Origin of the sequence: Roseateles sp., assembly GCF_965229315.1 — a bacterium.
Taxonomy (GTDB): Bacteria; Pseudomonadota; Gammaproteobacteria; order Burkholderiales; family Burkholderiaceae_C; genus Pelomonas.
Genome location: NZ_CBDDJA010000002.1, coordinates 3,113,005 through 3,223,578 on the forward strand (window position 1 = coordinate 3,113,005; position 110,574 = coordinate 3,223,578).

105 protein-coding genes, 1 tRNA gene and 1 pseudogene are annotated in these 110,574 nt (G+C 69.3%); 56 read left to right on the forward strand and 51 right to left on the reverse strand.

Annotated features, from left to right (window positions below; genetic code table 11):
- Positions 1 to 195 precede the first annotated feature (195 nt).
- From ACO07H_RS19290 to ACO07H_RS19320, 7 genes are all read left to right on the forward strand, one after another.
- Complete coding sequence (locus ACO07H_RS19290) at positions 196 to 1,302, forward strand: flagellar basal body P-ring protein FlgI (RefSeq protein ID WP_422017116.1); 1,107 nt, start codon at positions 196 to 198, stop codon at positions 1,300 to 1,302.
- Positions 1,302 to 2,180: a flagellar assembly peptidoglycan hydrolase FlgJ gene (gene flgJ / locus ACO07H_RS19295; protein WP_422017118.1), complete on the forward strand. Its 879-nt coding sequence runs from the start codon at positions 1,302 to 1,304 to the stop codon at positions 2,178 to 2,180. Before ACO07H_RS19290 ends, flgJ begins: the two co-directional genes overlap by 1 nt.
- A gap of 20 nt (positions 2,181 to 2,200) precedes the next feature.
- The gene (gene flgK / locus ACO07H_RS19300) at positions 2,201 to 4,183 is read left to right on the forward strand and encodes a flagellar hook-associated protein FlgK (RefSeq protein ID WP_422017120.1); all 1,983 of its coding nucleotides are present in this window, start codon (positions 2,201 to 2,203) and stop codon (positions 4,181 to 4,183) included.
- A gap of 8 nt (positions 4,184 to 4,191) precedes the next feature.
- The gene (flgL, locus tag ACO07H_RS19305; RefSeq protein ID WP_422017122.1) at positions 4,192 to 5,409 is read left to right on the forward strand and encodes a flagellar hook-associated protein FlgL; all 1,218 of its coding nucleotides are present in this window, start codon (positions 4,192 to 4,194) and stop codon (positions 5,407 to 5,409) included.
- 117 nt (positions 5,410 to 5,526) lie between these two features.
- The gene (locus ACO07H_RS19310; RefSeq protein ID WP_422017124.1) at positions 5,527 to 6,708 is read left to right on the forward strand and encodes an EAL and HDOD domain-containing protein; all 1,182 of its coding nucleotides are present in this window, start codon (positions 5,527 to 5,529) and stop codon (positions 6,706 to 6,708) included.
- Between the two features lie 4 nt (positions 6,709 to 6,712).
- Positions 6,713 to 9,169, forward strand: a complete 2,457-nt coding sequence (locus ACO07H_RS19315) for a PAS domain-containing protein (RefSeq protein ID WP_422017126.1) — start codon at positions 6,713 to 6,715, stop codon at positions 9,167 to 9,169.
- A gap of 8 nt (positions 9,170 to 9,177) precedes the next feature.
- Entirely contained in the window at positions 9,178 to 9,783 is a 606-nt protein-coding gene (locus ACO07H_RS19320; protein ID WP_422017128.1) for a response regulator, read from the forward strand.
- Between the two features lie 165 nt (positions 9,784 to 9,948).
- Here ACO07H_RS19320 and ACO07H_RS19325 read toward each other — a convergent pair whose 3' ends face one another.
- Positions 9,949 to 11,286 (reverse strand): sensor histidine kinase, encoded by a 1,338-nt coding sequence (locus tag ACO07H_RS19325; protein ID WP_422017130.1) that lies wholly within the window; start codon positions 11,284 to 11,286, stop codon positions 9,949 to 9,951.
- A gap of 142 nt (positions 11,287 to 11,428) precedes the next feature.
- On the opposite strand from ACO07H_RS19325, the gene ACO07H_RS19330 reads away from it, so the two are divergent.
- From ACO07H_RS19330 to ACO07H_RS19345, 4 genes are read left to right on the forward strand one after another with little or no spacing between them, the layout of a single operon-like run.
- On the forward strand, positions 11,429 to 11,797 hold the full coding sequence (locus ACO07H_RS19330; protein ID WP_422017132.1) for an Hpt domain-containing protein: 369 nt from the start codon (positions 11,429 to 11,431) through the stop codon (positions 11,795 to 11,797).
- Positions 11,798 to 11,805: 8 nt separating this feature from the next.
- The gene (locus ACO07H_RS19335; RefSeq protein WP_422017134.1) at positions 11,806 to 14,028 is read left to right on the forward strand and encodes a putative bifunctional diguanylate cyclase/phosphodiesterase; all 2,223 of its coding nucleotides are present in this window, start codon (positions 11,806 to 11,808) and stop codon (positions 14,026 to 14,028) included.
- Positions 14,028 to 15,896: a GGDEF domain-containing protein gene (locus ACO07H_RS19340; RefSeq protein ID WP_422017136.1), complete on the forward strand. Its 1,869-nt coding sequence runs from the start codon at positions 14,028 to 14,030 to the stop codon at positions 15,894 to 15,896. The genes ACO07H_RS19335 and ACO07H_RS19340 overlap by 1 nt, the downstream gene beginning before the upstream one ends.
- Positions 15,893 to 16,576, forward strand: a complete 684-nt coding sequence (locus ACO07H_RS19345) for a substrate-binding periplasmic protein (RefSeq protein WP_422017138.1) — start codon at positions 15,893 to 15,895, stop codon at positions 16,574 to 16,576. Before ACO07H_RS19340 ends, ACO07H_RS19345 begins: the two co-directional genes overlap by 4 nt.
- 19 nt (positions 16,577 to 16,595) lie before the next feature.
- Here the strand turns inward: ACO07H_RS19345 and ACO07H_RS19350 are convergent, their stop codons facing one another.
- The 12 genes from ACO07H_RS19350 to ACO07H_RS19405 form a co-directional block, all read right to left on the reverse strand.
- The gene (locus ACO07H_RS19350) at positions 16,596 to 17,942 is read right to left on the reverse strand and encodes a methyl-accepting chemotaxis protein (protein WP_422017140.1); all 1,347 of its coding nucleotides are present in this window, start codon (positions 17,940 to 17,942) and stop codon (positions 16,596 to 16,598) included.
- A gap of 52 nt (positions 17,943 to 17,994) precedes the next feature.
- On the reverse strand, positions 17,995 to 18,708 hold the full coding sequence (locus ACO07H_RS19355; protein ID WP_422017142.1) for an RNA polymerase sigma factor FliA: 714 nt from the start codon (positions 18,706 to 18,708) through the stop codon (positions 17,995 to 17,997).
- Positions 18,709 to 18,806: 98 nt separating this feature from the next.
- Positions 18,807 to 19,586 (reverse strand): MinD/ParA family ATP-binding protein, encoded by a 780-nt coding sequence (locus tag ACO07H_RS19360; RefSeq protein ID WP_422017144.1) that lies wholly within the window; start codon positions 19,584 to 19,586, stop codon positions 18,807 to 18,809.
- Positions 19,587 to 19,632: 46 nt separating this feature from the next.
- Positions 19,633 to 21,279 (reverse strand): flagellar biosynthesis protein FlhF, encoded by a 1,647-nt coding sequence (gene flhF / locus ACO07H_RS19365; protein ID WP_422017146.1) that lies wholly within the window; start codon positions 21,277 to 21,279, stop codon positions 19,633 to 19,635.
- Positions 21,280 to 21,358: 79 nt separating this feature from the next.
- Entirely contained in the window at positions 21,359 to 23,449 is a 2,091-nt protein-coding gene (flhA, locus tag ACO07H_RS19370) for a flagellar biosynthesis protein FlhA (RefSeq protein ID WP_422017148.1), read from the reverse strand.
- A 106-nt stretch (positions 23,450 to 23,555) separates the two neighbouring features.
- Positions 23,556 to 24,722, reverse strand: coding sequence for a flagellar biosynthesis protein FlhB (gene flhB, locus ACO07H_RS19375; RefSeq protein WP_422017150.1), 1,167 nt, complete (start codon positions 24,720 to 24,722; stop codon positions 23,556 to 23,558).
- Positions 24,723 to 24,884: 162 nt separating this feature from the next.
- Positions 24,885 to 25,520, reverse strand: coding sequence for a protein phosphatase CheZ (locus ACO07H_RS19380; protein WP_422017152.1), 636 nt, complete (start codon positions 25,518 to 25,520; stop codon positions 24,885 to 24,887).
- Between the two features lie 16 nt (positions 25,521 to 25,536).
- The gene (cheY, locus tag ACO07H_RS19385) at positions 25,537 to 25,929 is read right to left on the reverse strand and encodes a chemotaxis response regulator CheY (RefSeq protein ID WP_310331751.1); all 393 of its coding nucleotides are present in this window, start codon (positions 25,927 to 25,929) and stop codon (positions 25,537 to 25,539) included.
- Between the two features lie 43 nt (positions 25,930 to 25,972).
- Entirely contained in the window at positions 25,973 to 26,971 is a 999-nt protein-coding gene (gene motB / locus ACO07H_RS19390) for a flagellar motor protein MotB (RefSeq protein WP_422017155.1), read from the reverse strand.
- Between the two features lie 128 nt (positions 26,972 to 27,099).
- Entirely contained in the window at positions 27,100 to 27,957 is an 858-nt protein-coding gene (gene motA, locus ACO07H_RS19395; protein WP_422017157.1) for a flagellar motor stator protein MotA, read from the reverse strand.
- Between the two features lie 91 nt (positions 27,958 to 28,048).
- Entirely contained in the window at positions 28,049 to 28,801 is a 753-nt protein-coding gene (locus ACO07H_RS19400; protein WP_422017159.1) for a class I SAM-dependent methyltransferase, read from the reverse strand.
- Positions 28,798 to 29,868, reverse strand: coding sequence for a glycosyltransferase family 2 protein (locus ACO07H_RS19405; protein WP_422017161.1), 1,071 nt, complete (start codon positions 29,866 to 29,868; stop codon positions 28,798 to 28,800). The genes ACO07H_RS19400 and ACO07H_RS19405 overlap by 4 nt, the downstream gene beginning before the upstream one ends.
- Positions 29,869 to 29,998: 130 nt before the next feature.
- On the opposite strand from ACO07H_RS19405, the gene ACO07H_RS19410 reads away from it, so the two are divergent.
- The 3 genes from ACO07H_RS19410 to ACO07H_RS19420 are packed head-to-tail and all read left to right on the forward strand — an operon-like array spanning position 29,999 to position 32,891.
- The gene (locus ACO07H_RS19410) at positions 29,999 to 30,640 is read left to right on the forward strand and encodes a glycosyltransferase family 32 protein (RefSeq protein WP_422017163.1); all 642 of its coding nucleotides are present in this window, start codon (positions 29,999 to 30,001) and stop codon (positions 30,638 to 30,640) included.
- Positions 30,637 to 31,296 (forward strand): methyltransferase domain-containing protein, encoded by a 660-nt coding sequence (locus ACO07H_RS19415; RefSeq protein ID WP_422017165.1) that lies wholly within the window; start codon positions 30,637 to 30,639, stop codon positions 31,294 to 31,296. Before ACO07H_RS19410 ends, ACO07H_RS19415 begins: the two co-directional genes overlap by 4 nt.
- The gene (locus ACO07H_RS19420) at positions 31,293 to 32,891 is read left to right on the forward strand and encodes a UDP-N-acetylglucosamine-peptide N-acetylglucosaminyltransferase (RefSeq protein ID WP_422017167.1); all 1,599 of its coding nucleotides are present in this window, start codon (positions 31,293 to 31,295) and stop codon (positions 32,889 to 32,891) included. The genes ACO07H_RS19415 and ACO07H_RS19420 overlap by 4 nt, the downstream gene beginning before the upstream one ends.
- 31 nt (positions 32,892 to 32,922) lie before the next feature.
- Here the strand turns inward: ACO07H_RS19420 and flhC are convergent, their stop codons facing one another.
- From flhC to ACO07H_RS19435, 3 genes are all read right to left on the reverse strand, one after another.
- Complete coding sequence (gene flhC / locus ACO07H_RS19425; RefSeq protein ID WP_422017169.1) at positions 32,923 to 33,459, reverse strand: flagellar transcriptional regulator FlhC; 537 nt, start codon at positions 33,457 to 33,459, stop codon at positions 32,923 to 32,925.
- A gap of 168 nt (positions 33,460 to 33,627) precedes the next feature.
- The gene (flhD, locus tag ACO07H_RS19430) at positions 33,628 to 33,948 is read right to left on the reverse strand and encodes a flagellar transcriptional regulator FlhD (protein ID WP_422017171.1); all 321 of its coding nucleotides are present in this window, start codon (positions 33,946 to 33,948) and stop codon (positions 33,628 to 33,630) included.
- A 227-nt stretch (positions 33,949 to 34,175) separates the two neighbouring features.
- Complete coding sequence (locus ACO07H_RS19435) at positions 34,176 to 34,637, reverse strand: hypothetical protein (protein ID WP_422017173.1); 462 nt, start codon at positions 34,635 to 34,637, stop codon at positions 34,176 to 34,178.
- A gap of 616 nt (positions 34,638 to 35,253) precedes the next feature.
- On the opposite strand from ACO07H_RS19435, the gene ACO07H_RS19440 reads away from it, so the two are divergent.
- From ACO07H_RS19440 to ACO07H_RS19475, 8 genes are all read left to right on the forward strand, one after another.
- Positions 35,254 to 36,120 (forward strand): flagellin, encoded by an 867-nt coding sequence (locus tag ACO07H_RS19440; RefSeq protein ID WP_422017175.1) that lies wholly within the window; start codon positions 35,254 to 35,256, stop codon positions 36,118 to 36,120.
- Between the two features lie 239 nt (positions 36,121 to 36,359).
- Positions 36,360 to 37,229 (forward strand): flagellin, encoded by an 870-nt coding sequence (locus tag ACO07H_RS19445; protein ID WP_422017177.1) that lies wholly within the window; start codon positions 36,360 to 36,362, stop codon positions 37,227 to 37,229.
- Positions 37,230 to 37,411: 182 nt separating this feature from the next.
- A complete protein-coding gene (locus tag ACO07H_RS19450; RefSeq protein ID WP_422017178.1) occupies positions 37,412 to 38,302 on the forward strand; it encodes a flagellin in 891 nt (296 codons plus the stop codon).
- Positions 38,303 to 38,385: 83 nt separating this feature from the next.
- Positions 38,386 to 39,825: a flagellar filament capping protein FliD gene (gene fliD, locus ACO07H_RS19455; RefSeq protein ID WP_422017180.1), complete on the forward strand. Its 1,440-nt coding sequence runs from the start codon at positions 38,386 to 38,388 to the stop codon at positions 39,823 to 39,825.
- A 186-nt stretch (positions 39,826 to 40,011) separates the two neighbouring features.
- Positions 40,012 to 40,455, forward strand: coding sequence for a flagellar export chaperone FliS (fliS, locus tag ACO07H_RS19460; protein ID WP_422017182.1), 444 nt, complete (start codon positions 40,012 to 40,014; stop codon positions 40,453 to 40,455).
- 39 nt (positions 40,456 to 40,494) lie between these two features.
- Positions 40,495 to 40,794 (forward strand): flagellar protein FliT, encoded by a 300-nt coding sequence (locus tag ACO07H_RS19465; protein ID WP_422017184.1) that lies wholly within the window; start codon positions 40,495 to 40,497, stop codon positions 40,792 to 40,794.
- 96 nt (positions 40,795 to 40,890) lie between these two features.
- A complete protein-coding gene (locus tag ACO07H_RS19470) occupies positions 40,891 to 41,628 on the forward strand; it encodes a flagellar brake protein (RefSeq protein ID WP_422017186.1) in 738 nt (245 codons plus the stop codon).
- The gene (locus ACO07H_RS19475; protein WP_422017188.1) at positions 41,625 to 42,194 is read left to right on the forward strand and encodes a pilus assembly FimT family protein; all 570 of its coding nucleotides are present in this window, start codon (positions 41,625 to 41,627) and stop codon (positions 42,192 to 42,194) included. Before ACO07H_RS19470 ends, ACO07H_RS19475 begins: the two co-directional genes overlap by 4 nt.
- Positions 42,195 to 42,353: 159 nt before the next feature.
- Here the strand turns inward: ACO07H_RS19475 and fliE are convergent, their stop codons facing one another.
- Entirely contained in the window at positions 42,354 to 42,680 is a 327-nt protein-coding gene (gene fliE / locus ACO07H_RS19480; RefSeq protein ID WP_422017190.1) for a flagellar hook-basal body complex protein FliE, read from the reverse strand.
- A 147-nt stretch (positions 42,681 to 42,827) separates the two neighbouring features.
- Between fliE and fliF the strand changes: the two genes are divergently transcribed.
- The 14 genes from fliF to ACO07H_RS19550 all read left to right on the forward strand — a co-directional run bounded on the left by fliF (position 42,828) and on the right by ACO07H_RS19550 (position 54,858).
- The gene (gene fliF / locus ACO07H_RS19485; RefSeq protein WP_422017192.1) at positions 42,828 to 44,513 is read left to right on the forward strand and encodes a flagellar basal-body MS-ring/collar protein FliF; all 1,686 of its coding nucleotides are present in this window, start codon (positions 42,828 to 42,830) and stop codon (positions 44,511 to 44,513) included.
- Positions 44,514 to 44,527: 14 nt separating this feature from the next.
- Complete coding sequence (fliG, locus tag ACO07H_RS19490) at positions 44,528 to 45,523, forward strand: flagellar motor switch protein FliG (protein ID WP_422017194.1); 996 nt, start codon at positions 44,528 to 44,530, stop codon at positions 45,521 to 45,523.
- A 68-nt stretch (positions 45,524 to 45,591) separates the two neighbouring features.
- Positions 45,592 to 46,374, forward strand: a complete 783-nt coding sequence (locus ACO07H_RS19495; protein ID WP_422017196.1) for a FliH/SctL family protein — start codon at positions 45,592 to 45,594, stop codon at positions 46,372 to 46,374.
- Positions 46,371 to 47,786, forward strand: coding sequence for a flagellar protein export ATPase FliI (fliI, locus tag ACO07H_RS19500; RefSeq protein ID WP_422017198.1), 1,416 nt, complete (start codon positions 46,371 to 46,373; stop codon positions 47,784 to 47,786). Before ACO07H_RS19495 ends, fliI begins: the two co-directional genes overlap by 4 nt.
- Before the next feature lie 73 nt (positions 47,787 to 47,859).
- Entirely contained in the window at positions 47,860 to 48,306 is a 447-nt protein-coding gene (gene fliJ, locus ACO07H_RS19505) for a flagellar export protein FliJ (protein WP_422017200.1), read from the forward strand.
- Between the two features lie 17 nt (positions 48,307 to 48,323).
- Positions 48,324 to 49,685, forward strand: a complete 1,362-nt coding sequence (locus ACO07H_RS19510; RefSeq protein ID WP_422017202.1) for a flagellar hook-length control protein FliK — start codon at positions 48,324 to 48,326, stop codon at positions 49,683 to 49,685.
- 122 nt (positions 49,686 to 49,807) lie between these two features.
- The gene (locus tag ACO07H_RS19515) at positions 49,808 to 50,404 is read left to right on the forward strand and encodes a flagellar basal body-associated FliL family protein (protein ID WP_422017204.1); all 597 of its coding nucleotides are present in this window, start codon (positions 49,808 to 49,810) and stop codon (positions 50,402 to 50,404) included.
- A 73-nt stretch (positions 50,405 to 50,477) separates the two neighbouring features.
- On the forward strand, positions 50,478 to 51,482 hold the full coding sequence (gene fliM / locus ACO07H_RS19520) for a flagellar motor switch protein FliM (protein WP_422017206.1): 1,005 nt from the start codon (positions 50,478 to 50,480) through the stop codon (positions 51,480 to 51,482).
- Positions 51,472 to 51,915 carry a flagellar motor switch protein FliN gene (fliN, locus tag ACO07H_RS19525; RefSeq protein WP_422017208.1) on the forward strand — a complete coding sequence of 148 codons (444 nt, stop codon included), beginning with the start codon at positions 51,472 to 51,474 and terminating at the stop codon, positions 51,913 to 51,915. The genes fliM and fliN overlap by 11 nt, the downstream gene beginning before the upstream one ends.
- 87 nt (positions 51,916 to 52,002) lie before the next feature.
- Positions 52,003 to 52,323 (forward strand): FliO/MopB family protein, encoded by a 321-nt coding sequence (locus tag ACO07H_RS19530; protein ID WP_422017210.1) that lies wholly within the window; start codon positions 52,003 to 52,005, stop codon positions 52,321 to 52,323.
- Positions 52,316 to 53,254 carry a flagellar type III secretion system pore protein FliP gene (gene fliP / locus ACO07H_RS19535; protein ID WP_422017212.1) on the forward strand — a complete coding sequence of 313 codons (939 nt, stop codon included), beginning with the start codon at positions 52,316 to 52,318 and terminating at the stop codon, positions 53,252 to 53,254. The genes ACO07H_RS19530 and fliP overlap by 8 nt, the downstream gene beginning before the upstream one ends.
- Before the next feature lie 62 nt (positions 53,255 to 53,316).
- The gene (gene fliQ / locus ACO07H_RS19540) at positions 53,317 to 53,586 is read left to right on the forward strand and encodes a flagellar biosynthesis protein FliQ (RefSeq protein ID WP_422017214.1); all 270 of its coding nucleotides are present in this window, start codon (positions 53,317 to 53,319) and stop codon (positions 53,584 to 53,586) included.
- 84 nt (positions 53,587 to 53,670) lie between these two features.
- Positions 53,671 to 54,435 carry a flagellar biosynthetic protein FliR gene (gene fliR / locus ACO07H_RS19545; RefSeq protein ID WP_422017216.1) on the forward strand — a complete coding sequence of 255 codons (765 nt, stop codon included), beginning with the start codon at positions 53,671 to 53,673 and terminating at the stop codon, positions 54,433 to 54,435.
- Between the two features lie 156 nt (positions 54,436 to 54,591).
- Complete coding sequence (locus ACO07H_RS19550) at positions 54,592 to 54,858, forward strand: hypothetical protein (protein ID WP_422017218.1); 267 nt, start codon at positions 54,592 to 54,594, stop codon at positions 54,856 to 54,858.
- Between the two features lie 114 nt (positions 54,859 to 54,972).
- Here ACO07H_RS19550 and ACO07H_RS19555 read toward each other — a convergent pair whose 3' ends face one another.
- From ACO07H_RS19555 to ACO07H_RS19585, 7 genes are all read right to left on the reverse strand, one after another.
- On the reverse strand, positions 54,973 to 55,839 hold the full coding sequence (locus ACO07H_RS19555; protein ID WP_422017220.1) for a DUF4394 domain-containing protein: 867 nt from the start codon (positions 55,837 to 55,839) through the stop codon (positions 54,973 to 54,975).
- 100 nt (positions 55,840 to 55,939) lie between these two features.
- Positions 55,940 to 57,256, reverse strand: a complete 1,317-nt coding sequence (locus tag ACO07H_RS19560; RefSeq protein WP_422017222.1) for an ABC transporter permease — start codon at positions 57,254 to 57,256, stop codon at positions 55,940 to 55,942.
- A gap of 2 nt (positions 57,257 to 57,258) precedes the next feature.
- Entirely contained in the window at positions 57,259 to 58,428 is a 1,170-nt protein-coding gene (locus ACO07H_RS19565) for an ABC transporter permease (RefSeq protein ID WP_422017224.1), read from the reverse strand.
- Between the two features lie 16 nt (positions 58,429 to 58,444).
- Positions 58,445 to 59,137, reverse strand: coding sequence for an ABC transporter ATP-binding protein (locus ACO07H_RS19570; protein ID WP_422017226.1), 693 nt, complete (start codon positions 59,135 to 59,137; stop codon positions 58,445 to 58,447).
- A gap of 158 nt (positions 59,138 to 59,295) precedes the next feature.
- On the reverse strand, positions 59,296 to 60,516 hold the full coding sequence (locus ACO07H_RS19575) for an efflux RND transporter periplasmic adaptor subunit (protein ID WP_422017228.1): 1,221 nt from the start codon (positions 60,514 to 60,516) through the stop codon (positions 59,296 to 59,298).
- Positions 60,517 to 60,675: 159 nt separating this feature from the next.
- Positions 60,676 to 61,335, reverse strand: a complete 660-nt coding sequence (locus ACO07H_RS19580) for a response regulator (protein WP_422017230.1) — start codon at positions 61,333 to 61,335, stop codon at positions 60,676 to 60,678.
- On the reverse strand, positions 61,332 to 62,492 hold the full coding sequence (locus ACO07H_RS19585; RefSeq protein ID WP_422017232.1) for a response regulator: 1,161 nt from the start codon (positions 62,490 to 62,492) through the stop codon (positions 61,332 to 61,334). Before ACO07H_RS19585 ends, ACO07H_RS19580 begins: the two co-directional genes overlap by 4 nt.
- A 199-nt stretch (positions 62,493 to 62,691) precedes the next feature.
- Here ACO07H_RS19585 and ACO07H_RS19590 point away from each other — a divergent pair, with 199 nt between their 5' ends.
- The 5 genes from ACO07H_RS19590 (at position 62,692) to ACO07H_RS19610 (ending at position 68,523) form a co-directional block, all read left to right on the forward strand.
- Entirely contained in the window at positions 62,692 to 63,159 is a 468-nt protein-coding gene (locus tag ACO07H_RS19590) for a hypothetical protein (RefSeq protein ID WP_422017234.1), read from the forward strand.
- Between the two features lie 52 nt (positions 63,160 to 63,211).
- Positions 63,212 to 63,574: a response regulator gene (locus ACO07H_RS19595; protein WP_422017236.1), complete on the forward strand. Its 363-nt coding sequence runs from the start codon at positions 63,212 to 63,214 to the stop codon at positions 63,572 to 63,574.
- A 25-nt stretch (positions 63,575 to 63,599) separates the two neighbouring features.
- Positions 63,600 to 65,738, forward strand: a complete 2,139-nt coding sequence (locus ACO07H_RS19600; protein ID WP_422017238.1) for a chemotaxis protein CheA — start codon at positions 63,600 to 63,602, stop codon at positions 65,736 to 65,738.
- Positions 65,739 to 65,769: 31 nt separating this feature from the next.
- Positions 65,770 to 66,294: a chemotaxis protein CheW gene (locus ACO07H_RS19605; RefSeq protein ID WP_422017240.1), complete on the forward strand. Its 525-nt coding sequence runs from the start codon at positions 65,770 to 65,772 to the stop codon at positions 66,292 to 66,294.
- A gap of 87 nt (positions 66,295 to 66,381) precedes the next feature.
- The gene (locus ACO07H_RS19610) at positions 66,382 to 68,523 is read left to right on the forward strand and encodes a methyl-accepting chemotaxis protein (RefSeq protein WP_422017242.1); all 2,142 of its coding nucleotides are present in this window, start codon (positions 66,382 to 66,384) and stop codon (positions 68,521 to 68,523) included.
- A gap of 66 nt (positions 68,524 to 68,589) precedes the next feature.
- On the opposite strand, the gene alaS is transcribed toward ACO07H_RS19610, so the two are convergent.
- A complete protein-coding gene (gene alaS / locus ACO07H_RS19615) occupies positions 68,590 to 71,214 on the reverse strand; it encodes an alanine--tRNA ligase (protein ID WP_422017244.1) in 2,625 nt (874 codons plus the stop codon).
- A 103-nt stretch (positions 71,215 to 71,317) separates the two neighbouring features.
- Here alaS and ACO07H_RS19620 point away from each other — a divergent pair, with 103 nt between their 5' ends.
- A complete protein-coding gene (locus ACO07H_RS19620; protein ID WP_422017246.1) occupies positions 71,318 to 72,802 on the forward strand; it encodes an NAD-dependent succinate-semialdehyde dehydrogenase in 1,485 nt (494 codons plus the stop codon).
- Positions 72,803 to 72,896: 94 nt separating this feature from the next.
- On the opposite strand, the gene ACO07H_RS19625 is transcribed toward ACO07H_RS19620, so the two are convergent.
- Positions 72,897 to 75,335 carry a TonB-dependent receptor gene (locus ACO07H_RS19625; protein WP_422017248.1) on the reverse strand — a complete coding sequence of 813 codons (2,439 nt, stop codon included), beginning with the start codon at positions 75,333 to 75,335 and terminating at the stop codon, positions 72,897 to 72,899.
- 491 nt (positions 75,336 to 75,826) lie between these two features.
- Here ACO07H_RS19625 and ACO07H_RS19630 point away from each other — a divergent pair, with 491 nt between their 5' ends.
- Positions 75,827 to 77,521, forward strand: a complete 1,695-nt coding sequence (locus ACO07H_RS19630) for a bifunctional metallophosphatase/5'-nucleotidase (RefSeq protein WP_422017250.1) — start codon at positions 75,827 to 75,829, stop codon at positions 77,519 to 77,521.
- Between the two features lie 71 nt (positions 77,522 to 77,592).
- Here the strand turns inward: ACO07H_RS19630 and ACO07H_RS19635 are convergent, their stop codons facing one another.
- Both ACO07H_RS19635 and ACO07H_RS19640 read right to left on the reverse strand, forming a co-directional pair.
- A complete protein-coding gene (locus ACO07H_RS19635; RefSeq protein ID WP_422017252.1) occupies positions 77,593 to 77,766 on the reverse strand; it encodes a hypothetical protein in 174 nt (57 codons plus the stop codon).
- 231 nt (positions 77,767 to 77,997) lie between these two features.
- Positions 77,998 to 78,071: transfer RNA gene (locus tag ACO07H_RS19640), tRNA-Gly, on the reverse strand.
- Positions 78,072 to 78,299: 228 nt separating this feature from the next.
- Here ACO07H_RS19640 and ACO07H_RS19645 point away from each other — a divergent pair.
- From ACO07H_RS19645 to rpoH, 5 genes are all read left to right on the forward strand, one after another.
- Positions 78,300 to 79,406, forward strand: a complete 1,107-nt coding sequence (locus ACO07H_RS19645; protein ID WP_422017254.1) for an alpha/beta hydrolase — start codon at positions 78,300 to 78,302, stop codon at positions 79,404 to 79,406.
- A gap of 112 nt (positions 79,407 to 79,518) precedes the next feature.
- Positions 79,519 to 82,113 carry an ABC transporter permease gene (locus ACO07H_RS19650; RefSeq protein WP_422017256.1) on the forward strand — a complete coding sequence of 865 codons (2,595 nt, stop codon included), beginning with the start codon at positions 79,519 to 79,521 and terminating at the stop codon, positions 82,111 to 82,113.
- Positions 82,110 to 85,289, forward strand: coding sequence for a PAS domain S-box protein (locus ACO07H_RS19655; RefSeq protein ID WP_422017258.1), 3,180 nt, complete (start codon positions 82,110 to 82,112; stop codon positions 85,287 to 85,289). Before ACO07H_RS19650 ends, ACO07H_RS19655 begins: the two co-directional genes overlap by 4 nt.
- A gap of 30 nt (positions 85,290 to 85,319) precedes the next feature.
- A complete protein-coding gene (locus ACO07H_RS19660; protein ID WP_422017260.1) occupies positions 85,320 to 85,820 on the forward strand; it encodes a chemotaxis protein CheW in 501 nt (166 codons plus the stop codon).
- A gap of 145 nt (positions 85,821 to 85,965) precedes the next feature.
- Positions 85,966 to 86,883, forward strand: coding sequence for an RNA polymerase sigma factor RpoH (gene rpoH / locus ACO07H_RS19665; protein WP_422017262.1), 918 nt, complete (start codon positions 85,966 to 85,968; stop codon positions 86,881 to 86,883).
- A 48-nt stretch (positions 86,884 to 86,931) separates the two neighbouring features.
- On the opposite strand, the gene ACO07H_RS19670 is transcribed toward rpoH, so the two are convergent.
- Genes ACO07H_RS19670 through ACO07H_RS19690 form a run of 5 tightly spaced genes read right to left on the reverse strand, consistent with a single transcriptional unit; the run spans position 86,932 to position 90,933 of the window.
- On the reverse strand, positions 86,932 to 87,549 hold the full coding sequence (locus tag ACO07H_RS19670; RefSeq protein WP_422017264.1) for an SCO family protein: 618 nt from the start codon (positions 87,547 to 87,549) through the stop codon (positions 86,932 to 86,934).
- On the reverse strand, positions 87,546 to 88,451 hold the full coding sequence (cyoE, locus tag ACO07H_RS19675) for a heme o synthase (protein ID WP_422017266.1): 906 nt from the start codon (positions 88,449 to 88,451) through the stop codon (positions 87,546 to 87,548). The genes ACO07H_RS19670 and cyoE overlap by 4 nt, the downstream gene beginning before the upstream one ends.
- Before the next feature lie 2 nt (positions 88,452 to 88,453).
- Positions 88,454 to 89,560 (reverse strand): COX15/CtaA family protein, encoded by a 1,107-nt coding sequence (locus ACO07H_RS19680; RefSeq protein ID WP_422017268.1) that lies wholly within the window; start codon positions 89,558 to 89,560, stop codon positions 88,454 to 88,456.
- A gap of 1 nt (position 89,561) precedes the next feature.
- Positions 89,562 to 90,221 carry an SCO family protein gene (locus ACO07H_RS19685; protein ID WP_422017270.1) on the reverse strand — a complete coding sequence of 220 codons (660 nt, stop codon included), beginning with the start codon at positions 90,219 to 90,221 and terminating at the stop codon, positions 89,562 to 89,564.
- 4 nt (positions 90,222 to 90,225) lie between these two features.
- Positions 90,226 to 90,933 (reverse strand): SURF1 family protein, encoded by a 708-nt coding sequence (locus tag ACO07H_RS19690; protein ID WP_422017272.1) that lies wholly within the window; start codon positions 90,931 to 90,933, stop codon positions 90,226 to 90,228.
- A 42-nt stretch (positions 90,934 to 90,975) separates the two neighbouring features.
- Here ACO07H_RS19690 and ACO07H_RS19695 point away from each other — a divergent pair, with 42 nt between their 5' ends.
- Positions 90,976 to 91,191, forward strand: coding sequence for a DUF2909 domain-containing protein (locus tag ACO07H_RS19695; protein ID WP_422017274.1), 216 nt, complete (start codon positions 90,976 to 90,978; stop codon positions 91,189 to 91,191).
- A gap of 57 nt (positions 91,192 to 91,248) precedes the next feature.
- Here ACO07H_RS19695 and ACO07H_RS19700 read toward each other — a convergent pair whose 3' ends face one another.
- The 7 genes from ACO07H_RS19700 to ACO07H_RS19730 all read right to left on the reverse strand — a co-directional run bounded on the left by ACO07H_RS19700 (position 91,249) and on the right by ACO07H_RS19730 (position 97,046).
- Positions 91,249 to 92,133: a cytochrome c oxidase subunit 3 gene (locus ACO07H_RS19700; protein WP_422017276.1), complete on the reverse strand. Its 885-nt coding sequence runs from the start codon at positions 92,131 to 92,133 to the stop codon at positions 91,249 to 91,251.
- Positions 92,134 to 92,180: 47 nt separating this feature from the next.
- Positions 92,181 to 92,402, reverse strand: coding sequence for a DUF2970 domain-containing protein (locus ACO07H_RS19705; RefSeq protein WP_422018664.1), 222 nt, complete (start codon positions 92,400 to 92,402; stop codon positions 92,181 to 92,183).
- A gap of 17 nt (positions 92,403 to 92,419) precedes the next feature.
- The gene (locus tag ACO07H_RS19710; protein WP_422017278.1) at positions 92,420 to 93,034 is read right to left on the reverse strand and encodes a cytochrome c oxidase assembly protein; all 615 of its coding nucleotides are present in this window, start codon (positions 93,032 to 93,034) and stop codon (positions 92,420 to 92,422) included.
- A gap of 1 nt (position 93,035) precedes the next feature.
- Entirely contained in the window at positions 93,036 to 93,152 is a 117-nt protein-coding gene (locus tag ACO07H_RS19715; RefSeq protein ID WP_422017280.1) for a cytochrome oxidase small assembly protein, read from the reverse strand.
- Between the two features lie 4 nt (positions 93,153 to 93,156).
- Positions 93,157 to 94,809 (reverse strand): cytochrome c oxidase subunit I, encoded by a 1,653-nt coding sequence (gene ctaD / locus ACO07H_RS19720; RefSeq protein WP_422017282.1) that lies wholly within the window; start codon positions 94,807 to 94,809, stop codon positions 93,157 to 93,159.
- A 28-nt stretch (positions 94,810 to 94,837) separates the two neighbouring features.
- Complete coding sequence (gene coxB, locus ACO07H_RS19725; protein ID WP_422017284.1) at positions 94,838 to 96,022, reverse strand: cytochrome c oxidase subunit II; 1,185 nt, start codon at positions 96,020 to 96,022, stop codon at positions 94,838 to 94,840.
- A gap of 172 nt (positions 96,023 to 96,194) precedes the next feature.
- A complete protein-coding gene (locus ACO07H_RS19730; protein ID WP_422017286.1) occupies positions 96,195 to 97,046 on the reverse strand; it encodes a biotin synthase in 852 nt (283 codons plus the stop codon).
- Positions 97,047 to 97,138: 92 nt separating this feature from the next.
- Between ACO07H_RS19730 and ACO07H_RS19735 the strand changes: the two genes are divergently transcribed.
- Both ACO07H_RS19735 and trmL read left to right on the forward strand, forming a co-directional pair.
- Positions 97,139 to 97,894 carry a ComF family protein gene (locus ACO07H_RS19735; RefSeq protein ID WP_422017288.1) on the forward strand — a complete coding sequence of 252 codons (756 nt, stop codon included), beginning with the start codon at positions 97,139 to 97,141 and terminating at the stop codon, positions 97,892 to 97,894.
- Positions 97,895 to 98,009: 115 nt separating this feature from the next.
- The gene (trmL, locus tag ACO07H_RS19740; protein WP_422017290.1) at positions 98,010 to 98,480 is read left to right on the forward strand and encodes a tRNA (uridine(34)/cytosine(34)/5-carboxymethylaminomethyluridine(34)-2'-O)-methyltransferase TrmL; all 471 of its coding nucleotides are present in this window, start codon (positions 98,010 to 98,012) and stop codon (positions 98,478 to 98,480) included.
- A 1-nt stretch (position 98,481) separates the two neighbouring features.
- Here the strand turns inward: trmL and ACO07H_RS19745 are convergent, their stop codons facing one another.
- The 4 genes from ACO07H_RS19745 to ACO07H_RS19760 all read right to left on the reverse strand — a co-directional run bounded on the left by ACO07H_RS19745 (position 98,482) and on the right by ACO07H_RS19760 (position 100,896).
- Positions 98,482 to 99,492: an NAD(P)H-dependent glycerol-3-phosphate dehydrogenase gene (locus ACO07H_RS19745; RefSeq protein ID WP_422018665.1), complete on the reverse strand. Its 1,011-nt coding sequence runs from the start codon at positions 99,490 to 99,492 to the stop codon at positions 98,482 to 98,484.
- A 66-nt stretch (positions 99,493 to 99,558) separates the two neighbouring features.
- Entirely contained in the window at positions 99,559 to 100,038 is a 480-nt protein-coding gene (gene secB / locus ACO07H_RS19750) for a protein-export chaperone SecB (protein ID WP_422017292.1), read from the reverse strand.
- A 117-nt stretch (positions 100,039 to 100,155) separates the two neighbouring features.
- Positions 100,156 to 100,416: a glutaredoxin 3 gene (grxC, locus tag ACO07H_RS19755; protein ID WP_422017294.1), complete on the reverse strand. Its 261-nt coding sequence runs from the start codon at positions 100,414 to 100,416 to the stop codon at positions 100,156 to 100,158.
- 69 nt (positions 100,417 to 100,485) lie between these two features.
- Positions 100,486 to 100,896 carry a rhodanese-like domain-containing protein gene (locus ACO07H_RS19760; RefSeq protein ID WP_422017295.1) on the reverse strand — a complete coding sequence of 137 codons (411 nt, stop codon included), beginning with the start codon at positions 100,894 to 100,896 and terminating at the stop codon, positions 100,486 to 100,488.
- A gap of 105 nt (positions 100,897 to 101,001) precedes the next feature.
- Between ACO07H_RS19760 and gpmA the strand changes: the two genes are divergently transcribed.
- The gene (gpmA, locus tag ACO07H_RS19765; protein ID WP_422017297.1) at positions 101,002 to 101,751 is read left to right on the forward strand and encodes a 2,3-diphosphoglycerate-dependent phosphoglycerate mutase; all 750 of its coding nucleotides are present in this window, start codon (positions 101,002 to 101,004) and stop codon (positions 101,749 to 101,751) included.
- Here the strand turns inward: gpmA and ACO07H_RS19770 are convergent.
- Positions 101,748 to 102,713, reverse strand: coding sequence for a glycosyltransferase family 9 protein (locus ACO07H_RS19770; protein WP_422017299.1), 966 nt, complete (start codon positions 102,711 to 102,713; stop codon positions 101,748 to 101,750). The two genes, gpmA and ACO07H_RS19770, sit on opposite strands and share 4 nt — an antisense overlap.
- 42 nt (positions 102,714 to 102,755) lie before the next feature.
- Between ACO07H_RS19770 and ACO07H_RS19775 the strand changes: the two genes are divergently transcribed.
- From ACO07H_RS19775 to ACO07H_RS19785, 3 genes are read left to right on the forward strand one after another with little or no spacing between them, the layout of a single operon-like run.
- Entirely contained in the window at positions 102,756 to 103,379 is a 624-nt protein-coding gene (locus ACO07H_RS19775) for a DUF4254 domain-containing protein (RefSeq protein WP_422017301.1), read from the forward strand.
- On the forward strand, positions 103,376 to 104,134 hold the full coding sequence (locus ACO07H_RS19780; protein ID WP_422017303.1) for a hydroxypyruvate isomerase family protein: 759 nt from the start codon (positions 103,376 to 103,378) through the stop codon (positions 104,132 to 104,134). Before ACO07H_RS19775 ends, ACO07H_RS19780 begins: the two co-directional genes overlap by 4 nt.
- Positions 104,131 to 104,649, forward strand: coding sequence for a hypothetical protein (locus tag ACO07H_RS19785; protein WP_422017305.1), 519 nt, complete (start codon positions 104,131 to 104,133; stop codon positions 104,647 to 104,649). The genes ACO07H_RS19780 and ACO07H_RS19785 overlap by 4 nt, the downstream gene beginning before the upstream one ends.
- On the opposite strand, the gene ACO07H_RS19790 is transcribed toward ACO07H_RS19785, so the two are convergent.
- From ACO07H_RS19790 to ACO07H_RS19800, 3 genes are read right to left on the reverse strand one after another with little or no spacing between them, the layout of a single operon-like run.
- Complete coding sequence (locus ACO07H_RS19790) at positions 104,612 to 105,268, reverse strand: SdpI family protein (RefSeq protein ID WP_422017307.1); 657 nt, start codon at positions 105,266 to 105,268, stop codon at positions 104,612 to 104,614. The genes ACO07H_RS19785 and ACO07H_RS19790 overlap by 38 nt on opposite strands.
- Positions 105,261 to 105,572, reverse strand: a complete 312-nt coding sequence (locus ACO07H_RS19795) for an autorepressor SdpR family transcription factor (protein ID WP_422017309.1) — start codon at positions 105,570 to 105,572, stop codon at positions 105,261 to 105,263. Before ACO07H_RS19795 ends, ACO07H_RS19790 begins: the two co-directional genes overlap by 8 nt.
- A 28-nt stretch (positions 105,573 to 105,600) precedes the next feature.
- Positions 105,601 to 106,887 (reverse strand): MFS transporter, encoded by a 1,287-nt coding sequence (locus ACO07H_RS19800; protein WP_422017311.1) that lies wholly within the window; start codon positions 106,885 to 106,887, stop codon positions 105,601 to 105,603.
- 86 nt (positions 106,888 to 106,973) lie between these two features.
- Between ACO07H_RS19800 and ACO07H_RS19805 the strand changes: the two are divergent.
- Positions 106,974 to 107,273 (forward strand): annotated as a pseudogene (locus tag ACO07H_RS19805) (GntR family transcriptional regulator); the annotation flags it as partial.
- A 405-nt stretch (positions 107,274 to 107,678) separates the two neighbouring features.
- Here the strand turns inward: ACO07H_RS19805 and ACO07H_RS19810 are convergent.
- The 3 genes from ACO07H_RS19810 to ACO07H_RS19820 all read right to left on the reverse strand — a co-directional run bounded on the left by ACO07H_RS19810 (position 107,679) and on the right by ACO07H_RS19820 (position 110,493).
- Positions 107,679 to 108,155, reverse strand: a complete 477-nt coding sequence (locus ACO07H_RS19810; protein ID WP_422017313.1) for a hypothetical protein — start codon at positions 108,153 to 108,155, stop codon at positions 107,679 to 107,681.
- 308 nt (positions 108,156 to 108,463) lie between these two features.
- Positions 108,464 to 109,192, reverse strand: coding sequence for a lysophospholipid acyltransferase family protein (locus ACO07H_RS19815; protein ID WP_422017315.1), 729 nt, complete (start codon positions 109,190 to 109,192; stop codon positions 108,464 to 108,466).
- Complete coding sequence (locus ACO07H_RS19820) at positions 109,189 to 110,493, reverse strand: dihydroorotase (RefSeq protein ID WP_422017317.1); 1,305 nt, start codon at positions 110,491 to 110,493, stop codon at positions 109,189 to 109,191. The genes ACO07H_RS19815 and ACO07H_RS19820 overlap by 4 nt, the downstream gene beginning before the upstream one ends.
- Positions 110,494 to 110,574: the final 81 nt, after the last annotated feature.

Here is a 110,574-nt window from a genome sequence, read left to right on the forward strand (position 1 = left end):
TGGGCAGGCAGCCCACAGGAAAAGGCGTCGGCAGGATGTCACAGCCGACCCGCTTCTCGCTGAGCGCAAGCTTGCGCGTTACACAAAGGGCCCGGCCAGCGGCGCAGCTGTGGCGCGGCCACGGTTTCGAAAAGCGGGGCGGTCCCCGGCCTTTTCTGCGGCTTCGCGGGCTCAAGCATCCGCAGAATCGGTCGAGTGAAGTCCCTGCAAGTCCTCCTCCTCAGCCTGGCCGTCGTGCTGGCGCCCATCGCGCCTGCCCAGGCCGCCCGCATCAAGGAAGTCGCGTCCGTGGCTGGCGTGCGCTCCAACCCGTTGACCGGCTACGGGCTGATCGTGGGCCTGGACGGCACGGGCGACCAGACCACGCAGGCGCCGTTCACCGGCCAAAGCCTCACGGCCATGCTGCAGCAGTTCGGCGTGTTGCTGCCCCAGGGCGTGACCATGCAGCCCCGCAACGTCGCCGCCGTCATGGTGACGGCGCAGCTGCCGGCCTTCGCGCAGCCCGGCCAGCAGATCGACATCAACGTGTCCTCCATCGGCAACGCCAAGAGCCTGCGCGGCGGCACGCTGATCGCCACGCCGCTGCGCGGCGCGGACGGGCAGATCTACGCCATCGCCCAGGGCAATCTCATCGTCGGCGGCGCCGGTGCGTCGGCGGGCGGCGCCAAGGTACAGATCAACCACCTCAGCGCCGGCCGCATCCCGGCGGGCGCCCTCGTCGAGCGCTCGGTGCCCACCCCCATCGCCGCAGGCGACTTCATCCAGTTCGACCTGAACAGCAGCGACTTCACCACCGCCCGCGCCGTGGCCCAGGCCATCAACAAGGCCAAGGGCAGCGGCGTCGCCCAGGCGCTGGACGGCCGCGTCGTGCGCGTGCGGGCTCCCAGCACACCCGACGACCGCGTCGCTTTCCTGGCCGATGTCGAGAACCTCGACGTCAGCATGGCCATACCGGCGGCGCGCGTCGTCATCAACGCGCGCACCGGGTCGGTCGTCATGAACCAGGCCGTCACGCTCGCCGCCTGTGCCGTCGCCCACGGCAGCCTGTCGGTGACGATCAGCTCCACGCCCATCATCAGTCAGCCCAATGCGCTGTCCGGCGGCCAGACGACGGTGGCCGAGAAGGCCGACATCTCCATCCGCCAGGAACCCGGCAGCCTCATCCAGTTGCCCGCCGGCGCCCGGCTGTCCGACGTCGTCAAGGCGCTCAACTCGCTCGGCGCCACGCCCCAGGATCTGCTCGCCATCCTGCAGGCCATGAAGAGTGCGGGTGCCCTCAACGCCGAGCTCGAGGTGATCTGATGCCCTCGTCCTTCCAGTCCATTTCCGGCCAGAGCCTGGGCAGCCTGGACTCGCTGAAGGCGGCCGCTTCGCGAGACCCCAAGGCCAGCATCCGCGAGACGGCCAAGCAGTTCGAGACGCTCTTCATGCAGGAAGTCATGAAGAGCATGCGCGCTTCGACGCTGTCCAGCGGCATGCTCGAGAACAACGCGACGCAGCTCGGCACCGAGATGCTGGACACGCAGTTCGCCGGCAAGCTGGCCGGCCAGCCGGGCGGGCTCTCGGACATGATCGCCCGCCAGCTGCAGCGCCAGATGGGCATCCAGGACCTGAAGTCGCTGACGCCCGAGAAGATCGCCGCGGCCAGCCAGACGACGCTGGCGCAGGCGCTGCCGGCGCTGGCCACCAAGGGCATCCCCAACCACGTGCAGAGCTTCATCCAGCAGCACGACGCCGCGGCCAAGGCCGCGTCGGCCGCCACCGGCATCCCGGCCAGCTTCATGGTCGCGCAGGCGGCGCACGAGAGCGGCTGGGGCAGGCGCGAGATCACGGGCGCCGACGGCACCAAGAGCCACAACGTGTTCGGCATCAAGGCCACGCCCGGCTGGACGGGCAAGACCGTCGAGGTGCAGACCACCGAGGTCATCAACGGCCAGGCGCACAAGGTCATGGCCAAGTTCCGCGCCTACGGCAGCTACGACGAGGCCTTCAAGGACTACGGCAAGCTGATCAGCAACAACGAGCGCTACGCCAAGGTCGTCGCGCAGGCGCAGAGCGGCAACGCGACCGGTTTCGCCCGCGGCCTGCAGCAGGCCGGCTACGCCACCGACCCGGCCTACGCCGAGAAGCTGGCCAAGGCCATCCACACCACCCAGCGCGTGCAGAGCACGCTGGCTTGAGCCCCTGAGAGGACAACTTCATGTCTGGCTTGCTTACGCTCGGCGCCCGCGCCATGTTCGCCAACCAGGCGGCATTGCAGACCATCGGCCAGAACATCGCCAACGCGAACACGGTCGGCTACTCGCGCCAGTCGGTCGTGCTGACCACGTCGCCCGGCCAGTACACCGGCGCCGGCTTCTTCGGCCGCGGCGTGGATGTGCAGACGGTCACGCGCTCGCACAACGAGTTCCTGACCAAGGAGGCCGCCGCCTCCAAGTCCGCCGCGATGGCGGACTCCACGCGCGCCGACCAGCTGTCGCGCCTGGAGAAGCTCTTCCCCACCGGCACCGACGGCCTGGGCTACGCGGCCAGCCAGTTCCTGAACTCGATGATGGACGTGTCCAGCCGGCCCAGCGACCCGTCGGCCCGCCAGGTGGCGCTGGGCCGGGCCAACGAGTTGGCGCAGCGCTTCGCCAATGCCGGCCAGCAGCTCTCCGACCTGCAGTCCGGCGTCGTCAGTGACCTGACGGCCAACGTCGGCATCGTCAACCAGCTCGCGCAGCAGATCGCCAGCATCAACGACCAGATCGCCAAGACGCGCGGCACCGGCCACACGGCCAACGACCTGCTGGACCAGCGCGACCGCGCGATCTCCCAGCTCGGCGAGTACGTCGCCGTGACCACGCTGCCGGCCGACGACGACACCGTGGGCGTGTTCATCGGCGGCGGCCAGCGGCTGGTGCTGGGCAACCAGGCCTCGACGCTGGAGATCTCACCCGACTCCTACGACCCGCAGCGCGCCGTGCTGGCGCTCAACGAAGGCGGCAAGAGCCGCCCGCTGGACGAGAACGTGCTGACCGGCGGCTCCATGTCCGCGTTGCTGCGTTTCCAGAACAAGGACCTGCAGGACGCCAAGAACCTGCTCGGCCAGCTCGCCGCCTCCATTGGCACGCGGGTCAACGACCAGAACGCGCTGGGGCTGGACCTGTCCAATCCGCCGGGCAAGGGCGCGCCCATGTTCAACGTCGCCTCGCCGCGCACGCTGCCTGCCGCCACCAACCAGCGCAACCCCGACGGCACGTACGCCAGCGGCGTCAAGGCCACCATCGTCAACGCCAGCCAGCTGCAGGCCAGCAGCTACAAGCTGACCTCCAGCGCGCCCGGCGTCTACGAGATGACGCGCCTGTCCGACGGCTTGGTGCGCACCGTCAACGACGGCGACACCATCGACGGCTTCCAGCTCTCGTTCACGCCCGCCGCGCCCGCGCAGGGCGAAAGCTTCCTCATCGAACCCGTGGGCACCGCCGCCGTCGAGATGCGCCGCGTGCTGGACGATCCCAACGGCATCGCTGCCGCGTCGCCGCTGACCGCATCGACCTCGGTGGACAACACCGGCACGCTGACCATCGACAGCGTCTACGCCGTCAGCGCCGGCTTCGACCCCGCCAAGGCGCCGATGTCCATCGAGTTCGGCGACCCCGATCCGGCCAACCCGAACAACGTGCAGTACACGCTGACGCTGGCGGACGGCTCGCAGCTCAGCGGCGTCTGGAGCGCGGGCCAGCCCATCGGCAACCAGCCCGCGGCCGGCATCGACCTCGGTTTCGAGCTGCGCACCAACGGCGTGCCACGCAAGGGCGACAAGATCGCGCTCGATCCGACCACCTACACCAGCACCAACAACGGCAACGCCAAGGCCTTCCTGAACATCCAGACGCAGGCCTTCGTCGGCCAGCGCCAGCTGCCCGACGGCAGCATCGCGCCCGGATCGACGATCAGCGACGCCTACGCTGCCGCGATGAGCGACGTGGGCGCGCGCGTGCAGAGCGCCAACTACCTGTCCAACGTCTCCACCACCGTCGCCAGCAACGCCGAATCCAGCCGCGCCGGCCAGGCCGGCGTCAACCTCGACGAAGAGGCCTCCCGGCTCATGCAGTACCAGCAAAGCTACCAGGCCGCCGCCAAGGTGCTGCAGACGGCGCAGACCCTCTTCGACGAACTGATGCGCATCGCCGCACGCTGAGGCCCCCAATGAGACTGTCCACCGCCAACCTCTACGACGCCTCCATCGCCAACCTGCAGCGCCGCCAGCAGGCGCTGCAGACGCAGCAGCAGCAGCTCACCTCGGGCAAGCGCGTCAACACCGCGAGCGACGACCCCACCGGGGCCGCGCGCGCCGAGCGGGCGCTGGCCTCCATCGGCCGCGTCGATGCCAACCAGCGTGCGCTGGAAGCCAGCCGCAACAGCATGACGCTGGCCGAAGGCGCGCTGGGCGACGCGAACGAACTGCTGCAACAGGCGCGCGAAACGCTGCTCTCCGCCGGCAACGCCAGTTATTCCGACGCCGAACGCCAAGGCCTCGCCAACAAGCTGCAAGGCATCCGCGAACAGATGCTGACCATCGCCAACCGCGGCGACGGCGCCGGCGGCTACCTGTTCTCCGGCCAGGGCTCGGCCAACCCCCCGTTCCTGGACCAGGCCGGCGGCGTGACCTACGTGGGCGTGGCCGGCAACATCCAGACCGGCAACATCGACAACTTCCAGCTCACCGTCGACGGCCGCGGCGCGTGGGAGCAGGCGCGCAGCGGCAACGGCAGCTTCGTCACCGACGCCAATCCCAACAGCATCGACCCGACGAAGCCGGCGCAAGGCTGGATCGACGCCGGCCGGGTGACCGACCCGACCCAGCTCACGGGCCAGAACTACCGCATCGACATCGCCGGCACCGCGCCGGCGCAGACGTACTCCGTCGTGAACGTCGACACCGGCGCGGGCGTGGCCAGCGGCAATTTCGCCTCCGGTCAGAACATCACGTTCGACGGCATGAGCGTTGCCATCGCGGGCGCGCCGGCCGACGGCGACAACTTCTCCATCGCGCCAGCGACCAACACGCTCAAGGTCTTCGACGTGCTGGACCGCGCCATCGCCGAGCTGAAGACACCCCTGCGCTCCAGCGCCCAGATCGCGCAGAGCAACAACGGCCGGCTGCGCGACATCGACGCGGTCATGGGTAACCTGTCCAACGCCCGCAGCCAGGTCGGCGAGCGCCTGAACAACCTCGACGGCACCGAAAGCCGGCTGGCTTCACTGAAGCAGTACAGCCAGGAGGAACAGAGCGCCGCCCAGGACCTGGACATGGTGCAGGGCATCTCCAACTTCCAGAACCAGCAGTCCGGCTACCAGACCGCGCTGCAGACCTACGCCATGGTGCAGCGCATGTCGCTGTTCCAGTACATCACCGGCGGCTGAACGGGGCGCCTCGGCTCGCGGGCACGGGGCAAGGATGAATTCGGTCACGTTTGAGGCCCGTGCACGCCCGGGCCTCATGGCAGACTGCCGCATTCACCGCCAGCCCAGTGCCGCGCCATGTCCGACAACCTCCCTGCCGCCATCGACCACGCCATCCTGCCGGGCCTCGCCCTGGGCTACGCCCCGGTCATCGACCGCCAGCGCGCCATCGTCGGCACCCGGCTGACGCTCATCCCGCTGCGCGCCGATGCCAAGGTCGACCATGCCGAACTGCTGGCCGCGCTGGCCGCTGTCTGGCCCCAGGGTGGCGAGGTGCTCAGCCCGCAGGGCGAGGCGCTGCTGACGGCGCTGCTCGCCGAGCCGCCGGCCCAGCCGACGCAGATCGAGGTGCCCGCCTTCATCGCCGCCGACCCGCTGCATGCCGCCGCGCTGGCCGCGCTGAAGGGCGCCGGCCACAGCGGCCTGCTGAAGGGCCTGCCGGGCGAGCCGCTGCCCGCCGAGGTGGCCGCCGTCTTCAAGCAGGCCGTGCTGGAACCCGGCCAGGCCGCGCCCGCGGGCCTCGCCCTGGTGCATGCCGGCGTGCGGGGTGCCGACGCGGTGGACGCGAGCTTCCAGGCCGGTGCCGACACAGTCATCGGCTGGACCGTGGACGGGGCCTACGAGCCCACGGGGGGCAGCCGGACCGAGATGGCCGCCGACCTGCAAGTCATCGTCGAGCTGATGTCGCGCGTGGACGAAGGCGAGGACGTCGAGCGGCTGGAGCAGACGCTCAAGCGCGACCCGAGCCTGGCGTTCAAGCTGCTGCGCTACATGAACTCGGCCGCCTTCGGGCTGCCGGTGGAGGTGTCGAGCTTTCGCCACGCCATCATGCTGCTGGGCTACGCTCGCCTGAAGCGCTGGCTGGCGCTGCTGCTGATGACGGCCAGCAAGGAGCACAGCATGCGCCCGGTCATGTACGGCGCGGTGCGGCGCGGCCTGCTGATGGAAGAGCTGGCCGCCGCCATGAGCGAACGCGAGCTGCGCGACGAGATGTTCATCTGCGGCCTGTTCTCGCTGCTGGACCACATGCTGAAGGCGCCGTTCGACAAGCTGCTGCAGTCCATCCCCGCGCCCGAACGCGTGCGCCGCGCGCTGGTGGAAGGCGTCGGCCCGTTCGCGCCTTACCTGAAGCTGGTGCAGGCCATCGAGGCCGGCAACGTCTTCGACTACCGCGAGCACGCCGAGGCCCTGATGCTGGACGCCGGCGAGATCAATGCCTGCGTGCTGCGGGCCTTGCACAAGGCCGCCCAGCTCGAATGACCTGATGCTAGGCGCGCCTGCCTTCACCGCCCTGCTCGACCTCGTCGGCGACCCGGTGCTGACGCTGCGGGCCGACCTGTCCGCCTTGCGCGCCAATCCCGCTGCGCGCGAATGGCTGGGGCAGGATGCCGCCGAGGGCTGGCGGCTGCTGCGCCACGCCGCCGGCCTGCGGCTGGAAACCTGGCTGCGCGACGCGGCCCATGCCATCGACGCCGGCCGCACGCCGCCGCCGGCACCGCCCCTGAAGCTCGCCGACGGCCAGCGCGCCACGCTGCACCTGCTGCGCGAGCGCCCCAACTGGCTGCTGCATGCGCGCCTGAGCGCGGCCGACCCCGGCGAGCCGCCGCTGGCCGAATGGCTGGCGCTGTCGCCGCTGCCGCTGCTGCTGGCGGATGCCGCCGCCGGCACGCTGCTGCGCTGCAACGCCGCCTTCGACGCCCTGTGCGCCGCCTCGCCGCGGCACCTGAACGACCTGCCCGACCTGCTGCAGGCGCTGCTGGGATGGCATCGCGGCGCGCCGCTGCCGGCGCTCACGGCCCAGCGCCCGCACGACGGCCCGCTGGTCACCGAGGCCGAGTTCATCGACCCGCAGGGGCGCCAGCACTGGCTGCAGGCGCGGTTGCGCCTGTGGCGCCATGCCGGCCGCACGCTGCTGCTGGCCGTGCTGGAAGACCAGAGCACGCTGCACGAACGCGACCTCGCCCACCAGCAGCTCGACGCGCTGATGGACACCGCCGCCGTCGGCCTGGCCACCTTCCAGCCAGAGGGCGGCTGGCTCAAGGCGCACCGCAAGGGCAGCCCCTTCAAGGTCGGCGCCAAGCAGCCGGTCGGCTCGCTGCAGGGCATCAACCGCGAGATCGTCGAGCCGGCCTCGCTGCCGGAGTTCGAACGCCTGCAGCGCGCGCTGAAGAAGGGCGATGCCGTCGAGGTGCGCTACGCCGTGCGCCACCCGGAACTGGGCCGCCGCTGGCTGCTGACGCGCGTGGCGCCCGCACTGCTGGCCGGCGGGCGGCGCAGCACGTCGGTCGTCACGCTGGACGTGACGGCCCAGGCCCAGGCCGAGAACGCGCTGCTGCTGCGCGCCGAGAGCGAACGCGCCGTGCTGGACTCGGTGCTGGTGGGCATCGTCACCGTGGGCCCGGACGGCATCGAGTGGATGAACCGCTCGGCGCGCCGCATGTTCGGCTGCGAACTGGAGGACGTGCTGGGCCAGCCCATGGGCGTGCTCGCGCCGGACGACGACGACCATCCGTTCCACGGCGAACCCAGCGCCGACGTCTTCGAATGCCAGCTGCGAGGCCGGGACGGGCGCGAGTTCTGGGTCATCGGCAACGCGGTGCAGACGCCACGCGAGGACGGCCCCGGCAGGATCACCCAGCAGCTCACCTATGCGCTGCTGGACATCGACCGGCGCCGCCAGGCCGAAGCGCAGAGCCGCCAGGCGCAGGCGTCACTGGCCCGCATCATCGAGGCTGCGCCGCTGGCGATCAGCCTGCACGAGGCGCAGAGCCTGCGCATCGTCAAGCTCAACCAGGCGGCAGCGGCCATGGCCGGCCGCACCGAAGCACAGTTGCTGGGCGGCGGCCCGGCGGCGCTGTTCGGCGCCGAGCAGGGCGAACAGGCCGCCGCCGACATGCGCGAGGCGCTGGCCTCGCTGGCCGTCGTGCAGCGCGAGTACCGCATGCCGGAAGGCCCGGCCGCGCGGGTCTGGGACACGCGGCTGCTGCACCTGGCCGGCGTCAGCGGCGACGACACGCCCGAACTGCTGCTGCTGGTCGCCAGCGACGTGACCGAGCAGCGCGCCGCCGAGCAGGCCCGGCTGCAGGCCGCCATCTCGCAGCGCGAGCTGCTGGTGCGCGAGGTGCACCACCGCATCAAGAACAACCTGCAGGGCGTGGCCGGGCTGCTGCAGCAGATCGCCGTGCGCCGCCCGGAGGTGGCCCCCGTGCTGAAGGAGGCGGTGGGCCAGGTGCAGGCCATCGCCCAGGTCTACGGGCTGCAGGTGGGCGCCACCGGGCCGCTGCTGCTCAAGCGCGTGTTCGATGCCATCGTCGGCTCGGTGCAGCGCATGCAGGGCCGCGTCATCACCACGGCGGCCGAGGGCGGCGCGCTGCTTCAGGACTGGTGCCTGCCCGAGGCCGAGGCCATCCCCATCGCACTGAGCCTGAACGAGCTGCTGGGCAATGCGCTGCGCCACAGCAACGAGGCCCAGGTGCGCTGCCAGCTCATCTGCGACACCACTGGCGTGACGGTCGAGATCGTCAACCCGGGCCGCCTGCCCGAGGGCTTCTCGCTGCTCAACGTGCGCAGCGGCGTGTCGGGCCTGGGTCTGGTGCGGGCGCTGCTGCCGCGGCGCAGCGCCATCCTCAGCCTTGAGCAGCAGGGCGACGACGTCATTTGCCGTCTGGAATTGATCCCGCCCAGCGTGGTTCACAATCCCGCCACAAGATCAGGTTCGTGAGGGGCACGGTGAGCAAGGGCAAAGTCCTGGTCGTCGACGACGACCGATTGGTGTTGGCGACGCTGAGCTATGGGCTCACGCAGGCCGGCTTTGAGGTCATCGACGCCGACAACGGCGACGACGCGATCCTCCTCGCCCGCGAACACCGGCCCGAGCTGGCGCTGCTGGACATCCGCATGGAAGGCCTGACCGGCTTCGACGTGGCGGCGTACCTGCGCGAGTACCTGCAGACGCCCTTCATGTTCCTGTCCGCGTTCGCCGACGAGGCGACGGTCGCCAAGGTCAAGGAACTGGGCGCGGTGGCCTACCTCGTCAAGCCGCTGGACATCTCGCAGATCGTGCCGGCCGTCGAGGCAGCGTTTGCGCGCACCGCCACCCCCGCCGCGGCGCCGGCCCCGGCCAAGCCGGCGGCCGAGCCTTCCGAGCTGCCCACGGTGCTGGACCCCACCTCGATGGCCGTGGGCGTGCTGATGCACCGCTACTCGCTGCCGCGCGACGAAGCCCTCGCCCGCCTGACGAGCCTGGCCGCCGCCGACGGCCACAGCCTGCCCGAGCAGGCGCGACGCGTCGTCGATGCGGTCGAATTGCTCGCGCGACCCGGGCAGCAGCGCTGACCACTCACCCGGCGGCCGTGGCGCCTCGCTGCGGGCCGAGCACCCGGCCGCTCCCAAGCCGGCCTGCGCTGGCGATGTGATGGCCGGATGTGATGGCGGGTCGTGCCGGCAAGCATCGCCGGCCCCTCAGCGAGGACCGGCCCAGGTCATCGTTGGCCGAGGGCTTCAGTTCAACGTGAAGTAGAAGCGGGCGCCCTCGCCCACCGCGGATTCGGCCCAGATGTCGCCGCCATGGCGGCGCACGATGCGCCGCACGAGCGCCAGGCCGACGCCCGTGCCCTGGAAGTCGCTGGCGCTGTGCAGCCGCTGGAAGACGCCGAACAGCCGTTCGGCAAAACGCATGTCGAAACCCGCGCCGTTGTCCGACACGACGAACACGCGCCGCCCGTTCTGCTCCGCACTCTGGAAACGGATCTCGGGGTGCTCGACCTTGGCGCTGTACTTCCAGGCGTTGCCCAGCAGGTTCTCCAGCACCATGCGCAGCAGGGTCGGGTCCCCCTGCACCTGCAGGTCGGGCTCGATGGTCAGTGCCAGCTCGCGATGCGGCGCGGCGCGGCACAGCTCCTCCATCACATAGCCGGCCTGCTGCGACAGGTTGACGGGCTGGCGCGCCAGGGGCCGCGTGGTGAGCTGGCTGAGCGACAGCAGCGCATCGATCATGCTGTTCATGCGCGCCGCAGCGCCCATGACACGGTCCAGGTGGTCGTTGCCGACGCGGTCCAGCCGGGCGCCGTAGTCTTCCTTGAGGATGCGCGCGAAACCCTCGACGACGCGCAGCGGCGCGCGCAGGTCATGCGACACGGTGTAGCTGAACGACTCATGCTCGGCGGCCAGGTCGGGCTGGACCGCTGCGGTGGCGCCGGCCGGCGCCGCCAGCGGCTCGCCCTCGGGACGCGCCGTGCCCACATAGCCGGCGAAACGGCCTTGCGAATCGATGCAGGGCAGGCCACGAAGCCACCAGCGGGCGTCGCCATCGGCAGCTCCCAGCAGCAGTTCCGCAAACGGTTGGCAGGCGTCCAGCCGCTCGCGCAGTTGCGCCGCCGGCTCGGCGGCCTCGAAGCGCTCCCACAGCCGCTGGTTGGTCGCGCCGGCCCCGACCCAGCTCGAAGCCGGCGCGCCCTGCGGCGCCTGCCAGCGCACGAGGTGGTGGCTGGCGTCCGTGGCCCATTGCCAGTCGCGCTGCAGCTGGGATTGCATCAGCCACTGCTGGCGCGCCTCGCGCAGCGGTTCGGCCAGGCGCTGGCGCGTCAGGCGCACGCCGGCATGCCAGCCGAGTGCAGCGGCCACCAGCACCATGACTCCGGTGAAGAATGCCGTCAGCACCAGCGCCGCGTGCACGAGGCCGACCTCGCCGCCCCACACCCGCATCAGCGCCATCATCACCAACGTGCCGAGCAGCAACATCAACAGTGAAACGGCTGCCAGCCCCAGGACCAGCATCCGCATCGGCACCTGCCGCTTCAGGCGGCGCGCAAGCGCGCTGTCGTCGCTGAGGCTGTTCATGCAGACATTGTAGGCAGCGGTTTTCGCCTGCCAGGTGCATATGCACCATCGCGTGCACAGTGCCGAATCTGTGCATTTCTTCGCGCCGACCCCCTGCCCCACCCGAGATACATTTGTGCTGATACCGAGTGTCCAGCCACCCATGACCGCCTCCCCACCCGCAGCCCTGCTCGATGCCGAGGCGATCCGTCGCCTGCGCGAGCTCGATCCGAGCGGCGGCAACAAGCTGCTTCAGCGCGTCGTGACCGCCTTCTCCAACTCACTGGACCGTTTGTTGCCCGATCTTGACCGCGCCCGCGAAGCCAGCCCGCCCGACTTCGCCGCCATCCGCCATGTCAGCCACACGCTGAAGTCCTCGTCGGCCAGCCTGGGCGCGATGGCGCTGTCCGCGCGCTGCGCCGACATCGAAACCATGGCCCGCGACGGGCAGGCGGAAGGTCTGCCGGACCAGCTGGACGCTATGCTGGACGACATTCAACAGGTGCGGACGGCCCTGGCCGCGCTGCTCTGAGAGGTCTCATGCTGCCCACCGGTCAAGCCCTTGACGACCTGCCGCCGCGCCCGCGCGTGCTGCTGGTGGACGATGACGAGGTCAACCTGCTGCTGACGGCCGCGGCGCTGCGTGAACGCGGCTTCGAGGTGACGGAGGCCGGCAGCGGCAGTGATGCGCTCAACCTGCTGTCGACGCGCACGCCCGACGTCGTCGTGCTCGATGCCTTGATGCCCGAGCTGGACGGCTTCGAGACCTGCTCGCTGCTGCGCGCCACGCCCGGCTTCGAATCCCTGCCCGTGCTGATGTTGACCGGCCTGGACGACGAAGCCTCGATCAACCGCGCCTACCAGGCCGGCGCCACGGACTTCTTCGTCAAGTCGTCGCAATGGAGCCTGCTGGACGGGCGGCTGCGCTACCTGCTGCGCAGCTCGCGCACGCGGCTGGAGCTGGAGCGCAGCAAGGCCAAGCTGGCGCGCGCGCAGGACCTGGCCCGCATGGGCAGCTTCGAGTGGTGGCGCGGCGTGGACACCAGCTTCTCGATTTCGGCCGAGGGGCTGCGCGTGTTCGGCCGCGGCCCGCAGGACCGGCTGGATTTCATCGGCGTCATGCGCATGGTGCCGGTGGACGACCGCCACATCTTCCTGCGCCTGCTGCGCGACGTCATCGCCCACACGTCGGTGCTCGTCATCGACCTGCCGCTGACGCTGCCCGACGGCCGCCAGCGTGTCGTGCACATCGAGGCAGAGCCGGAGTTCAGCGAGCAGGGTTCGGTCAGCGGCTACACGGGCATCCTGCAGGACGTGACCGACCGCCGCCAGGCCGAAGACCGCATCCGCCAGCTGGCGCACTTCGACTCGCTGACCGGCCTGCCCAACCGCCGCCAGCTCATCTACCGCGTCGAGCGCGCCATCGAAAGCGCACGCCGCGGCGGCCACGAGGTGGGGCTGCTGCTGATCGACCTGGACCGCTTCAAGGTCATCAACGACACGCTGGGCCATGCCGCCGGCGACGAGCTGCTCGTCGAGGTGGGCCGTCGCCTGCGCAGCTGCGTGCGCCACTCCGACCAGATCCTCGAGGGCGTGCTGGAAGGCCCGGGCAACCGCAGCCACCGCGGCCTGGAGGCCGTGGGCCGGCTGGGTGGCGACGAGTTCGTGGCCCTGCTGCCCGAGGTGGCGGACGAGCGCGACGCCGAGCGCGTGGCCCAGCGCGTGCTGGATGCGCTGCGCGAACCCATCTTCGTGGGCGGGCAGGAATGCTTCGTGACGGCCAGCGTCGGCATCGCGCTGTACCCGCGCGACGGCCAGACCATGGCCGACCTGCTGCGCAACTCCGACGTCGCCATGTACGCCGTCAAGAGCCAGGGCCGCAACGCCTCGGCCGTCTACTCGCCGCAGCTCGCCGGCCACGGCAAGCAGAAGCTGGAGCTGGAAAGCGCGTTGCACAAGGCGCTGGAGCGAAACGAGATCGTGCTGCACTACCAGCCCAAGATCGACGTGCGCGGCGCCCGCATGGTGGGCGCCGAGGCGCTGATGCGCTGGCAGCGCGGCAACGTGCTGGTGCCGCCGGCCGACTTCATCCCGCTGGCGGAGGAAACCGGCCTCATCGTCCCGCTGTCGGAATGGGCGCTGAAGGAGGCCGCGCGCCAGGCCAAGCTGTGGTCGCTGCAGTTCGGCTTCTCGGATTCCATCGCCGTGAACCTGCCCAGCCGGCTGTTCGAGCGCACCGATCTCGTCGAGCACATCCACCAGTGCGTCAGCGCCTACGGCGTGCCGCACCGGTCCATCCAGCTCGAGATCACCGAGAACAACCTGATGAAGGACCTGCAGAACGTCATCCCGTCGCTGCACCGCCTGAACGAAGTCGGCGTCGAGATCTCCATCGACGACTTCGGCACCGGCTACTCGTCCCTCGCCTACCTGACGACGCTGCCGATCTCGGAAGTGAAGATCGACCGCACCTTCGTGCGCGACCTCGGCATCACGCCGCAGAGTTCGGCCGTCGTCACCGCCATCATTGCGCTGGCGCGCGCCCTGGGCCTGCGCGTCATCGCCGAGGGCGTGGAGACGCTGCGCCAGATGGAGGTGCTGCACCGCCTGGGCTGCTCGTTGATGCAGGGTTTCCTGTTCAGCAAGCCGCTGCCGCCCGACGAGCTGGAGCGCTGGATCGCCCAGACCGTGCTGCCGCGCAAGGCGCCGTGGATCACGCAGGCCGACGGTTCGACTGACGCGGCCCGCGGCCAGCAACGCTGATGCGCTCGCAGCTCCCGCCGGCCCAGTTGGCGAAGGCCGCTCTGCAACGCCTGGCCCAGGCCCGGCTGGAGCCCACGCCCGAGAACTACGGCCGCGCCTATGCCATCGAGGCCGGCACCGAGAACCAGGGCTCGGGCAACGGCAACGGCGTGCCGGAGCGCGCGCAGCAGTTGATGTTCCGCCTCGTCAGCCTGGCACTGCCTTCCGGCAATGCGCGGCAGGAGCTGCAGACGGCCCTGCGCGAGCAACGCTACGACGAACTGCTGCGCGAGGTCGACAAGCTGCTGGACACCGCCGGCCCCGGCGCCCAGGCCGAGGCGCTGGTCCAGGTCATCGAGCGCCTGATGCGCGGGCTGGAGCGCGGTGGCAAGCAGTGGACGTTGGCGCGCAAGAAGGATGGCGTCAACCGCGTGCTGGAACTGGGCCGCAGCGACAGCCAGAAGCTCGTGCGGCGTCTCTCCCAGCTCATCGCGAGCTGGGACAAGGACAGCGAAGGCAGCGACGTCGAGACCGACGACGACGGCGGCACGCCCAGCCAGTTCTTCGCCGACAGCGCGTTCGCCGATTCCGGTTTCGCCGAGGTCAGCCAGCGCGGCGTGCGCGATACCGTGCCGGCGCCCTTGCTGACCCTCACCCCTGCCGAGCCGGCAGCACCGACCCACTGGCCGCAGGTCGGTGCAGAACTCAACAGCACCGTGCGCCACGCGCTGCGATCGCCGCAGGCCGAGGCGGCGCAGGGCGACGCGCTGATGAGCGAGCTTGAGGCCGCGCAGGCCGAGCTGAGCAGCGGCGGCGCCACCCCCGAGCGGGCAGCGCAGATGGCATCGCTGTGCCTGCGCGCCCGCCACCTGTTGGACCACCGCCGCCATCTCTTCGACGAGATGGGCGGCCTGTGCCGCGAGCTGTCGGCCAGCCTCGTGGAGCTGGCCGAGGACGATTCCTGGGCCCAGGGCCAGGCCGAGGCGATGAACAACACGCTGGCGCAAGGCCTGTCGGGCCGCGGCGTGCGCACGGTCTCGGAGCTGCTGGCCGGCACACGCGACCGCCAGCGCACGCTGCGCGACGAACGCTCCAAGGCACGCGACGCCCTCAAGGGCCTGATCCAGCGCATGCTGTCCGAACTGGGCGAACTGGGCCAGCACACCGACCGTTTCCAGAGCAGCGTGGGCCGCTACGCCGAAGCCATCCAGCAGGCCGATTCGCTGGAAAGCCTGGCCGGCACCGTGCGCGAGATGGTGGAGGAAAGCCGCAGCGTGCAGGGACTCGTCGCACAGACGCAGGCGCGACTCACGCTGGAGCACGACCGCGCCGCGGCGCTGACGCAGCGTGTGGACGAGCTGGAGAAGGAACTCACCCGCCTGTCCAGCGAAGTGCACACCGACCAGCTCACGCAGGTGGCCAACCGCCGCGGCCTCATCAACGCGTTCGGCATCGAGCAGGCCAAGGCCGAGCGGGAGTCGGCGCCGAACCCGAAACTGGCGCTGGCGCTGCTGGACATCGACAACTTCAAGAAGCTCAACGACAGCCTGGGCCACCATGCCGGCGACATCGCGCTGAAGTCGCTGGCCGAGCGCACCCAGGCCTCGCTGCGCCCCGGCGACATGGTGGCGCGCTACGGCGGCGAGGAGTTCGTGCTGATGCTGCCCGACACGCCGCTGGACGAAGCCCAGGCCGTGCTCGTGCGGCTGCAGCGCTCGCTGTCGGCCGCCCTCTTCAAACACGACGGCAAGGATGTCTTCGTGACCTTCTCCGCCGGCGTGACGCTGTACCGCCCGGGCGAGACGCTGGAGGCGGCGCTGGACCGCGCCGACGTGGCGCTGTACGAGGCCAAGCACACAGGCAAGAACCGGGCTTGCATCGCGGAATGAAAGCCGCTGCGCTGCTGCTGGGCCTCGTTGCGGCCGCAGCCCAGGCGCAGTCGCCGCGCATGCAGCCGGCTTCCGTGCCCGTCTGCTTCACCGAGTTCCCTCCCTACGTGGGCGCGGACCTGCCCGACGGCGGCTCGCTGGCCGCGCTGGCGCGCCGTGCCTTTGCCGCGGGCGGCCTGACGATGCAGATCGTCAAGGCGCCCTGGGCGCGTGCCTATGCCTTGGCCAAGAACGGCGAGTGCCTGCTGATGACGATGTGGCGCAACGAGGAGCGCGACGCCCTCTTCCGCTACTCGCTGCCGGTGGCTCGCATGCAGCTCGGCTTCTTCGTGCGCGCGGACCGCAATGCGCCGTTGTCAGAGCACGCCAGCATCGCCTTCCAGCGCAGCTCCTACCTGCCGCCCGAGCTGTCCGACGGGCGCTACCAGCTCAACCCGGTCGTGGACATGCACCCGGCCCTGCAGATGCTGGCCATGGGACGCGTGGAGGCGGTGTTCTCGGAACGCGCGTCGTTCGAATTCCTGCTCGCCACGCAAGCCCCGCTGCCGACAGGCATCCGCTGGAAGGGCCCGGCGCTGGAGGTCAAGGCCACCTACATGGCCATTGCAAAAGGCCACCCCAGGGCCGATGCCTGGCTGGCGCTGCTGAACCAGGAAATCCGCCAGTCCGTGCGGAACTGAACGTCGGCCGCCCCGGCGCTTAGAAGTTGAAGGCCAGCCGCAGGCCGCCCCAGTGCTTGCCGTTGACCATGATGGGCGCCGTCGCTTCCTTCAGCACGACGAAACGGCCGCCCCCCATGTCGCGCCGATAGGTCTGCAGCAGAAAGGGCCGCGTGTTGCGCGCCGACGCCAGGCCCGTGCGGTCATTGAAGATGCGGCGGTAGCGGCTGTTGGCCGTGTTCCAGACCGTCTCACCAGGCCGCTGCGGCTGGCAGTACTTGCGGTTGTGCGTGGCGATGTAGCCATTGCGGTCGGCCGCGATGCAGAAGACCACCTTGTCGCTGAAGCCCAGCACCTTCTCCTGCACGGGCGGAAAGATCCGGTCCGTGAGCTGGCAGAAGCGCGCGGTGTGCTGCTGCGGCGACGTGCCCTCGATGGGCCGGTAGTTCTGGTCGAACAGGTCGGCCGCGCTGATCTGCCCGGCCTGCAGCGCGCCTTCCAGCAGTGCGGCGATTTCTGCGGCCGCGTCCTGCGCCGCGCGGATGAACGGCATGTCGTCGACCTCGAAGCCGCTCTCGGCGATCTGCTCGACCAGGTCTTCCGACATGCGCAGGAAACGGTCACTGCCGTCGAATGCCACCTTCAGGCCGTGCGAGGCCTCCTGCACTTCACGCTCCAGCTCGCGGGCCCGTTCGTTGAGCAGGCTCATCTGCTGGCCGCTCTGCGTGGCCGACTCGGCAATGCGCTGCACGTCCGCCTCGACCTCGTGGAAGGCCGCATGGATGGGGCTGGGCTTGTCACGGTTCTCGGTCAGCTCGTTGCTGAAGCGGTCGATGCGCTCCTGCAGCGTGGCGATGGCACTGACGATGGCCTTGGACGACGACTCCACCTGGCCGGCCAGTGCCTTGACGGCCTCGGCGACGACCGCGAAACCGCGGCCCGCGTCGCCTGCATGCTTGGCCTCGACGGCCGCGTTGAAGGCCACGAGCCGGGTTTGCAGGGAGATCTTCGTGATCTCGGCGGCAGCGTCGGACACCTGCGCCAGCGTGGTGGCCATGCCGACCACTTCGCCGCCCACGCCGCCCAGCGCCACACGCGCGCGCTGCACCGCCGCGGCGCTTTGCGCCGTCGCGTCGGCAATCGCAGCCTGGGCCTGGCCAATCTGGTTGAGCTGCTGGGCAAGCGCCTGCATGGCCTGGCCCTGCGCCTGGACGACACGCTGCGTGTCCTCCAGCGCGCCACGCACTTCGGCGGCGTCCTTGCCCACGGTGGAGATCGAGCGCGACAGGCGCTTGACGACGTTCAGCGCCGCGCTGTCATCGCGCCGGCTGGGCTCTTCGCTCGAAGCAGCGGGCGGCGAACCGCCCGCTTTGGGCCATCTGAACATGCGCTTGTCCCCTGCTTGTTGGCTGGGGCAACCTCATGTGCAGCCCCGCGATTCACCAGTCGCGCAGCTTAACGCGCAACCTCGCGATGGACTGGCTGTGCAATTGACAGACGCGGGACTCCGTGACCTTGAGCACGACCGCGATTTCCTTGAGGTTCATGTCGTGCTCGTAGTACATGCTCATCACGAACTGCTCGCGCTCGGGCAGGTTCTTGATGGCGGCGACCAGCGCCTCGCGCATGCGGTGGTCCTGCAGCTGCGCCATCGGGTTGGCACCTTCGTCGGCCACGTGGCGGTCGAGGTAGTCCGTGTCGCCATCGGCGCCGCTCATGTCCTCCAGGTAGACGAGCTGGGTGCCGCGCACCTTGCCCAGCAGCTCCTGGTACTCCAGCAAAGGCAGCCCCATCTCGGCGGCGATCTCCGCCTCGTGGGGCGCGCGGCCCAGGCGCTGTTCCACCTTGTGCACCGCGACCTCGATCTCGCGCTGCTGGCGGCGCGTGCCGCGGCTCATCCAGTCGCCGCCGCGCAGCTCGTCGAGCATGGCGCCGCGGATGCGCTGCGTCGCGAAGGTCTCGAACTGCACGCCCTGCTCGGCGTCGAAGCGCGACAGCGCGTCGGTCAGCCCGATCAGGCCGACCTGGATCAGGTCATCCACCTCCACGTTGGCCGGCAGCTTGGCAATCATCTGGTGCGCCAGGCGTCGGACCAGCGGGCTGTACTGCTTGATCAGCGTGCTGTTGTCGAGGCGGCCTTTGGGCGTGTACATGGTCATCAGCTCCGCACGGCCGCCCGAAGGGGCTGATACGCCCCCGCGGGGGGCAGCGAACGCAGTGAGCGTGGGGGCATCATGGTCTCCGGCGGGATTCAGTGCGCTGCGATGAAGGGGTGGGACACCGTGCGCGCCGGGCGCAGCGGGGTCGCGTCGAAGGCGGCGTCGATGGCCGCGCCCGGCGGTGCCGCGAGCAGCAACTCGCGCGCCAGGTGGCGCAGCTCGGGTGTGAGGGGCGCGTTGTGGGAGGCTTTCGGGTCCAGGCAGGCCCAGTCGCGCAGCACCGCGCCGAGGAAACCGTCGGCGCACGCGTGGAGCTGCTGCGCGATGCGGGTGGCCACGCGCAGCTGGGGGTGGCAGGCCATCAGCAGACTGTAGACCATCAGGCCGGCCCGCTGCGACAGCCATTTCATGCCGGCATAGGCCTCGGTGACGCTGTGAGGATCAGCATCCGCCAGCAGCAGCGGGCGCACCTCGCGCAGCGCGACGACGCGGGCCAGTTCGGCCGCCGGCGCATGCAGCAGGATGACGTCGGCGTCGGGCGCGGCCTCGGCCACGGCCTCCAGGAAGGAAGCGGCCGAGCCGCTGGCGTTGGTGTGCCTCAGCGGCAGGCCGCGCGCGGCGACATAGGACACGCGCGGCGACAACCGCTCGATGCAGTTGGACAGGTCCACCTGCGCCAGCTCCGACGGCAGCGGCGAATGCTCGCCGGCGTCGACCACCAGGGTCTGCAGGTTCAACTCGGCAAACGCCGCGCACAGCCCTTCCAGCAGCGCACCGGCGCCCATGACGCGCGGGTTGCTCACGACGGGCACGAAACGCTGGTTGGATGCGGCGAACAAACGGCGCAGGCCGTGGGCCTGATCCTGGATCATGGCTGCCCCTTGTCCGGTGAGTGCGGAATACGCATGGTGAACGGCATCAGTGGATCGCCCGCAGGCCGGCGTCGGCGAGCGGCCCGCCGGCAAAGATGAGGTTCACGTCGGTGCTGTCCATGCGCCAGGCGCCCGAAGCGGCGCCCTTGAGCGCGCGCTGCACCAGGGCCACGCTGGGCAGGCGGTGCCAGTCCTCCGGCACGCGCTGGCCATTGGCCACGCCCAGCACCTTGAGCTTGTGGCGGATCAGCGTGTCCAGCGCCGGCGCGAGCTTGACGGCCTCGTCGATCTTGCTGAGCACGACACCTTCGCAGGCGGCACCCTTCCAGGCGCTCACCACGTCCTCGATGGTCTCGCCCTGCTGGGCCGCGTTGATGACGAGCAGCTTGTGGATGCTGGGGTGGGCCAGCATCTCCAGCAGCTCCTGCGTGCGGCTGTCGCGCTGAGCCGTGCCGGCCGTGTCGATGAGCACCAGCTTCTTGCTGGACAGCAGGTCCAGCAGGTCGTCCAGCGAGGCGCGGTCGTGCGCGGTGTGCACCGGCACGCCCAGGATGCGGCCGTAGGCGCGCAGCTGCTCGTGGGCACCGACGCGGTAGGCATCCAGCGTGATGAGGCCGAGCTGGCTCGCGCCGTGCTTGGTAGCGAAATGCGCTGCCAGCTTGGCGGTCGTCGTCGTCTTGCCCACGCCGGTGGAGCCGATCAGCGCGAACACGCCGCCGCGATCCTCGATGGCCGGAGCGGCCTCGTCGGTCTGCAGGTTGCGCGACAGCACGTGCGCGGACCAGGCCGTCTCGTCGGCCGGGTCATGGGGCGAACCGGCCTTGAAGTCGGACGGGCAGCTCTCGGCCAGCTTGCGCACCAGCGCCGGGCTGAAGCCCAGCTCCAGCAGCCTCTGCGTCAGCCGCGCCTGCACCGGCTGGCGCTGCAGTTTCTCCATGAAGGCCAGCGAAGAGAAACGCTCCTCGATCAGGCCGCGCATCTGGCGCAGCTCGGCCGCCATGTCCATCTGGTTGCGCTGGCTGGCGCTGGGCTGGCCGGGCAGCGGCAGGGGTTCGGCGGCGCCGACGTCGCTGAGCCGCGGCACCGGGCGCGCGGAGTTCGCGGTCGGGATGCGGATCTCGTCGCGCAGCACCGGCGGCGCCGGGCGCGGCTGGGGCTGGGCCGGCGCTGGCGCGGCACGCTTGGGCGCCAGTGCGGCCAGCGCCTCGGCGGCACGGCGTTCGCGCTGAGCACGCGCGCCGTCCAGCGACACGGCAGCAGGCTGCACGGGTGCCGGGGCCACGCGGGGCGCTGCGGGCACCGGGTCGGGCTGGCCGGCCAGTTCCGCCTGGCGGCGGCGCAGCACGCGTTCGCGCACGTAGTCCTGGAAGGACAGCGTGCTCATCGCCAGCTCCTGTGCGTCGCCCTGCACATCGGCGCTGCCGAAGCTCGGCTCCAGGCGATCCGCACGCTCCGCGAAGCTGGCGCGGCCCGAGGCCTGGGCCGGTTGCTGCACCTGCGGGCGGGCCACGGTGCGCGGCGCGGTGGCCGCCATCTGCTCGATCTGACCCATGCCTTCGGGTGCCATGGCCAGCACCTCCACGCCACCGGGCACGGATTTGTTGGACAGCACGACGGCGTCACTGCCGAACGCCTGCTTGACGAGCGCGAGCGCCTCGCGCGATGTGCGGGCCGTGAATTTGCGGACGTTCATGGAGCCTCCTGCCGAGCCGCCTCAAAGGAGGCGAACGCCCCCTCGGGGGGCAGCGAACAAATGTGAGCGTGGGGGTACATCAAGCCGTCCCTCCGATGATGGAGCCGATGCGGATGGTGTGGGTCTCAGGAATCTCGCTGTGGCCGAGCACCTTCAGGCGCGGCGCGGCGCGCTTGAGCAGGCGCGCCATGGGGGCGCGGATCATGTCGGGCACGAGCAGCGCCGCAGGCACGCCACGGTCTTCCTGCTTCTGGGCGTTCTCGGCGGCGCTGCGGGCCAGCGTGTCGGCCACGCCCGGGTCCAGCGCGGCGCCATGCGGCGAATTGAGGGCCTGCGTGACCAGCCGCTCCAGCTCCGGCTCCAGCGCGATGACGTCCAGCTCCTTGGTGGAGCCGTAGATCTGCTGCACGATGGCCGGGGCGATGTGGGTGCGGATGCGGCGGGCCAGCTCGGCCGGGTCGGTGACCACGGCGGCGTTCTCGGCCAGGCATTCGACGATGGAGCGCATGTCACGCACGTGCACGCCCTCCTCCAGCAGGAGCTGGAGCACACGTTGCAGGGTGGCGATGCTGACCATTTTGGGGATCACGTCCTCGATGAGTTGCGGCGCCTGCTTGGTGAGGTGTTCCACCAGCGATTGCGTCTCCACGCGACCCAGGAGCTTGGCCGCGTGGACTTGCATCAAGTGTGAAAGGTGGGTGGCCACGACGGTCGAGCAATCAACCACCGTAAACCCGCTCATTTGGGCCATCTCCTTTTGCCGCTCTTCGATCCACACGGCCGGCAGGCCGAAGGCGGGGTCGGTCGTCACGGTGCCGATGAGCTTCTGCGTCGCTTGGCCCGGGTTGATGGCCAGCCACATGCCGGGGAAGGCCTCGGCCTCGCCGACGACGGCACCACGCAGCGAGATGCGGTACTGGCTGGGGCGCAGCTCCAGGTTGTCGCGGATGTGCACCGGCGGCGGCAGGAAGCCCACCTCCTGCGCGAACTTGCGGCGCACGCCCTTGATGCGCGACAGCAGGTCGCCTTCCTTGCTCTTGTCCACCAGCGTGATGAGGCGGTAGCCGACCTCCAGGCCCAGCGTGTCCACGGGCACCAGGTCTTCCCAGCTCGCCTCGCCCGAGCCTTCGCTGGGCGGCATGATGGGTTTGACGGCCGCGGCCGCTTCCATCGCCTGCTCCTTGGCGCGCAGCCAGTAGGCCAGGTAGCCCATGCCCGCGGCGATCAGCAGGAACACCAGGTGCGGCATGCCCGGGATCAGGCCCAGCGCGCCGATGACGCCGGCCGTGATCGCCATGCTCTTGGCCGAGCTGAACACCTGGCGGCCGATCTGGCTGCCGATGTCCTTGTCCGTGCCCACGCGCGACACCACCATGGCCGCGGCGACCGAGATCAGCAGCGCCGGGATCTGCGCGACCAGCGCGTCGCCCACCGCCAGCAGGATGTAGCTGTCCGCTGCCTGGCCGGCCGACAGGCCGTGCTGCGCCACGCCGATGATGAAGCCGCCGACGATGTTGATCGCCAGGATCAGCATGCCGGCGACCGCATCGCCGCGCACGAACTTGCTGGCACCGTCCATGGAGCCGAAGAAGTCGGCCTCGTCGCCCAGCTCCACACGGCGGCGCTTGGCCTCGGTCTCGTTGATGAGGCCGGCGTTCAGGTCCGCGTCCACGGCCATCTGCTTGCCGGGCATCGCATCCAGCGTGAAGCGCGCGCCGACCTCGGCGATGCGCTCCGCGCCCTTGGTGACGACGATGAAGTTGATGACCACCAGGATGGCGAACACGATCAGGCCGACCGCGAAGTTGCCGCCGATCAGGAAGTGACCGAACGCCTCGATGACCTTGCCTGCGGCGCCGGCGCCGGTGTGGCCTTCCAGCAGCACCACGCGGGTGGACGCGACGTTCAGCGACAGGCGCATCAGCGTCGTCAGCAGCAGCACGGTCGGGAAGGCCGCGAAGTCCAGCGGCCTGACCATGTGCGCCGCCACCATCATCACCATCACGGCCATCGCGATGTTGAAGGTGAACAGCAGGTCCAGCGCGAACGGCGGCAGCGGCAGCACCATCATCGACAGCACCAGCAGCACCGCGATGGGCGCACCCAGGGCGGCGATGACGCCGGAGCGCGGGCCGAGCAGGCCCTGCAGTTTCTGAATCAGCGGTGTCATGTCAGTTGCTCCGGGCGACCGAGCGGCTGCCGTGGAACCGGCTTTGCCGGGCCACTGGCGGCGCCCCCTTGAGGGGGCCGGCGAAGCCGGTAGGGGGTGGGTTCATTCATTCCTCGTCGGGCTCGGGCGCCCATCCGGGTTTGTTGTGCGGGTCGAGCTCGGGCGGCACATGCGGCCTGGGCATGTCCGGCTTGGCGGCGTTGCGCGAGGCCATGGCGGCGCGCAGCTGGTAGACGTAGGCCAGCACCTGGGCCACGGCCCCGAACAGCGCAGCGGGAATCTCGTGGTCGACCTTGGCGTGCGCGTACAGCGCGCGGGCGAGCACGGGCTGCTGCAGCACCGGCACCCTGCTTTCCTTGGCGAGGTCGCGGATCTTCAGGGCCAGCAGGTCGGCACCCTTGGCGATGACCTTGGGCGCGGCCATCTTGCCTTCCTCGTACTTCAGCGCGACGGCATAGTGGGTGGGGTTCATGACCACCAGGTCGGCCTGCGGCACGGCGGCCAGCATGCGGCGCTTGGCCATCTCGCGCATCTTGGCGCGCATCTTGGCCTTGATCTCGAGGTTGCCTTCGACCTCCTTGATTTCCTGTTTGGCCTCTTCGCGGCTCATGCGCATGCGGCGCAGCCAGAGCTGGCGCTGCAGCGGCACGTCGATGGCGGCGAACAACGCCAGCGCCACGGCCAGCAGCGCGAGGCCGCCCATCAGCTGCTGGCCCGCGTAGGCCAGGGCCGCGGGCAGCGGCACGGTCATGATGCCCACGTAGGCCGCCAGGCGGTCCTTCAGCACCATCGCGCCGACGATGCCCAGCACCAGCGCCAGCAGCACGGCCTTGAGCGCCGTGCCGAAGCCCTGGCCCGAGAACAGCCGCTTCAGGCCGGACAGCGGGTTCAGGTGCGTGAACTTGGGCGCCAGCGGCTTCATCGTCCAGTTCCAGCCGCCGCTGGCGAGGTTGCTGGCGACGCCCGCGACGATCAGCACGGCCATGATCGGCCCCATGACGGCGGCGAAGGCCAGCGTCATGTCGACCAGGCGCTCGCCCATGAAATCCTTGCGCGCGAGCTGGCTGGCATCGAAGTGCAGGCCGGTGATCAGCGTCTGGCGCAGCTTCTCGACGATCTGCGGCCCGCCGACGCTCAGCACGGCGCCGCCGGCGACCATCATCGCGAAGTGCGGCAGGTCGCGCGAACGCGGCACCTGGCCCTCGGCCCGGGATCTCTCGATCTTCTTGGCCGATGCGGGCAGGTTGCGGTCTTGTGCGTCTTGGTCGGCCATGGCGGTTCTACAGCGATGGACCGGATTGTTCGAGGCGCGTCCTCAAACTTGAGCGAGAAAAGCGGGGTGGATGGACGGCTTATCCGCGCCCTGCCCGCTGCGCTGCACCAACGAAAAAGCCGGCCCTTCAGGCCGGCTTTGCACAGGCGGCGCGTGGCCGGGTCAGAAGCCCAGGCTGGCGAGCAGGTCGTCGACCTCGCCCTGGTTGGTGACCACGTCCGTGCGGCCTTCGGTCGTCACGACGGGGCCTTGCAGGATGCTGGGATCCACCTTCTCGCGCTGGTCCGGCGGCACCACCTGCACGAGCAGCTTCACGAGGCTGTCTTCCAGGTCGTTGGCCAGCGTGACGACCTTGGCGACCACCTGGCCGGTCAGGTCATGGAAGTCCTGCGCCAGCATGATGTCGGTCAGGTGGTTGTCGATGCGCGCGGTGCGGCCTTCGACGTCCTTGACGAAATTCATCACGGCCCCGCTGGCCACGGCGCGCACCGGGTCCGCGACGATGGCCGCGGCCATGTCGTTGGCGGCCTGGCTGATGCCGGCATGCTCGGCCTTGGCCTGGTCGACCGAGTTCAGCACCTTCTCGGCCGCGGCGGCCGTCTTGGTGGCGATGTAGTTCAGGCGGCTGCGCGCATCGGGCAGGCCGTCGGTCGCCACCTGCAGCTTGGGCATCACGCCCAGGCGCTGCATGGTGTCGTGCAGCGTGCGGGTGATCGTGCCGAGCTGCTGGAAGACCTCGGGGGAGACCAGCAGCGGCTCTTGAGCCTTCGCCAGTTGGTCCAACTGTTCCATCGACATGGCGGGACCTTTCCGATCAGGCCGCAGCGGCCAGCTTCTGCATGATCTTCTGGACTTTTTCTTCCAGCGTGGCCTTCGTGAACGGCTTGACGATGTAGCCCGCGGCACCCGACTGGGCCGCCAGCACGATGTCTTCCTTGCGTGCCTCGGCGGTGACCATCAGCACCGGCAGATGCTTGAGCGTCGGGTCTTCCTTGATGGCCTTGAGCAGCTCGAAGCCCGTCATGTTGGGCATGTTGATGTCGCTGACGACGAAGTCGAACTTGGCTCCCTTGAGCATGTTCAACGCTTCGACGCCGTCTTCGGCCTCTTCGCAGTTGTTGTAGCCGATCTCCTTGAGCAGGCCGCGCACGATGCGGCGCATGGTGGAGAAGTCGTCAACGACCAGGAATTTCATGTCAGCGCTCATGGCGATCCTCTCTGCAGCAGGCGGTAAGCCGTCAGTCTAGTTTCTAGCGGGAAGCCGGCGACGATTGAGTTTGCGGCATTTTGCCGCTCTGCGGCACTTGCGTGACGCCACTCTGCGGCGCCTGCGTGCTCGCGCCCTCGGCGGGTGGCTGCGCGTCGGCGTCGTCGTCCTGCACGTTCTTCAGAACCGCATCCTCGGCATCGCGGTTCATGACGATGATGCTGATGCGCCGGTTCAGCGCGCCATTGGGGTCCTTGGCGTCCAGCAGCTTGCTGGCGGCCAGGCCCTGCACGCGCAGCATGCGGGCCTCGGACAGCCCGCCGGCCACCAGTTCGCGGCGCGACGCGTTCGCGCGGTCGGCCGACAGCTCCCAGTTGCTGTAGCCCTTGTCGCCGGCCGAGAACGGCTGGGCATCGGTGTGGCCCTCCACCGTCAGCCGGTTGGGCACCTCGGTCAGCACGCTGCCCAGCTCACGCAGCAGTTCGCGCATGTACGGCTTCACGATGGCGCTGCCGCTGTCGAACATCGGCCGGTTGCCTTCATCCACGATCTGGATGCGCAGGCCTTCCTTGGTCATGTCCAGGCGGATCTGCCCGCCCAGGGCCGCCAGCTTGGGGTTCTCGGCCAGCACCTGCTCGACCTTGGCCTTGAGCTGCTCCAGCCGCGAGCGCTCGGCCTTGCGCTGCTCTTCCTTCAGCGCGCGCAGCGTGTAGCTGGCCTTCTTGGCGGTGCTTTCGCCTTCCTTGACCTGGCCGGTCTCGCGCGTGAGGTCCTTGCCGCCACCACGCACGACGCTGGACGAGTCCCCCGAACCGGAGCCCCCGAGCATGGACACCTTCAGGGGCGACTGGAAGAAGTCGGCAATGCCCTTCTTGTCGCCCTCGGTCGTGGAGCCCAGCAGCCACATCAGCAGGAAGAAGGCCATCATGGCCGTCACGAAGTCGGCGTAGGCAATCTTCCACGCACCGCCATGCGCCGCGTGACCGCCCTTCTTCACCTTCTTGATGATGATGGGCTGGAGCTTTTTTGCGTCGCCGGCCATTCAGCCCACCCTCGAAGCGCCTGCGGCGCCCTTACAGGGCGCGCGGGTCGCCTGGCAAAGCCAGTTCGTCGGCGGACGCGCGAAGGGCGCTGCCGGCCGAGCCGGCTGGCTGGTCAAGGCGAAGCGAGTCATTTCTTCTTGACGTGGCCTTCCAGCTCCGTGAAGCTGGGGCGGTCACCCGAGAACAGCACCTTGCGGCCGAACTCGATGGCGACCTGCGGGGCATAGCCCTGCATCGAGGCCAGCAGCGTGGTCTTGATGCACTGGAATTCCTTGCCGCCGTCCTCGACCTTCTGCTCCAGCAGGCCCGCCAGCGGCTCGGCGAAGCCGTAGGCCAGCAGGATGCCCAGGAAGGTACCGACCAGCGCGGAGCCGATCATGCCGCCCAGCACCGCCGGCGGCTGGCCGACCGAGCCCATGGTGTTCACCACGCCCAGCACGGCGGCCACGATGCCGAAGGCCGGCAGGCCGCCCGCCAGGCGCTGCAGTGCGGCGACGGCGGCATGCTCTTCCTGGTGGTGGGTCTCGATCTCGCTGTCCATCAGCGACTCGATCTCGTGCGCGTTCAGGTTGCCCGACACCATCATGCGCAGGTAGTCGGTGATGAATTCGGTGACGTGGTGGTCGTTGCCCACCACCGGGTACTTCTGGAACAGCGGCGAGCTGTGCGGGTCCTCGACGTCCTTTTCGATGGACATCAGGCCTTCCTTGCGCGCCTTCTGCAGGATGTCGTACATCAGCGCCAGCAGCTCCATGTAGCGGGCCTTGCTGTACTTGCTGCCCTTGAAGCACAGCCCCAGGCCGGCGGCCGTGGCCTTGACGACCTTCATCTGGTTGTTGGCCAGGAAGGCGCCGATGGCGGCACCGAAGATGGTGATCATTTCCCACGGCAGCGCGTGCAGGATGACGCTGATGTTCCCGCCGTGCGCGATGAACACGCCGAAGATGCAGGCCATGGAGACGACCCAGCCGATGATGACAAACATGCGCTGTGGAGTTGGGGGTGTTCAGGCCATATCGGCCCGGTGCCGGGGGGGCTTTAGCAAAGTATGCCGTGCAGGCCCGGGCCGGAACGCTTCAATTGGGCGGCTTTGACATCACAGTCCGCCCGGGGCGGTAAAGCCACACGAACTGGCCGTTGTCCAGTTGCCAGCTCGCCACCGCCGCCGCGCCGGGCACTGCGAAGTCCAGGCTGACCAGCCACGCGCCGGGCGTCAGCTCGGCGCAGGCCTTGGCCCACACGCGCGGCATGGACTCGGGCCGCTGGAACACGTAGACCAGCGCGAACGGCGCCCAGTCGTCGGCCCAGAGGTCGCCCTGCCTGACCTGGGCACCGCGTGCACGCCAGCGGGCCAGCAGCGACAGCGGCCGGCTCCACTCCACGCCTTCGACGCGCGCCTCGGGATAGGCGCGCAGCAGCTCCCGCAGCCCGTCGCCCGCACCGCAGCCGGCGTCCAGCACGCGGGCACCGGCCGGCAGCGGCGCCAGGCCCGGCAGGCGAACCAGCGCACCCCGGGGCGTGGGAAAGACGGGCGCGTCGCTCCAGCTTCGTTTCGGGTAGAGCCACCACAGCAGCGCCAGCGCCAGCAGCCAGCCCCAGCTGCCCCCCTCGGGCCGCCAGCCGAGGATCAACGCCGACACCGGGAAGCCCAGCGCAGCGATCAGCCGGCGCCAACGCTCTGAATAAAAGAAGGCCAGCGCGACGCCCACCGCGAAGCCGCCGGCCAGCGCCACGTCGGGCCCGAAGCCTTGCAACGCCAGGTGACCCAGCCAGGCCGCGAGCCACACCAGCAGCGCCGACAACGGCCAGGCCGTGACGAAGCGCTTCACGGCCACGGGTAGGCCGCGCGCAACGCCGCGGCCTCGGCCGCGCGGTCGGTGCCTTCCAGCACGACGGCCAGGTTGTGTGCGGCAAGAAAGCTGCCGCGCCCGGCCACGGCGCCGGCCTGCTCGGGCCGCTCGCCCAGCGCCAGGCAGCGCTGCCAGGCGTCCTCGATCATCGGCAGCAGTTCGCCCGCCTGCGCCGGCTGGCGGGCGGCCAGGTCCAGCAGCACGTCGCCCAGCGTGAAGAAGAAGTCGGGCGACTCCGCACCGGCGGCCATCTGCGTCTGCGCGAAGTCCACCGCGTCGGCATGCCGGCCCAGGCACTTCAGCGCGAACAGGCGGCGCGACACCAGGTCCAGCCACCAGGGCGCCGCGGCCGCGGCCGGCAGCGCGCAGGCGCGCGCAAAGGCGTCTTCGGCGGCGGCATGCTCGTCGTAGACGGCGCAGTCCTTGCCGAGCTGATACCAGAGGTAGGGCTCGTGCGGCGCACCGCGCGGCGTCTCGGCCAGCGCCTGCTGCAGCAGCCGGCGGTTGCGCCCGCGCTTGTCCGCCAGCCGCTCGCCGACGTAGCCGTCGTGCCCCACCACCAGTGGCAGCCGCCGCACCGGCAGACCGTGCTGCGGCTGCTCGTGCACGCGGCCGGCGTAGCGCACCGGGCCGGGCAGCACGCGGCTCAGCCAGGCGATGGCTTCGGCCTGCTGCCCCGGCGCCTGGTCGAAGCGGTCGCGCAGCTGCAGCACGCCGACGAATCCGGGCGCCGACTGGCGCAGCGCCTGCAGTGCCTCGCCGCCGTCGATGAGCCATTCGTCCGCGTCCAGCACCAGGTGCCAGTCGGCACCGGCCAACTGCAGCGCATGGTTGCGCGCCGCGGCGAAGTCGTCGCACCAGGTGAAGTGCGCCACGCGCGCGCCGTGCGCCGCGGCGACCTGTGGCGTGGCGTCGCGCGAGCCGGTGTCCAGCACCAGCATGTCGTCCACCCACGGGCGCACGCTGTCCAGCAGGCGGGCGATGCGGCCCGCCTCGTCGCGCGCGATCACGACAAGGGCCAGGCGGCGCGGGGCGGCAGAGGTCATGGCCGCATTGTGTGCATGCGCGCGAGGCTGCCGCGGCAGTTCAGGGCCGGATTTCCCCCGCTCCACCGGCCTTTGCCACCGCGTTCGCCGGCCTAGAGTGGCCGCCTGTCCACCGCCCGCGAGGCTCCGCATGATCCCCCGCACCCTGCATGTGATCTGGGTCGGCGACGAATCCAAGCGCCCCGACAACTGCATCGCCACCTGGCGCGAACTGAACCCCGACTGGACCCTGCGCGTCTGGGGCAATGACGACCTCGCGAACTACGGCTGGGTCAACGCGCGCCACATGCGCGACATGGCCGGCCGCGAACTCAACGGCGTGGCCGACCTGATGCGCTGGGAGATCCTGTACCACGAGGGCGGCTTCGTCGTCGATGCCGACAGCATCTGCAAGCGCCCGCTCGAGCCCTGGCTGTTCGAGGGCGAGGCCTGCGCGAGCTGGGAGAACGAGCTGATCCGCCCCGGGCTGATCGCGGCCGGCTACGTGGCCTCCATCCCCGAGAACCCCTTCTTCGGCCAGATCATCCTGGACCTGCAGAAGGAGCCCACCGTCGTCGACCGCATGGCCTGGCAGAGCGTGGGCCCGCTGTTCCTGACCGAGCAGGTGCGCATGCAGCGCTACGCGGGGCTGACGATCTGGCCCAGCCACTTCTTCATCCCGCGCCACTTCACCGGTCATGAGTACACCGGCGGCGGCACCGTGTTCGCCGCGCAGGAGTGGGGCAGCACGCTGGGCAAGTACGACGAACTGCACAAGAGGAAAGTGGCATGAGCGCCGTATTGGCAACCGAACGCAAGACCATGGACGACCTGCCCGTCTCCCCGCTCGAATACGCCCACCAGAAGTACTTCGTGCAGAAGGTGAAGGTCGGCGAAGACTTCGTCGGCGTGCCGCGCCTGGACGCCTTCGTCGCGCTGTGCGCCGGCAAGCGCGTGCTGCACGTGGGCTGCGTGGACTGGCCCATCACCGACCTGAAGCGCTCGCTGCACCTGCAGCTGGACGCCCACTGCACGCTGGACGGCTTCGACATCCACGGCGAGGCCTTCGAGCTGATGCGCCCGCACCTGAAGGGCCGCCTCTTCAGCGACTGGGCCGACGTGGCTGGCGACTACGACGTGGTGCTGGTGCCCGAGGTCATGGAGCACGTGCCGGACGTGCAGGGGTTCCTGAAGCAGCTCGATGCGCTGGGCGCGGCGCAATACCTCATCACCGTGCCGGACGCGTACTCGTGCTTTCGCCGGCACTTCGACTACAACAGCGGCGCGCAGACCTTCGTCGAGGTCGTGCACCCCGACCACAACTGCTGGTACACGCCGTTCACGCTGTCCAACGTGATCCGCAAGTACACGCCCTGGCAGGTCGACGGCATGTTTTTCTTCAACGGCATGTCACTGCTCGCCGTGGCGTCCCGGCCCATCGCCGAATGACGCCCGCCGCGCTGCGCAGCCAGGCCGAGGCGCTGCGCCACGCCGGCCGCGCGGCCGAGGCGGTGGACGTGCTGCTGCAGGCGCTGGCGCTCGCGCCCACCGACACCGACACCTACCTGCAGCTCGGCTTCGCGCTGCAGGCACTCGGCCTGGACAGCCAGGCCTGCGAGGCGTTTCGCACACCGGCGCTGCTGAACCCGGCCAGCGTCATGGCCCAGGGCTACCTGATCCACGCGACGCAAAAGGCAGCGGACTGGTCGCAGTTCGACGCCGACCTGGCCGCGCTGCGCCACGCGCTGGCTGCCAAGCCCGACACGGCGGACGACGAATTCGGCATGCCGTTCGCGCTGGTGGGCCTGCCGCACACACGGGCCGAGTTGCTGAAGGCGGCTGCGCTCGCCAGCCGCCACGTGGCGCGCGGCATCCGGCCGCTGGCGCCGCGCCGACCGCTGCCACGAGAGCGCCTGCCGAACGCGACGCAAGCGCCGCCCCGGCTGCGCGTGGGCTACCTGTCCGCCGATTTCCATGCCCATGCCACCGCCGCGCTGCTGGTGGACCTGCTTGAAAGCCACGACCGCGAGCGCTTCGAGATCCGTCTGTACTCGCACGGCCTCGACGACGGCTCGGTGCTGGCGCGGCGCGTGCGTGCCGCGGCCGAGCAGGTGATCGACGTCGGCCCGCTGACGCTGGCCGCCACGGCGCAGCGCATCCGCGCCGACGGCGTGGACCTCCTCGTCGACCTGAAGGGCCACACGGCCGGCAGCCGCATGGCCGCCCTCGCCTGGCGGCCCGCGCCGGTGCAGGTGAGCTGGCTGGGCTTCCCGGGCACCAGCGGCGCGGGCTTCATCGACTACGTCATCGGCGACCCCGTCGTCACGCCGCTGGCCGATGCGGCCGACTACAGCGAATGCATCGCGCAGCTGCCGCACTGCTACCAGCCGCAGGACCGACGGCGCCAGCCCGGCCCGCCACCGTCGCGTGCGCAACTGGGCCTGGCAGAGGACGCGCTGGTGCTGCTGGGCGCCAACGCGGTCTACAAGATCACGCCGGACCTGTGGGCCGCGTGGATGGACGTGCTGCGCCGCCTGCCCGCCGCGCAGCTCTGGCAGCTCAGCGGCGGCGAGCAGGCGGACGCGCGCTTGCGCCAGGCCGCGCTGCAGGCCGGCATCGCCGCCGACCGGCTGGTGTTCGCGCCGCCCGTGGGCATGGACGAGCACCTGGCCCGCATCGGCGCGGCCGACCTGGCGCTGGACAGCTGGCCCTGCAATGGCCACACGACCACCAGCGACGCGCTCGCGGCCGGCGTGCCGGTCGTGACGATGACCACGGACAGCTTCCCTGGCCGCGTCGCCGCCAGCCTGCTGACGGCCGCCGGGCTCGAAGACTGCGTCACCCACGACGTGTCCGGCTACGTGGAGCGCATCTGCGCGCTGGGGCGAGACGCGGCCGCACGGCAGGCGCTGCGCGCCACGCTCGCCGCGCGGCCCGCGGCGCTCTACGACACGGCGCGCTTCGCCCGCGAGCTGGAAGCGCTGTACCAGCGCATGTGGGACCGTGCGCTGGCCGGCCAGCCGCCGGTGCCGCTGGCGGCCTGACGGCTCTTCGACGACGAGGTCGGCCGACGGGTCAATGCATCTGGATGGAACCCTGGGCGCGGCCCTTGCCGGCGCGTGCGGGCGGGTTGCACAGGCCACAGACGAAATGGCGGGCGATCTCGTGCGGGTGCGTGACGAACTGGCCGTTGCACTTGGCGCACTTGGTCAGCGTCAGCATGCCGTTGTCGACGAACTTCACCAGGCGCCAGGCGCGGGTGACGGACAGCATGGCTTCCAGGCCCTGGGCCGTGGTCTGCTCCTGGTAGAGCTGGTAGGCCTTGATGACCGTGTCGATCTCGTCCATCTCCGCGGCCTTGTTCAGGTACTCGTGGATGTTCAGGAACAGGCTGGCGTGGATGTTGGGCTGCCAGGTCATGAACCAGTCGGTCGAGAACGGCAGCTGGCCCTTGGACGGCGACTTGCCGGACACCTCTTTATAAAGACGCAGCAGGCGCTCGTAGGACATGTCGGTTTCCGACTCCAGCACCTGCAGCCGCGCACCCAGGTTGATGAGCTGGACCGCCCGTTCGATCTGCTTGGCTTCGGTGAGGATGCTCTTGACGCGCATGGTGGACTCCTGGAATCGGTAGGTTCGGTGTTCGGTATTGCGGGCGAGCGCCGGGCCGCTCCCAAGCCGCCCGCGTTCGGGGATGTCGCGAAGGGGTCAGCCCCTGAGCGATCCCCACCCCCTCGGGGGGTGGCTCGGCGTACTCGCCAGGCCGGGGGTCAACAGTCCTTAGGCGTGCTCGTGCCGCCCGGCCATGAGAATCGACGCGTGCAGGCGGGACACCGCATCGTTGGCGCCCGGCTTGCTGTGGTTGGTCAGCAGGCCCCACACCAGGTCATCGCTCATGCGGAAGGCACACAGCAAGGTGTTGCCGGAGGCGATCTTCATGATCTGCGCCGGGCTCAACGTGGCCACGAGCGTCGCGGTGTCCTCGCTGATGCCCAGGCGGTACAGCGCCTGTTCGCGGTCGGCGCGGATCAGGCTCTGGGCCAGCATCAGGTACGACAGGTTGGCTTCACGGATCTCGGCGAGCATTTGATCGGTGGTCATGGCGGCTTCCGTTTCAGAGGTGGGGTGGTGTTCGGGATCAGTGAAACGGATTGTGTTGACCACCCAACTCCTTCGATATCAGGCGCTGTCGGTGCACCGCGTCGCGTTTCGGCGCGGGCCTTGTCATCCAAATTCCTACAAGCGCGTCGGGCTCGCGCGCCGCTGAAACACCGGGGCCCCGGCAGCTTGCGCTGGCGGGGCCCCGCGACGAGAAAGAGCGGCTCGGGTCAGCGGGCGCGGCGAAGTCGCTCCAGCTCGATCATGGCCACTGGCACCAGTTCGGGCGCCTCGGCCTGCAGGCTGTCGCGGCCGGCGCCGCCCTGCAGTTCGGTCAGCACGCCGATGGCGCGGTCAACGTTGCCCTGGCCGGACAGCGCGAAAGCCAGCGTGTACAGGCTGGGGCCATGCAGGCTCTGGATGCGCAGCGCGCGTTCCGCATAGCCGGCCGCATGCTCCAGCTTGCCGGCGGCCAGCAGCAGCGCCGCCATGTCGGACAGCAGGTCGTGGCTCATGGGCTCGTCCTTCAGCGCGTCGTACAGCAGCCCCAGGCCGCCGCCCAGGTTGCCCTTGGAGGCTTCGGCGAAGGCGGCGTTGCGGGCACGGGCCAGCAGCATCGCGGGGTCGTTGGCCGGCACCGCGACGGGGCGGTGGGCTTTCTTGGTGGGGGTGTTCGTGGACAGGGCTCGCATCACGGGGCTCCAGTCCGGCGCGCAATATCGGCCGGGATGAGCCGAACTGTAGGAAGGCGTGCGAGGGCAGATCGCCGGAAAAGGCCGGTCCGGCAGCCTCTACTCATCGCCTGCTCCGCCGTGCGACTGCCGAAAACAAACAGGAGACCTTGCCGCCACCCCGGCGGTCTCGCTTCCTGAGATTTCAGCTTTCACCGAAGGACCCCGACCCCTTTCGACCGCCACATGCCCGACAGAGCCCCCGCCTTGCGGCGGACAGGCCACCAGCCCCTTGCGATGCGTTTCCTGGCTGCGTGACCCGATCCGACGAACAAGGACCTGGCGGCGGCTCTGTTCAATAGATCACACCCTTGACAAAAGCAGCTCAAGAATCTTCTTGCGCTGTCCGATAGCCATTCCAACGCACCTGAAAAGGTTCGTGGTCCGGCTAGAAGGCCGAGGTGGTGTGGCGTCGCTGCGGCGACGACACGGGCTTCAACGGTTGACTGGCGTCGGGCGTCGCCGCGAAGGCGCGCAGTCATTGCGCGTTCGAGCGGCGAGCACGGGTGCCGCACCCGGGCACTCGGGTCTTCGTCCGGCGCCTTGCCGGGTATCTCAAGCTGAAAGGAAGCGCATCATGGCCTCGATCATCAATACCAATCTGCTGTCGCTCAACGCGCAGCGCAACACCTCGGCGACGCAGTCTTCGCTCGCCACGTCGCTGCAACGCCTGTCGTCAGGCCTGCGTGTCAACTCCGCCAAAGACGACGCCGCCGGCCTGGCCATCTCGGAGCGCCTGAACGCCCAGGTGCGCGGCTCCACGGTCGCGATCCGCAACGCCAACGACGGCATCTCGCTGTCGCAGACGGCGGAAGGTGCGCTGTCCAAGGTGAACGACTCGCTGCAGCGCATGCGTGAGCTGGCGGTGCAGTCGCGCAACGCGACCAACACCAGCGCCGACAAGGACTCGCTGGACAAGGAATTCGGCGAACTCTCCAAGGAAATCCAGCGCGTGCTGGGCGGCACGACCTTCAACGGCCGCGCCATCCTGGCCACCAGCGCCGCGGGCACGCAGACCTTCCAGGTCGGCGCGAACACGACCAGCAATGACCGCATCGACGTCGTCACGACCGACATGACGACCGATTCGACCATCACGGCCGTGGCCGGCACCGACAACACCGGCGCCGGACGTGCCGTGATCGACAACACGGCCGCCGGCAGCGCCATCGACACCGTCATCGACAACATCGACTCGGCGATCAACACGGTGAGCTCGCAACGCGCCACGCTGGGCGCCGCCCAGAACCGCATGGACCAGGTCATCTCCAACCTGCAGATCTCGGTGGAGAACCAGAGCGCCGCGAAAAGCCGCATCACCGACGCCGACTTCGCGCAGGAAACCGCCAACCTGTCCCGGGCCAACATCCTCCAGCAGGCGGGCAACGCGATGATCGCCCAGGCGAACCAGATTCCGTCGCAGGTCCTGTCCTTGCTTCGATGAAGCCGGGCCAGCCTCGCTGGCCCTGAGCAGCACGCCGTCCGTTCAGAAGACGGCTGACCTCACCCCTCCAGCACAAGCCCCTTGACGCCTCCTCGCCGCCGCGAGGGGCGTTTTTGGAGCCGTGCGCAAAAAAGGATTCAAGTCAATCCATCGTGCCGACGATAAGCATTCCAACGGGTTCGCGATTCATTCGAGGACTACGTGGAACACGACGCCATCGTCAACGAAAGGATTGAACCATGCCCCAAATCATCAACACCAACATCGCCTCGTTGAACGCCCAGCGCAACACGGCCATGTCGCAGTCCTCGCTGGCGGTGTCCATGCAGCGCCTGTCCTCGGGCCTGCGCGTGAACTCGGCCAAGGACGACGCCGCCGGCCTGGCCATCGCCGAGCGCATGAATGCCCAGGTGCGCGGCTCGCAGGTCGCCATCCGCAATGCCAATGACGGCATCTCGCTGGCGCAGACGGCGGAAGGCGCACTGTCCAAGGTGGGCGACTCGTTGCAGCGCATGCGCGAACTGGCCGTGCAGGCCCGCAACGCCACCAACACGAGCGCCGACCGCGATTCTCTGGACAAGGAGTTCGGCGAGTTGGCCAAGGAAATCCAGCGCGTGCTGGCCGGCACCACGTTCAACGGCAAGGCGGTGCTGGCCACGTCCGCCGCCGGCACTCAGACCTTCCAGGTCGGCGCGAACACGACGGCCAATGACCGCATCGACATCGTCACCACCGACATGACGACCGACGCCGGCATCACGGTGGTGGCCGGCACCGACAACACCGGCGCAGGCCGCGCGACCATCGACAACACCGCGACCGGCACCGACATCGACAGCGTCATCACCAACATCGACACCGCGCTGGACACGGTCAACGGCGAGCGCGCCACGCTGGGCGCCTCGCAGAACCGCTTCGATGCCGTGATCTCCAACCTGCAGGTCGCGGTCGAGAACCAGAGCGCCTCGCGCAGCCGCATCATGGATGCCGACTTCGCGCAGGAAACCGCCAACCTGAGCCGCGCGCAGATCCTGCAGCAGGCCGGCAACACGATGGTGGCGCAGGCCAACCAGTTGCCGCAGCAGGTGCTGGCGCTGCTGCGCAACTGATCCAGGGGGTGACCCGGCGCCGGCCGCGCCCCTTGCGGGGCCGGTCAAGGCGATCCGGGTGGCCGTTAATGGCCGTGGTTTAGGGCCCTCATCCGGCTTTTGGCAAAGCGACGCACTTTCAGAATCTGGTCCATCGAGTCTGGCATTGACGCCATCTCGTAGCCCGATTCCAGGAGTGCGCGATGCCACAAACCATCAACACCAACATCAACTCGCTGAACGCCCAGCGCAATCTGAACGCCTCGCAGAGCTCGCTCGCGGTGTCGATGCAGCGCCTGTCGTCCGGCTTGCGGGTGAATTCCGCCAAGGACGACGCGGCGGGCCTGGCCATCGCCGAGCGCATGAACACGCAGGTCCGCGGCATGAACGTCGCGATCCGCAACGCGAACGACGGCATTTCGCTGGCGCAGACCGCAGAAGGCGCGCTCGGCAAGATCGGCGACAACCTGCAGCGCATGCGCGAGCTGACCGTCCAGGCCCGCAACTCCACGAACAGCAGCTCCGACAAGGACTCGCTGAACAAGGAGTTCGAGCAACTGGGTTCGGAAATCTGGCGCATCGTCAACGCGACCACGTTCAACAGCAAGTCCATCCTGGCCGACACGGCCGGCGTGGCGGCTGGCACGGGTCAGACCTTCCAGATCGGCGCCAACACCACCGTCAACGACTCCATCACTGTGGCGGCGATCGACATGACGGCGCAGGACCCCACGGCCAACCCCCTGTCGCAGTTGCTGGGTGCGGGCACGCCACCCTTTCCCGCGCTGATCGACGGCACCGTCAGCTTCGCCGACCTCGGCACCGTCATCGACAACATCGACAGCGCACTGGACCAGGTCAACAACACCCGAGCCACGTTCGGCGCCACCCAGTCGCGCTTCGACGCCGTGATCTCCAACCTGCAGGTGGCGGTCGAGAACCAGACCTCCGCCCGCAGCCGCATCATGGATGCCGACTTTGCCCAGGAAACCGCCAACTTGAGCCGCGCGCAGATCCTGCAGCAGGCCGGCAACGCGATGGTGGCGCAGGCCAACCAGTTGCCCCAGCAGGTGCTGTCGCTGCTGCAACGCTAAAAAAAATCGCTCCGGGGCCCTCAAGTTCCGGCCGACCTCGCCGATATCGCCCTTGCATATCGGCTTTTTTGCATTGCTGAGCCATGGCCACCATCTCATCTCTCGGTCTCGGAAGCGGGCTGGACGTCGAGTCCATCATCACCAAGCTGGTGGCACTCGACCAGCAGCCCATTGCGGACATCAACAACAAGACGACGGGTCTGAAGACCCAGTTGTCCACCTATGGGCAGATCCAGAGCGCGCTGTCCACGCTACGCGATGCGTCGTCCAAGCTGACCAACCCGGACACCTGGGCCGGCGCCAAGACCAGCGTCAGCGACAGCACCGCGGTGAGCGTCACCGCATCCAGCGGCGCGGCCATCGGCAATGTGAACCTCGAGGTCACCAAGCTGGCCCAGGCGCAGAGCCTGGCTTCCGGCAACTACGCCAGCAGCACGGCCACCGTCGGCCAGGGCACGCTCACCATCGAGCTGGGCAGTTGGGGCTCGGACGGCAACGGCGGCTCCACCTTCACGAGCAAGGCCGGCAAGACGCCGGTGACCATCACCATCGGTCCCGGCCAGGACCAGCTCGGCCAGGTCCGTGACCAGATCAACGCCGCCAACGCGGGCGTCACTGCCGCCATCGTCACCGACGCCAGCGGCTCGCGCCTGACGCTGACCTCGCGCAACACCGGCGAAAGCAACGCCTTCCGCGTCACCGTGAACGACAGCGACGGCAATGCCGGCGATGCCGCGGGCCTGTCCCAGCTCGCCTACGACCCGAGCAACAACGTCAGCCAGATGTCGCAGACGCTGCCCGCCGTCAACGCGCGCGCCAAGCTCAACGGCCTGGACATCAGCTCCGAGTCGAACTCGCTGAACTCCGCCATCGACGGCCTGAACATCCTGCTGCTGAAGGTCACGCCGCCGGTCACGATCAGCATCAGCCAGGACGCCGATGCGATCAAGAAGGCCGTCAGCGACTTCACGACCGCGTACAACGCCGTCAACCAGCTGCTGCGCGCCCAGACCAAGTACGACTCCGCCAGCAAGACGGCGGCGCCGCTGCAGGGCGACTCGGCCGCCATCGGCCTGAACAACCGCCTGCGCGGCATTGCCGGCGGCGTCACGTCGCTGGGCGGCAGCCTGAGCCGCCTGTCCGACATCGGCCTGGCGCCGGGGTCGGACGGCAACCTGCCCACCACAGGCACCAAGCTCGACAAGGCGCTGACCAACCTGACGGACCTGAAGTCCTTCTTCATGGGCGTGGACAGCACCGACGACAGCAACAGCGGCTTCGCCACGCGCATGCGCGCCATGGTCGACCAGGCGCTCAGCGTCGATGGCAGCGTGTCCACCCGCCAGAAGGGCATCCAGGCACAGATCGACAGCAACGGCAAGCGCGTCGACCAGCTCACCGATCGCTCCGCCTCGAACGAGAAGCGGCTGCGCGCACAGTACTCGGCGCTGGACACCAAGATGAGCCAGCTCAACAGCCTGTCCAACTACATGACGCAACAGATCGCCCAGTTCAACAAATGACCGTGGCGTGACCGCGGCATGGGCCGACGACAGCAAGGCGACCTCAGGGTCGCCTTTTGTCTTTTCGATCCGGAAATAAAGCGTCACAGTTCACCAAAGTTCGGGGCTCTCGCGCCTCAAGTCCCGCGACGGAAGGCCGAAAAACAGTCAACACGACGACGACCTCCGACACCCATGTACGGCAACATGTCCTCCCCTTTCGCAGCCCGCGGCCAGCGCGCCACCCTCTACGCCAAGGTCGGCCTGGAGACCGACGTGCAGTCCGCGAGCCCGCACCGCCTCGTCGCCATGCTGTTCGATGGCGCCTTCGACGGCATGAACCAGGCCGTGGCCGCCATCCAGGCCGGCAACACCGAGCTCAAGGGCCGCTCGCTGAGCCGCGCGGTGCGCATCCTGGACGAGGGCCTGCGCGCCGGCCTGGACCTGTCGGCCGGCCAGCTCGCCACCGACCTGCGCGAGCTCTACGGCTACGTCTGCATGCGCCTCACGCAGGCCAACCTGCACAGCGACCTGGCCGCCATCCAGGAGTGCCAGCGCCTGCTGACCCCGGTGCGCGAGGCCTGGACCGCCATCGGCCAGACACCTGCCGCCCTGGGTCAGAACGCCGCGCCCGCCGCCCGCGCCGCCTGACATCCACCGCCCACAGCCTCATCTCCGGTGACCCCCGCAATGAACTCCGAACTGCTGAACTACTACGAGGCCATCGAGCAGGCCAGCGCCGACATGCTGTCGGCCGCCCGCACCGGCAACTGGGACGAAGTCGTCAAGCTCGAAGGCGCCTGCGTGCTGCTGATCTCGCAGCTCAAGTCGGCTGCCAACCAGACCCAGCTCGGCCCCGGCGAGTCGGCACTGAAGACCCGCATCATGCAGCGCATCCTGGTCAACGACGCCGAGATCCGCACGCTCGCCGAACCCTGGCTGGAAGACCTCGACCACGTGCTGCAAGGCAAGAGCCGCCTGGTCCACTGACGCCGGCCGGAACACCTGCCAAGCGGCGCCCGCCGGCCTGCGCCCGAGGGGGCGCCTTCGCTGCCGCGCCGCGTCCGTGCGACTACCATTCCTGGCATGACCGCCCCTGAAGCCGCCCCCGAGGAATTGCGCGTCGCCGCCACCGAGATCGCGGCCTACCTCCAGCAGTTGCAGCGCGAAGGCGTCGGCGTGCGGCTGAGCGGCCCGCACGGCCAGAGCCTGTCCAGCCGCATCGTCGCGCTGGACACCGCGGCCGACCTGATCGGCCTGGACATCGCCGCCGACCCCGACGCCATCAGCCAGAGCCTGGTCGCCGAGGGCGAGATCACCGCGGTGGCCTACCTCAGCGCCATCAAGCTGCAGTTCGAACTCGACGCGCCGGTGCTCGTCAGCAGCGACCAGGGCGCCGTGCTGCGCGCCGCGCTGCCGACGCGGCTGTACCGGTTCCAGCGCCGCCAGTCCTTCCGCGTGCAGCCGGCCGGCAGCACCTACCCGCGCGTGGTGCTGCCGGGCGACACCCAGCCTGGCCGGGCGCTGCGCGTGCTGGACATCAGCATCGGCGGCGTGGCCCTGGCGCTGCCGCCCGACTTCATGCCGCTGCCCCCGGGGCGCCCCGCCAGCGGCCTGGTGCTGGAGCTGGACCGGCTGACGGCGCTGCGCATTGCGCTGCTGCCGCATCACATCAGCCCCATCGGCGGCGAGGACGGGGCGAACGGCGGCATGCTGCAGCTCGGCTGCGCCTTCGTCGATCTCGACGCCGCGGTCACCCGCTCGCTGCAGGTCTACGTGGACCAGACGCAGAAGCGCCGCCGCCTGCTGAAGCTGGACGCATGAACGCGAGCGCGGGCAGGGCCGAGCGCAGGGCCGCTGCCAAGCCGGCGCGCATCTCCCTGGGTAACAGGCAGGCGCACCCGCATGCCCAGGGGCAGGGATTCACGCTGCTCGAAGTCGTCTTCGTGCTGATCGTGGTCGGCATCCTGCTCGCCGCAGCGGTGCCCAACTATGCGGATTTCCTGGCCCGCCAGCGGCTGCGCCATGTGGCCGAAATGCTGGAGCAGGACCTGCGTCGTGCCCGCACGATGAGCGTGGACGAGGGCCGCAACATCTACGTCGGCTTCAGCAGCGGCCCGCAGTGGTGCTGGGGCACCAGCCGCCAGGCGCCGTGCGACTGCGCCACGGGCCGGCCGCGCTGCGAGATCGGCGGCGTCACGTCCCAGGAGTACCGCGGCACGCTGCTGCAGTCCGGCCAGGGCATCACCTTCGAGGCCGGCCTCGGTCGCGCGGTCGGCTGGACGCGCATCGGCATCAGCAACGACCACAACCAGCAGCTGCACATCGACCTGAACCCGCTCGGCCGCCCGCAGATCTGCGGCACGGACGCGCGCAAGGGAAATTGCTGACCAGCCCCGAAGCCCCACGGTATTCGGGCCGAGCGCCGGGCCGCCCCAAGCCGGCCCGCCTGGCGATGTGCGCGCGGCTTGATGCCGCAAGCATCGCCGTCCCCTCGGGGGACGGATCAAGCTCGCTGCGTCCAGCAGGCGAGCTTGGGCGAGGGGCCGTCAGATCTGCATGTTCATGATCTCGGAGTAGGCCGACACCAGGCGGTTGCGCACCTGCAGCGTGGCCTGGAAGCCGATCTGCGCCTTCTGCATCGCGACCATGGTCTCTTCGAGGCTGACCGTCGGGTTGTCGAGCTGCACCTCGCGCTGCAGGCGTGCCGCGTCGGTCTGCTGGGCGCTGACGGCCTTGAGGGCGCTGCTCATCGCGTCGCCGAAGCTGGCCCCGGCCGTGGCCGCCGGCTTGGGCGCCAGCGGCTGGCCATTGACCGCCAGCCCCGCACGGGCAGCGGCCTGGGCAAAGTCGAAGGGGCGCAACTTCATGTCCATGGAGCGGCACTTTGGCAGCAAGTCACGCGCCAGAAGCACAGAGATGCGCGGGCGCAGTCGGCCACTTCGGCGCTTCCTTGAGGGGGCCGGCACGAATAATTTGCGCCATCGCCGGAGTTCCGGCCCCGCTGCACCCACCTGCCCCCGATGGACAACGCCCTGAGCGCAACCAATGCCGCCCCGATGATGGTCACGCCGATCGAGGCGCCCACCTTCGTGCAGCGCATGAACGGCCTGCCCCTGCGCAGCAAGCTCACCATGGGCGTCGGGCTGCTGGCGCTGGCCGGCGCCGTGCTGGCCGTCACGCTGTGGTCCGCCCAGGGCGACTACCGGCCGCTGTTCACCGGCCTGGCCGACAAGGACGGCGGCGCCGTCATCGGCCAGCTGTCGGCGCTGCAGGTGCCCTACAAGCACGAGGCCGGCGGCACCATCCTCGTGCCGGCCAGCCAGGTCTACGAGCTGCGCATGAAGCTGGCGGCGCTCGGGCTGCCCAAGGGCGGCACCGGCAACGCCGTCGGCTTCGAGCTGATGGACAAGTCCTCCATCGGCCAGACCCAGTTCAACGAACGGATGAACTTCCAGCGCGCGCTGGAAGGCGAGCTGACGCGCACCATCACCGCCATGTCCGACGTGGCCGACGCCCGCGTGCACCTGGCCATCCCGCAGCAGAACGGCTTCTTCCGCGAGCAGCAAAAGCCCAGCGCTTCGGTCATGCTGACGCTGCGCGGTGGCCGCACGCTGGACCGCAGCCAGATCGCCGGCATCGTCCACCTCGTCTCCAGCAGCGTGCCCGAGCTGGCGCCCAAGGCCGTCAGCGTGCTCGACCAGACCGGCGCCCTGCTCTCGCAGAACAGCGGCGACGCCGGCAACGGCCTGGACAGCCAGCAGCTGCAGTACAAGCAGCAGGTCGAGGCCGGCTACAACAAGCGCATCTTCGACCTGCTGGAGCCCGTCGTCGGCCGCGACAACCTGCGCTCCACCGTCACCGTGGACGTGGACTTCTCGCAGACCGAGGCCACCGCCGAGGAGTACCGGCCCAACCAGGGCGCCAACACCCAGGCCGCCGTGCGCTCCAGCCAGAGCAACGAGCAGAGCAACGCGAACGCGGCGCTGCCCACCGGCGTGCCCGGCGCGGCCACCAACCAGCCGCCCGTGCCGGCCACGGCGCCCATCAACGGCGCCAGCGCCCCGCTGCAGGCCGCGCAGGGCGGTGGCGGCGCCAACAACAGCCGCCGCGAGCAGGTCACCAACTACGAAGTCGACAAGACCGTGCGCGTCACGCGCGGCGCGGTCGGCAACGTCAAGCGGCTGAACGCGGCCGTCGTCGTCAACCAGAAACAGGTGACCGACGCCAAGGGCAAGACCACCAGCCAGCCGGTGCCGGCGGAAGAGATCACGCGCCTGACCGACATCGTCAAGGAAGCGATGGGCTTCAACGCCGAGCGGGGCGACTCCGTCAAGGTCGTCAGCGCGCCGTTCATCGTCGACAAGACCGAACCCGTCGACGTGCCACTGTGGAAGCAGCCCTGGCTGACCGACCTGCTGCGCTCGGCCATGGTGCCCACCGCCTGCGTGCTGATCGCGCTGATCGCCGTCTTCGGCATGATCCGCCCGGCCATCCGCGCTGCAGCCCCGCTGCCGCCCGAGGAGAAGCCGGAAACGGTCGACGAGGTGGTCGACGACCCCGAACTGCTGCCGGGCGTAGAGGGCATGCCCAGGCTGGAAGCCCCGCTTCACAACGAGAAACTGGAGCGCGCCCGCACGATGGCCCGCGACAATCCGGTCGCAGTCGCGAACATCGTGCGCGACTGGATGGCCGGAGAAGCGGCCTGAACGAGGGCTAGGCTATGGACGACAAGGGCACCGAGAGCGCCGCCATTCTGTTGATGTCGCTGGGCGAGGAAGAAGCCAGCGAGGTCTTCAAGCACCTGTCACCCAAGGAGGTGCAGGCGCTGGGCGAGACCATCGCCAAGCTCAAGGTGATCAAGCGCGCCCAGGTGGACCAGGTGCTGGACAAGTTCGACGCCGTCGCGGAGACCCACAGCACGCTGGTCACGGACACCGACGAGTACGTGCGCGCCGTGCTGCGCAAGGCGCTGGGCGAGGACAAGGCCAACCTGCTGCTGGAGCGCATCCTGCAGGGGGGCGACGTCTCGTCCATCGAAAGCCTGAAGTGGATGGATGCGGCCAGCGTCGCCGAGCTGCTGCGCAACGAGCACCCGCAGATCATCGCGGCCATCCTGGCCCACCTGGATTTCGACCAGACCAGCTCCGTGCTCAAACTCTTCACCGAGCGAGGCCGCAACGAGGTGCTGATCCGCATCGCCACGCTGGACGGCATCCAGCCCACCGCGCTGAAGGACCTCAACGAGGTCATGAGCCAGATCCTGGCCGGCGGCGAGCGCATGAAGAAGAGCTCGCTGGGCGGCGCCAAGACGGCGGCCGAGATCATCAACATGATGGGCACCAGCGTGGAGGCCTCCGTGCTGGACTACATCCGCGAGGCCGACTCCGACCTGGCGCAGAAGATCATGGACAACATGTTCACGTTCGACGACGTGAACAAGATCGACGACAAGGGCATCCAGGCCGTGCTCAAGGAAGTGCAGACCGAGAGCCTGGTCGTCGCGCTCAAGGGCGCCAGCGCCGAACTGCGCGAGAAGGTGTTCCGCAACATGTCCACCCGCGCGGCCGAAACGCTGCGCGAGGATCTCGACTCGCGCGGCCCCGTGCGGCTGTCCGAGGTCGAGGCCGAGCAGAAGGAAATGCTCAAGATCGTGCGCCGCCTCGTCGACGAAGGCCAGATCGTGCTCGCCGGCGGCGGCGACGACCAGTTCGTATGACCAGCATCGACCGGCGTCGCCAGCCGCGTGAGGCGGCGCTGCGCTGACGCGCGCGCAGAATTGCCAGCATGGCCACCAGACAACCTCCCCGGCAAGTGCCCCCGCCCGACCGCCGCGAGGGCGACCGCCGCGGCAGCTATGCCCGCTTCATCCCCGGCGAGGAGGTGCAAGGCGCCAAGGCCTGGAACCTCGACAACCTGGGCAGTGCCGCGCCGTCGCCGTTCGCCCCGATGCGCCCGGGCACGCCGGCGCCGCCCCCGCCGGCCGCCGCGGCACCGGTGCAGCCACCACCGCCGCCCGAGCCCAGCGCGCAGGAGCAGTTGCATGCTGCCCGCCAGGGCGGCTACCAGGATGGCTACCGCGACGGCATGGCCGCGCTCGACGCCTTCAAGCACAGCTTCGCCCAGCAGATGAGCGCCCAGCTGGGCACGCTGGTGAAGAACTTCGACACCGGGCTGCGCGAGCTGGAAGACGACATGGCCGCGTCCGTCGCGCGCATCGCCGTCGAGCTGGCCCGCCAGGTCGTGCGCAGCGAGCTGGCGCAGCGGCCCGAGCTGATCGCGCGCGTGGCGCATGACGCGGTCGAGGCGCTGCAGCTCAGTGCCCGCCACGTGCGCGTGCGCGTGCACCCCGACGACTTCCCGCTCGTGCAGCAGGGCGCCGGCACCGAGATGCAGGCCCGCGAGGCGCAGCTCATCCCGGACCTCGAAGTGCCGCGTGGCGGCGTGAAGGTGGATGCCGACATCGCAAGCGTCGATGCCACGCTGGCGACGCGCTGGCAGCAGGCGGCGGCGGCGCTCGGCCAGACCTCCATCTGGGAGGACCGCCGCGGCGGCGAGGACGACGAGTGAAGGCGCGCTGGCAGCAATACCTGGCCGACCTGGAGACCCTGGCGGCCAATGCGGCGCCGCTGGAGTCGCAGGGCAAGCTGGTGCGCGTGGCCGGCCTGGTGCTGGAGGCCACCGGCATCAAGGTGCCGATGGGCTCGGTGTGCCGCATCCACATGCCCAGCAGCGGCAACAACCCGCGCCGCGGCGCGGCGCCGGTGAACGCGGAGGTCGTCGGCTTCTCGGGCGACCGGGCCTACCTGATGCCCACCGACGAGGTGCAAGGCCTGTCCAGCGGCGCCAGCGTCGTGCCGCGCCAGCTGCCGCCGCTGGCACCCAGGCTGGGCCAGCCCCTGCACCCGTGGCGCCGCGGCGAGGACCGCGGCCTGCACCTGCCCATGGGCGACGGGCTGCTGGGGCGTGTCGTGGACCCGCACGGCCACCCGCTGGACCGCCGCGGCGAGCTCGGCGCCATCCACAACGAGCCCATGGTGCGACGCCCCATCAACGCGATGGACCGCGACCCCGTGCGCACGCCGCTGGACACCGGCGTGCGCGCGATCAACGCGCTGCTGACCGTCGGCCGCGGCCAGCGCCTGGGCCTGTTCGCCGGCACGGGCGTCGGCAAGTCGGTGCTGCTGGGCATGATGGCGCGCTACACGCAGGCCGACGTCATCGTCGTGGGGCTCATCGGCGAGCGCGGCCGCGAAGTCAAGGAATTCATCGAGGACATCCTCGGCGAGGAGGGGCTGCGGCGCAGCGTGGTCGTCGCCGCGCCCGCGGACGCACCGCCCCTGATGCGCATGCAGGGCGCGCACTACGCCACGGCCATCGCCGAGCATTTCCGCGACGAAGGCCGCCACGTGCTGCTGCTGATGGACTCGCTGACGCGCTACGCGATGGCCCAGCGCGAGATTGCGCTCGCCATCGGCGAGCCGCCCGCCACCAAGGGTTACCCGCCGAGCTGCTTCGCCAAGCTGCCGCAACTCGTCGAGCGCAGCGGCAACGGCCTGGCCGGCGAGGGGTCCATCACCGCGTTCTACACCGTGCTGACCGAAGGCGACGACCCCCAGGACCCCATCGCCGACGCGGCGCGCGGCATCCTGGACGGCCACATCGTGCTCTCGCGCGACCTGGCCGAGGCCGGCCACTATCCTGCCATCGACATCGAGCGCTCGGTGTCCCGCGTGATGACCAGTGTTGCACCCCAAAACCAGGTCGATTCCGCGCGTCGCTTTCGCCAGCTTCTGGCGAAATACAACAAGGCCCGCGACCTGATCCAGCTTGGTGCCTATGCCCCGGGCAGCGACCCCGAGCTGGACCTGGCCGTGCGCCTGCATCCGGACATGACGCGGCTGCTGCAGCAGGACATGCACAGCCCGGCACTTCTTCACGCCAGCGTCAGCCAATTGCAGGCCGTGGTCCAAGGCGCCTAAACCTCGGGGCGGCGCCCGCCGATATTGACTGAGCACCCGGCCGCCGGCCTGGGTGCACGCTGGAGAGTGGTACATGAGTTCATCGACGCTGAGCCTGCTGCTGGAACGTGCCGAAGCCGAGCGCGACGCCGCCGCACAGGGTTTGCATGCCGCCAGTGCCCAGGCACAGGCCGCACGCACCCAGCATGGCGAGCTGACCGGCTACCGCCAGGACTACCAGCAGCGCTGGACACAGACCTTCACCCGGGCGACCACGATGGACATCGTCGGCTGCTACAACAGCTTCGGCCAGCGCCTGGACCAGGCGGTCGACACGCAGGGCCACGTGGCCACCCATGCCGACCAGCGCCAGCACCGCGCCCGCGAGGCGCTGCGACAGGCCGAACTGCGCGTGGCCGCGCTGCGCCAGTTGATCGCCCGCCGCGAGGCCGACGCCGCCAAGGCCGACCAGCGCCGCGAGCAACGTGCCGCCGACGAGTTCGCGGCCCGCGCGCACCTGCGCCGCACGGCCGACATCTGAACGCGGAGGTCGCAGCCATGATCAGCAACAACGCCACCGTCGCCCCCAGGCCGGCCGCCCTGCCCCCTGCGGCCACCGCCCTGCCTTCCGGCAACGGCAGCGCGTCCGTCAACGGCCAGAGCTTCACGCAGTTCCTGAGCGAGCAGCCGTCGATGCAGCCGCCGCCGGCTCAGGCCGAGCCCGCACCGACCAAGCCCGAAGCGCCGCCCCAACCTGCGCCGCAGGCCCCGCCGGCGCCCGACGGCCCCGATCCGAACACCACGCGGCTGAACCGGGACCGCGGCCTGGTCAAGAAGCCGGTCACGCCGATCAAGGTGGGGCCAGACACCGCCGCGGCCTCGGCCGCCAAGACCGACAAGGCGGCCGCCGCCCGCAAGGACGTCGACGCCACGACCGACGCCAAGCTCGACACGGACAAGGCGGACACGACCGACGACGCACCCGAAACCTCGGGCCTGACGGAATTCACCCAGCTCATCGGCCTGGCCACTCCGGCCCAGGCCGCAGCGCCCGCCGACGCCACGGTCGCTGCGACGGCTGCCAGCCTGCTCCAGGCCACCCAGGCCGAGCACGCGTCGCGTGGCCGCAGCGACGCGGCTGCCGACGACGACACCGACACGGCGGTCCGCGCCGACGCGTCCGACACCCGCACCGGTCGACAGCCGACGGAGCGCCGCCCGGACGCACCCATCCGGCTGGCAGATGCGTCGCAGCGCGGCAAGCCCGTCGAGGCGTTCGGCGACAAACCCGATGGCCGGTCCGTCGCCGCCAGCCCCACCGACGCGCTGCAGACCGCGCCTGCGGCGACTGCATCCACCCCACCCCAGACCGCCGCGACGCCCGGCGCCGGCACACCCAATTTCGCGGCCCTGCTGGCCCAGGGTCTGCCCGGCCACGCCGCACCAGCCGACCTCACCACCGTCAGCGGCACCGCCTACGGCCAGGTCCAGGCACCCGTGCACAGCAGCGCCTTCGGTGCCGAGCTGGGCGCGCGCGTCAGCCTGCTGGCGGTGGACGGCCTGCAGACCGCCGAACTGCAGCTCAATCCGGCCGACATGGGGCCTGTGGCCGTGCAGATCGTCGTGGACGGCTCGCAGGCCCAGGTGTCCTTCCATGCCGCCCAGGCCGAGACGCGCCAGGCCCTGGAGCAGAGCATGCCCGACCTGGCCGCCGCGCTGAAGGGCCAGGGGCTGACGCTGTCGGGGGGCGGTGTCTTCCAGCAGGCACCGCGCGACGCCAACCCTTCTGCCGGCGCAGCCGGCGATGACCAGCCGGCCCGCCGCACGTCGCGCGTCGGCGGCGGCGTCGACTCGTCCGCGGCGGCAGGCGCCAGCACCCCCACGCGGCGAACCGTCGGCCTGCTCGACACCTTCGCGTGATGCTGAAGCGGAAATAGGCACGCGCTGCTCAAGCTAATCCACGCATGCCCGGCAGACCCCGGGTCAATAATCGGCTGATGAAGCGCCCACGGTGAGTGGGCGATGCCTTTCAAGGAGTTCTCATGGCGACTGCGCCGGCTGCCGAACAGGCCGCGCCCAAGGGCGGCGGCAGCAAGAAGCTGATCATCATCCTGGCCGCCGTGCTGGTGCTCGTGCTGGTGGGTGGCGGTGCGGCCGTCATGCTGCTGAAGAAGAAGCCTGCCGCCGAGGACGAGGACGGCGCGGAGACCACCGAGGCCCCGGTCAAGCCCAAGGCGCATGCCAAGAGCGACCATCCGCCCACGTTCGTGCCGCTGGACCCCTTCACGGTCAACCTGGCCGACAAGGACGTGGACCGCTTCGCGCAGATCGGCGTCACGCTGCAGGTCGAGGACCCGAAGTTCGCCGACCAGATCAAGGCCTACATGCCCGCCATCCGCAGCAACGTGCTGATGGTGCTGGCGCACAAGACCGCCGTCGAGCTGCTGACCCGCGAGGGCAAGGAAAAGCTCGCCAAGGACATCATGCGCGAGTCGGTGCGGCCGATGGGGATCGAACTGGACGACGAGGACGAGGAAGAGGCGCCGGCATCCGCCGCACCGAAGAAGAAAAAGAAGAAGAAGGCCCACGTCGAGAGCCCCATCACCCAGGTCCTGTTTTCCAACTTCATCGTCCAATGATGTCCGACTGCACCGACTTCGTCGCCCACCCCGCCCACGGGGCCGCAGGCCGTGACGCCACGGGAGACCTGGCATGAACCAGCAGATCCTGTCCCAGGACGAAGTCGATGCGCTGCTGCAGGGCATCACCGGCGAGAGCCAGAAGCTCGAGCAGGAGGAGGAGCAGGTCGGCGGCATCCGCGAGTACAACCTCGCGAGCCAGGAGCGCATCGTCCGTGGGCGCATGCCCACGATGGAGATCATCAACGAGCGGTTCGCGCGCAACATCCGCGTGGGCCTGTTCAACTTCATCCGCAAGAGCCCCGAGGTCGCCATCGGCGGCATCAAGGTGCAGAAGTACAGCGCCTTCCTGCGCGAGATCGTCGTCCCGACCAACTTCAACATCGTCTCGGTGAAGCCGCTGCGCGGCAACGGGCTCATCGTCTGCGATCCGACGCTGGTGTTCGCCGTCATCGACTCGCTGTTCGGCGGCATCGGCAAGTTCCATGCGCGCATCGAGGGCCGCGACTTCTCGCCCACCGAGCAGCGCGTTATCACCCGCATCGTGGAAGTCATCCTCCACGAGTACCACAAGGCCTGGAAGGGCATCTATCCGCTGGAGCTGGAATACCAGCGCTCGGAGATGCAGCCCCAGTTCGCCAACATCGCCACGCCCAGCGAGATCGTCGTGTCCACGTCGTTCACGCTGGAGATCGGCGAGACCAGCGGCACGATCTACTTCTGCATCCCGTACTCCACGCTGGAGCCCATCCGCGACGTGCTGTATTCCACGACGGTGGGCGATTCCGCCGAGCCCGACCGGCGCTGGATCAACCTGATGAAGACGCAGATCCAGGCCGCCGAGGTGGAACTGGTCGCCGAGCTCGGCACCGCGCCGGCCACGGTGGAGCAGTTGCTGGCCTTCAAGCCGGGCGACTTCATCGAACTGGACCTCGAACCCGTCATCCAGACCAAGGTGGACGGCGTGCCGGTGTTCGACTGCCACTACGGCACGTCCAACGGCAAGTACGCCCTCAAGATCGACAAGATGCTGACCGGCTCTCAGGAGAGCTGGCTGGGAGCCAAACATGAGTCCTGATTCACCCAGCCAAGAAGAACAGGATGCGATGGCGGCCGAATGGGCCGCGGCGCTGGCCGAAGCGGCCCCTGCCCCGTCCGTCGCGTCCGAAGTCGCCGAGGCGCCCGAGCAGGTGTCCACGCCCAGCTTCGCCAATTTCACGCCCACCCACGCGGGCGGACCGGCGGGCGACATCAACATGATCCTGGACATCCCCGTCCAGCTCACCGTCGAACTCGGCCGCACCCGCATCCCGATCAAGAACATCCTGCAGCTGGCGCAAGGCTCGGTCGTCGAGCTGGACGCGCTGGCCGGCGAGCCCATGGACGTGCTCGTCAACGGCTACCTGATCGCCCAGGGCGAGGTGGTGGTGGTGAACGACAAGTTCGGCATCCGGCTGACGGACATCGTCACGCCCTCCGAGCGCATGCGCCGCCTGTCCAAGTCGGCCTGATCTGTCGCCCGGTCGCCGGACAAGGGCAGCTTTGCGCTGCCACTTGGGGCGTTCGGACGCTCAAGTCGGTCCGCAGAATGCCGAGGCATGAACACCGCCGGCCTGCTCCCCTTCCTCTGGTTCCTCGGCATCGTCGCGCTGATCCCGGTCGCGCTGTGGCTGCTCAAGCGCACGCCGATGGGCGGCGCGGCGGCGGCCGGCGTGCTGCGCCTGGTGGCCCAGTTGCCCACGGCGCCCAACCAGCGACTGCTCGTCGTCGAGGTCGGCCAGGGCGAGGACCGGCGCTGGCTGGTGCTGGGCACCACGGCGCAGAGCATCACCACGCTGCACGTCATGCCGCCGCAGGCCGAGCCTGTCGCACCCGCCTCGTTCGCCAAGCTGCTGAGCAAGGAGCGCCAAGATGTCTGAGCCCCTCGCGCAGCCGACGCAGCGGCTGCCCTTCGGCAGGCACGACGAGTCCTCAGGACTCACCGTGTCCGGCCTCAGCCCCCGAGGGGACGGCGATGCTTGCGGCGTCCAGCCGCAAGCACATCGCCCGCGGGCCGGCTTGGGGCGGCCCGGCGCTCGGCCCTCGGCTTCACACGCCGCGGGCCAACTGAAGTCGGTGCTGGGGCTGGCGCTGCTGGTTGCGGCAGGCGGTGCCCTCGCCCAGGCCCAGACACCGCCGGCCACGCTGCCGCTGCTGATCGGCCAGGGCAGTGGCGGCGGCAACTATTCGGTGCCCATCCAGACGCTGCTGTTCTTCACGGCCCTGGGCTTCCTGCCGGCGGTCATCCTGATGATGACGGCGTTCACGCGCATCGCCATCGTGCTGAGCCTGATGCGCCAGGCGCTGGGCACGCAGGCCGCGCCGCCCAACCAGGTCATCGTGGGCCTGTCCCTGTTCCTGACCTTCTTCGTCATGAGCCCGACGCTGGACAAGGTCTATGCCGAGGCCTGGCAGCCCTACAGCGCCGGGCAGATCCAGTTCGACGAGGCCTTGAAGCGCGCCGAGGTGCCAATGCGCGGCTTCATGCTCAAGCAGACCCGCCAGGCCGACGTGGCGCTGTTCTCGCGGCTGGCCAAGCTGGAAAGCAGCGTCAAGCCCGAGGACGTGCCCTTCAAGGTGCTGGTGCCGGCGTTCGTCACCAGCGAGCTGAAGAGTGCCTTCCAGATCGCCTTCCTGGTCTTCATCCCCTTCCTCGTCATCGACATGATCGTGGCGAGCGTGCTGATGAGCCTGGGGATGATGATGCTGTCGCCCGTGCTCGTCGCCCTGCCCTTCAAGCTGATGCTGTTTGTCCTGGCGGACGGCTGGAACCTGCTGCTCGGCTCCCTGGCTGCCAGCTTCGTGACCTGATGCCCTCGCGGAACAGACGATCGAACGCAACGAGCCGCGCCGTCACCCACTGACTGAGACCCATGGACGCACAACAAGTCTTCACCTTCGGCCAGCAAGGCCTGTACATGCTGATGCTGGTGGCCGCACCCATCCTGATCGTCGTGCTGCTCGTGGGCGTCACCGTCAGCGTCTTCCAGGCGGCCACGCAGATCAACGAGGCGACGCTGTCCTTCGTGCCCAAGGTGGTCGCCGCGATCCTGACGCTGGCGGTCGCGGGGCCCTGGATGGTGACGGAACTGGTGGAGTACATCCAGCGCACGTTGATGACCATTCCGTCGGTCGTGGGCTAGGTCATGCGGCCCCTCGCCCTGTCTTGCCCAGCCGAACGTGGCCCAGCGCACGGCCCGCGGGTTCAAACGCTGCGGTGACCTGACGTGTTTTCAGTCACCGAAGCCCAACTGCTCGCGTGGTTGAACCCGCTGCTGTGGCCATTCATCCGCACGCTGGCGCTGTTTGCCGGCATGCCCACCTTCAGCCAGCGCAACGTGCCGCTCAGGTTGCGCGTCGGCCTGTCCCTGTTCATCGCCGTCGCATGCCAGCCTTCTCTGCCCCAGATGCCGTCGATGCCTCTGGACTCGCTGCCCCTGCTGACGCTGCTCGTGGCACAGCAACTGCTGATCGGCCTGGCCATGGGCTTCGCGGTGCGCATCGTGTTCGCCGCGCTGGAGTTCGCGGGGGAAGTCATCGGCCTGCAGATGGGGCTGAACTTCGCCGGCTTCTTCGACCCAGGCACCGGTGCCCAGGGCACGGCCAGCGCGCGCTTCTTCGGCAGCATGGTCGCGTTCCTGTTCATCGCCATCAACGGCCACCTGCTGCTCATCAACGCGCTGGTGCAGAGCTTCCACGCCTTCCCGGTGGGTGCCGAGCCCTTCGCCTTCCTGCGCGTGGCCATGCCGCAGCAATGGGGGGCGGAGATCTTCAGCATCGGCCTGTGGATCGCCCTGCCGCTGATCACGATGCTGCTGTTCGTGAACCTGGTGCTGGGCGTGATCTCACGCGTGGCGCCGCAGATCGGCGTGTTCTCCGTGGGCTTTCCGCTGACGGTCAGCGTGGGCCTGATCGGCATGGTGGCCACACTGCCGCTGATGCAGACGCCGTTCACGGTGGCGCTGGAGCGGCTGCTGGCGGCGTTCTCCTAGGCGTGTCAGCACAACGGCTTGTCCGCCGCGCCTGCAGTTCATCCGGCGCAGCTCGCGCTTGATCGCAGGCGCCTGGAAGCGCGGCGGCTCAATGCCGAAACTGGCTCCATCGAACAAGCCATCACGCGGTTCGACACCCACCCCAAGGAGCGCACCATGAACCTGCACACCGCCTTCACCGCCGCCGTCCTGGCCTTCTCCGCCGTCGCCACCCAGGCCGCCCCGCAGGCCACCGTCAAGCTGGAGCGCGTCGTCGTCACCGGCAAGGCCACGCAGATCGCGCAACTGCCCCGTGTCGTCGTGACCGGCTATGCGCAACGTGAAGTCGCCCAACTGCCGCGCGTCGTCGTCACCGGCTACAGCGCAGCCACGCTGGCCCGCCAGACGCTGGCGGCCGCCCAGAGCCCCGTGAAGCGCGGCTGAACCAGGCCTCGTCCGCAGATGCGATCGACACCTTTTTCCACCACCGCCGAGCCGAACCGCCAGTGCTGCTGAGTCAGCACTGCCGATTCGGCTCGCTCGGTTTGCGCGACCCCCTCAGGCGCGGCGACGGCGCAGCACCGCCAGGCCCAGCAGGCCCGTGCCCATCAGCAGCCAGGTCTGTGCCTCCGGCACGGCGCTGACGGTCAGGCCCGACAGCGTGCCGTTGTAGGTGCCCAGCAGCGTGGCCGCACCTGTGCTGAGGTTGATGCTGTAGATGCCGGTCGCCAGCGACGTGCCCGCATCGACGTTGAACGCGGCGAAGGCCTGTCCGGCGCCTGTGATCTCGAAACCATTGGCCTTGAGCACATCCACACCCAGCGAACCCACGGTCGTGATGGTCGGCGTGTTGAACGCCGTGGTCGCCATCGCCAGCGTGTCGTTGTTGGCGTCGATGTAGTACAGCGTCGTGCTGGCCGGCGCACTGGCGGGCAGCAGCATCGAGTTGCTGTAGGCCACGCCGGAATAGCCAGGGGCGATGGTGTTGGCTTCGTTGCCGACCAGGCCGGTCGCCGCGTTGATCGCAAAGTTGCCGCCGGCCGAGCTCACCAGCCGCAGCGATGCCGCCGTGCCGAAGTCGGCCACCGGGTTGAAGTCGATGCCGTAGCCGAGGTTGGCCTGGATGACCGGGCTGCTCAGCGCCGCCACGAAGGTGGCCGCGCCCGTCATCTCGTCGATGGTGTAGATCCGGTTGGACAGGCTGATGCCGTACACCTTGCCGTCCTTGGGCCGGATGTCGATGCCCACGAAGCGGTCGCCGTCGGCGAGGCCCGTGATGTCGATGTTGGTGGCCGCGCCGATGTTGGTGGTGTCGAAGCGGCTGAGCTGGTTCTGGCTGTTCAAGCCGATCAGCGTCACCGCCTGCGAGGACGCGCAGGCAAGAAGGGCAACGGCAGCGAGTGAATGGCGAAGGGCGGAAGGCATCGGCGGCTCCTGTGTAAAGAAATGTGGGCAGACCCCGTTCCTTACGCCCCCAACACGGAGCCGGATGCACGATCCGGTGCCTCCCCCTAGTTCGACTGGATCACAGCTCGCGCAGCGCCGCCGTCACCGGCAGCGAAGCCGCCCGCACCGCCGGGAACAGGCCACCCACGAAACCGATGGCCAGCGCCCACTTGATGCCTTCCCACAGCAGGCCGGGCGACACGCGCAGGCTGAAGCTCAGCTTGCCGACCGAGCCGGCCGCCATCGTGGAGGCCTCGAAGCCGTTGAAGACCGCCCAGGCCAGCAAGCCGCCGATGGCCCCGCCGATCAGCGCCAGCAGCATGGTCTCCAGCATCACGGCCACGACGACCGGCATGCCGCGAAAGCCGATGGCGCGCAGCGTGGCGATCTCGCGGGCGCGCGTGGCCACGGCCGCGAACATCGTGTTCAGCGCGCCGAACAGCGCCCCCACGGCCATGATGGCGCCCACGGTGATGCCGATGATGCGCAGCACCTTGGTCATCTGCTCGCTCTGCTTGGCGAAGAAGTCCAGCGTGGTGCTGGCCTTGACCTTGAGCTGCGGGTTGGCGTCGAGTGCGTCGCTGAAGGCCTTGATCGCCGCCGGGCTGTCCAGCTTGACCGTGGCCGAGTTGCGGCCGCTGCCGCGCTTGTAGGCGTCGTTGACGACGTTGGCATCGGCCCACAGCTCCGACTCCATCGCGTCGCCCGACGCGAAGATGCCGACGATGGTCCACGGCTGGTTGCCCAGCTTCAGCGTGCCGCCCACCTTCAGCCCCTCGAACTGGCGCACCGCGCCCTTGCCGATGACCAGCTCGCGCAGCCCCGGCTGGAAGGTCCGGCCTTCGATGATCTTGACGTTGGGCCGCACGACGAACGCCGCCTCGCTGATGCCGCGCACCTGCGCGCTGCCTTCGTCGCCCGTCTTGCTGCCCCTGACCGGCAGGTTGGCCGCCGCCACCGTCTCGGCCGAGATGATGGGCTCGCCCTTGGCGTTGCGGGCCACACCCGGCGCCTGCTCGATCTGCACGATGTCTTCCCGGCTCAGCGAGGACGACACCTCGTTGGCCGACGCGCCGCGCATGACGATGGCCGTGTCCAGGCTGCCCGAGTTGCGCAGCGTCTGCGCATAGCCCTCGGCCATGGCCAGCAGCGCCACCAGCACGCCCACCACGCCGGCGATGCCCACGACGATGACGGCCGACGAGCCCAGCCGCTGCGTCAGCGTGCTGATGCCCACCGCCGCGACCGAGCGGGTCTGCGCGCCGCTGCGGAACAGGAACATCCACAGCGCCAGCAGCACGGCGAGGGCCAGCGCGCCCTGCCAGGGCATTGCGACCCATGCAGCGAGCATGACGGCCACCAGCAGAAAGAGTCCGAGGTTCTTCAGGAACTTCATGGTCAGGCCCTCCCTGCCAGCGCATCGGTGATGTTGATGCGCATCGCGCGCAAGGCCGGCAGGGCGCCAACCGCCAGGCCGAACAGCAGCGCCAGCCCGACACCGATCAGCCAGCTGATGACGCCGGCGGCGGGCAGGTTCAGCGCCCCGCCACTGCCCGCGCTGACGATGGGGCCGATGACACTCGCCAGCCCCAGGCCCACGACGCCGCCGATCAGCAGCAGCAGCACCGACTCGGCCAGCACCATGCCCAGCACGCTCTCGCCGGAGAAGCCCAGCGTCTTCAGCACCGCGATCTCGCCGGTGCGCTCGCGCACGGCCTGCATCATGGTGTTGCCGGCCAGCAGCAGCAGCGTGAAGAACACGGCGCCCATGATGGACGTGACGATGAGGTTGATGTCGGCCACCTGCTTCATCCAGCTGGACATGGCGGCCTGCTCGGTCAGCGTGCGCGTCTCGTGGTCGGAGTTGGCCGAGATCGCGTCGATGGCCTTGAGCACGCGGTCGGCCTGGTTCACGTCCTTCACGCGCGTCACGTACCAGCCCACCTGGCCCTGGTTCCACGGCGTGGTGTCGTCGAAGTACTTCCAGTTCAGCAGGAACATCTGGTCCCACCAGCCGCCGGCCTTCTTGTCGGCCACGTGGATGATGCCGACGATGGTGAAGGGCCAGTTCTGGCTGCCGTTCTTGTCCGGGAAGATGGTGGACTGCATGGGCACCTGGTCGCCCACCTTCCAGCCGAAGCGCTTGGCCAGGCCTTCGCCGATGAGGGCGCCATTCTTGGTCTCGGCAAACGCCTTGCGGTGCTCGGCGGAGACTTCCATCTCCGGGTAGATGTCCAGGTAATTGGGCGCCACGGCGAAGCTGAAGACCTGGTTCTCGGGCTTTTGATAGGCACCGCCGAACCAGTTCGCGAAGGTCACGTCCTTGACGCCGTCGATCTGCTGGATGCGGTTGCCCAGCGACATGGGCAGCAGCTGGATGAAGCTGAGCTTGGAGCCGGTCTGCAGACGCTGTGCGCCGTTGGCGCTCTGCCCCGCCTGGTCGAAGCCGACGCGCACCGCGTCCAGCAGCCCGAACAGCAGGAAGGCCGTGATGATGGACACCAGGGTCAGGAAGGTGCGCAGCTTGCGCCGGAACAGCGCCGCCCAGATGAGGTGCAGGTATTTCATCGCGTCACCTCGCGGCTCAGGCCAGCGCTTCGGCCGCCGTGACCAGCGTGCCCTTGTCCAGGTGCAGCGTGTGGCTGGCGCGGCTGGCGGCCTTGGGGTCGTGGGTCACCATGACGATGGTCTTGCCGTGCTCTCGGTTGAGCACCTGCAGCAGCGTCAGCACGTCCTCGGCGGACTGGCGGTCCAGGTCACCGGTGGGCTCGTCGCAGACCAGGAGCGTCGGGTCGGACACGATGGCCCGGGCGATGGACACGCGTTGCTGCTGGCCGCCGGAGAGTTCCGTCGGCTTGTGCGAGGCGCGGTCCGCCAGGCCCACGAGCTGCAGCGCGATGGCCGCGCGCTTCTTGCGCCCGGCGGCCGACAGTTTGGTCAACAGCAGCGGCAGCTCGACATTCTTCTGCGCCGACAGCGTCGGCATCAGGTTGTAGAACTGGAACACGAAGCCGACCTTGGACGCCCGCCAGCGCGCGAGCTGGGCGCCGGAGAACTGGTCGATGCGCTCGCCGGCCACGCTGATCGCGCCGCCGCTGGGTGCATCCAGCCCGCCCATCAGGTTCAGCAGCGTCGTCTTGCCCGAGCCCGACGGGCCCATCAGCGCGAGGAAGTCGCCCTGGCTCACGTCCAGGTCGATGTGGTGCAGCACCTCGACCTTCTGCTTGCCGCGGGTGTAGACCTTGGACAGGTCGCGGATCTCGATCAGTGCAGTCATATCAGCTCTCCATTGCGCATTCGCGGCGCCGACGCCGCATGACACGTTGTGCTCCGGGCCAAGCGCTGGGCCGCTCCCGAGCCGGCCTGCCTGTCGACGCTTGCGGCTCAATGCCGTGTGCGCCGGCGTCCCGCCGGGGGACAGACGCGGGCTTCATCTCAGTCCTTGCCCACGATCTGCGAACCCTGCTTCATCTCCGCTGGCGGCGACAGCACGACGGCTTCGCCCGCCTTCAGCCCGCTGGTGGCCAGCTTGAACTTGCCCACGTCGGCGCCGAGCTTCACGGCGCGCTGCTCCACGCGGTTGTCAGTCGCGACGAACACCGCATCGGCACCGTCACGCTGCGTCACGGCCTCGGGCGGCAGCAGCACGCCGGGCACCGGCGCGGTCTGACCCTTGGGCTTGGCGGCCAGGAAGGTCACGCGCACGCCCATGTCGGGCACGACGCGGTCGTCCTTCTGGTCCAGCGCCACGCGCACCTTGACGGTCGCCTTGCCGCGGTCGGCGCTGGGGATGACGGCCACGACGTGGGCGGGGATCTTCCAGTCCGGGTAGGCGTCCAGCACGGCCTCGCAGGGCATGTCCGGCTTGACCTGGGCGATGTAGGCCTCGTTGACGTCCACGCCCACTTCCAGCGAGTCCATGTCGACGATGGTGCCCACGCCGGTGCGCGTGAAGCCGCCGCCGGCCGACAGCGGCGAGATGATCTCGCCGACCTGCGCGGCGCGCGCGGTGACGACGCCGTCGAACGGCGCGCGCACGGTGGCGTAGTCGAAGTTCACGCGCGCCTGCGTCACCTGCGCCTGGGCGGCCTCGACCTGGCGCTGGGCCACCTCGATCTGGGCCGTGTAGGTCTTCACGGCGGTGGCCGTCTGCTCCTGGCTCTGGCGCGTCGTCATGCCGCTGGCGGCCAGCTCGGTCTGCCGCCGCGCGTCGGCCTCGGCCTGCGCGAGCTGCGCCCGCACCTGGCCCATGGACGCCTGCGCGCTGCGCGCCTGCGCCTCGGCGGCGGCCAGGCCGGCCTTCAGGCCGCTGTCGTCCAGCCGCGCCAGCACCTGGCCCTTCCTGACCTTGAAGCCTTCGTCGATGAGCACCTCGGTCAGCGTGCCGGTGATCTGCGCCGACACGGTCGCCATGCGCCGCGCCGTCACATAGCCCGTGGCCTGCAGCACGGCGTCGGCGGACGGCCCCTGGCCGTTGGCGCGCACCGTCGCCGTCTGCACGGCAATGGGCTTGTTGCCGGCCAGCAGCCACCAGGCCGCGCCGCCGGCCACGGCCAGCGCGATGACTGCAGCAGCGGTGCCCCAGACCCACTTTGGCGGGCCGCCGCCCTCGTGGTCTTCGCGATGCGCGCTGTCGATGCGCAGCTCTTTGAGCAATCCGGTATCGATGACGCGCCCCTAGAAGGTTGACCTGCTTGGATTCGGCCGGATTGTGCACAGCCGCGGGCGCGACACAACGCGGGCTTTCGACGAACGGCGGCCCGCGCCGCTGAACGGCGAGCAGACGCGCCGAATGGCGACCGGCGTCGGCAGAGGCTAGCTCTCGACCAGCCCGTTGCGGATCGCGTAGACCGTCAGCTCGGAGTTGTTGCCCAGGCCCAGCTTCTCCAGCACGCGGGCGCGGTAGACGCTGACCGTCTTGGGGCTGAGCATCAGCTCCTCGGCGATGTCCGACAGCCGCCTGCCCGAAGCGATCATGACCAGCGTCTGCAGCTCGCGATCCGACAGCTTGTGGTGGGCCTGCTCGGTGACGGACGCCGTCAGGCTCTCGACCAGCATCTGCGCGATCTCGGGCGTCACGTACTTGCGGCCCTGGGCAACCGTGCGCACGGCCTGCACCAGCGTGGCAGGATCGCCGCCCTTGTTGACGTAGCCGTAGGCGCCGGCACGCAGCGCGCGGATGGCGTACTGGTCCTCGGGATACATCGAGACGATGAGCGTGCGCACCAGGTTGCCCTCTTCCTTGAGCACATGCAGCACGTCCAGGCCGGAGCGGCCCGGCATGTTGATGTCCAGCACCAGCACGTCGCACGGGGCGTCCTTGCCCAGGGTGTGCCCCAACGTGTGGAACAGGCCGCGCAGCTCCGTGTAGTCGCCCGCCTCGCCGACGACCTCGATGTCCTGGGCATCGGCCAGCGTGTCGCGGATGCCGCGGCGGATCAGGCCGTGGTCGTCGCAGAGGATGACCTTGATCATGCGCGTCCCCAGATCGAGGGGCCGCCATCGTCGCGGCCGAAGTCGGTGGCGTCGTCCAGCGCGTCGATGGCTTCGGAGGCCAGCGGCACGGTCAGGATCAGGCTGGTGCCGCCACCCGGGTGGCTGGACAGGTCCACCCAGCCGCCCACGGTGGCTGCCCGCTCGTGCAGGCCGCGGATGCCGAAGGAGCGCTCCTTGGCCAGGTCGCCCGGCGCGATGCCGCGGCCGTTGTCGCAGATCTCCAGCGTCAGCACGCCGGAGTCCAGGCTGAGTTCGATGTCCACGCGCGTCGCGCCGGCATGCTTGGAGACGTTGGTCAGCGCCTCCTGCGCGGTGCGGTAGGCCACCAGCGGCACGCCGGACGGCAGCGCCAGGCGCTCCTCGCCGATGCGCAGGCCAGCCTCGATGCCGGTGCGGCGCTCGAAGCGGGCCGTCATCCACTGCAGTGCAGCCACCAGCCCCTGCTCCAGGATGGCGGGGCGCAGGTTGTGCATGATGCGCTGGCTGGCGTCGATGGCGGCGTTGACCGTCTCCAGCGCTGCGGCGACGCGCTGGCGGACCTCGGGCTCGGTGGCGTGGCGGTCGATCCAGGCGAGGTCGAACTTGACGGCCGTGAGCGAGCCGCCCACGTCGTCATGGATCTCGCGGGCGATGGCCGCGCGCTCCATCTCCACGCTGGTCTGCAGGTGGCCGGCCAGTTCGTGCAGGCGCTGCTTGGACTTGACGAGCTCGTGGTCGGCCGCGACGCGCGCGCGCTGGCTCTCGGCCGCGTCGATGGCATGCGACAGCGCGGGCGCCAGGCGGTTGAGGTTGTTCTTCAGCAGGTAGTCGGACGCACCGTTGCGCATCGCCGCCACCGCCGTGTCCTCGCCGATCTCGCCGGAGACCAGGATGAAGGGCATCAGCAGGCGGCGCGCCTTCAGCGCGTCCAGCACCTCCAGGCCCGAATAGCCCGGCAGGTTGTAGTCCGAGATGATCGCGTCCCAGGGACGATCCAGCGCCGCCAGCACTGCAGGCAGTGAATCGAGCCTCTCCATCGCCACCTTCATGCCGGCGCGGGTCAACTGCGCCAGGATGAGTTGGTGATCGAGCTCGGAATCCTCGACATGCAGCACACGCAGGGCACGTGCGGGCTGCTCCACACCAGAAATCGTCATGGGGCCGCAGTATGCCGCCCCCGGGGTGTGCCGTCCGGCGCCACACCGAACGCGCGTCAGACCGGTAATACCGCTCGTTCTCATGACATCTCACCGTCGACAGGGTAGGAAAAAGAGTCGAACATGCCATGATGCATTGGCCCTGAGCGACTCCCGCAGGGCCGGTTTAAAGGAAGCTGGCATCCCTCGCGGAGACACGATGCACACTGAATCAACCACCGCAGCCGATTTCGACGCAGCCGTGGCCGCCATGCCGCTGCTGGCAGCAGCGGAGTTGCAGGATCACCTGATGACGGTGGCCCACGACCTCGAACGCCTGCAGCGTCTGCTCGACGATGCGGGTGAGGCTTTGTCCGCCCACTTTTACAGCGCGTCCAACCAGGTCATGACGCTGCTCAGCGGCAGCGACGGCAGCCCCGCCTCGGAAGGCCTGAAGCAGATCATGCAGGACGTGGCCGGCGCGATCACCGCGCTGCAGTTCCAGGACATGGCCACCCAGCTCATCGCCCACACCAGCCAGCGGCTGCGCAACTGCTCGGACCAGCTGGCCCGCGACACGTTCGGCGCGGATGACGAGGACGGCGCAGCCGTCGTCGAGATCGCGCCGCTGCGGCCCAATCCGGTCACGCAGGACGAGATGGACGCCGGCTCCATCGAACTTTTCTGATCCCCGTTCACTAAGCCCCCAGGCAACACACGTTCTCTCGGAGAAAACTCAAATGCACTCAATCCTTGCTGTCGACGATTCGGCCTCGATGCGCCAGATGGTGGCCTTCACGCTCAAGAACGCCGGCTTCAACGTGGTGGAAGCAGTGGATGGACAAGATGCCTGGGAAAAGTCCGGTCAGCGTGATTTCGACCTGGTCCTGACCGACCAGAACATGCCGCGCATGGATGGCATCAGCCTGACCAAGAAGTTGCGCGAGAACCCGAAGTTCAAGAGCACGCCCATCCTGATCCTGACCACCGAGTCCAGCGACTCGATGAAGCAGGCCGGCCGCGCCGCCGGCGCCACGGGCTGGCTGGTCAAGCCGTTCGATCCAGCCAAGCTGATCGAAGTGATCGGCAAGGTCATTCGCTGAAGCCGGTTCCAAGGGAGCACCAAACATGGGTGACATGACCACAGAAGGCGCCAGCATCAGTGCTGGCATCGACCTCAGCCAGTTCTACCAGGTCTTCTTCGAAGAGGCCGGCGAAAACCTCGACAACATGGAGCAGTTGCTGCTCAACGTGAACGTCGAGGCCGCAGACGACGAGGAGCTGAACGCGATCTTCCGCTGCGCCCACTCGATCAAAGGCGGCGCGGCGACGTTCGGCTTCGGCGATGTGGCCGAGCTGACGCACCAGATGGAGACGCTGCTGGACAAGCTGCGCCGCCACGAGCTGCAGCCCAACGCCGCGATGGTGGACGTGCTGCTGCAATCGGGCGACGCGCTGCGCGCCCAGCTCGGCCGCCACCAGGGTTCCGGCGGCGACGTGATCGACACGACCGACCTGCTGGTCAACATCAAGCGTTTCGTCGAAGGCGGCGGCGCGCCGGCCGCGACGCCGGCGCCCCAAGCTGCCGCGGCGCCCGCTGCGGCCAAGCCGGCACCGGCGCCCGCCGCAGCAGCGGCCTCGGCCACCAAACCGGGCACGCGGCTGCTGGAGATGCAGGTCGGCCCGCTGACCGATCTGAGCCTGGCCGACAACCTCGTCGAGCTGTTCAAGGAGATCACCGACCTCGGCACCATCGAGCCGCTCGATGCCGGCCAGAGCTCGGACGGCATGCGCCGCTTCAAGGTGCTGACCAGCTCGACCGACAACGACCTGCTGGACCTCTTCACCTTCCACGTGGCGCGCGAACAGGTCAAGCTGACGCCGCTCGGCCCGGGCTTCGGCTTCTATGACGGCGCCCCGGGCGCCCCGCCGGCCGAAGCGCCGTCGGCCGACCCCGGCTACGGCTTCTTCGACGAAGCGCCCGGCATGCCTGCCGGCGCGGCCGCGCCGGCCGTCGAGGCCGCGCCTGTGGCGGCCGACGCCGCCATCGTGCCGGCCCGCCCGGCCACGCCCGCCAAGGCCGAGTCCAAGCCCGCGGCCATGGACCAGACCACGCTGCGCGTGTCCATCGAGAAGGTCGACCAGCTCATCAACCTGGTGGGCGAACTCGTCATCACGCAGGCCATGCTGGCGCAGAACAGCCGCGACGTGGACCCGGCGCTGTACCAGCAGCTGACGTCCGGCCTGGCGGACCTGGAGCGCAACACGCGCGATCTGCAGGAATCGGTCATGTCGATCCGCATGATTCCGATGGCGACCGTGTTCAACCGCTTCCCGCGCATGCTGCGCGACCTGGCCGCCAAGCTGGGCAAGAAGGTCGAGCTGGTCACCCAGGGTGAAGCCACCGAGCTGGACAAGAGCCTGGTCGAGAAGATCACCGACCCGCTGACCCACCTGGTGCGCAACAGCTGCGACCACGGCATCGAGATGCCGGCCGACCGGCTGGCGCGCGGCAAGCCCGAGCAGGGCACGATCACGCTGGTGGCGTCCCACCAGGGCGGCAGCATCGTCATCGAGGTGCGCGACGACGGCCGCGGCCTGAACCGCGAGAAGCTGATCAAGAAGGCCCGCGAGAAGGGCATCGACGCGCCGGACACGATGACCGACGCGGAGTGCTGGAGCCTGATCTTCGCGCCGGGCTTTTCGACCGCAGATGTGGTCACCGACGTGTCCGGCCGCGGTGTCGGCATGGACGTGGTGAAGAAGAACATCACGTCGCTGGGCGGCACGGTCGAGATCGACTCGGCCGAAGGCTACGGCATGAAGGTGTCCGTGCGGCTGCCGCTGACGCTGGCCATCATGGACGGCATGAGCGTGGGTGTGGGCGACGAGTGCTACATCCTGCCGCTGTCCTCGGTCGTCGAGTCGTTCCAGGTGCAGTCCAACACGATCAAGACCGTCGCCGGCTCCGGCCGCGTCGTCGAGGTGCGCGATGAGTACATGCCGGTCATCGAGCTGGAGCGCGTCTTCGACGTGCCGCGCTTCGACTTCGAGCATGTCAGCTCCATCATGGTCGTCGTGGAGGCCGAGGGCGGCCGCGTCGCGCTGCTGGTGGACGAGCTGCTCGGCCAGCAGCAGGTCGTCGTGAAGAACCTCGAAGCCAATTACCGCAAGGTCAACGATGTGTCGGGCGCCACCATCATGGGTGACGGCCGCGTCGCGCTGATCCTGGACGTCGGCAGCCTCGTGCGCCGTTCGCGCCACTAATCCACCACACCACAAAAGAGCAGAGGTCCGCATGGAAGCCAGCAACGTCCCCGCGCTGCGCCAGCAAGGCGCCGTCACCGCCAAGTCCCATGGCCCCAAGAGCGGCGAGTACCTGACGTTCCGCCTGGGTTCCGAGGAATACGGCATCGACATCCTGAAGGTGCAGGAGATCCGTTCCTACGAGCAGCCCACGCGCATCGCCAATGCGCCCGACTTCATCAAGGGCGTCGTCAACCTGCGCGGGGTCATCGTGCCCATCGTCGACCTGCGCCTGAAGCTGAACTGCCCCAGCGCCGAATACAACAGCTTCACCGTCGTCATCGTGCTGAACGTGAAGAACCGCGTCGTCGGTGCGGTCGTCGACTCCGTGTCCGACGTGCTGGAGCTGAACCGCGACGCCATCAAGCCGGCGCCCGAACTCAGCGCCGCATCGGTGGACACCAGCTTCATCACCGGCATCGGCTCGGTCGGCGAACGCATGCTGATCCTGATGGACATCGAGGGGCTGATGAGCAGCGCCGAGATGGGCTTGATGGACGCAGCCATCGCCGCCTGAACAGCTTCCGAGCCTTGAGCACCCGGGCACCGCCGGCCACGGCCGCGTGAGCGGTGCCCTGCCCGTTTGGCCTTCCTGGAGGACCGCATGAGTCAGCCCGATCGCTCCATTGCTCGCCAGGTCTCCGTGTCCGGCGCCGTTGCTGTCGCTGCGGCGCTGCTCGTCGTCAGCCTCGTCGTGGGCGCGCTGCTGCAACGTTCGGCCCAACAGCAGGTGCAGACCTGGGTCGGCGACAAGGCCGCCTCGCTCGTCGACGCGATGCAGGCGATGGACGACGTCGCCGCCAAGCAGACGCAGCGCAGCTTCGGCTCGTTCCGCCAGGAATTCGGCCCCAGCTTCACGCTGGACGACGCCACCGGCGAGCTGCGCGACTGGGGCCCCAAGCTCAACGGCAACTTCACGCAGGTCGACAAGTTCGCCGCCGTCAATGGCGGCGTGGCCACGGTCTTCGCGGCCAGGGGCGATGGCTTCGAACGCATCACCACCTCGTTGAAGAACGAGAAGGGCGAACGCGCCATGGGCACCCTGCTGGACAAGCAGGGCGCCGCGTACGCGGCCATCACCGCAGGCAAGTCCTACACCGGCCGCGCGCTGCTGTTCGGCCGCGCCTACATGACGCACTACGAGCCGATCAAGAACGACGCCGGCAAGGTGGTGGGCATCCTGTTCGTCGGCTACGACCTCGATGCCTTCGAGGCCGCCATCGACCGCATGGCCGGCAGCGCCAGGTTCTTCGAACATGGCGGCACCTACATCGTCGCCAGCAACAAGGATCCGTCGAAGGCGGTGCTCGCCGTCCACCCGACCGCCAAGGGCAAGCTGCTGTCCAGCGTTGCGCCGGGCTTCGAAAAGCTGCTGGCCGAGCAGAAGGACAACGCCGTCGTGCTGGACGACGTGCCCGACGTGCTGGGCAACGGCCGCTCGGACAACTTTGCCGTCGCCCGCAAGAGCGACAAGACCGGCTACTGGGTCATTGCCCAGGTCTCGCGCGGCGAGGCTCAGGCCGCCGGCCGCTCGACGCTGTGGTTCTTCTGGGGTGCGCTGGCACTCACCACCGTGGGCCTGGGCTTCGGGCTGCTGTGGATGATGCGCCGCTGGGTCGCGCAGCCGCTGGCAGCCTTGCAGAAAGCCGTGGGCGCCATTGCCGACGGCGACCTCAGCCAGTCGGTCAGCAGCACGCGCAACGACGAGATCGGCTCGCTGATCCTGGACACCGAAAGCATGCGCCAGCGCCTGGCGGCCACCATCGGCACGGTGCGCAACTCGGTCGACAGCATCGCCACAGCGGGCACCGAGATCGCCACGGGCAACCTGGACCTCAGTCAACGCACCGAGCAGACGGCCGGCAATCTCCAGAGCGCAGCGTCGTCGATGAGCGAGCTGACCGGCACGGTGCGCCAGACGGCCGACTCGGCGCGCACGGCCAACCAGCTGGTGCAGTCCGCTGTATCGGCGGCGACGCGCGGTGGCGAGGTGGTCGGCCAGGTCGTCACCACCATGAACGACATCAACACGGCCAGCAAGAAGATCGCCGACATCATCGGCACCATCGACGGCATCGCGTTCCAGACCAACATCCTGGCGCTGAACGCCGCGGTGGAAGCGGCCCGGGCTGGCGAGCAAGGCCGCGGCTTCGCGGTCGTGGCCGGCGAAGTGCGCTCGCTGGCCGGCCGCAGCGCGCAAGCGGCCAAGGAGATCAAGGCGCTGATCGGCAACAGCGTCGAGCGCGTCGAGAACGGCGCCCGCCTGGTGCAGGCCGCCGGCACGACCATGGGCGAGATCGTGTCCAGCGTGCAGCGCGTGCAGGACATCATTGGCGAGATCACCTCGGCCGCCACCGAGCAGAGCGAGGGCATCGCCTCGGTGAACACGGCCGTCGTGCAGCTGGACCAGATGACGCAGCAGAACGCAGCGCTCGTGGAAGAGTCCGCCGCCGCGGCCGAGAGCCTGAAGGAACAGGCACAGCGGCTGGTGGAGGCCGTGGCGGTGTTCCGCGTCGCCGGCAGCGAGCCGCTGCGCAAGGGGGTCGCACCCAGGCCGGTCCCCTCGCCAGCGACTGCACCCAAGGCTGCGGCCAGTGCGCCGAAGCCGACACCCAAAGCGGTCGCACCCAAAGCCACGGCCGTCGCCCCCAAGCCTGCACCGGCCGTGAAGCCAGCGCCCGTGGCCGCGCCCCGCGCTGCACCCGCCCCGGCGACCAGCGCCGAAGGCGACTGGGAAACCTTCTAAGCCGCACGCCAGAAACAACGAGGCCCGCTGAGCGCGGGCCTTGTTGCTTTCAGCGGCTCGACGTGTTCAGACGCGCTCGGCCACCCAGGCCGCCACGCCCGCCAGCGCCGCCGCCACACCGGCCGGCTGCGTGCCGCCGGCCATGGCCAGGTCGGGCTTGCCGCCACCCTTGCCGCCCACTTGGCTGGCGACGAAGTTGACCAGCTCGCCAGCCTTGACCTTGCCCACGCTGTCAGCCGTCACACCGGCCGCCAGTTGGACCTTGTCGCCGTCCACGGCAGCCAGCACGATGGCCGCGGTCTTGAGCTTGTCCTTGAGCTTGTCCATGGTCTCGCGCAGCGTCTTGGCGTCGGCGCCTTCGAGACGAGCCGCCAGCACCTTGATGCCCTTGACGTCCACCGCCTGGGCCATCAGCTCGTCGCCCTGGGCGGATGCCAGCTTGCTCTTGGCGGCGGTCAGCTCCTTCTCCAGCGACTTGATCTGGTCCAGCACGGCATGCAGGCGCGCGCCCAGTTCGTGCGGCGAGGTCTTGAGCGTCATCGCCGCACCTTGCACCGTGGTTTCCAGCGACTGCAGGTAGGCCAGCGCGTTGTCGCCGGTGACGGCCTCGACGCGGCGGATGCCGGCTGCAACGCCCGACTCGGCGACGATCTTGAACAGGCCGATGTCGCCGGTCGCCTTGACGTGCGTGCCGCCGCAGAGTTCCTTGGACGAGCCGATGGACAGCACGCGCACGGTCTCGCCGTACTTCTCGCCGAACAGCATCATCGCGCCCGACTTCTGCGCGTCGTCCAGCGCCATGACCTGGGCCGTGGCACCGGCGTTGGCGAGGATCTCGGCGTTCACGAGGGCTTCCACCTCGCGGATCTCCTCCGCCGTCATCGGCGCGTTGTGCGCGAAGTCGAAGCGCGTGCGCTCCGCGTTCACCAGCGAGCCCTTCTGCTGCACGTGCGCGCCCAGCACCTCGCGCAAGGCCTTGTGCATCAGGTGGGTGGCACTGTGGTTGCGCACGGTCTTCGCGCGGCGCTCGGCGTCCACGCGGGCGGTGAAGGCATCGCCGACCTTGACCGAGCCCTCGGTCACCTGGCCATGGTGGCCGAACACGTCGGCCTGGATCTTGATGGTGTCCGCGACGGCGACGCGCGTCGTGCCGTTGCGCAGGTCGCCCGAGTCGCCGACCTGGCCGCCGCTCTCGGCATAGAACGGCGTGTGATCCAGCACGATGACGGCGTCGTCACCGGCGTGCGCCTCGTTCACCTGCGCGCCATCCACATACACGGCCGTGACCTTGGCCGTCTCGATGAGCAGGCCGTCGTAGCCGTGGAACTCGGTCGGCGCGCCGCTGTAGGCCAGGCCCTGCGCCATCTTGAACTTGCCGGCGGCGCGGGCGCGGTTCTTCTGCTCTTCCAGCAGCTCGTGAAAGCGTGCCTCGTCCACCGCCACGCCGCGCTCGCGGCAGACGTCGGCGGTCAGGTCGACCGGGAAGCCGTAGGTGTCATGCAGCTTGAAGGCGGTGTCGCCGTCGACGTTGCCGCCCTTGGCCAGGGCCGCTTCCAGGATTTCCATGCCGGTCGCGATGGTCTGGAAGAAGCGCTCTTCCTCCTGCTTCAGCACGTCCGTCACGCGGGCCTGGGCCTGGCGCAGCTCGGGATAGGCATCGCCCATCTCGGCGGCCAGCGCGCTCACCAGCTTGTGGAAGAACGGCGTGCGGGCGCCCAGCTTGTAGCCGTGGCGGATGGCGCGGCGGGCGATGCGGCGCAGCACATAGCCTCGCCCGGCGTTGCCGGGGATGACGCCGTCGACGATGGTGAACGAGCAGGCGCGGATGTGGTCGGCGATGACCTTCAGCGACGGGCTGGTGGCGTCACAGTCGCCACCACCGGCTTCGTCCACGGCCTTCTTGGCCGCGGCCAGCAGGTTCACGAAGGTGTCGATCTCGTAGTTGGAATGCACGTGCTGCAGCACGGCCGCCAGCCGCTCCAGGCCCATGCCGGTGTCCACGCTGGGCTTGGGCAGCGGGTGCATCACGCCGTCTTCAGTCCGGTTGAACTGCATGAAGACGTTGTTCCAGATCTCGATGTAGCGGTCGCCGTCTTCGTTCGGCGATCCCGGCGGGCCGCCGGCGACGTCGGGGCCGTGGTCGTAGAAGATCTCGGTGCAGGGGCCGCACGGGCCCGTGTCGCCCATCATCCAGAAGTTGTCGGACATGTAGCGCCCGCCCTTGTTGTCGCCGATGCGCACGATGCGCTCGGCGGGCACGCCGACCTGCTTGTTCCAGATGTCGTAGGCCTCGTCGTCCTCGGCGTAGACGGTGACCCAGAGCTTGTCCTTGGGCAGGCCGAAATTGACCGTCAGCAGCTCCCACGCAAAAGCGATGGCGTCCTTCTTGAAGTAGTCGCCGAAGCTGAAGTTGCCCAGCATCTCGAAGAAGGTGTGGTGGCGCGCGGTATAGCCGACGTTGTCCAGGTCGTTGTGCTTGCCGCCGGCGCGGATGCACTTCTGGCTGGTGGTGGCGCGGGTGTAGGCGCGCTTGTCGAAGCCCAGGAACACGTCCTTGAACTGGTTCATGCCGGCGTTCGTGAACAGCAGCGTCGGGTCGTCGCCCGGCACGACCGGGCTGGACGCGACGATCTGGTGCCCCTTGGACTCGAAGAACTTCAAAAAGGTCTGGCGGATCTCGGCGGCTTTCATCCGGGGCTTCCTGGAAAAGGTCTGTGACAAGGAGGGGCGATTGTAGGGAGGGGGCTTTGCGCCGCAGCGGTAGAGTGCCCATCCATTCGATTGGAGATCCCCGATGGACGCGAATTCCCCCTTGGCCGCGCTGGACGATGCCGGCCTGCTGCGCACCCAGGCACTGATCAACGGCGAGTGGGTCGGCGCCAGCAGCAGCTTTGCCGTGACCGACCCCGCCACCGGCCAGGAACTGGCGCAGGTGCCCAACCTGGGCCGCGCCGAGGCCGAATCGGCCATCGCCGCCGCCGCCAACGCGCTGAACGCCTGGCGCGGCAAGCCCGCCAAGGAGCGCGCCGCGGTGCTGGTGCGTTGGCAGCAACTGCTGGTGAAGCATGCCGACGACCTCGCGCGGCTGATGACGGCCGAGCAGGGCAAGCCGCTGGCCGAGGCACGCGGCGAGGTCATCTACGGCGCGAGCTTCCTGGACTGGTTCGCCGAGGAGGGCAAGCGCGTCTACGGCGAGACCATCCCGACGACGGACCCGACCAAGCGCTACCTGGTCATCAAGCAGGCCGTGGGCGTCTGCGCGGCCATCACGCCGTGGAACTTCCCGCTGGCCATGATCACGCGCAAGGTGGCCCCGGCGCTGGCTGCCGGGTGCACCGTCATCATCAAGCCGGCCGAGGCCACGCCGCTGACGGCGCTGGCCGCGGCCGAGCTGGCCCAGCGCGCGGGCATGCCGGCGGGCGTGCTGAACGTGCTGACGGCCGATGCGCAGCAGTCCGTCGAGATCGGCCACCTGCTGTGCGAGAGCGACGTGGTGCGCCACTTGTCGTTCACCGGGTCCACCGAGGTCGGCCGCATCCTGATGAAGCAGTGCGCGCCGTCGATCAAGAAACTCAGCCTGGAACTGGGCGGCAACGCGCCGTTCATCGTCTTCGACGACGCCGACCTCGATTCGGCCGTGGACGGTGCCATCGCCAGCAAATACCGCAACGCCGGCCAGACCTGCGTCTGCGCCAACCGCATCTACGTGCAGGCCGGGGTGTACGACGCCTTCCTGGAGAAGTTCGCGGCCAAGGTCGTGGCGCTGAAGACCGGCAACGGGTTTGAATCCGGCGTCAACGTCGGCCCGCTGATCGACGACCAGGCCCTGCAGAAGGTGGAGACCCACGTGGCCGACGCCATCGCGCTGGGCGCCAAGCTGCTGACCGGCGGCAAGCGCATCGAGACCCCAGGCGGCAACTTCTTCGAGCCGACGCTGCTGGCCGATGCGACGCCGCAGATGCTGTGCTCGCGCGAGGAGACCTTCGGCCCCGTGGCGCCGGTGTTCAAGTTCCAGACCGAGGACGATGCGATCCGCCTGGCCAACTCGACCGAGTTCGGCCTGGCCAGCTACTTCTACAGCCGCGACATCGGCCGCATCTTCCGCGTCGGCGAGGCGCTGGAGTACGGCATGGTGGGCATCAACACCGGCCTGATCTCGACGGCCGAAGTGCCGTTCGGCGGCGTCAAGCAGTCGGGCCTGGGCCGCGAGGGCGGGCGCCAGGGCATCGAGGATTACGTCGAGGTGAAGTACCTTTGCCTGGGCGACATCCAGAAGTAGGCGCGCAATGAAAAACCGCGAGGCGGCCTGTCGGCCACTCGCGGTTCGGGAGACAGCAAGCCGGGCCCATGAGGCCCGGCTTCTGTTTCAGGACTTACTCGAAGTCGACGCTGAATGTCAGCGTGGTCAGGCGGGGAGCGCCGAGGTAATAGAACTCGGTGCTCGGCGTGTAGTTTGCGCCGGAGCCCTTCAGCGTGGTGTTCGCTGCGTTCGTGATGATCGACGACGCGCTGAGGTACCGCTTGTTGCCAATGTTGGACACGTTCAGGCGCAGTTGCGGGCTCTTGAGCATGCCCCAGTTGGCGAACTTGTAGCCGGCGTCCAGATCCAGCGTCGTGTAGCTGGGCACCAGTTCCTGGTTCATCAGGTCGGCATACTGCGAGCCGGTGAACTTGCCCTTCAGGCGGGCATAGATCGGGCCTTGCTCGTACTGCAGCGACAGGGCGGCCATCTTCTCAGGCGTCTTGCCGAACTGCTTGCCGCCGATCGGCAGGAAGCCGGTGGTGGTGACCTTCAGGTCTTCCTTGATGGTGCTCTTCTGCAGCGACAGCGAGCCGTAGGCCGAGAAGCCGTTGAACACGCCGCTACCGATTTCGAGCTCCAGACCGCGGTTCTTGACGCCGCCGGCGTTCACGTAGGTGCTGACCTGCGTGTTCGGATCCGTCGCCTGAACCTGGCGGTTCTTGAAGTCGGAGTTGAACAGCGTGGCCGAGATCGTCACGTCACGCGACTGGAAGCGCCAGCCGGCATCGACCATCACCGACGTTTCCGACTTGATGTCGACGATCGGTTCCGCGGCGGCCGTGCCGTTGCGGTTCACGAAGCCGACATAGCTGCCGAAGTAGGCGAAGTTCGGCGGTGCGCGGAAGTTCTTCGACACGTTCATGAAGACGTGCTGCTTGGCGTCCAGGTTGAAGCGGGCGCCGAGTTGCGGCAGCACTTCATGGAAGGTGCGCTTGATGTTGTAGTCCTGATACAGGCGGGCGCCGCCGACGAGAGCACCGGTCGTCGGGTTCACCGTGTAGGACAGGTTGCCGCTCTCGTTGCGGTAGTTGCTCACATCACGCGTCACGCTCGGCAGCTTCAGGCCGAAGTTTACGAAGGCCCGGTCATTCAGCAACGTGATCTGGTCGTTCAGGTAGACCTGGGTCACTGTGCTGATTGTCTTCGTGTTGCGGCCTTCATAGCAGCTGCCATCGGCACGCTGGATGCAGCCGTCCTGCAGCCAGATGTCCGCCGGGATGCCGTCGGAGTTGATACGCACGGCCGGCTGGGTCTGGATGTGCTGCGCGCGCTCGAACCACAGGCCTGCCTTCAGGTAGTGATTGCCCAACGTCGTGCTGAGTTCGGCGGTGATGCCGGGACGGTTGGTCTTGGTCACGCTGGCACGAGCCACGGCCACCTTGTCCAGCTTGTCGCCGTCACCGTTGATGTCGACCGCGCCGCCCAGCAGGCTGCTGCCGCTGCTGCTGCTGACCGCGGCTGCGCCGGTTTCGTCCAGGATCATCTGGGACCAACCGCCATTGCCGAAGCCGTACCACATGTAAGGCTGCACCTTCAGATAGGTGTCCTTGGCCACCTTGAACGAGCCCGACACCGAAGCGATCACGTTCTTGAACGGGTTCAGCGCCATGCCGTAATACAGCGGCGATTGGACCACGTCGGTCTGAGCGCCGGCTCCCGGCGTCTTCAGCGGCGTGAAGGTCGGAGCATAGTCAAAATAGTAGCCGTTCGCGGCGATCTGGGCCTTGCTCACGCTCCAGATGTTCTGGTTGACCATCCGGTTGTACAGGATGGAGCCCAAGATCTTGTTGTCTTCGTTCAAGTCCAGCGAGAAGCCGGCGTCGATGTGGTCCTTCTTGGCCTTGCCCACGCCCTTCCACTTGTCGACGGCGGCGTGCGAGTAGCTCAGGAAGACCTTTGCCATGTCGTTGGCGAAGCGACCGGAATCAACGCGCACGAATGTGCGGTTCAGGTTCAGGCCACCCAGGGTTTGGGTGAAGCGAACCCGGCGCTTGTCCGTAGGGTCGCAGGTGATCATGCTCACAGCACCACCCGTCGCACCGCTGTTGGGCGATTCCAGCTCCGGAGAACCCTGAGCCACCGAAGCGGTACAGACGTTTTCCTTGTCGATCATTTCCTGGGCGTAGAACGCATAGCCGCCCGAGTCATTGACCGGCACGCCGTTCACGGTGAAACCGATCTGGTCGGAGCCGAAACCGCGGATGCTGACGTCACCACCGAACATGCCGGTCGCGTCGTAGTTGTAGGTGTTCACGCCGGGCAGTTGCGCGATGCTCTGCAGCACATTGCCGGTGCCGAGTTCCTTTTCCATCGCCGCCTTGGTGATGGTGCTGCGGCCCTTGACGGAATCGTCGTTCAGCATCATGCCGGTGCCCAGCTTGCCGCCGGAACCGACCACGGTGATCGTACCCAGACGCACCTTGTCGTCTTGCGCGCGGGGCGCCGCTGCATCCTTGTCATCGGCGGCCGGCGCAGTCTGTGCGTGCACGGCCGACGTGGCGAGAGCCACCACAGCCAGGCTTAGAGCCGTTCGGCCGAAACGGCCCAAATGCTTTTCAGTCATCCCAATCACTCCTGTTGTTCGCGCGGCGTCCGCGCGGCTGCTGTCGAAAAAATGTCACGGAAACGTCATTGCGCGCTTCTCGAGGCTGCTGCACGCATCGCTCGGCTAAGACTTGGCTGCAACGGTGACGGAATTGTCATGACTTTCTGTGACAGAACTTTACGGGTAAGTCAGAAGTGGCCCATTTCAGACAGTGAGACCCATGCCAACGCACTGCGCCAGTGCGTCGCTGGCGCGCGAGAAGCCGGTTTTTCTGCGTCGAAGTTCGCTTAAAACCTGAGTGATGGCGCATATTTGGCGCACAAATGAACCAAATTGGTGCGCTCGGCGCCGAATGTAAACGTCCGGGGCGGCCTTGGTGGCTGTAGTGAAAGCGCGACAAACTCGGGCAACGCGCCTCCTCCTAAGATCGCCGCCCCAGTTCGCTGACACCCACCATGGCCCAACCCACCCACCCCCGCCTCGGCACGCTCCCCGCGGCTGCCGCGTTGCTCGGCGCGCTGCTCGCCGGCTGCGCCACGACGACCCAGCCTGCCAAGACGACCGACCTGACGCTGTTCTCGATCAACGACTTCCACGGCAACATCCAGCCGGCCCAGCCGACGCCGCTGATGCCGCGCGTGGCAGACCCGGTGAGCGGCGAGGTCAAGCCCCAGCCTGCGGGCGGCGTGGCCCACCTCGCGACGGCCATGGCGACGCTGCGGGCCAAGTACCCGGACGCCATCGTCGTCGCCGGCGGCGACCTGATCGGTGCGTCGCCGCTGATTTCCAGCCTGCTGCGTGATGAGCCGACGCTGGCAGCCATGTCGCAGCTCGACATCGCCGCCAGCGCGTTGGGCAACCATGAACTGGACGCCGGCCTGCCGGAGCTGCTGCGCAAGGCGCGCGGCGAATGCGGGCCGACCGAATGCCTGTGGCCGGGCTTCAAGGGCCCCGGCTTCCCCTACCTGGGCGCCAACGTGCTGGATGCCGCCACGGGCAAGCCGCTGTTGCCCACCCACGTCATGAAGCAGGCCGCCGGGTTCAAGATCGCCATTGCCGGCGTGGCGACGCTGGAGACACCGCACGTCATCGTCGCTCGCGCGATCAAGGGCATCCGCTTCGCCGACGAGGCCGACACGCTGAACGCGCTGGTGCCGCAGCTCAAGGCCGAGGGCGCGCAGGTGCTCGTGGCCGTCATGCACGAGGGTGGTGTGCAAGGCCCGGGCGGCGGCGCCAACGACCCGAGCTACGCCTGCCCGACGCTCACCGGGCGCGTGCTGGACATCGCCAAGCGCCTGGACCCCGCGTACGCCATCATCATCGGCGGCCACACCCACCAGGCCTACACCTGCAAGATCGACGGCCGCTTGGTCGTGCAGGCCGGCAGCTACGGCGGCTGGATCACCGAAAGCCACCTCAAGCTCGATGCCACCGGCCGAGTGCTGGACGCGCAGGCCGCCAACCACCCGGTGCTGCAGTCGGTCTATGCGCCCAACCAGGCGCTCGCCAACCTCGTTGCGCAAGCCGCCGCGCTGACGCAGGCCGCGCGCAACAAGCCGGTGGCCATGCTGCCGCGCGGCGCGGTGCGCTTCGCCAAGGAACCCAACGGTGACTCCTGGCTGGGCAACCTGATCGCCGACAGCCAGCTCGCCTTCGCGCGCAAGCAGGGCCCGGCCGATGTGGCGTTCATGAACCCGGGCGGCATCCGGGCCGACCTGACCGTGGAGGCCGGCAAGCCGACGACCATGAGCGACCTGCTCGCCATCCAGCCGTTCGGCAACGACATCGTCGCTCTCACGCTCACCGGCCAGCAGCTGCAGGACATCCTGCAGCGCCAGTTGCCCAAGGGCGACGCCGCGCCGCGCATGCTGCAGGCCTCATCCACGCTGCGTTACCACTGGCGCATGGGCACGGACGGCGTGGCCCAGCTCGGCGAGATCTTGATCGACGGCCAGCCGCTGAACCGCACGAAGGACTACCGCGTCGTCGTCAACAACTTCCTGTCTGAAGGCGGCGACGCGCAGACCGGCTTCAAGCATGGCCGCGACCGGGCCGTGCTGGGCACGGACATCGACGCACTGGTCGAGTTGCTGCGCGACAACCCGCAGGCAGTGCTGCAGTCCGCACCCGGCCGCATCCTTCGGGACTGAGCGCCCGCGCCCGGCTGCCGTGATCACCGGCCGGGCGCAAACCTCTGACCGGCGCAGCCGCCGCGCCAGCGTCAGGCCGGCGGATCCTTCAGACGCGTGCGCGCCACGGCGCCCATGATGCCCAGGCCCGCCAGCACCATGCAGGCCACGGCGACATAAGTCGCTGCGATGCCGGCGAGGATCAGCCCCCAGGCCACGCCGCCAAGCAGCACGGCCAAGCCAACCAGGTAGAGGACGAAAGACATGCGGCGCTCCTTGCACAGGCGGCGTCATGCCGCCCTTGTGGACGCAATTTAGGCAGATGCACTGAAGCGCGGGGTCGGAGGCCACCGATTGCCGGGTCGGCGGCTGCCTACGCAGCGGCGCCTGGAGACGTCGACCCATCGAAGCATGGGATCGCTCAAGCGAACTGCGCGATCTCCCATCGCGCCTGGCGAGCCTTGTGAGGTTCCGCAAAACGGATCCAGCGTCGAAGCTGGAGCGGGTGGAGGGAATCGAACCCTCGTATCGAGCTTGGGAAGCTAGCGTTCTGCCATTGAACTACACCCGCCTGAGGCGCTGATTCTAGGGGCGCTTTCATGCGCGCCGTCGGGCTGCCGGCGTTGACATCCGGATGCGCCGCCCAGCGGGTCGAGACCGCCAGGGATAACCGTCCAGACCAGCGCACATTGCGCCGGGCACGGAACACAGGAAAGCTGTCATGTGAACCAAGCAGGCGCTACTTCCTCCGTGCCACGGTGCCGCGCAGACTGCCTCTCCCAACAACAAAGGAGACAGCATGACATCCAAAGACGAGCTCAGCCCGGCCGATCTCGGCCGAGCGTGCCCGGCGCCCCGGGACGCGCAAGCAACGGCGCCGACCGTCCCATCGCCAACGCCCCGCCTCAGCCGCCGCGGCCTCGTGCTGGCCGGCCTGGGTGGCCTGGGCGTGACCGCCTGCGGCGGCGGCGACGGCGGTGTGCCGGGCATTCTCACGCCGGCGCCCGCCCCAACGCCCACACCTCCCCCACCGCCTCCGCCGCCATCGTCGCCCGGGCCCAGCTCCATCACCGAGATCAACTACCGCTCGGCCGCACTCAACGACTCGAGCTGGGTCAAGATCTATCTGCCGCCCGGCTATGCCACTTCTGGCCTGCGCTACCCGGTCGTCTACATGCTGCACGGCCGCGGCGACACGCTGTCGTCCTGGGGACGCAACCAGGCGATGTTCGACGAGCTGATCGCGGCCGGCACCATCCCGCCGTTCATCGGCGTCATGCCCGATGCGCCGTCCAGCAACCGCGGCGGCTACTACGTCGACTCGGCCTACACCAGCACCGCACTGCCGGGCGCCAAGGTCGAGACCGCGTTCATGACCGAGCTGCTGCCCTACGTCGATGCGAACTACCGCACCCTGCCGCAACGCGAGGCGCGCGCGCTGGCGGGCTATTCGATGGGCGCCTACGGCGCGCTGCGCTACGCCATCGCCTATCCGGAGCAGTTCAGCGCCACCATCGTCATGAGTCCGGCCATCTACACGCCGCTGCCGCCCGCGGGCTCCAGCTCGCGCGAGTTCGGCGCCTTCGGCAGCGGCAACACGCTGTTCGTCGACGAGATCTACCGCAGCAAGACCTACCCGGCGCTGCTGCCCGTGTTCGCGGCCAAGAACCTGCCGCTGCGCATGTTCATCTCCGCCGGCGACGACGAGTACAAGGAACCGAATCCGGCCGAGGCCATGAACGACATCGACATGGAGGCGCACCTGCTGTTCAACCGCGTCTCCCGCGTCGCATCGGTCAAGGCGGAGCTGCGCATCCTCAACGGCGAGCACGACTGGCCGGTCTGGCAGGCCACGCTGCGGGAGGCGCTGCCCTTCATCTTCAAGGGCATGAGCAAGCCGGCCTGATCCTCCCCTCAACTCGCGCCTCGCCCCGCAGACCGAAGAACAGCCTTCGGGGCCTGGCCGGTTTTCAGGTCGAGCCACGGCTGCCGCGTCCAGCGCCGCTAAAGTCGCGCGCATGCCGTCTGCCTCTGCCGCCCAGCGCCCGCCCGCCACCTTGCTGATCGCATGGCGCCAACTGCTGAGGGACTGGCGCGCCGGCGAGCTGCGGCTGCTGATGCTGGCCGTCGCGCTGGCCGTGGCGGCGCTGTGCGCGGTGGCGTTTCTCTCCGACCGGCTGGACCAGGGCCTGCGTCGTGATGCCGCGCAACTGCTCGGCGGCGATGCGGTCGTGGCGAGCGACCAGCCGACGCCGCAGGCCATCGCCGACCTGGCGGCCACGCTGAACCTCGCCGCCGTGCGCAGCGCGACCTTCCCGAGCATGGCGCGGGCCGACGAGGCGCAAGGCGGCGAAAGCCGGCTGGTGGCGGTGAAGGCCGTCGGCACGGGCTACCCCCTGCGTGGGCGCATCGCATTGCGCGAGGCGCTGCCGGGGCAGGCCGGTGCGCCGCGTGCCGGTGACGCCTGGGTCGACCCTGCGGTGGCCGACAGCCTGGGGCTGAAGCTGGGCGACACGCTGCTGCTGGGCGACGCCCGCCTGAAGCTCGCCGCGCTCATCGAGACCGAGCCGGACCGCGGCGCAGGCTTCATGAACTTCGCGCCGCGCCTGATGTTGAGCGAAGGCGACCTGGCCGCGACGCACCTCGTGCAGCCCGCCAGCCGCATCACGTATCGCATGGCCCTGGTGCCAGGCGCGGGCGCCGCGCCGGACGCCGTGCGGCGCTTCGTGACCGGCGCCGAACAGCTCATCGAGCAAGGCAAGCTGCGCGGCGTGCGGCTGGAATCGCTGGAGTCGGGCCGGCCCGAGATGCGCCAGACGCTGGACCGCGCGGCGCGTTTCCTGCGGCTGGTGGCGATGCTGTCGGCGCTGCTGGCCGCCGTGGCCGTGGCGCTGGCGGCGCGCGACTTCGCGGCACGCCACCTGGACGCCTGCGCCATGCTGCGCGTGCTGGGCCAGCCGCAGCGCCGCATCGCCTGGGCCTACGGGCTGGAGTTCCTGCTCGCCGGCGTGGGCGCGAGCCTGGTCGGCGTGCTGGTGGGCCTCGCGCTGCACCAGGTGTTCGTCTCACTGCTGGCCGGCCTCATCAACGTGGACCTGCCGCCGCCCAGCCTCTGGCCGGCGCTGCTGGGCCTGGGCCTGGGCCTGTCGCTGCTGCTGGGCTTCGGGCTGCCACCGGTGCTGCAACTGGCGGCCGTGCCGCCGCTGCGCGTGATCCGGCGCGACCTGGGTGCGCCCAAGGCCGGCTCCCTGCTCGTGCTGGGCGCGGGCGTGGCAGGCCTGGCGGCCATCCTCGTCGTGCTGGCCGGTGACATGAAGCTGGGCGCCATCGCGGCCGCAGGCTTTGCCGGCGCGGTGCTGCTGTTCGCCGGGCTGGCGTGGGTCGCGGTGTGGCTGCTGCGCCGCGTCGTTCCCGGCATCGGGCCGGCCACCGCCAGCGGTGCCGGCGTGCCGCGCTGGCTGCTGCTGGCCACGCGCCAGGTCGCGGCGCGGCCGGGCTTTGCCGTCATGCAGGTGTCGTCGCTGGCGGTGGGGCTGCTGGCACTGGCGCTGCTGGTGCTGCTGCGCACCGACCTGATTTCGAGCTGGCGCCAGGCCACGCCGGCCTCGGCACCGGACCGCTTCGTCATCAACATCCAGCCCGACCAGGGCGAGGCCTTTCGCCAGATGCTGACCGACGCGGGCGTGACCGGCTTCGACTGGTCCCCCATGATCCGCGGCCGGCTCACCCGCATCAACGACGAGCCGGTGCAGGGCAGGAAGTTCACCGAGGACCGCGCGCAGCGGCTGGCAGAGCGAGAGTTCAACCTCAGCAATACCGCCACGCAGCCCGCGCACAACGAGATCACCGCGGGCCGCTGGGGCGAGGCCAGGCCCGGCCAGGCCGGTGGCCTGGGCCTGAGCGTGGAGGAAGGGCTGGCGCAGACGCTGGGCCTCAAGCTCGGCGACACGCTGGCCTTCGACATCGCCGGCCAGCCGGTGCAGGGGCGCATCACCAGCCTGCGCAAGGTGGACTGGTCGTCGATGCGCGTCAACTTCTTCGTGCTGTTCGAGGCGGCCGAACTGCCCGACCTGCCGTCCACGCAGATCGCCGCGTACCGGACGCCGGGCACGCCCGCCGGCGCCAGGCTCGACCGCGAGCTGGCGCGGCAGTTCCCCAACCTGACCGTCATCGACGTGTCGGCCCAGCTCAACCAGGTGCAGGGCGTGCTGGACCAGGTCATCCAGGCCGTGCAGTTCCTGTTCGGCTTCACGCTGGCGACCGGCCTGGTGGTGCTGCTGGCCGCCGTGGGCAGCACGCGCGAGGCGCGCACGCGCGAGTTCGCGCTGATGCGCGCGCTGGGGGCGCCCAGCAGCCTGCTGGCGCAGGTGCAGCGGGCCGAGCTGCTGGGCGTGGGGGCGCTCGCTGGCTTCCTGGCCGGTGCCGTGGCGCTCGTGCTGGCGGCACTGCTGGCGCGCTTCGTGTTCGAGTTCACCTGGCACATCAAGCCCTGGGTGCCGTTCGTCAGCGCGGCCTGCGGCGCGCTGCTGGCCTGGAGCGCCGGCTGGTGGAGCCTGCGCGGGGTGCTGAAGCGGCCGGTGATGCAGAGCTTGCGGGAGGCCCAGGCCGAATGAGGACGCCCGGCGTCCACTCGACCGCCCGCTACCTGGCGCTGTCGGCCGGCGTCGTCGCTGTCTATTACGCGCTGGCCCGGCTGGGCCTGCTGATGGTGCTCCCCCCCTACGAGGTGGCGCCCATCTACCCGGCGGCGGGCTGGGGGCTGGCGGTGCTGCTGGTCTGGGGCCTGCGCTACACGCCGGCCGTGGCGCTGGGGTCCTTCATCGTGCAGGCCACGATGATGAGCGGCCAGCCCGGCGCCGCGACACTGGCGCTGGGCATCGGGCTGGGTGCCGCTGCGCAGGCGGTGGCGGGCACGCTGCTGATGCGGCGCTGGTGCGGCCAGCCGCTGCTGCTGGCCTCGCCGCGCGAGGTGGGCAGCTATCTCGCGGCGGTGACCGTAGCCGGCCTCATCAGCCCGACCTGCGCGACGCTGGTGCTGGCCGGCCTGGGCATCATCGCCACGGCGCAGATGGGCCTCGTCTGGACGGTCTGGTGGACCGGCGACCTGATGGGCGTGCTGATCGCGGCGCCTATCACGCTGGCGCTGATCGGCCAGCCCCGCCAGGCCTGGGCGACGCGCCGCTTCAGCGTGGGGCTGCCGATGCTGCTGACCACATTGCTGGTGGGGCTGGGCGTGGCCGCAACGATGGCATGGGACCGCCAGCGCAACCGCAGCGACTTCACGCGCGACGCCGCCAGCGCTGCGCAGGACCTGGCCAGCCGGCTGCGCGAGCCGCTGCTGGTGCTGGAAGGCGTGCACGCGCTGCTGAACGTGAAGCCGAGGCCCACGCGCGAGGAGTTCTCGCGCGCCACCAGCGGCTTTCTGAGCGAGGACACGCCGCTCACCGCACTGGGCCAGGCGCTGCGCGTGGCGCGGACCGATGTGGACCGCTTCAATGCCGCGGCCGCCGCCGATGCCTTCCCCGGTGGCTACCAGGCGCGCGACCGCACGCGCGCCGGCGACCTGCGGCCGCCGCCCGGCGAGGACCTGCTGGCCGTGCGCCTCATCGAGCCGCTGCGGCGCAATGCCGGCGCGTTGGGCGTCAACGTGCTGACCGTTCCCGGCCCGCGTGCAGCGGCTCAACAGGTGGCGGCCACGGGCCAGGCGGTCGCCTCCGCCGGCTTCCAGCTGTCGCAGGACCGTGACGGCGTGGTCGGCGTGGTCGTCTACCAGCCGCTGTACCGCGGCCATGCGCCGGCAGGCGAGGCCGCGCTGGACGGCGTTGCGTTCGTGACACTGCGCCCCGACCTGATGCTGTCGCGCCTGGCCGCGCAGTGGCCCGAGCATCTCGGTGCCTGCCTGGTGGACCTGGAGCCCGATGCCATGACCAGGCGCCTCGCCGGCCGCCCCGGCTGCGAGGCGGTGCAGCGCGGCGAAGATGCGGCGCTGCCGCTCGTCAGGGTGCCGCTGTCATTCGGCGGGCGGCACTGGGAGGTGCGCCTGTACGAACTGCCCGGCCGGCTGCCGCCACCTGGGCGCAGCTGGGCGTTCGCGCTGGTGGGCCTGGTGGCGACAGCCATGGTGGGCGCGTTGCTGCTGCTGCTGTCCGGCCGCACGCTGCACGTCGAGGCACTGGTGGGGGAGCGCACGCTGGCGCTGGAGCGCGAGGTGGCCAACCGCGCCGAGAGCGAACAGGCGCTGCGCCAGTCGGAGCAGCGCTTTCGCAGCATCTTCGAGACGGCGCCCATCGGCATCGCGTTCACCGACCTGGACAGCAGCTTCCAGGAGGTCAACGCGCACATGTGCCAGCTGGTGGGGTACCCGGCGCAGGTGCTGCTGACGATGCGCTCGCTGAACATCACGCACGCGGACGACCGCCGCGAGGACGTGCGGCTGGCGCGCCGGTTGATGCGCGGCGAGATCCCGTTCTACCGGCGTCACAAGCGCTACATCCGGGGCGACGGCAGCCTCGTCCACGCGCGCGTGCTCGTCAGCCTGCTGCGCGGTGCGGACGGCCGGCCGCACCGCCTGGTGGGCGTCGTCGAGGACATCACCGACCTGATGCGCATCGAGGAGCTGGACCGCGACCGCGCCGCAGCCGTCATGGCCAACCAGGCCAAGAACGAGTTCCTGTCGCGCATGAGCCATGAGCTGCGCACGCCGATGAACGCGATCCTGGGCTTCACGCAGCTCATGCAGATGGATGCGGCCGAGCCGTTGCCGCCCGGGCAGCGCAACCGCGCGCAGCAGATCGCGCAGGCCGGCTGGCATCTGCTGGAGATGATCAACGACACGCTGGACCTGTCGCGCATCGAATCCGGCTCGCTGCGGCTGGCGCCTGTCACGCTGGCGCTGGCGCCGCTGCTGTCGCGCGCGCTGGCGCTGGTGCAGCAGGGTGCGGCCGAGCAGGGGCTGTCCATCAGCCAGCACATCGATGCCGACGCCACGCACCTGGTGGGCGACCCGACCCGCGTCACGCAGATCCTGACCAACCTGCTGAGCAACGCCGTCAAGTACAACCGCCCCGGCGGCAGCGTGAGCATCCAGGCCGCCAGCGCCGAGCCCGGCTGGATCGAGGTGGCCGTGCGCGACACCGGCCTGGGCCTCACCGACGAGCAGCGCGCCGCCCTCTTCCAGCCCTTCAACCGCCTGGGCCGCGAGCGCACCAGCCTGCCGGGCACGGGCATCGGCCTCGTCATCAGCCAGCGCCTGGCCGAGATGATGGGAGGCGGGCTGCGCGCCGAACGCGTGGACGGGCCGGGCGCCTGCTTCGTACTTCGGCTGCCTGCGGCCGACGACGCCCTGCCCGCCTCCCTGGACGGCGCAGCGGACGAACCGGACGCACCGCAGCCCGGGCCGCACGGCCGGCTGCTGTACGTCGAGGACAACCCGGTGAATGCCGAGGTCATGCGCGGCATCGTCGAGCAGCGGCCCGGGCTGGAACTGGAGGTCGCCACGACGGTGGAACTGGGCGTTGAAGCGGCGCGCCAGCGCCCGCCGGCGCTGCTGTTGCTGGACTGGGAACTCCCCGACGGCGACGCGCTGTCGCTGCTGCACCGGTTGCGCGGCTTGCGCATCGCGTTGCCACCGGTGGTGGTGGTGTCCGCCAACGCCCAGGCGGAACAGATGGCGGCGGCGAAGGCCGCCGGCGTGCTGCGCTATGTCACCAAGCCGCTGGACGTGCGCGAGATGCTGGCCCTCGTTGACGAATTGTTGGCACCGCCCAACCAGCCGGAGCGGGCAAAATGAGGGTCTAGTCTCCACGTCTGCAGCCACCCGATGAGCTCCACCGACCTCGTTCCCACCCCCGGTGCCCAGGCCGTCCAGACCCTGGCGCACAGCGATGGCCGCCAATTCCTGACCTTCCGCATCGGCGAGGAGGAATACGGCCTGGACATCCTGCGTGTCCAGGAAATCCGCTCCTACGAGGCCCCCACACGCGTGGCGAACGCGCCGCCGTTCGTGAAGGGCGTCGTCAACCTGCGCGGCGTCATCGTGCCCATCCTGGACCTGCGCATCCGCCTGGGCCAGGCCGGCGACTACAACGCCTTCACGGTCGTCATCGTGCTGAACGTGGCGGGCCGCGTCGTCGGCATCGTCGTGGACTCGGTGTCAGACGTGCTGGAGTTGAGCGCCGACGAGATCAAGGCACGCCCGGACGTGCCGGCGGCGATGGACGCCCGCTTCATCACCGGGCTGGGCAAGCTGGGGGAGCGCATGCTCATCCTGCTGGACATCGAGGCGATGATCAAGAGCCCCGATTTCGGCCTGGTTGACTGACGCAAGTTAGCGGCCGCATACTGTTTCGGCTGCAGCAACACTGCATTGCAGAGACCACATTGTCGAACTTAGCACTCACCGATTCAGAGTGCTAATATCCATCTCACCGCTGCATCTCGTGGCGGTTCAGCAAGGATTCAAGACGATGTCCGCCTCTTCTGTCATTGCCGTCCGCGACCCCTGGGCCCTCGTGCCCTCGCTGGGCAATCTGGACGCCTACATCTCCGCCATCAATCGCCTGCCGCTGCTGACGGCCGAGGAAGAGAGCTCGGCTGCCCGCACGTTGCGCGACAAGGGCGACCTGGAAGCCGCCGGGCGGCTGGTGCTGTCGCATCTGCGCCTGGTGGTGTCCATCTCCCGCCAGTACATGGGCTACGGCCTGCCCCAGGGCGACCTGATCCAGGAAGGCAACGTGGGCCTGATGAAGGCCGTCAAGCGCTTCGACCCCGACCAGGGCGTGCGCCTGGTGAGCTATGCGATGCACTGGATCAAGGCCGAGATCCACGAGTACATCCTGAAGAACTGGCGCATGGTCAAGGTCGCGACGACCAAGGCCCAGCGCAAGCTGTTCTTCAACCTGCGCTCGATGAAGCACCAGCTCAAGGCCGGCCAGAGCGACGCCGCCACGCACCGAAACACGCTGACCGAGGCGGAACTGGCGCACGTCGCGAGCACGCTGAACGTCAAGCGCGAGGAAGTGCTGGAGATGGAGACCCGCATGTCGGGTGGCGATGTCGCGCTGGAGCCCCAGACCGACGATGAAGGCGAGAGCTTCGCCCCGATTGCCTACCTGGCCGACGAGAGCCAGGAGCCGACCCGCGTCATCGAGGCGCGTTCGCGCGATGCGCTGGCCGGCGACGGCATCCAGCGCGCGCTGGACGTGCTGGACCCGCGCAGCCGCCGCATCGTCGAAGAGCGCTGGCTGAAGGTGAACGACGACTCGTCGGGCGGCATGACGCTGCACGAGTTGGCCGCCGAGTACGGCGTGTCGGCCGAGCGCATCCGCCAGATCGAGGTCGCGGCGATGAAGAAGATGAAGAAGGCGCTGACGGAAACCGCCTGATCCTCTTCACGCGCCCTGAAAACAAAGGCCCCTCACCGGGGCCTTTGTTCATTTCTTGCCAGCCTCGGCCAGCAGCAGCTTGATGTCGTCGGCCAGCGGCTGGGCGCCGGCACCGTAGCGGGCATAGACGCGCACACGGCCCTCGGTGTCGAAGATGAAGGCGGCCGCCGTGTGGTCCATCGTGTAGGTCTCCGGCGTCTTGCCCGGCACCTTGGCGAAGAACACCTTGAACTCCTTGGCCGCGGCCTGGGTTTGCTCCTCGCTGCCGCGCAGGCCGATGAAGGTCGGGTCGAAGCTGGCCAGATAGGCCTTCAGCAGCTGCGCCGTGTCACGCGCCGGGTCTACCGTCACGAAGATGCCCTGCACCTTGTCGCCGTCCGCGCCCAGGCTGCGCTTGACCTCGGCGACCTCGGCCATCGTCGTGGGGCAGACGTCGGGGCACTGCGTGTAGCCGAAGAAGATCACCAGCACCTTGCCCTTGAAGTCGGCCAGCGTGCGGGCGCGGCCGTCCTGGTCGGTCAGGTTCAGGCTGCGGGCGTACTCGGCACCGGTCAGGTCGATGCCCTTGAAGGCGGGCTTGTCGGACGAGGCCTTCTGGCAGCCGGCCAGGGCCAGCACGGCGAAGGCGGCGACAGCAGCGGCGCGGCGGGTGAATCGATGCGTCATGGCAGGTAATGGTCGATCAAGAGGGCCGCGAAAAGCAGCGAGAGGTACCAGATCGAGAACCAGAAGGTCCGCCGCGCCAGCGCCTCGGAATAGCTGCGCCACAGCCTGAAGCCGTAGGCACAGAACGTCAGCCCCAGCACCAGCGCGGCGCACAGGTAGAACCAGCCGCTCATGCCGGTCAGGAAGGGCAGCAGCGTGCCGGCCAGCAGCACCCAGGTGTACAGCAGGATCTGCAGACGCGTGTAGTCGTTGCCGTGCGTGACGGGCAGCATGGGCAGGCCGGCGCGGGCGTAGTCTTCGCTGCGGTACAGCGCCAGCGCCCAGAAGTGAGGCGGCGTCCACAGGAAGATGATGAGGCACAGCAGCCAGGCCTCGAAGCCCACGTCGCCGCGCATCGCGGCCCAGCCCAGCACCGGGGGCATCGCGCCCGAGGCGCCGCCGATGACGATGTTCTGCGGGGTCGTGGGCTTGAGGACGACGGTGTAGACGATGGCATAGCCGACGAAGGTCGCGAAGGTCAGCCACATCGTCAGCACGTTGACGTACAGCGCCAGCAGCGCCATGCCGAGGCCGCACAGCAGCGCCGAGAACAGCAGGGTCTGCGGCCGGCTGAGTTCCCCTTTGGCCGTGGCGCGCCAGGCGGTGCGCTTCATGCGCGCGTCGATGCCGTCCTCGATGAGGCAGTTGAACGCCGCCGCGGCGCCAGCGACGAGCCAGATGCCGGCGATCGCCGCCAGCATGGTGAGCGCCTGCGCCAGCGACGGCAGCCCGGGCACGGCCAGCGCCATGCCGATGGCCGCGCAGAAGACGATGAGCTGCACGACCTTGGGCTTCGTGAGCTGGTAGAACTGCTGCCAGCGCGGGCTGTGCACGAAGGCACTGGCAGTGGACGTGTAAGCCATGGTCAGTGGTCTGCGCTTCTGAGGCGCACGAGCAAGGTGGTGAGCAAGGCCATCAGCACGGTGGCGCCGCCCGTGTGGGCGAGGGCGGCGGCGATGGGCCAGTCGAGTACGACGTTGGACAGTCCCGACGCGAGCTGCCAGCCGGCCGCGGCGAGCAGCCAGTTGGACCAGTCGGCCGCGTGGCGCCGCAAGGTCCAGGCCAGCGCCAGGATGGCGACGAAGACGACGCCCGCGCCAATGCGGTGCGCCATGTGGATGGCCGCCAGTGCCTCGAAGCCCAGCCAGCTGCCGTCGGCACGCTGGCCCAGCTCGCGCCAGAGCTGGAAGCCCTGCGCGAAGTCCAGGTGCGGCCACCACTGGCCGCCGTGGCAGGTGGGGAATTCGTCGCAGGCCAGCACCGCGTAGTTCGTGCTGACCCAGCCGCCGAGCGCCACCTGCACCAGCGCGAGCACCAGCACGACGGCAACGGCGGTGCGCAGTGCGGCCGGTGCCGCAGACACAGAAAGGGGTCGCGGCACGTAGGCCTCGCGCTGCCAGGCCAGCAGCATCAGCAGGCCCAGGCCGAACAGCAGGTGCAGCGTGACGATGGCCGGAAACAGCTTCATCGTCACCGTCAACGCGCCGAACGCGCCCTGCACGCAGACCCAGACCAGCGTCAGCGTCGGCAGCCAGGGCGACGGCGCGGGCTCGTGGTGGGCACGCGCCGAGCGCGCCAGCTTCCAGCTGAGCACGGCCAGCAGGAGGATGAGCAGGCCGACCGCGCTCGCCAGGTAGCGATGGACCATCTCGATCCAGGCCTTGCCATGCGTGACCGGGCCCGTCGGCATGGCCGCCTGCGCGGCTTCGATGTGGTGGCGCGCGCCCACCGGGCTGGCGGCGCTGTAGCAGCCGGGCCAGTCGGGGCAGCCGAGACCCGAATCGGTCAGGCGCGTGAAGGCACCGAAGACGATGAGGTCGAAGGTCAGGAACAGCGTCAGCACCGTCAGCGCGCGCAGGCGGCCGGCCGGCGTGCTGGCACGCGAGCGCTGGCGCCACCAGATCAGCGGGCCGAGCGCGACCGCGCCGCCGATGGCGGCAACCTGGCCGAGGGGCAGCAGCAGGTCCGTCACATCATCGCCCGGCGTTGTCCCAGCTCGCGCTGGCGCGCAGCAGCTTGTCCAGGTCGGCCTTGAGCTTCTTGGGCTCGGGCTCGCCCGGCGCGCGCATCATCCAGCGACCCATGGGGTCGATGATGTAGAAGTGGTCGGCCAGCGTCTTGCCGGCGGCAGGCTTGAGCCAGGCGGCGAGTCGGTCCTGCGGCACGTGCAGCACGGTGACTTCCACGCCCTGCTGCCTCACAGCGGCCAGCACCTTGGCATCGGGCGTGGCGCCGTCCGGGATGAGCCAGAGCTTGTCCACGCGTGCACGCTCCTTGCCCAGCATCTCGCGCAACTGGCGCTGCACGTAGAGCTGGCGCTCGCAGGCGTCGCCGCAAGCGGCGGGCTGCACGATGGCGAGCAGCCACTGGCCACGCAAGGACGCAGGATCGACCGCCTGCCCCTGCAGGTCGGTCAGCGGCAGGTCGGCCGGCATGTCCACGGTGGGCGCGATCAGCTCGCCATACGCCGAGCCACGCGGCTGGATGACGTAGAAGGTGAAGTACGACGCGACGACGGGTGCGGCGCACATGGCCAGCACCAGCAGCATCTTCCAGCGGCCGACGCGCTGCTGCGGGCTGCCGGCGACACGCGGGTCGGGCAGGCTGTGGACCGCGAAGCTCAACGGCGTCATCGAGTCACGGCTGCTGGCGGCGGAGCCGGGGGCGGAGGAGTTGGAACCAGACATAGAGACCGACGATCAGCGCGCAGAGCGCGAACCATTGAAAGGCGTAGCCATAGTGTTTTTGCAGGCCGAGGTCGGGCGCAGGCCAATGGCGCAGCAGCGTGTCGTCGGGGCCGGTGGCGGCGGTCTGCACGACGGTCAGCGGCAGCAGCTTGAGGCCGGACTCGACGGCGAAGGCCGCAGGGTCGAGATTCTGCCGGATCGCGCCGGGCACACCCTCGCCCAGCTCATAAAGCCTGGACGGCGAGGCCGCCAGCCGCCCCACCACCTCGACCTCGCCCGACGCAGTGGCCAGCGGCGGCAGTTGCAGGCGGTCGAGCTGGTTGCGCGGTGCCCAGCCGCGCTGCACGAGGATGGCGGCGTCGCTGCCGGTCAGACGCAGCGGCGTGACGACGAAGAAGCCGGTGTGGCCGTCCATCGGCCGGTTGTCCAGCCAGACCGTACGCTCGGCGACCCAGTGGCCACGCAGCGCCACACGGCGGTGCAGTGCATCGGTACCGAGATCGGCATTCGTGAGCGCGGGCTTGCCGGCTTGGGCCTCGACGGCGGCCTGCAGCGCGATCTTCTGCGCCGCGCGGTCGAGCTGCCACACGCCCAGGCGCGCCGTCAGCGCGGCGCCCAGCACCGCGGCGAGCAGCACGAGCCAGCGGCGAGCCGTCATGACACCGCCTGTCGCGAGGGTGCGAGCGGATAATCGGCCGCCATGAAATTCGTGATCCTGGTCGCCTTCATCGGCATCCTCGGTGCGCTCGGCGCGGCCGGTTTCTTCATGCTGCGCAAGGGCGGCAACCGCCGCAGCCCCAACATGGCACGCGCGCTGGCGGTGCGGGTGGGCATGTCGGTGGCGTTGTTCCTCGTCATCCTGCTGAGCTGGAAGATGGGCTGGATACAGCCGACCGGCCTGCCTGTGAAGTCCTGAGTTGCCAGAAAAAAAGCGCCGCGTCAGCGGCGCTTGTGTCTTGCAGGCCCGGCAGCGTCAGAGCCAGTAAACGACGACGTACAGGCCCAGCCAGACGACGTCCACGAAGTGCCAGTACCAGGCCGCACCCTCGAAGCCGAAATGGCGCTCGGGCGTGAAGTGGCCCTTCATCAGCCGGATGGTGATGAACAGCAGCATCAGCGCACCCACGCAGACGTGGAAGCCGTGGAAGCCGGTCAGCAGGAAGAAGGTCGAGCCATAGACGCCGGAGGTGAGCTTGAGGTTCAGCTCGGCGTAGGCATGGTGGTACTCGTAGGCCTGGAAGCCCAGGAAGGTCGCGCCCAGCAGCACGGTGATCCACATCCACAGGATGGTCTTGCCGCGGTTGCCGGCGATCAGCGCGTGATGGGCGATGGTCAGCGTGACGCCCGAGGTCAGCAGCAGCGCCGTGTTGATCGTCGGGATCGGCCACGGGCCCATCGTGCTGAAGGCCTCGACGGCGCCACCAGGTGCGCCCGTGAAGCCAGGGGCCGAGCTGGGCCAGATGGCCTTGAAGTCAGGCCACAGCAGCGCGTTCTGCAGGCTGCCGAGTTCAGGCACCGAGATCACGCGGGCCCAGAACAGCGCGCCGAAGAAGGCGGCGAAGAACATCACCTCCGAGAAGATGAACCAGCCCATGCTCCAGCGGAAGGAGACGTCGATGCGGTCGCTGTACAGCCCCCCCTCGCTCTCGGCGATGGCTTCACGGAACCACTGCTGCAGCACGAAGGCCCAGAAGGCCAGGCCGCCGAACAGCGAGTACATGCCCCAGTGGTGGCCGTTGATCCACTGGCCGGCGCCCAGGATGACGAAGAACAGGCCGATCGCGGCCATCACCGGGTGCCGCGAGGGCGCCGGGACGAAGTAGTACGGGGCCTTGCCCGAGGTAGTCGCTGCCGACATGTCGTTCTCCTAGTTCTCGCTCGTTCTTGACTTCTCGTGCCGCGGCCTCAGGCCCCGGCGACGCCACTGCTGATGACCCAGCGGACCAGCAGCACCAGCACCAACACAAACAGGGCCGCGCCGAGCACGCCCGCGATGATCACGTGCACCGGGTTCAGCCGGGCCATGTCGCTTTCATGGTCCTTGCTGCGGCGCACGCCGAAAAAACTCCAGGCCACGGCGGAGATGGTCTGGCCCAGCGACGCCTTGCGGCGCACGGCTTCCTTCATGTCCTTGCCGGCTTCACTCACAGCGCTGCTCCGTTGCCCTTGGGCGCTTGGCCCAGCTTGACGCCACCCTTGCCTGCCACCTCGAAGAAGGTGTACGACAGCGTGATGGTCTTGACGTCCTTGGGCAGCTTGGGGTCGATGACGAACACGACCGGCCACTGCCTGCTCTCGCCCGCCTTCAACGTGTACTCGTTGAAGCAGAAGCACTCCAGCTTGTTGAAATGCGCGCTGGCCTGCATGGGCGCATAGCTCGGGATGGCCTGCGCGGCCATCGTGCGGTCCTGCACGTTGCGGAACTCGTACATCACCTGGGTCAGCTCGCCCGGGTGCACCGTCAGGTGGCGCACGGCGGGCTTGAAGTCCCAGGGGCCGCGCGCATTGGTATCGAACTCGACGGTGATGCTGCGGCTGTAGTCGATCTGCCCGTTGCCGTTGGCCACGCCCTTGGTCGCCAGCGCCGTCTGCTTCTCCGCCAGCGACAGCACGTTGATGCCCAGCGCCTCGCAGATGGACTTGTACAGCGGCACCATCGCATAGCCGAAGCCGAACATCAGCGCCACGACGACGGCCAGCTTCCCGAGGAGCTGGCGGTTGTCGCGGTGCAGCGCGGCGGCGAGGGAGCGAAGGCGCATGTCAGTGGCCGAGCATCGCCATCTTGGCGAAGAACCCGACACCGAAGGCCAGGGCCACGGTGAGCAGGATCAACCCCAGGCGGCGGTTCGCCTTGCGCTGTTCGGGCTTCATGGCCATGGGATCAACCGACGATCTTGGTGGCCGCGGCATTCAGCTTGGGCGGCTCTTCGAAGGTGTGGAACGGCGCCGGCGACGGGATCTCCCATTCCAGGCCTTCGGCCGCTTCCCACGGCTTCTGCGGTGCCTTCGGGCCCTTGCCGCGCATCATCGGCACGACGATGAACAGGAAGAAGTAGACCTGCATCAGGCCGAACCAGAACGCACCGACGGACGCGATCGCGTTGAAGTCGGCGAACTGCATCGGGTAGTCGGCGTAGCGGCGCGGCATGCCGGCCAGACCCAGGAAGTGCATCGGGAAGAAGGTCACGTTGAACGCGATCAGCGAGCCCCAGAAGTGGATCTTGCCGCGCGTCTCGGAGTACATGACGCCGGTCCACTTCGGACCCCAGTAGTAGACGCCGGCGAAAAGGGCATACAGCGAGCCGGCCACCAGCACATAGTGGAAGTGGGCCACGACGTAGTAGGTGTCCTGCAGCTGGATGTCGATGGGCGCCATGGCCAGGATGAGGCCGGTGAAGCCGCCCATCGTGAACACGAAGATGAAGCCCACCGCGAACAGCATGGGCGTCTCGAAGGTCATCGAGCCGCGCCACATCGTCGCCAGCCAGTTGAAGATCTTCACGCCCGTGGGCACCGCGATCAGCATGGTCGCGTACATGAAGAACAGCTGGCCCGTCACCGGCATGCCGGTGGCGAACATGTGGTGGGCCCAGACGATGAACGACAGGATGGCGATGGAGGCCGTCGCGTACACCATGGATGCGTAGCCGAACAGGCGCTTGCGGGCGAAGGCCGGCACGATCTGGCTGATGATGCCGAAGGCCGGCAAGATCATGATGTAGACCTCGGGGTGGCCGAAGAACCAGAAGATGTGCTGGTACATGACCGGGTCGCCGCCGCCCGCCGGGTTGAAGAAGGCGGTGCCGAAGTGGCGGTCCGTCAGCGTCATCGTGATGGCGCCGGCCAGCACCGGCATCACGGCGATCAGCAGGTAGGCGGTGATCAGCCAGGTCCACGCGAACATCGGCATCTTCATCAGCGTCATGCCGGGAGCGCGCATGTTGAGGATGGTCACGATGATGTTGATGGAGCCCATGATGGACGAGGCGCCCATGATGTGCATCGCGAAGATGCCGGCGTCCATGGACGGGCCCATCTGCAGCGTCAGCGGCGCGTACAGCGTCCAGCCTGCGGCGGGCGCGCCGCCGGGCATGAAGAAGCTGCCCACCAGCATCAGCGCCGCGGGAATCAGCAGCCAGAAGCTGAAGTTGTTCATCCGCGCGAACGCCATGTCGCTGGCGCCGATCTGCAGCGGGATCATCCAGTTCGCGAAGCCGACGAAGGCCGGCATGATGGCCCCGAACACCATGATCAGACCGTGCATGGTCGTGAACTGGTTGAAGAGTTCCGGGTTGAAGAACTGCAGGCCGGGCTGGAACAACTCGGCGCGGATGCACAGCGCCAGGACGCCACCCACCATCAGCATCGCGAACGAGAACAGCAGGTACAGCGTGCCGATGTCCTTGTGGTTGGTCGCGAACACCCAGCGGCGCCAGCCGCTCGGGGCGTGGTGGTCGTGATGATCGTCGTGGTGGTCGTGGGCGTGGCCGTCATGGCCGCCGTGAACGCCGTGGGGGGGGAGCACTGCACTCATTTGGATTCCTCTGATTCGGCGTTCGGAATTACTTGCGGGCGGCCAGCACTTCGGCCGGCTGCACCGTCTGGCCCGTCTTGTTGGACCAGCTGTTCTTCGTGTACGTGATCACGGCGGCGATCTCGGTGTCGCTGAGCTGCTTCCAGGCCGGCATGCCCTTGTCCATGCGGCCGTTGAGCAGCACCTGCATCTGCTCCATGTGGTTCTCGGCCAGCACCACGGGCGACTTGTCCAGCGGCTTGATCGGGCCGGCACCCGAGCCGTCGGCCTTGTGGCAGACCGCGCAGTTGGCCGCGTAGACCTTCTCGCCACGGGCGATCAGCGCTGCCTGCTCCCAGACCTTGTTCGGATCGTCGGCCTTGGCGGCCATTTCCTTCTTCTTGCCGTCCACCCACTTGGTGTAGTCGTCGGCGGACACGACCTTCACGTGGATGGGCATGTAGGCGTGCTCCTTGCCGCACAGCTCGGCGCACTGGCCATAGTAGTCGCCGATCTTCTCGGCCTTGAACCAGGTGTCGCGCACGAAGCCGGGGATGGCATCCTGCTTCACGCCGAAGGCCGGCACCATCCAGGCGTGGATGACGTCGTTGGCGGTCGTGATGATGCGGACCTTCTTGTCCACCGGCACGACCAGCGGGTTGTCGACCTTCAACAGGTAGTTGTCGACCTTCTCCGGGTGGCCGGAGTTGGACGACTCGCGCTGGTCGGTGTCCAGCGTGGCCAGGAAACCGATGCCCTCGCCCTCGCCCTTGAGGTAGTCGTAGCCCCATTTCCACTGGTAGCCGGTGGCCTTGATGGTCACGTCGGCGTTGGTGGTGTCCTTCATCGCGACGACCACCTTGGTCGCCGGCAGCGCCATGCCGATGACGATCAGCAGCGGCACCACGGTCCAGGCGATCTCGACCGCCACGCTTTCATGGAAGTTGGCCGACACCGCACCCTTGGATTTGCGGTGCTTGAAGATCGAATAGAACATCACGCCGAACACCGCCACAAAGATGACGAGGCAGACGATCAGCATGAAGTTGTGCAACCACATCTGGTCGGCCGCGATGCGCGTGACCGGCTCGTGCAGGTTGAGCTGATTGACGCCCGGGCCGCCCTTGAGATCGTTCACCGCGAAGGCGGAACCCGTTGCCAGGGTCGCCATCGCCGCCGCGGCGGCCCGCTGGGCCCAGCCGCGTGAGGCGCTCTGCACTCGTGCGTTCATCATCGTCATGGTTGTCACTTGGTTCTTTGAAGTGCGGGGCTTGCAATCCGCCGCGAGGGCCGGACGAGAAACCGCAAGATCCGTGGATCGGGTCGGGCTTTGCCGCAACCCTACTAGCGGCGCGGGATTTTAGCCCAGGCATCGGGAGGCTCCGGCCCAGGCTGCCCCCGGGGAATCACCCTCCCCGTCCGCGGCGAAGTGAGGCTCGCATGTCATCCACCGACACATGGGTCTCGGCCGCCACCGCCAGCCGGGGCGCCGCCTTGAAGGCATGGCCGAAGACCAGCTCCACCGTGAGCGCGAGCCGGCCGTCCGTGTCGCGCAACCGGTTCAACTGCTCGACCAACGCAGCCTTCCAGGCCCGGCCGCGCAGGCCGGCGAAACGGGTCGGCGCCAGATTGCCGCCCAGCGCCCGCAGGTCGGCGAGCAACGCTTCGGGGCTGGCCCAGGTCAGGCGCAGGCGCTCCTGGTCCATGACGGGGTCGGCAAAACCCGCCTTCAGCACCAGGTCGCCGACGTCATGCATGTCCCACCAATCCGGCGCCGGCCGCCCCCAGCCCAGCCGCGCATAGAGCGGCCGCAGTTCGACGAAGGCATCCGGCCCCAGGCAGGAAAACATGACGAAGCCGCCGACCGCGATGCTCTGCTGCCACCGGGCCAGCAGCGCGGGCAGGTCCGCGCAGGCATGCAAGGCCATGTTGGACCACAGCATCTCGACCTCCGGGCGGGCCGGCAGTTCGTGGACCTGGCCCGAGGATGCGCCGCGCAGCTTGCGCCACCAGTTGCGCTGGCGCACCTCGCCCGCACGCGCGGCCAGCACGGCGTCGGCTTCGTGCCACAGCAGTTCCGCATTCGGGTAGGCCAGGCGCAGCACGTCGGCACTGGCGCCCAGCGCCGGCGACGCGTCCAGCACGCGGGCCGGCTGCAGCTTGATGAAGGTCAGCCGCTCGGCCATGCGGCGCGCGACTTCGGCGTGCAGCCAGGGCGGCTGCCCGGCACGGCCCAGCCGATGGCTCTGGTGCCGCACGGCCGCGGCGTCGAGATCCTGTGGGCGCGGCCCCTTGTTTGAACTAGGGGTGGCTGCCGGCTCGCTCATAAGCCGATCAGTATATTGAGCCGATGCCCGAGCGTTCCCTGCAGGCGCCCAAGCCCTCACTCGTCGAGAAAGTGCTGCTGCGCTGCGCGGGCCAGTGCGCCGTCTGCCGGGCCTGGAGCCATCAGACCGTCTGCGGCGACTGCCTGCAGCGTTACGCACGGCCGGTGCCGCGCTGCTGGACTTGTGCGGCCCACCTGCCGCCGGCGCTGATGGGCCGCCCGCGGCCGCAGTGCGGGCGCTGCCTTCAGCGGGCACCGCCCCTGGACCGCGCGGTGGCCGCACTGGACTACCGCTTCCCGTGGGATGGCCTGCTGCAGCATTTCAAGTACCACCAGGCGCTGGACCTGCGCGAAAGCCTGCTGGAGCGCATGAACTCGGCGCTCAATGCGGCCGATGTCGACGCGCCGGACTGGCTGCTGCCGGTGCCGCTCTCGGACGAGCGGCTGCGCGAGCGGGGCTACAACCAGGCGCACGAACTGGCGAAGGCGCTCGCCCGCCGCCGGGGCCTGCGCTGCGAGCCCGAGCTGCTGCTGCGCGTTCGTCACAACGCCGTCCAGGCCAGCCTGAAGCTGGAGGCCCGCGCGGCCAATGTGCGCGGCGTGTTCGCCGTGGAGCCGCTGAAGGCGGCGCGGCTGCGGGGCACCAGCGTGGCCCTGCTCGACGACGTGATGACCAGCGGCGCGACGCTGCACGAGCTCGCCAGCGTGCTGCTGCAGGCGGGCGTCATGAGTGTGCAGGCCTGGGTCATCGCGCGAACGCCCGAGCCCGGGCAGGAATAAGGCCCCTCGCCCAGTCGCGCCAAGCTGAACGCTGGAAGGGACGGCGATGCTTGGGTCGGCCCGGCGTTCGGCCCAGATGCGGTACCCCGCACCGAGCGGCGGGATACTCCGCCCCATGTTCCACATCGTCCTCGTCCAGCCGGAAATCCCGCCCAACACGGGCAACGTGATCCGGCTCGCGGCCAACACCGGCTGCGCCCTGCACCTGATCGAGCCGCTGGGGTTTTCCATGGAAGACAAGCTGCTGCAACGCGCCGGCCTGGACTATCACGAGTACGCGCGCGTCAAGCGCCACGCGGACTGGGCCGCGTTCCTGGCCGCCGAGTCGCCGCCCGCCGGGCGCATGTTCGCGTTCACGACCCGCGGCAGCCGTCCGTTCGCCGAGGTCGGCTGGCAATCGGGCGACTGGCTGGTGTTCGGCAGCGAGACGGCCGGCCTGCCGCCGGCGCTGCGCGACACGTTCCCGGCCTCGCAGCGCGTACGGCTGCCCATGCGCGACGGCCAGCGCAGCCTGAACCTGAGCAACAGCGTCGCGGTCGCGGTGTTCGAGGCCTGGCGCCAGAACGGCTACGCGGGCGGCGCCTGATTCACTCGGCGCGCGCCTGCCGGCCCATCAGCAGCTCCACGCCTTGGGCGGCCGTCACGCGGCCCTCCAGCAAGGCCACCATGGCGGCCGTGATGGGCATCTCGACGCCGGCTTCGCGGGCGCGCATCAGCACGGTCGGCGCACTGTAGACCCCCTCCGCCACATGACCCAGCTTGCTGAGGATCTGCGGCAGCGCCAGCCCCTCGGCCAGCGCCAGGCCCACGCGGCGGTTGCGCGACAGGTCGCCGGTGGCCGTCAGCACGAGGTCACCCAGCCCCGACAAGCCCATGAAGGTCTCGGCCTTGGCACCCAGCGCCAGGCCCAGGCGCAGCATCTCGGCCAGGCCGCGCGTGATCAGCGCGGCGCGCGCGTTCAGGCCCGGCGCGTCGGGCGACGAGGTGCTGAGGCCGTCGCACACGCCCACCGCGATGGCCATGACATTCTTGACGGCGCCACCCACCTCGACGCCCACGGGGTCGGACGACGTGTACACGCGCAGCCGCTCGCCGTGAAAGGCGTCCACGGCGGCCTGCGCCAGCGCCGCATCCTCGCTGGCCGCCACCAGCGCCGTGGGGCGGCCGGCGGCCACTTCCTGCGCAAAGCTCGGGCCGGACAGCACGCCGACGCGCGCCGCCGCCGGCTGCCCGGGCCGCAGCTCGCGCGCGATCTCGTGGCCCAGCCGCCCGGTGCCGGCCTCGAAACCCTTGCACAACCACAGCACGCGATGGTCGGCGGGCAGCGCGGCCAAGGTCTCGCGCAGGCCGGACATGGGGGTGGCGACGATGGTCAGCCCATGCGCCGCATGGGCGATGGCGGCGCCGCGGTCGGCGGTCAGCGACAGCGCCGCGGGCAGTTCGCTGTCCGGCAGGTAGGCCTGGTTGCGCCGGCTCGCGCGCATCTGCGCCATGGCGGCCGCGTCGCGGCCCCACAAGCTCACGTCGTGGCCCGCGCGGGCCGCCTGGATGGCGAGCGCCGTGCCCCAGGCCCCGGCGCCAAGTACGCTGATCTTCATCATGCGCAAGAGTGTCCACCAATGAAAACGCCCCGCGGCGCGGGGCGTCGCGGGATGTCAGTCGGATCAGTTGACCGCTTGGCCGCCTTGCGCGGCGCGCTGCGCCTGCTGGGCTTCGAACATGGCCTGGAAGTTCACTTCCGTCAGCAGCACGGGCGGGAAGCCGGCGCGGGTGCAGACGTCGGACACGATGGCGCGCAGGTAGGGGTAGACCATCTGCGGGCAGACGATGCCCAGGATGCCCTCGACCTGGTCCTGCGGCACGTGGCGGATCTCGAAGATGCCGGCCTGCTTGGCTTCCACCAGGAACAGCGTCTTGTCGCCGACCTTGGTGTTGACGGTCGCCGTCACGCAGACTTCGTAGATGCCGTCGACGACGTTCTCGGCCGACAGCGTCAGGTTGATGTCCACCTGGGGCTGGGTCTGCTCCAGCAGGATCTGCGGTGCGTTCGGCTGCTCCAGCGACAGATCCTTCAGGTACATGCGCTGGATCTGGAACACGGGGGTGCCCTCGGGGGCTTGCTGGGCTTGGATCTCGTCGGCCATGGGAGGTGCTTTCAAACAGGCTTCAAACAAAAGCCCGCAGGCGTCGTGCTGCGGGCGGTGACCGGATTATGGGCGAGGCCCCGTGACGGCCTGCCTGGGGCTTGCCCAGGCTTGAAATCAGGACGCCTGCAACAAGGGCATCAGTTCGCCGCGCTGGTCCAGCGCGATCAGGTCATCGCACCCCCCCACATGGGTGTCGCCGATGAAGATCTGCGGCACGGTGCGGCGTCCGGTCCGGCTGACCATCGCATCGCGCTCGGCGGGGTTGAGGTCCACGCGGACCTCGTCGATCTGCGCGACGCCGCGCTGCTTGAGCAGCATCTTGGCCCGCACGCAGTACGGGCAGACCAGGGTGGTGTACATCTTCACTGAGGCCATTGCGAAACTCTCCTTGCGCCGTCTTCTGCCCCTGCAAGGCAACAAAAAGTCAGAGGGGCGAACGACCGCTCACGCAGTCTTTTCCACCGGCAAATTGGCGTCCCGCCAGGCCTTGAGCCCACCGCCCAGCACCTGGGCCTTGTCATAGCCCAGCTTGCGCAGCGTGCCTGCCGCGCGGCCGGCGCGCGCGCCCGTGGGGCACACCAGCACCAGCGGCAGGGCCTTGTTGGACGGCAGCGACTTGTGGCCCTCGATCTGGCCGAAGGGGATGTTGCGCGCCCCGGCCGCGTGGCCCTTGGCGAACTCCTCGGGCTCGCTGACGTCGATCAGCACGCCCTTCTCGCGGTTGATCAGGTGCACCGCCTGTGCGGCCGACACCGCGGCACCCTGGCTGCCGGACACCAGCATCGGCCACAGCAACATGCCGCCGGAGACGGCGGCGGCGAGGATCAGGACCCAGTTCTCGATCAGGAAGTTCAAGCAAGCATCCCGTGCAGTTCAACGAAGCCCAGGATTATCGCCCGCCGGCCGGGCCGCTCGCCGCCACCGGATAATCCGCCGTCCCCTTGTCTCACCACCGACCCCATGTACAAGCTCGTCCTCATCCGCCACGGCGAATCGACCTGGAACCTGGAAAACCGCTTCACCGGCTGGACCGACGTGGACCTGACGCCCACTGGCGTCGAGCAGGCCAGGACGGCTGGCCGGCTGCTGAAGGAAGCGGGCTACGACTTCGACATCGCCTACACGTCCGTGCTCAAGCGCGCCGTCTGGACGCTGTGGCACTGCCTGGACCAGATGGACCGCACCTGGCTGCCGGTACGCCACGCCTGGCGGCTCAACGAGCGCCACTACGGCGCGCTGCAAGGGCTGAACAAGGCCGAGACGGCCCAGCAGTACGGCGACGAGCAGGTGCTGATCTGGCGCCGCAGCTACGACACGCCGCCGCCGGCCCTGGAGGCGAACGACCCGCGCAGCGAGCGCGGCGACCGCCGCTACCGCGGGCTGGACGCCGAAGACGTTCCGCTGACCGAGTGCCTGAAGGACACGGTCGCCCGCGTGCTGCCGTTCTGGAACGAGACCGTGGCGCCCGCCATCAAGGGCGGCGAGCGCGTGCTGATCGCCGCGCACGGCAACAGCATCCGCGCGCTGGTGAAGTACCTGGACGGCATCGCCGACGACGCCATCGTCGGCGTCAACATCCCCAACGGCATCCCGCTGGTGTACGAGCTGGACGCCGACCTCAAGCCCATCAAGAGCTACTACCTCGGCGACGCCGAAGCCGCGGCCAAGGCCGCCGCCGCCGTGGCCGCGCAGGGCAGGACGGCCGCCTAACCGCCCGCTGTGGGCAGGGCCTGCTCCACGGCGGCGAGGACCTCGTCGACGCTGGGCCAGCCGGCCTGGCACCGCATCAGCGTGGTGCTCGTGCCCCAGGGCGCCCAGCGCGCCAGGTCCGCCGACGCCTCCCACAGGCTCAGCAGCCGCGCGCCGACGGCCGCGGCCATGTGGCCCGGCCCGGTGTCGTTGGCCACGACGACGCCGGCCAACTGCAGCAAGGCGTTGTAGTCGCCCAGCCCGACGCCGTCCAGCCGCACCGCGTCCGGGTAGAGCTGCCGGGCGCCCGCCACCTCCGTCGGCCCCGGCACGATGACCACCGGCCGGCCTGCGGCATGCAGGCGGCGCACGAACGCCGGGAACACCGGCCAGCTGCGCTCGATGAACTCGATGCGGCCGTTGGCAAAGGGGCAGATCAGCACGCAGCGGCCCGGGTCCAGCCCCCGCGCTGCCAGCATCGCGCGGGCCGCCTCGCGCTGGGCGTCGCTGACCGCCAGCCGGATGTCGCTCGGCGGCGGCGCCTGGATACGCAGGAAGTCGCAGGCCAGGTGCCAATACTCCAGCAGCGTGTGCCGCGCCTCGTGCGGCGGCAGGCCGCGTCGCAGCAGCCAGCCGCGGCCGTCGGTGGCCAGGCCTTCGGCCTTGAGGCCGGCCAGACGCGCATCCAGCGCGGCCGAGAAGGCGTAGGGGAACAGCAGCGCGTTCGACCGCGCATCGAACCCGGCGTCTTCCGCGCGGAATTGCCGCCGCAGCTGGCGCAGCTGCGCGATGCGCCCGCGAAAGTCCGCCGGGCGCACGTGCACGGCCCAGCCCTCGGCTTGCAGCAGCCCGCGCGCCCAGCCCTTGCCCACCAGCTCCAGCCGGTAGCCGTGGTGCGCCAGCAGCCGCAGCGCCGGCACGCTCAGCACGGTGTCGCCCACGAAATTGCGAAGGCGGACGACGAGGGGGCGGGCTTCTATCATGGCTGGGTGTAAACCGTGGCGCGGGATTCTGCACGCCAACCGATGACTTCCTTGCCTTCTTCCTCAGAAGTGATTGCGGCCCACGACGCGGCCCTGGCATCCCCGCCGCTGGCCACAGCCCCGGGCGACCTGCGCAGCTGGATCGCGCTGAACCATTTCCACAACCGCAGCCTGTGGGCCCAGGAAGACCTGGCTCGCCGCACGCGTGCGCCGGATGCCGAGATCGTCGCCAACAAGCGCGCCATCGACCGCCACAACCAGGCGCGCAACGACGCCATCGAGCGCATCGACGAATTCCTGCTCGGCGCGCTGGGGCTGGTGGACCCGGCCACCCTTGCGAGCGCCCTGCCCCGCAGCACCGCCGCGCCCGGCGCGCGGCTCAACAGCGAGACGGCCGGCTCCATGCTGGACCGCATCTCCATCCTGGGCCTGAAGATCGCCGCGATGCGGGACCAGTCGCGGCGCACCGACGAGGACGTCTCGCACCGGCACGCCTGCAGCGAGCGGCTGGACCGGCTCATCCAGCAGCGCGCAGACCTCGGTGCCTGCTACGACGAACTGCTGGCCGACGCGCGCGCCGGCCGCGCCTACTTCAAGGTCTACCGGCAGTTCAAGATGTACAACGACCCGCGGCTGAATCCCGCGCTGGTGGCGGAGGCGCCGTGATTGCGTCGAGGTTCGCCGCCAACCTCGACTGGCTGTACCCCGGGCTCCCCTACCTCGACCGCATCGACGCCGCGCGCACCGACGGCTTCAGCCGCGTGGAACTGCTGTTCGCCCATCTGGAGAACCGCCAGGCGCTGCGGGCGCGGCTGGGCGGCTTGTCGGTCGCGCTCGTCAATGCGCCCGCGGGCGACTGGGCACAGGGTGAGCGCGGCCTGGCCGCCCTGCCCGGCCGCGAGGCCGAGTTCCGCGCGCACGCGCAGCAAGGCTTCGAGCTGGCGCAGCAGGTCGGCGCGCCCGTCGTGCACCTGCTGTCCGGCATCGCCGAAGACAGCGCCGCAACGCGAGCGACCTGGCTGGACAACCTGGCCTGGGCCGCCGCGCAGGCGCCAGCCGGGCTGACGCTGACGGTAGAGCCCATCAACCGCCGCGACATGCCGGGCTATTTCCTGCACCGCCAGGCGCAGGCGCTGGAACTGCTGTCGCTGCTCGCCTCGCCGCGCGTGAAGCTGCAGCTGGACCTGTACCACTGCCGCATCGCCGAAGGCGGCGAATCGTTGAGCCACCTGGCCCGTGCGCTGGACCTGGGCGTGCTGGGCCATGTGCAGGTGGCCGGCGTCCAGGGGCGGCATGAGCCCGAGCCCGCCGAGTACGCGGCCGAGCTGGCGCTGCTGGCCGAGCGCGGCTGGGACGGCTGCGTCGGCCTGGAATACAAGCCACGCGCCGACACGACGGCAGGGCTGGCCTGGCTGCGATGAACGCCGACCGCGTGCGCGACCAGCTCAGCCTGTTTGTCTCGGGGCTTGAAGGAGAGCGCCTGAACCTCTTGCGGCAGCGGCTGGACCCCGTGCAGGCTGCATTGATCCCGGCGCATGTGACGCTGTGCCGCGAGGATGAACTGGCGCGCCTGGCCGACCTGCACGCGAGCCTGGCTGGCGCCGCTGCGCTCACGCTTGAGTTCGGGCCGCCGGTGCGTTTCGAGGCGCACGGCATCCTGCTGCCCTGTACGGCGGGCCAGTCGGCATTCGATGCGCTGCGTCGTCGGGTGCTGGGCCGCAGCGACATCCGCCACCAGGCCGCACACCTCACGCTGGCCCACCCTCGCAATCCAAAGTCACCGGGCAACCGGCTGCCCATGGACGCGCTCGCTTCCGGGCTGGTGCTGACGCTGAGCGATCTGCGCTGGATCCGTCAGGTGGGCGCCCAGCCCTTGCAGACGCTGGACCGCCAGCGACTCAGCCTTGCTGCCGCCGCCACAGCCACCAGGACTTGACCACTGCCGCCATCGCCGCGGCGATGGCCGTGCCACCGATGGCGGGCGCCTGCCACTGCGCCGGCAGCGAAGACATCGCCAGCACCAGCAGCAACAGCCCGGCACCGACGAACACCTTGCCGGCGAAGCGGTGGGTCTGGTCCCAGACGCGTTCGTTGCTCAGCGTCCAAGGCGTGCGGATGCCGACCGTGTAGTTGGAGCGCAGCTTGCCGAGCACGTTGCCCATGACGACGAACAGCCCGCCCACCAGCAGCAGCGGCATGCGGGCCGCCGGGCCGGTCAGGCCGAGCGCCATGGCCACGACCTGGGCCTGCACCAGCGCCAGCAGCAGCGTGACGCCGACGAAGATGGTGGTGACCGCCTTCGCAGAGCGGCGCAGGTTGTCGCCGCGCGGGTCGATGCGCGGCAGCAGCCATTGCACACCCAGGAGCGCGAGCGCCGTCCCCGGCAGCATGAAGAGACCGACCGTGGCGCCTGACCAACCGTCGACGTCGCCATGCATGTTGAAGTGCACCGGCACCTGCGCGCCCTCGGGCAGTTGCGTGCGCGCCCACACGCCGGCCAGCACCATGGCGGCGATCAGCACGAGCTGGATGCGAAGGCCGAATCGTTCAAGCATGGGAACCTCCTGTCTTGCGTCTGGATGAGGACTTCGCCTGGGCCTCGCCGATGCCGAACACCTCGGCGAAGCCGAGCAACGCTTCTTCGAGCGTGGACACGTTGAGGCGATAGGTGATGGTGGTGCCGGCCTTGTCGGCGCTGACCAGGTCGGCCTCGCGCAGCACGCCGAAATGGCCCGACAGCGTCGGCTTGGCCAGGTCGAAGCACCCGGCCAGTTCGCCGGCCGTCATCTCGCGCTCGCGCAGCAGCTGCAGGATGCGCCGCCGCGTCGGGTCGCTGAGTGCCTTGAAGACTTTGTCCATGGTTCGGTATTTTGCCAATCAACGAAATTTAGTCAAGCCGGGACGCGAACGCCTGCGGATAGCGCCGCCCGTACCAGTTGCGCACCTGCTCGTGATCGAGCCGCAGGAAGCTCCCGAGCTCCGGCACGGCCAGCAGCAGCGCGCCGCTGGCCAGGAAGCCCAGCGCCATGCAGAGGTAGACGGCGTCGACGCGGCACTGCGTCAGCAGCACGCCCGCGGCCGCCGGCGCCACGCCGGCCGCGAGATGGGCCAGCGTCAGCTGGGCCGCCGCCATGCGCGAGCGGAAATGCGCCGGAATCGCCAGCGTGCGATGGGTCTGGCCCACCAGCTGCGTGACCGACATGCACAGGCCCATCAGCGCGAAGCAGGCGAGCAGCGCCGGCGGGTGATCGCAGGCGCCCGCGGCGGCCATGGCGCCCGCGCAGACGCCGATGGCGGCAGCGATGGCACGCACACGGTCCAGCCGGCGGATGAGCGCCTCCGCCAGGCCCGCGACGCCGGCCATCACGCCCAGCGACAGCGCGGCATGGCAGGCGCCCAGCCAGCCGCCGGACAGGCCCAGCGCCTGCAGCCGCAGCGGCAGCAGCAGCCCGGTCGCCGGCAGGAAGAACACCATCATCAGCGCACCCGTCAGCGTCCACCAGCGGTCGATGGGAACGCCCCACTTGGCACGCAGGCCGGCGCCCACGTCGCCCAGCCATGCGGCCGGCGCGGCAATGGCCGGCGCGCCCAGGGGCCGGTCCAGGCGCATCGCCGTGCCCGCGGCCATGAGCGCCAGCAGCAGCGAGCCCATCATGGCCGCAGCGACGCCGTCCAGGGCCAGCAGAGCGCCGCTCACGCCGGGGCCCAGCAGTCCGCCCAGCGCCTGAGCCCCGCGGCGCAGCCGGATCGCCGCCGGCAGGCGGTCCGCGTCCACCAACTCCGGCAGCAGGCTGACCTGGGCGGGCAACAGCGCCGCGCCGGCCAGCGCGGACACAACGCCGCAAAGGCACAGCAGCAGCCCGTTGTCGACCGCCATGCCGGCCAGCATGGCCAGCGCCAGCGCCTCGATGAGCAGCACGCCGCGCGCGCACTGCACCACGCGGTGCTTGGGCCAGCGGTCCCCCAGCGGCGACAGCAGCGGCAGGGCCAGCATCGCGCAGATCGCCGTGATCGCGCCATAGCGTGCGAGCGCGGTCGCCCCACCCGAGCTCGCGATCCACCAGGCCAGCGTGGTCTGCGTGGACGCCGTCGCCAGCAGCCCCGCCATCTCGCCGAGCAGCAGCCTGCGCGCAGCGGGCGGGCAGTGGCGCAGGGGGGCTGCGAATGAAGTCATGTCTGGATGTCCTGGGAGTCGGGGCATCGGGACTCTAGGCAGCACGCCCAGCGCGCGGCAGACCCAGCCAGCCCCTTTGGCGATCGATGCAGGCAGGCGCTGTATCGATCGCAGGCGGACACCCGTGCATCGATACGGCCGGGCCGGCTGCCGATATCGTTCGCCCCTTTTCCCTCGCCGCCCGCAACGTGACGTCTCGCCCGCCTCTGTACCTGGCGCTCGCCGATGCGCTGATCCAGTCCCTGCACGCCGGCCGCTACCGCCCCGGCGACCGGCTGCCGTCGGTCCGCGAGCTGTGCCGCACCCACGGGCTCAGCCTGGCCACCGTGACCCATGCGCTGCACCGCCTGGAAGACGCGGGCTGGATCGAGGCCCGCCCGCGGCGCGGGTTCTTCGTGCGCGCTGCGCCGGACGCCTCGACGCGGCGCCCGCCACCCATGACGTCCGCGCTGCAACTGGAGGAGCGGCGGCAGCGGCTGTTGGCGCTCGCCGCCTCGCGGGAGGGCCTGCTGTCGCTGGGCCACCTCGCGCTGGCGCCGGCGCTGCTGCCGCTGGCCGCACTGCGCCGGGAGCTGGCCGCCTGCCTGCGGACCGGGGCCGGTGCGCTGGCGTCGGGCAGCGTCTTCGGCAGCCAGGCCTTGCGCGAGCAGTTCGCCGCCCGGCTGGATCGCCGGGGCGTGCGGGCCAGCACCGAGGACCTGGTCCTGACCCAGGGCGATGGGGAGTCCTTGCAGCTGTGCCTGGGCCTGCTGGCACGGCCCGGCGAGCGCGTCGCGGTGGCATCGCCGGGTTCACTGCGGGTGCTGGAGGTCGTGGCGGCGCTGGACCTTCAGCCCGTCGAGCTGCCCCTGCCGCCGGCGGGCGACGCGCTGGCGGCCTGGCTGGCGCGCGAGCGGCCCGCCGCCTGCGTGATCGACCTGGGCCTGCTCGCCACGGCGGCCGGCCCCATGGACGACGCCGACAAGCAGGCGCTGGTGACGCTGCTGAAGGCGCATGGCGTCGCCATCATCGAGTTCGACATGATGGGCGAGCTGCACCGCGGCGCCGAGGGCGGCCGCCCGCTGAAGTCCTTCGACGCCACGGACGAGGTCATCTACTGCACCAGCCTGGCCTGCATCACCGGCCCGGGCTTCAGCCTGGGCTGCGTCGCCAGCGGGCGCCACCGCCTGCGGCTGCGCGCGGCGCGCACGGTGCATGGCGAGCTGATCCCGCTGCTGACCGACCGGGCGCTCGCCGGCTTCCTGGCCGGGCCCGCCTTCGAGGCCCATCTGCGGCGGCTGCGCTCGTGCCTGCGCCAGCAGGTGGCGGCCTGGACCCACGCCGTGAGGTTGCATTTCCCGCCGGGCACGCGCGTGTCGGCCGGCGACACGGGCTATGTGCTGTGGGTGGAACTGCCCGCGGGGCTGGACACGTTGGCTCTGCTGGCGCAGGCCCAGGCCGACGGCTATGGCTTCGTGCCGGGGGCCGTCTTCAGCCCGTCGGGGCGCTTCGACCACTGCTTGCGCCTGACGGCGGCGCATCCGCTGGACGCGCCTCCAGCATATTGGCGCGGCGGCGCGCGGGATGCTGTCGCGCGTCAGCCCAGCCTAGCGACGATCGAGGCCCGCAGCGCTTCCGCCAGTGCCCGGCGATCCAGGCCTTCGGACGCCACGCTGGGCAGCACCTGCACGTCGAAGCCCAACCCGCGCGCCGACGCGATGCGCCACAGGCTCTGCACCAGCGTCGTGTCGCCGACGAAGCGCGCTGCCGTGCTGAAACGCTCGCCCGGCTCGTGCCAGCGCAACACGACCGGCAGCACCGGCGCCTGCACCGACACGGCCGCCTGCAGCAGGTTGGCATGGAAAGGCAGCAGCTCGGGGCCCGTGCCCGTGGTGCCCTCGGGGAACACGGCCACGCAGTCACCGGCCTGCAGCGCCGCGGCCGTCTGGTGCACGACGCGCAGCGCGTCGCGCTTGCTGGCCCGCTCGATGAACAGCGTGCCCGCGCCTTCGACGAGCGCACCGACCAGCGGCCAGTGCTTCACGTCGGCCTTGGAGACGAATCGCGCCTGCGGCAGCACCGCATGCAGGCCGGCGATGTCCAGCCAGGAGACGTGGTTGGCCACCAGCAGGTGGCCGGCGGGTACCGCGCTGGCAGCGCTGTCGGCCTTCAACGTGATGCCCAGGATGCGCAGCGTCTTGACGGACCACCACTGGATCAGCGCATGCCGCTCGGGCGCCGTCAGCAGGTCGAAGCGGCGCTTCACGATCCACAGGCCGTGCAGCACATGGGGCGTGAGGCGCGCCAGGCGCCAGACGGCCCTCATGCGGCGTCGCAGGCGATGTGCCCGGCCACCAGCGTGCAGCGCACACGCGCCGGCAGCTCGAAGCCGCTGGACGCGAACGCGAACGGTGTGTGCTTGCCCTGGCTGGCCAGTGCCTCGGGCGTGACGGCCCAGCTCGCGCCGGCGTCGAACACGCAGACGTCGGCCACGCCGCCTTCGACGAGACGGCCGGCACTGGCGGCCAGTGAACCTAAAGCGTTGCCCAGCACGCGCACGGGTTCGGCGGTGACGACGGCAAGCGCCCGCTGCAGCGGCAGGCCCGAGTCACGCGCCCAGCGCAGGCTCAGGGAGAGCAGCAGCTCCAGGCCGGTCGCGCCGGGCGTGGCCTCGGCGAAGGGCACGGCCTTCTCGTCGGTGGTCACGGGCATGTGGTCGGACACCAGCGCGTCCAGCGTGCCGTCGGCCAGGCCGGCGCGCAGCGCGTCGCGGTCGCGGCCCTGGCGCAGCGGCGGCGTCAGGCGCATGGCGGAGTCGAAGTAGCCGATGTCCACGTCGCTGAGGTGCAGCGAGTTGATGGACACGTCGGCCGTCACGGGCAGTCCTTCGCGCTTGGCAGCGCGCACCAGTTCCACGCCGGCGGCGCTGCTGATGCGGCACAGGTGCACGCGGGCGCCCGTGGCGCGGACCAGCTCGAAGATCGTGTGCAACGCCACCGTCTCGGCGCTGACCGGCACGCCGGACAGGCCCAGCCGCGTGGCCACCGCGCCGCTCGCGGCCACGCCGCCACCGAGGTAGAAGTCCTGCGGGCGCAGCCACACGGTGTAGCCATAGGTGGCGGCGTACTGCAGCGCACGGCTCAGCACCAGCGTGTCCTTGATCGGCACCTCGGCCTGCGAGAAGCCGATGCAGCCGGCCTCGGTCAGCTCGGCCATCTCCGTCAGCGCCTGGCCCTGGAGCTGGCGCGTCAGCGCGCCGAGCGGGAACAGTCGGCAGCGGCTCAACTTGCGGGCGCGGAACTTCAGCATCTCGACCAGGCCGGGCTCGTCCAGCACGGGGTCCGTGTCGGGCGGGCAGACCAGGCTGGTCACGCCGCCGGCCGCGGCGGCGGCGAGTTCGCTTTCCAGCAGGCCCTCGTGCTCGTGGCCAGGCTCGCGCAGCCGGGCGCACAGGTCGACGAGGCCGGGCGCGACGACGAGGCCGGTGGCATCGACGGTGCGATCGGCGTCGAAGCCAGCCACGTCGCCCAGGTGCACGATGCGGCCGTTGGCGATGGCGACGTCGCCGATGCAGTCGAGGTTCGAGGCCGGGTCAACAAGGCGGCCGTTCTTGATCAGGATCTTCACTTGCAGCACTCCCGTGCAGAACCAGCCAAGGCGCGCGCAGCGTCGCCGTCTATCGAGTAACTGCCGCCGATCCGGCTTTGC

Bases quoted from the DNA above. Each gene is read 5' to 3' on its own strand.
- fliQ (WP_422017214.1), top strand. From the start codon at position 53,317: ATGGACGCACAACAAGTCTTCACCTTCGGCCAGCAAGGCCTGTACATG.
- ACO07H_RS19475 (WP_422017188.1), top strand. From the start codon at position 41,625: ATGAACGCGAGCGCGGGCAGGGCCGAGCGCAGGGCCGCTGCCAAGCCG.
- ACO07H_RS19585 (WP_422017232.1), bottom strand. From the start codon at position 62,492: ATGACGATTTCTGGTGTGGAGCAGCCCGCACGTGCCCTGCGTGTGCTG.
- ACO07H_RS19325 (WP_422017130.1), bottom strand. From the start codon at position 11,286: ATGAACAGCCTCAGCGACGACAGCGCGCTTGCGCGCCGCCTGAAGCGG.
- flgK (WP_422017120.1), top strand. From the start codon at position 2,201: ATGTCTGGCTTGCTTACGCTCGGCGCCCGCGCCATGTTCGCCAACCAG.
- ACO07H_RS19360 (WP_422017144.1), bottom strand. From the start codon at position 19,586: ATGATCCAGGATCAGGCCCACGGCCTGCGCCGTTTGTTCGCCGCATCC.
- fliJ (WP_422017200.1), top strand. From the start codon at position 47,860: ATGAGTTCATCGACGCTGAGCCTGCTGCTGGAACGTGCCGAAGCCGAG.
- fliG (WP_422017194.1), top strand. From the start codon at position 44,528: ATGGACGACAAGGGCACCGAGAGCGCCGCCATTCTGTTGATGTCGCTG.
- ACO07H_RS19345 (WP_422017138.1), top strand. From the start codon at position 15,893: ATGAAAGCCGCTGCGCTGCTGCTGGGCCTCGTTGCGGCCGCAGCCCAG.
- ACO07H_RS19565 (WP_422017224.1), bottom strand. From the start codon at position 58,428: ATGAAATACCTGCACCTCATCTGGGCGGCGCTGTTCCGGCGCAAGCTG.
- ACO07H_RS19435 (WP_422017173.1), bottom strand. From the start codon at position 34,637: ATGCGAGCCCTGTCCACGAACACCCCCACCAAGAAAGCCCACCGCCCC.
- ACO07H_RS19530 (WP_422017210.1), top strand. From the start codon at position 52,003: ATGAACACCGCCGGCCTGCTCCCCTTCCTCTGGTTCCTCGGCATCGTC.
- ACO07H_RS19465 (WP_422017184.1), top strand. From the start codon at position 40,495: ATGAACTCCGAACTGCTGAACTACTACGAGGCCATCGAGCAGGCCAGC.
- ACO07H_RS19690 (WP_422017272.1), bottom strand. From the start codon at position 90,933: ATGACGGCTCGCCGCTGGCTCGTGCTGCTCGCCGCGGTGCTGGGCGCC.
- ACO07H_RS19350 (WP_422017140.1), bottom strand. From the start codon at position 17,942: ATGTTCAGATGGCCCAAAGCGGGCGGTTCGCCGCCCGCTGCTTCGAGC.
- ACO07H_RS19745 (WP_422018665.1), bottom strand. From the start codon at position 99,492: ATGAAGATCAGCGTACTTGGCGCCGGGGCCTGGGGCACGGCGCTCGCC.
- fliM (WP_422017206.1), top strand. From the start codon at position 50,478: ATGAACCAGCAGATCCTGTCCCAGGACGAAGTCGATGCGCTGCTGCAG.
- ACO07H_RS19735 (WP_422017288.1), top strand. From the start codon at position 97,139: ATGCCCGAGCGTTCCCTGCAGGCGCCCAAGCCCTCACTCGTCGAGAAA.
- ACO07H_RS19800 (WP_422017311.1), bottom strand. From the start codon at position 106,887: ATGACTTCATTCGCAGCCCCCCTGCGCCACTGCCCGCCCGCTGCGCGC.
- ACO07H_RS19560 (WP_422017222.1), bottom strand. From the start codon at position 57,256: ATGAAGTTCCTGAAGAACCTCGGACTCTTTCTGCTGGTGGCCGTCATG.
- ACO07H_RS19410 (WP_422017163.1), top strand. From the start codon at position 29,999: ATGATCCCCCGCACCCTGCATGTGATCTGGGTCGGCGACGAATCCAAG.
- ACO07H_RS19450 (WP_422017178.1), top strand. From the start codon at position 37,412: ATGCCACAAACCATCAACACCAACATCAACTCGCTGAACGCCCAGCGC.
- ACO07H_RS19335 (WP_422017134.1), top strand. From the start codon at position 11,806: ATGCTGCCCACCGGTCAAGCCCTTGACGACCTGCCGCCGCGCCCGCGC.
- fliP (WP_422017212.1), top strand. From the start codon at position 52,316: ATGTCTGAGCCCCTCGCGCAGCCGACGCAGCGGCTGCCCTTCGGCAGG.
- gpmA (WP_422017297.1), top strand. From the start codon at position 101,002: ATGTACAAGCTCGTCCTCATCCGCCACGGCGAATCGACCTGGAACCTG.
- ACO07H_RS19700 (WP_422017276.1), bottom strand. From the start codon at position 92,133: ATGTCGGCAGCGACTACCTCGGGCAAGGCCCCGTACTACTTCGTCCCG.
- motA (WP_422017157.1), bottom strand. From the start codon at position 27,957: ATGTTTGTCATCATCGGCTGGGTCGTCTCCATGGCCTGCATCTTCGGC.
- fliF (WP_422017192.1), top strand. From the start codon at position 42,828: ATGGACAACGCCCTGAGCGCAACCAATGCCGCCCCGATGATGGTCACG.
- ACO07H_RS19330 (WP_422017132.1), top strand. From the start codon at position 11,429: ATGACCGCCTCCCCACCCGCAGCCCTGCTCGATGCCGAGGCGATCCGT.
- ACO07H_RS19495 (WP_422017196.1), top strand. From the start codon at position 45,592: ATGGCCACCAGACAACCTCCCCGGCAAGTGCCCCCGCCCGACCGCCGC.
- ACO07H_RS19705 (WP_422018664.1), bottom strand. From the start codon at position 92,402: ATGAAGGAAGCCGTGCGCCGCAAGGCGTCGCTGGGCCAGACCATCTCC.
- flhB (WP_422017150.1), bottom strand. From the start codon at position 24,722: ATGGCCGACCAAGACGCACAAGACCGCAACCTGCCCGCATCGGCCAAG.
- ctaD (WP_422017282.1), bottom strand. From the start codon at position 94,809: ATGAGTGCAGTGCTCCCCCCCCACGGCGTTCACGGCGGCCATGACGGC.
- ACO07H_RS19355 (WP_422017142.1), bottom strand. From the start codon at position 18,708: ATGTACACGCCCAAAGGCCGCCTCGACAACAGCACGCTGATCAAGCAG.
- ACO07H_RS19445 (WP_422017177.1), top strand. From the start codon at position 36,360: ATGCCCCAAATCATCAACACCAACATCGCCTCGTTGAACGCCCAGCGC.
- ACO07H_RS19710 (WP_422017278.1), bottom strand. From the start codon at position 93,034: ATGCGCCTTCGCTCCCTCGCCGCCGCGCTGCACCGCGACAACCGCCAG.
- ACO07H_RS19440 (WP_422017175.1), top strand. From the start codon at position 35,254: ATGGCCTCGATCATCAATACCAATCTGCTGTCGCTCAACGCGCAGCGC.
- ACO07H_RS19815 (WP_422017315.1), bottom strand. From the start codon at position 109,192: ATGAGGGCCGTCTGGCGCCTGGCGCGCCTCACGCCCCATGTGCTGCAC.
- trmL (WP_422017290.1), top strand. From the start codon at position 98,010: ATGTTCCACATCGTCCTCGTCCAGCCGGAAATCCCGCCCAACACGGGC.
- ACO07H_RS19315 (WP_422017126.1), top strand. From the start codon at position 6,713: ATGCTAGGCGCGCCTGCCTTCACCGCCCTGCTCGACCTCGTCGGCGAC.
- ACO07H_RS19340 (WP_422017136.1), top strand. From the start codon at position 14,028: ATGCGCTCGCAGCTCCCGCCGGCCCAGTTGGCGAAGGCCGCTCTGCAA.
- ACO07H_RS19620 (WP_422017246.1), top strand. From the start codon at position 71,318: ATGGACGCGAATTCCCCCTTGGCCGCGCTGGACGATGCCGGCCTGCTG.
- ACO07H_RS19685 (WP_422017270.1), bottom strand. From the start codon at position 90,221: ATGACGCCGTTGAGCTTCGCGGTCCACAGCCTGCCCGACCCGCGTGTC.
- ACO07H_RS19420 (WP_422017167.1), top strand. From the start codon at position 31,293: ATGACGCCCGCCGCGCTGCGCAGCCAGGCCGAGGCGCTGCGCCACGCC.
- alaS (WP_422017244.1), bottom strand. From the start codon at position 71,214: ATGAAAGCCGCCGAGATCCGCCAGACCTTTTTGAAGTTCTTCGAGTCC.
- ACO07H_RS19785 (WP_422017305.1), top strand. From the start codon at position 104,131: ATGAACGCCGACCGCGTGCGCGACCAGCTCAGCCTGTTTGTCTCGGGG.
- cyoE (WP_422017266.1), bottom strand. From the start codon at position 88,451: ATGGCTTACACGTCCACTGCCAGTGCCTTCGTGCACAGCCCGCGCTGG.
- fliN (WP_422017208.1), top strand. From the start codon at position 51,472: ATGAGTCCTGATTCACCCAGCCAAGAAGAACAGGATGCGATGGCGGCC.
- ACO07H_RS19695 (WP_422017274.1), top strand. From the start codon at position 90,976: ATGAAATTCGTGATCCTGGTCGCCTTCATCGGCATCCTCGGTGCGCTC.
- ACO07H_RS19605 (WP_422017240.1), top strand. From the start codon at position 65,770: ATGGAAGCCAGCAACGTCCCCGCGCTGCGCCAGCAAGGCGCCGTCACC.
- flhA (WP_422017148.1), bottom strand. From the start codon at position 23,449: ATGACACCGCTGATTCAGAAACTGCAGGGCCTGCTCGGCCCGCGCTCC.
- flhF (WP_422017146.1), bottom strand. From the start codon at position 21,279: ATGAACGTCCGCAAATTCACGGCCCGCACATCGCGCGAGGCGCTCGCG.
- ACO07H_RS19645 (WP_422017254.1), top strand. From the start codon at position 78,300: ATGACATCCAAAGACGAGCTCAGCCCGGCCGATCTCGGCCGAGCGTGC.
- ACO07H_RS19380 (WP_422017152.1), bottom strand. From the start codon at position 25,520: ATGTCGATGGAACAGTTGGACCAACTGGCGAAGGCTCAAGAGCCGCTG.
- fliE (WP_422017190.1), bottom strand. From the start codon at position 42,680: ATGGACATGAAGTTGCGCCCCTTCGACTTTGCCCAGGCCGCTGCCCGT.
- ACO07H_RS19405 (WP_422017161.1), bottom strand. From the start codon at position 29,868: ATGACCTCTGCCGCCCCGCGCCGCCTGGCCCTTGTCGTGATCGCGCGC.
- ACO07H_RS19670 (WP_422017264.1), bottom strand. From the start codon at position 87,549: ATGACGCATCGATTCACCCGCCGCGCCGCTGCTGTCGCCGCCTTCGCC.
- ACO07H_RS19715 (WP_422017280.1), bottom strand. From the start codon at position 93,152: ATGGCCATGAAGCCCGAACAGCGCAAGGCGAACCGCCGCCTGGGGTTG.
- ACO07H_RS19810 (WP_422017313.1), bottom strand. From the start codon at position 108,155: ATGGGCCTCGAAGGCGGGCCCGGCCAGGAAGCCGGCGAGCGCCCGGTC.
- flhD (WP_422017171.1), bottom strand. From the start codon at position 33,948: ATGACCACCGATCAAATGCTCGCCGAGATCCGTGAAGCCAACCTGTCG.
- fliD (WP_422017180.1), top strand. From the start codon at position 38,386: ATGGCCACCATCTCATCTCTCGGTCTCGGAAGCGGGCTGGACGTCGAG.
- cheY (WP_310331751.1), bottom strand. From the start codon at position 25,929: ATGAGCGCTGACATGAAATTCCTGGTCGTTGACGACTTCTCCACCATG.
- ACO07H_RS19790 (WP_422017307.1), bottom strand. From the start codon at position 105,268: ATGCTTGAACGATTCGGCCTTCGCATCCAGCTCGTGCTGATCGCCGCC.
- ACO07H_RS19600 (WP_422017238.1), top strand. From the start codon at position 63,600: ATGGGTGACATGACCACAGAAGGCGCCAGCATCAGTGCTGGCATCGAC.
- ACO07H_RS19550 (WP_422017218.1), top strand. From the start codon at position 54,592: ATGAACCTGCACACCGCCTTCACCGCCGCCGTCCTGGCCTTCTCCGCC.
- ACO07H_RS19555 (WP_422017220.1), bottom strand. From the start codon at position 55,839: ATGCCTTCCGCCCTTCGCCATTCACTCGCTGCCGTTGCCCTTCTTGCC.
- rpoH (WP_422017262.1), top strand. From the start codon at position 85,966: ATGTCCGCCTCTTCTGTCATTGCCGTCCGCGACCCCTGGGCCCTCGTG.
- ACO07H_RS19595 (WP_422017236.1), top strand. From the start codon at position 63,212: ATGCACTCAATCCTTGCTGTCGACGATTCGGCCTCGATGCGCCAGATG.
- ACO07H_RS19650 (WP_422017256.1), top strand. From the start codon at position 79,519: ATGCCGTCTGCCTCTGCCGCCCAGCGCCCGCCCGCCACCTTGCTGATC.
- ACO07H_RS19415 (WP_422017165.1), top strand. From the start codon at position 30,637: ATGAGCGCCGTATTGGCAACCGAACGCAAGACCATGGACGACCTGCCC.
- ACO07H_RS19775 (WP_422017301.1), top strand. From the start codon at position 102,756: ATGACTTCCTTGCCTTCTTCCTCAGAAGTGATTGCGGCCCACGACGCG.
- ACO07H_RS19655 (WP_422017258.1), top strand. From the start codon at position 82,110: ATGAGGACGCCCGGCGTCCACTCGACCGCCCGCTACCTGGCGCTGTCG.
- flgL (WP_422017122.1), top strand. From the start codon at position 4,192: ATGAGACTGTCCACCGCCAACCTCTACGACGCCTCCATCGCCAACCTG.
- ACO07H_RS19770 (WP_422017299.1), bottom strand. From the start codon at position 102,713: ATGATAGAAGCCCGCCCCCTCGTCGTCCGCCTTCGCAATTTCGTGGGC.
- ACO07H_RS19470 (WP_422017186.1), top strand. From the start codon at position 40,891: ATGACCGCCCCTGAAGCCGCCCCCGAGGAATTGCGCGTCGCCGCCACC.
- ACO07H_RS19310 (WP_422017124.1), top strand. From the start codon at position 5,527: ATGTCCGACAACCTCCCTGCCGCCATCGACCACGCCATCCTGCCGGGC.
- ACO07H_RS19610 (WP_422017242.1), top strand. From the start codon at position 66,382: ATGAGTCAGCCCGATCGCTCCATTGCTCGCCAGGTCTCCGTGTCCGGC.
- coxB (WP_422017284.1), bottom strand. From the start codon at position 96,022: ATGATGAACGCACGAGTGCAGAGCGCCTCACGCGGCTGGGCCCAGCGG.
- ACO07H_RS19795 (WP_422017309.1), bottom strand. From the start codon at position 105,572: ATGGACAAAGTCTTCAAGGCACTCAGCGACCCGACGCGGCGGCGCATC.
- motB (WP_422017155.1), bottom strand. From the start codon at position 26,971: ATGGCCGGCGACGCAAAAAAGCTCCAGCCCATCATCATCAAGAAGGTG.
- fliS (WP_422017182.1), top strand. From the start codon at position 40,012: ATGTCCTCCCCTTTCGCAGCCCGCGGCCAGCGCGCCACCCTCTACGCC.
- ACO07H_RS19570 (WP_422017226.1), bottom strand. From the start codon at position 59,137: ATGACTGCACTGATCGAGATCCGCGACCTGTCCAAGGTCTACACCCGC.
- secB (WP_422017292.1), bottom strand. From the start codon at position 100,038: ATGGCCGACGAGATCCAAGCCCAGCAAGCCCCCGAGGGCACCCCCGTG.
- ACO07H_RS19590 (WP_422017234.1), top strand. From the start codon at position 62,692: ATGCACACTGAATCAACCACCGCAGCCGATTTCGACGCAGCCGTGGCC.
- flgJ (WP_422017118.1), top strand. From the start codon at position 1,302: ATGCCCTCGTCCTTCCAGTCCATTTCCGGCCAGAGCCTGGGCAGCCTG.
- ACO07H_RS19510 (WP_422017202.1), top strand. From the start codon at position 48,324: ATGATCAGCAACAACGCCACCGTCGCCCCCAGGCCGGCCGCCCTGCCC.
- ACO07H_RS19580 (WP_422017230.1), bottom strand. From the start codon at position 61,335: ATGATCAAGGTCATCCTCTGCGACGACCACGGCCTGATCCGCCGCGGC.
- ACO07H_RS19515 (WP_422017204.1), top strand. From the start codon at position 49,808: ATGGCGACTGCGCCGGCTGCCGAACAGGCCGCGCCCAAGGGCGGCGGC.
- flhC (WP_422017169.1), bottom strand. From the start codon at position 33,459: ATGCGCGTCAAGAGCATCCTCACCGAAGCCAAGCAGATCGAACGGGCG.
- ACO07H_RS19635 (WP_422017252.1), bottom strand. From the start codon at position 77,766: ATGTCTTTCGTCCTCTACCTGGTTGGCTTGGCCGTGCTGCTTGGCGGC.
- ACO07H_RS19660 (WP_422017260.1), top strand. From the start codon at position 85,320: ATGAGCTCCACCGACCTCGTTCCCACCCCCGGTGCCCAGGCCGTCCAG.
- grxC (WP_422017294.1), bottom strand. From the start codon at position 100,416: ATGGCCTCAGTGAAGATGTACACCACCCTGGTCTGCCCGTACTGCGTG.
- ACO07H_RS19630 (WP_422017250.1), top strand. From the start codon at position 75,827: ATGGCCCAACCCACCCACCCCCGCCTCGGCACGCTCCCCGCGGCTGCC.